The sequence below is a fragment of the Pseudomonas sp. BF-R-30 genome (genome assembly GCF_019956175.1).
GTDB classification, from domain to species: Bacteria; Pseudomonadota; Gammaproteobacteria; order Pseudomonadales; family Pseudomonadaceae; genus Aquipseudomonas; species Aquipseudomonas jessenii.
In genome coordinates this window covers 1-92,437 of sequence record NZ_JAHBDE010000015.1, presented here as the reverse complement: position 1 = coordinate 92,437, position 92,437 = coordinate 1, and the positions used below count along the sequence as shown (strand labels likewise).

The following is a 92,437-nucleotide window of genomic DNA, read 5'->3' as shown; positions in this document are numbered from 1 at the left end:
CGCGAAAGCGGTGTGTCAGGCAATGCAAATGTTGTCTGGCACACCGCTTTCGCGAGCAAGCCCGCTCCCACATTTTGACCGCACACAGCCATGGTTCAGCTAACCTGTCTGTCTGCTGAACACACCTGCGAAACACCGCGTCGCAGAAAATGACCGTTGAAACCACCGCCAACCTGCCCCATCTAAGACCCATACCCATTGCGCAGGTGCCCCCATGAGCGACCAGCAGGAATTCCCCGAAGACCCGAGCGAATACGCCGATCCGGAAAACGCCCAGCAGCACAAACCTGGCAAAGGCCTGGCCCTGCCGGGCCAGAACCTGCCGGACAAGGTCTACGTCATCCCGATCCATAACCGACCGTTCTTCCCGGCCCAGGTGCTGCCGGTCATCGTCAACGAAGAACCGTGGGCCGAAACCCTCGATCTGGTCAGCAAATCCGATCACCACTCCCTGGCCCTGTTCTACATGGACACGCCCCAGGAAGACCCGCGCCATTTCGACACCTCGGCCCTGCCGCTCTACGGCACGCTGGTCAAGGTGCACCACGCCAGCCGCGAAAACGGCAAGCTGCAGTTCGTCGCCCAAGGCCTGACCCGCGTACGCCTCAAGACCTGGCTCAAGCATCACCGTCCGCCGTACCTGGTGGAAGTCGAATACCCGCACCAGCCCACCGAGCCGACCGACGAGGTCAAGGCCTATGGCATGGCGCTGATCAATGCGATCAAGGAACTGCTACCGCTCAACCCGCTGTACAGCGAAGAGCTGAAGAACTACCTCAACCGCTTCAGTCCCAACGATCCGTCGCCGCTGACCGACTTCGCCGCCGCGCTCACCTCGGCCACCGGCAGCGAGTTGCAGGAAGTGCTCGACTGCGTGCCGATGCTCAAGCGCATGGAAAAAGTCCTGCCGATGCTGCGCAAGGAAGTCGAAGTCGCGCGCCTGCAAAAAGAGATTTCCGCCGAAGTTAACCGCAAGATCGGTGAACATCAGCGCGAGTTCTTCCTCAAGGAACAACTCAAGGTTATCCAGCAGGAGCTGGGGCTGACCAAGGACGACCGCAGTGCCGACCTCGAACAGTTCGAGCAGCGGCTGGTGGGCAAAGTCCTGCCGGCGCAGGTGCAGAAACGCCTCGAAGAAGAAATGAACAAGCTGTCGGTGCTCGAAACCGGCTCGCCGGAATATGCGGTGACCCGCAATTACATCGACTGGGCGACCTCGGTGCCGTGGGGCGTGTACGGCGAGGACAAACTCGACCTCAAGCACGCGCGCAAGGTGCTGGACAAACATCACGCCGGCCTCGATGACATCAAGGACCGTATCCTCGAATTTCTCGCGGTCGGCGCCTACAAAGGCGAGATCAGCGGTTCCATCGTATTGCTGGTGGGCCCGCCGGGCGTGGGCAAGACCAGCGTCGGCAAATCCATCGCCGAATCCCTGGGCCGGCCGTTCTACCGCTTCAGCCTTGGCGGCATGCGCGACGAAGCCGAGATCAAGGGCCATCGCCGCACCTACATCGGCGCGCAGCCGGGCAAACTGGTGCAGGCGTTGAAAGACGTCGAAGTGATGAACCCGGTGATCATGCTCGACGAAATCGACAAGATGGGCCAGAGCTACCAGGGCGACCCGGCCTCGGCGCTGCTGGAAACCCTCGATCCGGAGCAGAACGTCGAGTTCCTCGACCACTACCTCGATCTGCGTATGGATCTGTCGAAAGTGCTGTTCATCTGCACCGCCAATACCCTGGATTCGATCCCCGGCCCGCTGCTGGACCGGATGGAAGTGATTCGCCTGTCGGGCTACATCACCGAAGAAAAAGTCGCCATCGCCAAGCGCCACCTGTGGCCCAAGCAGCTTGAGAAAGCCGGTGTGTCCAAGGGCAGTCTGAGCATCAGCGACAGCGCGCTCAAGGCGCTGGTCGACGGTTATGCCCGTGAAGCCGGCGTGCGCCAGCTGGAAAAAAACCTCGGCAAACTGGTGCGCAAAGCGGTGATGAAACTGCTCGACGAACCAAAAGCCGTGATCAAGCTCGGGCCGAAAGACCTGGAGGCTTCACTCGGCAAGCCGGTGTTCCGCAACGAGCAGGTGCTCGCGGGGGTCGGCGTGATCACCGGGCTGGCCTGGACCAGCATGGGCGGTGCAACCCTGCCGATCGAAGCCACGCGCATCCACACCCTCAACCGTGGGTTCAAGCTCACCGGGCAATTGGGTGATGTGATGAAAGAGTCGGCGGAAATCGCCTATAGCTATGTCAGCTCGCACCTGAAGTCCTATGGCGGCGATCCGAAATTCTTCGACGAAGCCTTCGTCCATCTGCACGTGCCGGAAGGTGCGACGCCAAAAGACGGCCCGAGCGCAGGTGTGACCATGGCCAGCGCCCTGCTGTCGCTGGCACGCAATCAGCCACCGAAAAAAGGCGTGGCCATGACCGGCGAACTGACGTTGACCGGGCATGTATTGCCGATTGGCGGGGTGCGGGAAAAGGTGATCGCAGCGCGGCGGCAGAAGATTTTCGAGCTGATTCTGCCGGAGGCCAACCGCGGGAATTTCGAGGAGTTGCCGGAGTATCTGAAGGAAGGGATTACCGTGCACTTCGCCAAGCGGTTTGCGGATGTGGCGAAGCTGTTGTTCTGATATATCGCTAGCGCCTGCTCCATCGCCTTCGCGAGCAAGCCCGCTCCCACATTTGATCGCGTAATAAGCAAGTCACTCGGTCTAATGTGGGAGCGGGCTTGCTCGCGAAGGCGCCAGTACTCAAAACGCCAATTCCCGTGGCTGTCACACTTTGTCTCATCTTAAGTTATGCTCGCCGTTCGTCGTGAACGCCGGAGCCACTGACCTTATGTCCCCCATTCGCCTGTTTGTCCCCCTCGCCCTCGCCCTGCTGGCCGGATGCGCCACGCAACCTGCGCACAACGTGACAGTGGAAAAACAAAGCGAATGTCCGGTTCAGCTCAGCAACGGGCAAAACCTGATCCTGACCCTGCCGAGCAATCCGACCACGGGTTATCGCTGGGCGATCCAGGATTCGGCCGGCGGTGTGTTGCACGCCCTGGGCCCAGAGGTTTATCGAAATCCGGAAGATGCCGGCATCGTCGGCGCGGCCGGAGTCTCGACCTGGCGCTTTCAGGCTTTCGCGCCCGGCACCGGACGCTTGCGCCTGACCTCGCAACAGCCATGGGCGCCGGAAGTGCTGCCGGTGGACTCTTTCGACTGCGCGATCTCGGTCAACTGACCGTGGGCTGGCTGATTCTGGCGCTGATGGGCGCAGTGACCTTCCTTTATGGCCTGAGCGTGCATGCGTCCCTGCTGTGCCTGCTGGTCAAGCCGCTGCCGGTGCTGGCCCTGCTCGGCTGGCTGCACGACGCACCGCCAGGCGAGTATCGGCGCTGGATCAGCCTGGGGTTGATTTTCTCCCTGGTCGGCGACGTGTTGCTGGCATGGCCGGGGGATTTGTTCGTGTTCGGCCTTGGGGCGTTTCTGGTTGCGCATCTGGCCTATCTGAAAGCGTATTTGAGCGATTGCCGGCGTCTGGCCGTAATGCCGCTGATGCTGGCCCTCGGTGTCGGCGCCGTCCTGCTGGGGATTCTGATTTCCAACGGCCTCGGGCCATTGTTGGTGCCTGTGATTGTCTATGGCACGGCGATCAGCGCCATGCTCTGGCGCGCCCTGGCCCGACTCGGGACCGACGTGCCCAAACGCTCGGCGCTACTGGCGGCGGCGGGCGCAGTGGCATTCGTGTTCTCCGACAGCGTGATCGGCATCAGCCGGTTTGTGGTGCCGTTCGACGCGGCGCCGTACGTGATCATCCTCAGCTATTGGCTGGGGCAATGGGGCATCACGGCATCGGCGTTCACTCAGAAACCGCGCTGACCCCATCGCGAGCAAGCTCGCTCCCACAGGTATTGCACAGCCCTTGTGGGAGCGAGCTTGCTCGCGATAGCAATATCACTGAACACACAGACTTTGCAGGCTGCTTGGCGGTTTATCAGACAACCCGCGCATCCCCGCGCCAACTTGGCTAAAATGCCGGCCTTTTCCACCTACACCGCTGGAACCGCCGTGAGCAAAGAACCCGATCGCCTTTTCGCCCAGCCTCTGGCCCAGGTGCCTGACTTCGCCTTCAACGAGGACGTGGTGCGGGTGTTCCCGGACATGATCAAGCGCTCGGTGCCGGGTTATCCGACCATCGTCGAAAACCTCGGCGTGCTCGCCGCGCAGTTCGCCCAGCCGGGCAGCGTGCTCTACGACCTGGGCTCGTCGCTGGGTGCCGTGACCCAGGCCCTGCGCCGCCACGTGCGCACCGACGGTTGCCGCGTCATCGCTGTGGATAACTCGGCGGCGATGGTCGAACGCTGCCGCGAGTACCTCAACGGTCAGGACTCGATGTTCCAGGAGTTGCTGCCGGTGGAGGTGATCGAAGGTGACATCCTGGCGCTGGAGTTCCAGCCGGCCTCGGTGGTGGCGCTGAACTTCACCCTGCAATTCATCGCCCGGGACCAACGCACGGCATTGCTGTCGCGCATCCGTCAGTCGCTGTTGCCCGGCGGCGCCCTGATCCTCTCGGAAAAACTGCGTTTCGAAGACGAGCAGGAACACGCGTTGCTCACCGACCTGCATATCGCCTTCAAACGCGCCAACGGCTATAGCGAACTGGAAATCGCCCAGAAGCGCAGCGCCATCGAAAACGTCATGAAGCCCGACAGCCTCGAAGAACACCGCGAACGCCTGTTGGCCGCCGGGTTCTCGAAAGTCGTGCCGTGGTTCCAGTGTCTTAACTTTGCCTCGTTGATTGCCTTGCCATGATTGATCTGTCCCCCCTCGCCCGCCGTCTGGCCGGCACGCCGCTGGCCGAATGGGCCAACACCCTGCAAGCGCAACTCGACAAGAAAATGGAAAAGGGCCATGGCGACCTGGAACGCTGGCAAAGCGCGCTGGACGCCCTGCCGAAGATCCAGCCGAGTGAAGTCGATTTGCTCAATGGCTTGAAGCTCGATACCGATTGCAGCGACGAGACCCGCGCGCAAATGCGCACCGCGCTGATGGGCCTGTCGCCATGGCGCAAAGGGCCGTTCGATTTGTTCGGCGTGCACGTCGACACCGAATGGCGCTCGGACTGGAAGTGGTCACGGGTCGCCCCGCACCTGAACCTGAAGGGCAAGCGCATCCTCGATGTCGGCTGTGGCAACGGTTATTACATGTGGCGCATGCTTGGCGCCGGCGCGGACAGCGTGATCGGTGTCGACCCGAACTGGCTGTTCTTCTGCCAGTTCCAGGCGGTGCAACGCTACCTGTCCGAGCCGAACGCCTGGCACCTGCCCTTCCCGTTCGAAGACCTGCCGCCGAACCTCGAAGGGTTCGACACAGTGTTTTCCATGGGCGTGTTCTACCACCGCCGTTCGCCCATCGAACATTTGCTGGCGCTGAAGGATTGCCTGGTCAAGGGCGGTGAGCTGGTGCTGGAAACCCTGGTGGTCGAAGGCGACAAACATCAGGTGCTGGTGCCGGAGGACCGCTACGCGCAGATGCGCAACGTGTGGTTCCTGCCGTCGGTGCCGGCGCTGGAGTTGTGGTTGCGACGTGCCGGGTTCACAGACGTGAAGTGCGTGGACGTGAGCACCACCACGGTCGAGGAACAGCGCGGGACGGAGTGGATGAAGTATCAGTCGCTCAGTGACTTCCTCGATCCGGAAGATCACAGCAAGACCATTGAAGGGCTGCCGGCGCCGATGCGGGCGGTGATTGTGGCGCGCAAATAATTGTCACGATGGAGATCCCTGTAGGAGCGAGCCTGCTCGCGATGGTGTGTCAGTCGACACCACTTAGACTGACACTCCATCGCGAGCAGGCTCGCTCCTACAGGGGGGCGGTATTCAGTCTGTAGGTTTGGCGCGCCGGGCCTTGAAGAATTCGCTCAGCACCGCCCCGCATTCCTCCGCCAATACCCCACCTTCATGCAGTACCCGATGATTCAGGAAGCCCTGGGTAAAGAACTGCCCCTGGCTCTGCACGATCCCCGCCTTGGGCTCCAGCGCGCCGTACACCACCCGGGCAATCCGCGAGTGCACGATCAGGCCCGCGCACATGCTGCACGGCTCCAGCGTCACGTAAAGCGTACTGCCGGTTAGCCGGTAATTGCTGACGGCCTGGGCGGCGGCGCGGATCGCGACCATTTCGGCATGGGCGCTGGGGTCGTTGCCACTGATCGGGCAGTTGAAGCCGCGACCGATGATTTCCCCATCCTGGACCAGTACCGCACCCACCGGCACTTCGCCGAGGGCCGCGCCTTGGGCCGCCAGTGCCAGGGCCTCACGCATGAATTCGCGATCACGACTGCGGTCGATGATGGCGGCGGGACGAATCTGACGCATCACGCCACCTCGATAGCGGCCATCAGGCCGGTTTCCATGTGATCGATCACATGGCAGTGGAACATCCATACACCCGGGTTATCCGCCACCAGCGCTACCTGCGCGCGCTCGTTCTTGCCCAGCAGGTAGGTGTCGGTGAAGTACGGAATGACCTTGTGCCGGTTTGAGGCGATGACCTTGAAACTCATGCCGTGCAGGTGAATCGGGTGCTGATACTGGGTCATGTTTTTCAATTCGAAAATGTAGCTCTTGCCCTTTTCGAGCTTGGCGATCGGACGGTCGGCGCAAGTCTTGTCGGTGATGTCCCAGGCCTTGCCGTTGATCTGCCACAGGCTTGGCGGCTTACCATTATCGACGTTCACCGACACCGAACCGACCCATTCGAAATTGAAGTTGAGTTTCTCGGCATTGGCCAGGTCCGGCTCGGCCACCGGGTTGGCGGGCAGCGCGGGCGGCCACTCGGTCGGGGCGTCGGTGTTGGCCACCGAACGCAGCGTACCCAGGCGCACCGGGCCGTTGCGCAGGGACAACTCTTCACCGGCCGGCGGTGCCTTGATCGCCAGGCAGATACGCATGCCGGGGCCGAGCCAGTATTCCTTGCCGAGCGGGCGCGGTTCGATGGGGTTGCCATCCAGCGCATAGATCTGCGCTTCGACGCCGGGAATATTCAGGCGATAGGTCAAGGTGTTATCGAGGTTGAGCAAACGTACACGGGTGATCTGCCCGGCCGGCAAATCAATCACCGCTTGCGCGATGCCGTTGATGGTCGACAGACGCCCCGCCGTGCCGCCACGGGCCGCTTCCCGGGGAATACTGAAGTCGACGAAAGCGCCCTGCTCATCGATGTGCCAGTTCTTCAGGCTCAAGGTTTTTTCGTACTTGAAGCCGGTGGGCTCACGCTCCTCGACAATCAGCGGGCCGACCAGGCCGCGACCGAGTTCCTCGCTGCTGCTCACATGGGGGTGATACCAGTAGCTGCCGGCATCGGGCACGCGGAATTTGTAGTCGAAATATTCACCCGGCAACACCGGTAGCTGCGAGACGTAGGGTACGCCGTCCATTTCCAGTGGCAGGCGGATGCCATGCCAGTGAATGGTGGTCGCGACCGGCAGGTGGTTGATGAAGCGCACCCGCAGCCATTCACCCTGGCGCACCCGCAACTCGGTGCCCGGCGCCGACGGGCCGAACGCCCAGGCCTGGGTCTTGTGCCCGGCTACCAGTTCCACGTCCAACGGCGCTGCGATCAGCTCGTAGTCGTGACCCGCCTCGGCGTCGGCCATCTTGCCCAGCCAGTAGCGCGACGCGCCCCCTGCACCGACACCAACGACAACAAGACCGGCCAGGCCACCGAGGATTTGGCGACGGGTAAACGACATGAACTCAACTACCTCACGTATCAGCGACAGGCCCGGGGCCTGTAAAAGGCGAATACGATACACCTGCAACTGCGAAACGGTAAGGGTGACCTGTGGCCGCACATCAGCTGTGGGCATAACTATGTAGTGCACTTGCCTTGAAAAAACCGGCCATCCTCGACATCCCGTTTTCTCAAGGAAAGAGAGTGCATGAACCCGAACGAAACACGCCCGCTGCCCAATGCCGCCGACAAGGCCGCGCTCAAGGCGATCGCCACCACCGTCATCCAGACTTGCCCGAGCCTGCAAGACACGGCGCACGAAGTCGCCAGCGACTTACTGAAAAAATCCGGCATTACCGACCTCGATCCGGATCAGGTGTACTTCCACCGTTTCGACACAGCCGAAAGCAGTTCGAAAACGTTCACCGGTTGGGAGCATGTCAAAGCAACGCCGACGTCAACCACGACCCTGACACAGCTGGTGATCCAGCGCTTTCGCACCAGCGATCAGGACAACGCCGACCTGCTTGACGTCTATGCAGGCTTTTATACCGCCGGCCCGAACGCCGGGAGGTTCAACGAAACCAACGAAGTACGCCTGCACGGCAACGAGGTGCTGAAGGCGTTCTGGAACATCGATTTCAGCTCGTTCTATACCGACAAGCTGACCGCGTTCTGGAAGCAGTCCGGCACCGACTTCCGAACCCTGGCCAAATGCAATTTTCTGATACAAGCCGTAAAGGCCAGGGACAAACGGCAGTTGAGCGACGATGACTTCCAGTTCGTCACGAACGCCGTAATGGGTCCGATCAACTGGCCTGTCGACCTGCAGATGCTGCGGGCTCAGCACCCTTGCGCCGACATTGTTCGGGCTCTGGACGTCGACGGGTACCTGGCCACCAACATCCTGCGTTTCGTCGCACCCAAGGGGCGCCAGATCGTGTACCTGCCCGGTGAAAACGTCGCTTTCAAAGTGCTGGAAACCGCGACGGACATGCACTATTGGATGTTGCAGCAGATGAACGAAGAAGAGGCTCGCCGAGGCTTCATGACGCATTTTTCCTTGGCCGATCGTCAAGCCATCGACAAGAACATCACCGATATCATGAACCGGCTGGTCAGCACTTGGGGCAAGTACGACCATCACCTGATCAATCAAAAAAACCAGGTCATCACCGGCGACGCATTCAGCTGGTTGAGCAACTCGACCCAAAACGCAATGTTTTCCGAAGCCGAACTCTCGCTGACGTCCAATGGCGATCTGCGCAAAAAACTCTGGATCGGTTACCTCAGCGCCGGTTTAAAAGTATTCGGTCCCATGGCGGTGGTCGGTTGGCCGATTGCCCTGCCGGTGGTCGGCGCCAGTATCGCCAGCCTGGGTTTGAACATCGATCAGGCGGTCAACGGCAAAACCGCCGGGGAGCGCAAGGCCGGCGTTCTTGGCGCCGTGCTCAGCGGTATCGATTTGCTGTTCAACCTCCTGGTGCTCAAAGGTCCGGGATCGCTGGAGGAAATCGGCCCGGACATCGACGCCGCCGAAGCCAAAGAAATGGCCGATCTGGTTGAATCAACCACACCTGCCGAAACCGCCGGGTCGAAGGTCGACCCCATCGCAGGAGAATCAGAAGCTGTCACGGGCTCGACTGAGGGCAGGCCTGCGTCATCAGTGCCGGACGCCTTCAGGATTAATGATGTGCTCAGCGATGACGCCCTGGTTCGTGAACCTGGCAAGTTCCTGAGTACATATCGGCTCGCCTCGAATCCTTCGTCCGCCATCAAACTCAACGGCAACGCCTATTACGTGCGTTATGAAAACAGCCTCAACGGGCGTGGGTACTGGGCAATCATCGACCCGGCCAATCCCGACTCTTTCACGGATTCGATTCCAGTACGGTTTATGAATGATTCGGGAGAATGGGAAATCGTTCCCAAACTGGGCCTCAGAGGCGGGATGCAAGCAGCGGCCGTATCCTCCCCCGCCGTCGAGGAGTGGTCACGACGGCCAGGCGTTCACGTGCCGGGCCTTGACGACCCTGAAATGAGGACATGGGCGCTGGGTGGACCAGACGTACGCAGCCCGTTCAGACGGATCTGGTCAGTGGCAGGCATCGATGCCCACAACGTACTCATGTCCGATGCCGGCCAAGAGGTCATCACGCTCAGCGAATTCGAGATGGCCCATGAAGGACCTCGTCGCAACCTGATCAGCAACGCCAAGGCCTGGTACGAGCTTCACCCACCGACGCCGAGCCAACCGGCGCCCTCTGCACAAGCGTTCGCCACGCCAGGCGAGCTGCTTGAAACGGCCTACGCGGAAAAACCGGGCCTGGTTGTCGGCGAGAGCCGGGGCAGCATCGGCAGCAAACAGTTCCTGATCGAAAACATGCCAACGCTCGCGCAACAGGGCGTCAAGACCCTGTACTTGCAGGAGCTGCTGGCCAACGTCAATCAACTCGAACTGGACACCTTCGCGCGCACCGGTGAAATGCCCGCCGAGCTGGAAAACTACCTGAACAAACTCGACATCAAGGCCGGCAACGACCCAACAGGCCAATTCAATCTGCTGGCGCTGGTCAAAGCCGCCAATGCCCAACAGATCCGGGTTCAGGCCATCGACATGTCGACGACCCACAACATCAACAAAGAAGCGACTGACTGGGAATCCAACTACCAGATGGCCAGGAGTTTTTTTTCCAGCGAGGTCATCCGGTTCAACGAAGCATTGAAAGAACCGGGCAAATGGATTGCCTTGGTCAATCAGGAAAACATGGCGACATTCAGAGGCTATCGCGGCATTAGCGAACAGACCGATGCCCTGAGTATTCGTATCGATGACGTAGCGCCGGGGCAAGCGCAACCCATCAACTCCGATCCGGGGTTGGCCGTGGAGCATGCGGACTATCCGGATTCCCCTGTTTTTTACGTATCTGATGGCATGGACTTCGACAGCGTCCATGCACTGATCAAAGGCGACGTGCGCGTGCAGATGGAAACTCCATGGGCATACAGGACCCCGCAACAACTGCGAACGCTGTTGCCTGAACCGGGGATGTTCACCTTTCAGCGCTACCGCAGCAGCGTCCTTGTGGTTTATCGCAATGCCAACAACGGGATGGCGGACAGCGTCATCAGATCCACGCCGGGTGGAATGCTGAATCTGGATACCCCGCTTCGGCCAACCTACGAGTCCATGACAGTGGACAACCTCGAAGAACTCAAGCAAGCGTTGGTTGCAAAGGGCATGAAGCCCATGGGTTGGCCCGTCGAGCTGGCAAGTGAACTCGATTCCTCCTTGTCGCAAGCCTCTCCACACATCGAAATACCGGACAACTGGCAAGCCAATGAACTGCTCGAGGGGCGGACACCCGTGAGCGAAGCCGGAAAATTCCAGGGCATCTATCAACTCGACTCAAACCCCGCCACTGCGATCTTGCTCGATGACAGGGCCTATTACGTGCGCTACGAAGCCGATCCCAACGGAGGCGGCACCTGGGCCATCATCGATCCTGAAAATCCCAACGCGTTTTCAGGTTCACTCCCTGTGCGTCTCAATGCCGAGGGCGAATGGGAGCTGACACCCCGAGCCGGGCTCAGGGGGGGTGGAAACCGGCATCCGGGCGGGTCCCGCGTTCCGCCGTCTACATCTGCTCCGGCCTCTGCGTCTGCCTCTGTTCAAGAGCCAACACAGGCCATCCTGCGCCGCCCTGCCACGCAATACGATGCAACTAACCGATTCAGTATCAGACTACTGGCGATGGACGAGAGAGAAACCCATATCAAACTTATCCGTCAGCCAGACGGAAGCTTTCGCACAGAGACCACTTACGCACGATACGTCGCGGCCCCGCGCGCCAAGCTGTCACAAGACGCTCGTCAATTCTTTACCCGCAGTGGTTTTTTCGCTTCATTACCCCCTCGTCCGCAGCTTCCTGTCGTGACGCCATCAACCACTGCCGCAGAACTGCTTCCGAAGATATTTGAAGCCGCACCTGGCCTGGTCATCGGTGAAAGCCAGGACCGCATTGCCAGCATGCGGTTTCTCATCGAGAACATGCCGACCCTTGCCCAACAGGAAGTCAAGACGATCTATTTCCATCGCCTGCTCAACGATTTCAACCAGGTGGAACTCGATCAATTCTTCAAGACCGGGTCAATGCCCGATGATCTCCAGGCGTATTTGCAGAAGCTGAAAAGCGATCCATCCGGCAGATTCACCCCGCTTGAAGTGGTCAAGGCGGCTCAACAAAATGGTATTCGGATTCAGGCAACCGACTGCCTGGCCAGTTACCGTTTCCCCGGCCCATCCATGCCCGACATGCATGAGCAAGCCATCAAGACCTACCTCACCCACACCATCATGGAGGCCGACAAAACGCTCAACGGAGCGGGCAGATGGGTGGTGCTGACGGATCAGGAAAACATCAACACCTTTCGTGGAATGTCCGGCATCAGCGAAATGCAGGGCGGTATTGGTTTGCGCATCGAAGAAGTGCTGCCGGAAGAAAGCCTGCTGATTGAAACCGATCGAGGCATTGAGGTAGGCCGCGGCTTTGCCACCCAACCCGAATTAACCGACGGAAACTTCGACACTTTGCACGCGGACTTGAGCTTGCAGATGCCACTGCCGTTGCTTGAAAAGACACCGGAAGCGCTTAATCGACTGCTGTATCGGCAAGGCATGTTCACTTTCGAGAAATCGAACGGAAACTGGACACTGATCCATCGCAGCAGAGTCGGTCAACTGGCAAGAACACCGGTCGAGCGCACGGCTGACGGCAGCTACCTGATCAATCGCCCCGCATGGACCGACGTGAATCAGGTGCCTTATGCCAACATCGATGAGCTGTCCTGGGGTCTTAGCCGTATGGGCATGAACCTCGAAGGGCGTTTGCCGGTGTAAATCAAGCTGCTCGCGATGGCGGCGTGTCAGGCGCGGGAGATGCTGGATGTGCTGGCCTCATCGCGAGCAAGCTCGCTCCCACAGGGGATTTCGGGCGAACACAACTGAAACGCAAGAAGCCCCGGGTCTCACAACCCGGGGCTTCTTTTTGTCGCTATCGTTTTGAGCCTGCGTTCACAGGCTCATACGATCATTCCCACTCAATGGTCGCTGGCGGCTTGCTCGACACGTCGTAGGTGACGCGGGAGATGCCTTCGATTTCATTGATGATGCGGCCGCTGACGGTTTCCAGCAGTTCGTAAGGCAGATGAGCCCAACGCGCGGTCATGAAGTCGATGGTTTCCACGGCACGCAGGGCCACGACCCAGGCGTAACGACGGCCATCACCCACCACGCCAACCGATTTCACCGGCTGGAACACCACGAATGCCTGGCTGACCTTGTGATACCAGTCGGCCTTGCGCAGTTCTTCGATGAAGATGTGGTCGGCGCGACGCAGCAGGTCAGCGTATTCCTTCTTCACTTCACCGAGGATGCGCACGCCCAGGCCCGGGCCCGGGAACGGGTGACGGTAGACCATGTCGTACGGCAGGCCCAGCTCCAGACCCAGACGACGGACCTCGTCCTTGAACAGCTCGCGCAGGGGTTCAACCAGCTTGAGGTTCATTTCTTCCGGCAGGCCGCCCACGTTGTGGTGCGACTTGATCACGTGGGCCTTGCCGCTTTTCGCGCCAGCCGACTCGATCACGTCCGGATAGATGGTGCCCTGGGCCAGGTACTTGATGTTGTCCAGCTTGCAGGATTCGGCATCGAACACGTCGATGAAGGTACGGCCGATGATCTTGCGCTTCTTCTCCGGGTCGGCTTCGCCGGCCAGGTTACCGAGGAACTGCTCTTCGGCGTTGGCGCGGATCACCTTGACGCCCATGTTCTCGGCGAACATGGCCATCACTTGCTCGCCTTCGTGCAGGCGCAGCAGGCCGTTGTCGACGAACACGCAGGTCAGTTGGTCGCCGATGGCTTTGTGCAGCAGCGCGGCAACCACGGACGAGTCCACACCGCCGGACAGGCCGAGCAGGACGTTGTCGGTGCCGACCTGGGCGCGAACCTGGGCGATGGCGTCTTCAGCGATTTTCGACGGAGTCCACAGGGCTTCACACTCGCAGATGTCGAGGATGAAGCGCGACAGGATGCGACCGCCCTGCTTGGTGTGGGTCACTTCCGGGTGGAACTGCACGCCGTAGTAACGACGCTCGTCGCTGAACATGCCGGCAATCGGGCAGCTCGGAGTGCTGGCCAGGATGTGGAAGTCTTCCGGCATGCGGGTGACCTTGTCACCGTGGCTCATCCACACGTCGAGGCCGAACAGGCCGTCAGCGTCGATGTGGTCTTCGATGCCGTCCAGCAGGCGGCTCTTGCCGACTACATCAACGCGGGCATAACCGAACTCACGCAGCTCGGAACCTTCAACCTTGCCGCCCAGTTGCTCGGCCATGGTCTGCATGCCGTAGCAGATACCGAAGACCGGCACGCCCAGGTCGAAAACGGCTTGCGGGCAGCGAGGGCTGTTGGCTTCGTGAACCGACTCTGGGCCGCCGGCGAGGATGACGCCTTTAGGAGCGAATTCGCGGATCGCATCTTCGTCCATGTCGAACGGGTGCAGTTCGCAGTACACGCCGATTTCACGCACGCGGCGGGCGATCAGCTGGGTGTACTGGGAACCGAAGTCGAGGATCAGGATGCGGTGAGCGTGAATGTCGAGGGCCATGATTCAGTCTCGTCTAAAAAATTCGGAAACAGTCGTGATTCAGAAACAACTCGGGGCTGAATAAAACAGCCCCGGTTGCTTAGCTTGTTGCTTGAAGGCTCAACCTACGCGGTAGTTTGGCGCTTCCTTGGTGATCTGCACGTCGTGAACGTGGGATTCGGCCATGCCGGCGCCGGTGATCCGCACGAACTCAGGCTTGGTGCGCATCTCTTCGATGTCGGCGCTGCCGGTGTAGCCCATCGAGGAGCGCAGGCCGCCCATCAACTGGTGGATGATCGCGCTCAGGGTGCCCTTGTACGGAACACGCCCTTCGATACCTTCCGGAACCAGCTTCTCGGCGCCTGCCGAGGAGTCCTGGAAGTAACGGTCGGAGGAGCCTTGGGCCTGGGACATGGCGCCCAGCGAACCCATGCCGCGATAAGCCTTGTACGAACGGCCCTGGAACAGTTCGATCTCGCCCGGCGCTTCTTCGGTACCGGCGAACATCGAGCCCATCATCACGCAGGAAGCACCGGCCACGATGGCCTTGGACAGGTCACCGGAGAAACGGATGCCGCCGTCGGCGATCAACGGTACGCCTGTGCCTTCAAGGGCAGCGGCGACGTTGGCGATGGCGCTGATTTGCGGCACGCCGACACCGGCGACGATACGGGTGGTGCAGATCGAGCCAGGGCCGATACCGACCTTGACTGCGTCGGCGCCAGCTTCGGCCAGGGCCTTGGCGGCGGCGCCGGTGGCAATGTTGCCGCCGATGACCTGCACTTCAGGGAAGTTCTGCTTGACCCAGCGAACGCGGTCGATCACGCCCTTGGAGTGACCGTGAGCGGTGTCGACCACCACCACGTCAACGCCGGCGGCGACCAGTGCGGCAACGCGATCACCGGTGTCTTTACCGGTACCGACTGCAGCACCCACGCGCAGACGACCTTGATCGTCCTTGCTGGCCAGCGGGTAAGCCTTGGCTTTTTCGATGTCGTTGACGGTCATCATGCCCTTGAGGGCGAATTTGTCGTCGACGATCAGCACGCGTTCGATGCGGTGCTTGTGCAGCAGTTCACGCACATCGTTCTTGTCGGCGCCTTCCTTGACCGTGACCAGACGCTCTTTAGGCGTCATCACTTCACGGACAGTGGCTTCCAGACGGTTCTCGAAACGCACGTCACGGGAGGTGACAATACCGACCAGGTCGCCATTGTGCAGTACCGGAACGCCGGAGATGTTGTGCATGCGGGTCAATTCGAACAACTCGCGCACGGTGGCGTCGGCGACGATGGTGATCGGGTCTTTGACCACACCAGCTTCGTAACGCTTGACCTTGCGGACTTCGGCAGCTTGCTGCTCGATGGTCATGTTCTTGTGGATGATGCCGATACCACCTTCCTGAGCCATGGCGATTGCCAGACGGGCTTCAGTGACGGTGTCCATGGCAGCGGAAACCAGTGGAATATTCAGCTCGATGCCACGGGTAAGGCGGGTCTTGAGACTGACTTCGTTAGGAAGCACCTCGGAATAACCGGGCACTAGGAGAATGTCGTCGAATGTCAGAGCTTCTTGGCTGATACGCAGCATCGCGGGGGCTCCCGAGCGGGAAAATGGAAGCGCGCCATTATAGTCAGACACCCCTTCGGGTTCAATGTAAAACTCTGTCTATTATTGGCATTACTGACATACGGGGATTAAAAGGCGGGATTGCTGCTTTTTTGTAGGAGCGAGCCTGCTCGCGATGAGCTTGCAGGCAACGCTTGTTTTCAGACAGCACGCGTCATCGTTCACGACCATCGCGAGCAGGCTCGCTCCTACAAGGTCATCAGAGTTCGACTTTCACCCAACTGACCGGCTGATCCAGCCAATCGGCGAATTCATCGATAAAGCTCTGTTTGAACCCGGCTTCGGCCCAGTTGTTGAAGATGAAACCGAGGTTGGAGAAGCCGCACTCCTGCAGGAACAGGAAGCCGTTGATGTCGTCTTCATGCCCGCATTCGGGACAGGTGAAGTTGTCGGTACGCCCCGGCATCCAGTCTTCCAGGCTTTCGAACAGGGCTTCACCCACTTCCTTGCGGCACTCGGCGCAGCCCGCTTCGCCAAGAAAACCCTTGGCCGGCGTATAGATGCAGCGCTTGGTGATGATCTCCAGACCATTGACCGGCTCGCCGAACGGCAGCGCGTCCGGGTGCAAAACCACCTCACGGGCACCCTCGGCAATCGCATGACCCATGCGATTGCCGGTGCGGCCGCACGTGGTCAGTTCTTCCTGGATGATGTTCTTGCGCACCAGCCAGCGCACGACGGCCCGGGCCCGGGGTTCGTGTACCGGCAGGGTGGAGATTTTCGGGACGATGATGCTTTGGGAATTCATGGGGTGCAGGCCTGGAACATTGATAAAGGGTCTTGGGCACCCCCAAATTATAGAGACTGAACACCGGACCTGTGGGAGCGGGCTTGCCCGCGAAGAGGGAGTGTCAGTCAACATTGATGTGTCTGACACACCGCTTTCGCGAGCAAGCTCGCTCCCACAGGGATACGGGCTGGTCCGCGAGGGTGTTTACAGCTCGACAACAACCGCCTGCGAAGCACGGGTCGCCTTGGCGCGGGCGGCTTCGATCGATTCGTCGCGCGCCAGGGCCACGCCCATGCGGCGCTGACCGTTGACTTCAGGCTTGCCGAACAGGCGCAGCGCGGTATCCGGCTCGCTCAGGGCAGCACCCAGGTTGGCGAAGGCGGTCTGGGTCGACTGCCCTTCCACCAGGATCACCGCCGAGGCCGAAGGCCCGAACTGACGGATCAACGGGATCGGCAGACCGAGAATGGCCCGCGCGTGCAAGGCGAACTGCGACAGGTCCTGGGAAATCAGCGTGACCAGGCCGGTGTCATGCGGGCGCGGCGAGACTTCGCTGAACCACACCTGATCACCCTTGATGAACAGCTCGACACCAAACAGACCACGGCCGCCCAAGGCTTCGGTCACGGCTTTGGCGACACGTTCGGACTCAGCCAGGGCAACCGGGCTCATGGCTTGCGGCTGCCAGGATTCCTGGTAGTCGCCCTTCTCCTGACGGTGACCGACCGGCGCGCAGAAGGTGGTGCCGCCGACATGGCGCACGGTCAGCAGGGTGATTTCGTAGTCGAAATCGATGAAGCCTTCGATGATCACCCGACCTTTACCGGCACGACCACCTTCCTGGGCGTAGTCCCAGGCCTTCTGCACGTCATCGACGCTACGCAGCAGGCTCTGGCCCTTGCCCGAAGAACTCATGACCGGCTTGACCACGCACGGGAACCCCAGGTCCTCAACGGCTTTGCTGTAGTCCTCGAAGGTGTCGGCGAAGTGATACGGCGAGGTTGGCAGGTCCAGCTCTTCAGCGGCCAGGCGACGGATGCCTTCACGGTTCATGGTCAGCTGCGCAGCGCGGGCAGTCGGGATAACGGTGAAGCCTTCGGCCTCCAGCTCCACCAGGGTCGCGGTGGCGATGGCTTCGATTTCCGGCACGATGAAGTGCGGCTTTTCGGCTTCGATCACGGCACGCAGGGCAGCACCATCGAGCATGTTGATCACGTGGCTGCGGTGCGCCACCTGCATGGCCGGCGCATTCGCGTAGCGGTCCACGGCAATCACTTCAACGCCCAGGCGTTGCAGCTCGATCACCACTTCCTTGCCCAACTCGCCACAGCCACACATCAATACGCGGGTCGCGGTCGGCGACAATGGAGTTCCGATACGGGTCATCTGAAGGTCCTCAAGGAGCGGATCATCGAGGGAAGCACGCTTCCCATGGGGAGAAAGCGCGGCATTTTACATGAACTTCAGCTGACGACAGCCTGTTTGCGCAGGCGCCAGGCCATGATCAGCCACACGGCGGTGACCCCGGCGAATTTCGAGCCCAGGGCGGTGAGGATCACGCCCGGCGTCAGGGCGTCGATCATGCCGAAAAAGATAAAGGTATCGAGGGGAATGCTCAGGGCCGAACTTATCCACAGGCGATCGTGCAGCGGGCGCCGGGTGATGCTGAACACCAGCCAGTCGATGCACTCGGAAACGGCGAACGCCGTGGCGCTGGCCAAGGCGATGGACGGATCGGAGGTGACATAGGACAACACCAGCGCCACCAGCATCGCTGCGAGGGCGCCATGCCCGAATCGGGCTTGCACCATGTCGCGCAACACGAACACCAGCCCGCCCCAGGCCGACCAGATGATGTCCAGGTGCGGGGCGGTGGAAAAGGCGTAGTTGATCAGCACGACGCTGCTGATGTAGGCGATCAGGAAGAGCATGGAAGTACCTGTAATTTTGCCGCACAGGATACTGTAGGAGCGAGCCTGCTCGCGATGGTCGTTAACGATAACGCGAGACGTCTGGCTCCCCGCGGTGCTCTTGAGTCCATCGCGAGCAGATCGCTCCCACAGTCAAACGCATTCCCATGTGGGAGCGAGCTTGCTCGCGATGGTCGTTAACGATAACGCGGGACGTCTGGCTCCCCGAGGTGTTCTTGAGTCCATCGCGAGCAGGCTCGCTCCTACAGTCGAACGCATTCCCATGTGGGAGCGAGCTTGCTCGCGATGGTCGTTAACGATAACGCGGGAAGTCTGGCTCCCCGAGGTGTTCTTGAGTCCATCGCGAGCAAGCTCGCTCCCACAATCAAACGCATTCCCATGTGGGAGCGAGCTTGCTCGCGATAAAGTGCGAAGCACTTTCTGAGGGCGATTCAGTTATCGGATTTGGAAGGTAACATCCAGATCAACCCACTGGCCTTGGCCCGCTCATGACACAACCCCAACACCGTGCGTCGCTCGTCGTTGGTCATGCGGCTCCAGCGGGTAATCTCCTCCACCGTGCGTTGGCAACCGGTGCAGATGTCATCGTCGTCCAGCGCACAGATATTCACGCAGGGCGATGCAACCGGGCGTTCGCTGGCAGTCATTCTTCCTGCTCGGCCAGGTCGCGGGCATAGCGCTGCGAGTTGTGCACGTAGTGAGCAGCGCTGGCCTCCAGCATCCTGATTTGCGGCTCGGTCAATTCGCGCACCACTTTGCCGGGCGAGCCCATGACCAGCGATCCGTCCGGAATCTCCTTGCCTTCGCCGATCAGCGAATTGGCGCCGATGATGCAGTTCTTGCCGATCTTCGCACCGTTGAGAATCACCGCGTTGATGCCGATCAGGCTGTAGTCGCCGACGGTGCAGCCGTGGAGCATGGCGTTGTGGCCGATGGTCACGCCGGTACCGATGGTCAGTGGGTAGCCCATGTCGGTGTGCATCACAGTGCCGTCCTGGACGTTGCTGTTCTTGCCGATCAGGATCAATTCGTTGTCGCCGCGCAATACGGCGTTGAACCAGACGTTGGCGCCCTCTTCCAGCTTGACCTTGCCCACCAGCACGGCATTGGGTGCGACCCAGCTCTGTGGATGGGTTTCGACGCGGGCGTCGCCCAGGCGGTATTTCATTGTTGTATTCCTCAAGGCTCAGGCAGGCTTTTTTCAGCAAAACCAGGATTCAGGCCATTCGAACGATGGCTTCAGATATTGATAAAGCTTTTGGGAGGCTGATGCAGGCTGATTTTGGCGTCATACAGCAGGTTGATCAACTCGACGATCATGATCGCCGTCAGCCCCCAGATCTTGTATTCGCCATAGCGATAGCTCGGCACGTACCAGCTGCGGCCCTGATAGTCGATGCGGTGGGTATGTTCGCGAGGGTCTTTACGGAAGAATTCCAGGGGCACGCTGAACACCGCGGCGATCTCGGCGTCGTTGGCCCGGTATTCGACAAAATCCGGGATCACCCCGACATAGGGCGTGACCTTGATGCCATGCAGGCTGATCAGCGGGCTGAGCGGTCCGATCACCTCGACCAGCCCCGGCGGCAGGCCGATCTCTTCTTCGGCTTCACGCAGGGCGGTGAAAATCAGGTCGGGGTCTTCGGGGTCACGGCGCCCGCCGGGGAAGGCAACTTCGCCGCCATGGGTCGACAGGCCGCTGGCACGCAGGGTCAACACCAGCTCGGGCTCGTCACTGCGGGTGATGGGCACCAGCACCGCGGCCTCGGGAAAACGACGATCGGTCTCCAGTGTGCGTGGAGTGTGGTTACTAACCCGATGCAGTAGCTCGTCCAGCATGAGTGTTCTCGATTTGTGCCTTACCCGGCATCATGCACCAATCGCTGCGGTCGCCCAACCCCCGCAACCGCCCCATGTCGCGAAACGACAACTTGCCGACCGGCACTGCCGCACGCCAAGATAGGCGCAGCATTCAGGAACCCCAGCATGAAATTTTGCAGCCAGTGCGGTAACCCGGTAACCCAACGCATTCCCGAAGGCGATTCGCGCCTGCGCTTTGTCTGCGACAGTTGTCACGCCATTCACTACCAGAACCCCAACATCGTCGCCGGCTGCGTGGCGACCTGGGGCACCCAGGTATTGCTGTGCCGGCGGGCCATCGAGCCGCGACGCGGTTACTGGACCCTGCCCGCCGGTTTCATGGAGAACGGCGAGACCATCGAACAGGCCGCCATTCGCGAGACGGCCGAGGAAGCCTGCGCCCGGGTGCGCAACCTGAACATCTATACCCTGATCGACGTGCCGCACATCAGCCAGGTGCATGTGTTCTTCCGTGCCGAACTGGTGGACCTGGACTTTTGCGCCGGCCCCGAGAGCCTGGAAGTGCAACTATTCGACGAAGCGGACATTCCATGGGATGAGCTGGCTTTCCGCACGGTGGGCCGTACCTTAGAATGCTTCTTCGCTGACCGGCGGACCGAAATCTATCCCGTTCGGTCTGAATCGATCCCGCCGCTTGCTCAGCCTGCCATTATCTGATGTCATCTCGGCATCACCGGGAGGCGCCGAAAGATTGTCCGAATGCGGCCCGAGCCAGCGGCAGCTCCTGCAAAAACTTCTATACATAAATAGTCGCGACACCTCCTGGGGAATCGTTTCAATGCGCTGGTTGCTTGCCCTGTTCTGTTTGTCGTTTGTCACGGTGTCCCAGGCTTCTGCCGTGGAAACCCTGGACGGCAAGGTCATCGAGAAAATCCTGATTCTCAAGTCTTCCCATCAATTGCAATTGATCAATGACGGCAAGCCGCTCAAAACCTATCGCATTTCCCTGGGCAAGCGTCCCAAGGGGCCGAAGCTGATGGAAGGCGACAAGCGCACCCCGGAAGGCTTCTACTGGGTCGACTGGCGCAAGATCAGCGACCGTTTCAACCTGGCGATGCACATTTCCTACCCGAACATCAGCGACTCTGCCCGCGCCCGTCGTGAAGGCGTCGAGCCCGGCGGCATGATCATGATCCACGGCACCCCGGACAGCGAAGACACCCCGGAAGACCTGTTCCACACCCTGGACTGGACCGACGGCTGCATCGCCATGCGCAACATGGACATGCGCGAAGTCTGGAACCTGGTGCCGGACGGCACGATGATCGAGATCCGCCCGTAAATCCCCCGACCTTTGGTCGCCTCGCAAAAAAAATCAAAAAAATTCCAGCCTTCGGCAGCTCCTGCAGGGTGAATACCATTTCCCCCTGTAGAAGCTGCCGAAGGCTGCGATCTTTGCTTCAAATCCTCCCGCCGCTAATACCACTTCAATCCAGCCTCTTTCCACTGCGCCCAATAAGGCCTGTTTACCGCACCTGCAGCCTGAGAGCTGCATTGACATGGTATTCAAGTGGTATTAGTTTTTTGTCCTAGAGCGAACAAGTAACTTTCCTACAGACGCGTCGGACAATAATTAAATGAACGACCTTTCAGCCCTGCGCCCCGACGACACCCAACCCACGCCGTTGTACCTGCAACTGGCACGCAATCTGGAAGCGGCGATCCATGCCGGCCAATGGAAAGCCGAACAGGCCATGCCGTCGGAGCGCAATCTGAGCGAGGCGCTGGGCATCTCCCGCGTCACTGCACGCAAGGCTCTGGAAGTGTTGTTCGAACAAGGCCTGATCCGCCGCAACCAGGGCTCCGGCACCTTCATCACGCCGCGTCTCGAACAACCGTTGTCGCGCCTTTCCGGTTTCAGTGAAATGCTCCGCCTCAAGGGTTTCGTGCCCGGATCGCAATGGCTGGAGCGGGAAATCACCCTGCCGACCCACGAAGAACTGATCCGCCTCGGCCTGTCGCCCAACGACAAAGTCGCGCGCCTCAAACGCCTGCGCAAGGCCGACGACACGGTGATGGCCATCGAGATGAGCACCCTGCCCGCCTCGATCATTCCCAAGCCGCAGGCGGTGGGCGACTCCCTCTACGAATTCCTCGACGGCATCGGCAAACCGGTTGTCCGCGCCCTGCAGCACATTCAGGCGATCAACGCCTCGGACGAATTCGCAGCCCTGGTGGGCATTGCCCCCGGCACCGCCATGCTGCTGATGACCCGGGTCGGCTACCTGGAAGACAACACGCCCATCGAAGTCACCGACACCTATTGCCGTAACGACTACTACGACTTTGTCGCAGAGCTTCGCCGCTAGAACGCTGCACCGCGAAACCGTCCACCCAGAGAACCGATCATGTCCGAAGACAACATCCTCACCGCCCACGGCTGGGTTCGCGGCCGACTGGTCCATGAGCACGGCAAAGTCGTGTCGATCGAAGGCCAGCCCTGCGATCCGGCGGACAACGATTTGCCGTACCTGCTGCCGGGCTTCATCGACCTGCACGTTCACGGCGGCGGCGGCAAAGACATCATGGAAGGCGCGCCGGCCTTCGAAACTATCACCCGTACTCACGTGCGCTTCGGCACCACATCGCTGCTGGCCACCACCATGACGGCACCGAGCGAAGAGATATCCAGCGTGCTCCAGGCCGTCGGCGAATTCTGTGAGCAGCGCCCCCAAGGCTGCGCCCGGGTGCTTGGCGTGCACCTCGAAGGCCCCTACATCAACCCTGGCAAACTCGGCGCGCAACCCAACTTCGCCCACACCGCGCTGATGGCCGAAGTCGAAGCGTACCTGGCGCTCGCGCCGATCCGGGTGATCACCATTGCCCCGGAAATCGCCGGTCACGATGCCTTGATCCGCGACCTCAGCAGCCGCGGCATTCGCATGCAGATCGGCCACACCCTGGGCAGTTATGAGGAAGGTGTGGCCGCGCTGGAGGCCGGCGCCAGCAGTTTCACCCATCTCTACAACGCCATGAGCCCACTGCATCACCGGGAGCCCGGGATCGTCGGCGCTGCCCTGGCCCACGCCAAATACGCCGAACTGATCCCGGATTTGCTGCACGTGCACCCCGGCGCCATCCGCGTGGCCCTGCGTTCGATTCCTTGCCTGTATTGCGTCACCGACTCGACCGCCGCCGCCGGCATGCCCGATGGCGAGTACAAACTCGGCAGCCACACCGTGACCAAATGCCTCGGTGGCGTGCGCCTGCCCGACGGCACGCTGGCCGGCAGCACCCTGACCATGGATCAGGCTCTGCGCAACCTGGTGAAAATCGGCCTGCCCATCGCCGAAGCCTCGCAGCGCCTGTCGCAATTCCCCGCCGACTACCTCGGCATCACCGAACGCGGGCGCCTGCAACCGGGGGCCTGGGCCGACTGCGTGCGGCTGGATCGCTCACTGAAACTGACCGCCGTCATGGTCGAAGGAGAAGACATTGACTTCAAAAATGCTTGAAGAGGCGCTGTCCTCGTTCGAGGCCGTGCAAGCCCAATTACAGCAACTCGACCCGCAGATGATCGAGATCGCCGGGCGCCTGCGTCGTCAGCCGCCGCAAGTGGCCATGACCGTGGCGCGCGGCAGCTCCGACCATGCCGCCAGTTACTTCGCCTACCTGACCATGCAACTGCTGGGCATCCCGGTGGCGTCGCTGCCGATGTCGGTGGTGACCATGCAACAGGCACCGTTGAAGGTCAGCGGCCAGGTGGCATTCGCCTTTTCGCAATCAGGGCAAAGCCCGGACCTGGTCAACAGCCTGCGCCTGTTGCGCAAGCGCGGCGCCTTGAGCATTTCGCTGGTCAATGCCGAAGACTCGCCGCTGGAAGCCGCCTGCGAATTCAGCCTGCCGCTGTGTGCCGGCACCGAAAGCAGCGTCGCGGCGACCAAGAGCTTTATCGCCACCCTCAGCGCCAGCGCCCGGCTGATTGGCCACTGGAAAGAAGACACCGAACTGCTCGACGCCTGCCGCGCCTTGCCCGATGGCCTGCGCGACGCCGCGCAACAGGACTGGAGCCGGGCCATCGACGCCTTGCGCGATTGTCAGCGGCTGATGGTGATCGGCCGTGGCGCCGGTTTCGCCATCGCCCAGGAAGCGGCGCTCAAGTTCAAGGAGACCTCGGCGATCCAGGCCGAAGCCTTCAGCAGCGCCGAAGTCCGTCACGGTCCGATGGCCTTGATTGGCGACAACTACCCGCTGCTGGTGTTTGCCCCACGGGGCGCCGAACAGGCCGGTTTGCTGAGCCTGGCCGCCGACATGCGCCAACGCGGCGCCCTTGTGCTGCTGGCCGCGCCGGATGACGTGCTTGAACGCGACCTGACGCTGACCCGCGCCGAACACCCGGCCCTCGACCCGATTCTCGCGATCCAGAGTTTCTACGTGATGGCCGCCGGCCTGGCCGTGGCCCGCGGCATGGACCCGGACCAGCCACGGCACCTGAGCAAAGTCACGCGTACGCACTAACCACCCTTGTAGGAGCGAGCTTGCTCGCGATGGTCGTCAACGAAAACGCGTGTTTGCTGGATAAACGCGGTGTTCTTTAGTCCATCGCGAGCGAGCTCGCTCCTACAGAGGGGGGCGTGTTGATCCGAACCGTATTTTTTGATGAGACCGAGCCATGCATAACAACAATAAAGAGCTGACCCTCAGCGCCCCGCTCAGCGGCCCGGTGCTCACGCTCGCCAAAGTCCCGGATGCGGTGTTTGCCAGCGGTGCCATGGGCGACGGGATCGCCATCGACCCGTTGAACGATACCCTTCATGCGCCGTGCGCGGGCGTGGTGGTGCATGTCGCCCGCACCGGTCACGCGGTGACCCTGCGTGCCGACAACGGCGCGGAATTGCTCCTGCACCTGGGCCTGGACACGGTCGAGTTGCAGGGCCAGGGCTTTTCGATGCTGGTGCAGGAAGGCGCACGGGTTGCCAATGGCCAACCCCTGCTGCGCTACGACCTGGACAAGGTCGCGCAACAGTGCAAAAGCCTGGTCAGCCTGCTGATCCTCACCAACAGCCAGGACTTTCAGGCACGGCCCATCACCCTCAAGTCGGTAAAGGTCGGCGAGCCGCTGCTGCACATCATTCGTCGACAGACGTCGAGCACACAGATCGATGCCGAGTTTTCTGGCGCAGAGATTGTCGGTCTGGTGCGCATTGCTCACCGTGGCGGTCTGCACGCACGACCGGCCGCGCTGATCCGTCAGACCGCGCAAGGATTCAAAAGCAAATCGCAGCTGCATTTCGCCGGCAAGTCGGCCACCTGCGACAGCCTGATCGGCCTGATGGGGCTGGCCATCGCCGAACAGGCAGAAGTCCAGGTCAGTTGCCAGGGCCCGGACGCCGAAGCCGCGCTGCAAGCCTTGCTGACCGCGTTATCCACAGCCCTGGCCGAAGACAGCCATGCCGCCGCGCCGACCACGATTGCCCAACGCAATCGCCCCGCCGAAGCCGGCGTATTGCACGGCGTCTGTGCGGCGCCCGGCCTGGTCGGCGGGCCGCTGTTCCACCTGAATGCGATCAGCCTGCCGGTGGATGCCGGCCATCATGATCCACAGCAACAGCAGCAAGTGCTGGACGCGGCACTGAGCCAGGTGCGCAGCGAAATCGAACGCACGCTGGTCCTGGCGAAAAAACACAAGGACACCTCTGAAGAGGCGATCTTCGCCGCACACCTGGCGCTGCTGGAAGACCCGGCCCTGCTGGACGCCGCCTTACAAACCGTCGTCCTGGGCACGGCCGCGACCCACGCCTGGAGCCAGGCCATCGACGTGCAGTGCGAAGTCCTCCAGCAAACCGGCAGCACACTGCTGGCCGAACGCGCCAACGACCTGCGCGACCTCAAGCAACGGGTGCTGCGCGCATTGCTCGGCGACACCTGGCATTACGACGTGCCGGCCGGCGCCATCGTCGCGGCGCATGAATTGACGCCCTCCGATTTACTGCAACTGAGCCAGCAAGGCGTCGCCGGACTGTGCATGGCCGAAGGTGGCGCGACCTCCCACGTGGCGATTCTGGCCCGGGGCAAAGGCCTGCCGTGCATGGTGGCGCTGGGTTCGACGCTACTCGATCAGCAACAGGGGCAACCGGTGGTGCTGGACGCCGACGGCGGCCGCCTCGAACTGACACCCAGCACACAGCGCCTGGCCGACGTGCGCCAGCTGCAACAGCAACAGCAACAACGCCGGGCCGAACAACAGGCCCAGGCGCACACCCCCGCACTGACCACCGATGGCCTGCGCATCGAAGTCGCCGCCAATGTGGCATCCAGCACGGAAGCGGCAGACGCGTTGGCCAATGGCGCCGACGGCGTCGGCTTGCTGCGCACCGAGTTTCTCTTCGTCGACCGCCACACCGCGCCGGACGAACAGGAACAACACCACGCCTATCAAGCGGTGCTCGATGCCATGGGCGACAAGTCGGTGATCATCCGCACCATCGACGTCGGCGGCGACAAGCAACTGGACTACCTGCCACTGCCCGCCGAGGCCAATCCGGTGCTCGGCCTGCGCGGCATTCGCCTGGCCCAGGCGCGCCCTGAACTGCTCGACCAGCAATTGCGCGCGCTGCTGCACCTGCGCCCGTTGTCACGCTGCCGGATCCTGCTGCCAATGGTCACGGAAGTCGATGAACTGCTGCACATCCGCCAGCGCCTCGATGCCTTGTGCGGTGAACTCGGCCTGGCGCAACGCCCGGAACTGGGTGTGATGATCGAAGTTCCGGCCGCCGCGCTGCTGGCCGAGCAACTGGCCGAACACGCGGACTTCCTGTCCATCGGCACCAACGACCTGTCGCAATACACCCTGGCCATGGACCGCGACCACGCCGGGCTCGCCGCTCGCGTCGATGCGCTACACCCGGCACTGCTGCGGCTGATCGCCCAGACCTGCGCCGGTGCGGCGCAGCACAACCGTTGGGTGGGCGTGTGCGGCGCACTGGCGTCCGATCCATTGGCCACGCCGGTGTTGATCGGCCTAGGGGTCAGTGAATTGTCGGTGAGCCCAGTACAGGTCGGCGAAATCAAGGACCGCGTGCGTCATCTCGACGCCAGCGAATGCCGGCGCATCAGCCAGGGCCTGCTCAAGCTGAGCAGCGCCAGTGCCGTGCGTCACGCCTGTCACCAGCATTGGCCTCTGAGCTGAAGAACAACAAGAATCCACGGAGAACCGCCATGTACCAACTTTTCATCGAAGGCCTGCAACGCCTCGGCCGCGCGCTGATGCTGCCGATCGCGATCCTGCCGATTGCCGGCCTGCTGCTGCGCCTGGGCGATACCGATCTGCTGAACATCGCGATCATCCACGACGCCGGCCAGGTGATCTTCGCCAACCTGGCGATGATCTTCGCCATCGGCATTGCGGTCGGCTTCGCCAGGGACAACAACGGTACGGCGGGTCTGGCCGGGGTGATCGGTTACCTGGTGATGATCTCCACCCTCAAGGCGCTCGACCCGAGCATCAACATGGGCATGCTCGCCGGGATCGTCAGCGGACTGATGGCCGGCGCGCTGTACAACCGCTTCAAGGACATCAAGCTGCCGGAATACCTGGCGTTCTTCGGTGGCCGACGGTTCGTGCCGATTGTCACCGGGTTCGCCGCCGTGGGGCTGGGTGTGGTGTTCGGCTACATCTGGCCGCCGATCCAGCACGGCATCAACAGCTTCGGCACACTGATGATGGAAAGCGGCAGCTTCGGCGCGTTCGTCTTCGGCCTGTTCAACCGCCTGCTGATCGTCACCGGCCTGCACCACATCCTCAACAACATGGCGTGGTTCGTGTTCGGCAACTTCACCGACCCCACCACCGGGGCGCTGGTGACTGGCGACCTGTCGCGCTACTTCGCCGGCGATCCGAAGGGTGGCCAGTTCATGACCGGCATGTTCCCGATGATGATCTTCGGCCTGCCCGCCGCCTGCCTGGCGATGTACCGCAATGCCCTGCCGGCACGACGCAAGGTGATGGGCGGGATCTTCCTGTCGATGGCGTTGACCGCGTTCCTGACCGGCGTCACCGAGCCGATTGAATTCGCCTTCATGTTCCTCGCGCCGTTGCTGTTTGTGCTGCATGCGTTGCTGACCGGCCTGTCGATGGCCATCACCAATGCGCTGAACATCCACCTGGGGTTCACCTTCTCCGGCGGCTTCATCGACATGATCCTGGGCTGGGGCAAGTCCACCAACGGCTGGCTGGTGTTCCCGGTGGGCCTGGCGTATGCCGTGATCTATTACGTGGTGTTTGACTTCTGTATCCGCCGCTTCGACCTGAAGACACCGGGCCGCGAAACCAGCGCTGACGTCGAGCAGGTTGTCGTCGCCGACAATGAACGCGCCGGGGCATACATCAAGGCCTTGGGCGGTGCCGAAAACCTGATCACCGTCGGCGCCTGCACCACGCGCTTGCGCCTGGACATGGTGGATCGCAACAAGGCTTCGGATGCCGATCTCAAGGCGCTCGGTGCCATGGCCGTCGTGCGTCCGGGTAAGGGCGGGAGTTTGCAGGTGGTGGTCGGGCCGATGGCCGATGCCATTGCCGACGAAATTCGCCTGGCAATGCCGGCACTGGGCCGCGCCATCGTGTCGTCACCGCCCGCAGAAATCGACGCCACTCCACCTGCCGCCGTGGCGACACCCGAGGCGCAGCAATGGCTCAATGCCCTGGGTGGTGGCGACAATGTGCTGCAACTCGATTGCGTGGCCATGACCCGCATCCGCCTGCAACTGGCCGATGGCAAGGCGTTGTCGGAGTTCGATTTGAAAGCGTTGGGTTGCCAGGGTGTAAGTCAGCTGGATGGCGGTATCTGGCATCTGCTGATTGGCGACAAGGCGCCGAGCTTGAGTGATGCACTGGAAGTGTTGGTCAATCGCAGCGAGGTGAGTGCCAAGGTTTAGATCTTCGGTGCCTGATAGGCCGCCATCGCGAGCAAGCTCGCTCCCACATTGGATCTGCATACACCGGACCACTGTGGGAGCGGGCTTGCTCGCGAAGAGGCCATAAGCAACACCACAAAAACCCGATCAATAAAAAACCCGCTGAAATCTCTTTCAGCGGGTTTTTCATTTCAGCACCGGAGAATCAGAAATCCTCCAGCCGCCACACTTCATAAGCCGGTGTCTCATAGGGATGGCTCTGTTTCAGAGCCGCCACTACCGAGCGAATCAACTCATCGGCCACCACCAGCTCAACCTTCCATTCCTCGACCTGTTCGACCTGCCCTGCCTCGCCAATGAACGGCTGGCTGCCGTCCAGTGGACGAAACTGGCCAGTGCCCAACACTTGCCATGCACAGTGGTCATAAGCACCGATTCGCCCACCACCGGCGGCGAATACGGCGCTTTTGACCACCTCGACATGACTGTCGGGAACAAAAAAGCTGAGCTTGTACACGGTGCTTAGTTCACCCACACACGAGCGTTACGGAACATACGCATCAACGGAGCATCTTCGTTCCAGTCATCCGAACGCCACGAGTTCTGCACGGCGCGGAACACACGTTCCGGGTGCGGCATCATGATGGTCACGCGACCGTCGCGGCTGGTCAAACCGGTGATTCCGCGCGGCGAGCCGTTCGGGTTGGCCGGGTAGCTTTCGGTGACCTTGCCGTGGTTGTCGACGAAACGCATCGCCACGCAACCCGACAGATCGGCTTCCAGCAGTGCTTCTTCGCTGGCGAACTCGGCATGGCCTTCACCGTGAGCAATGGCGATCGGCATGCGCGAACCGGCCATGCCTTGCAGGAAGATCGAGTTCGACTCCTGGATCTGCACCATGGCAACACGGGCTTCGAACTGCTCGGAGCGGTTGCGCACGAAGTGCGGCCAGAACTCGCTGCCCGGGATCAGCTCGTGCAGGTTGGACATCATCTGGCAACCGTTGCACACGCCGAGGGTGAAGCTGTCGTTGCGTTCGAAGAAGCCCTGGAACGCATCGCGGGCACGGCTGTTGAACAGCGCGGATTTCGCCCAGCCTTCACCGGCACCCAATACGTCGCCGTAAGAGAAGCCGCCGCAAGCGACCATGCCCTTGAACTCGTTCAGGTCGACCCGGCCGGCCAGGATGTCGCTCATGTGCACGTCGATCGCGTTGAAACCGGCGCGGTCGAACGCGGCAGCCATTTCCACCTGACCGTTGACGCCCTGCTCACGCAGTACGGCAACCTGTGGGCGAATGCCTTTCTTGATGTAAGGCGCGGCGATGTCCTGGTTGATGTCGTAGCTCAGCTTGACGCTCAGGCCCGGGTTTTCTTCTTCCAGCAGCACGTCGAACTCTTGCTCGGCGCAGTCGGCGTTGTCACGCAGACGCTGGATCTGGTAGCTGGTCTCGGCCCACTGGCGTTGCAGCAGACGACGCTGGCCTTCGAACACCGTGTCACCGTTGAAGGTGATGCCGATCTCGCCATTGTTGATTGGCTGACCGATCACCGACACGCAGTCACCCAGGCCGGCAGCGCTGAACTGCGCGAGGATGTCCGGGGTCGCGTCCTGGCGAACCTGGATCACGGCACCCAGTTCTTCGTTGAACAGGATGGCGGCGATGTCGGCAGAGGTTTCTGCCAGACCGTCGAGGTTCAGGCTCAGGCCACAGTGACCGGCGAACGCCATCTCGACAACGCTGGTCAGCAGACCACCGTCGGAACGGTCGTGGTAAGCCAGCAGGTGGCCGTCGGCGTTGAGGCCCTGGATCACCGCGAAGAAGGCTTTGAGGTCTTCGGCGTCATCGACGTCCGGCGCCTGCTTGCCGAGCTTGCCGTGAACCTGCGCCAGGATCGAGGCGCCCATGCGGTTCTGGCCGCGGCCCAGGTCGATCAGGATCAGGTCGGTGGTGCCCTTGTCCATGCGCAGTTGTGGGGTCAGGGTCTGACGGATGTCAGTCACTGGCGCGAAACCGGTCACGATGAGGGACATCGGCGAAGTCACGGACTTGTCCACGCCTTCATCGTTCCAGCGGGTGGCCATGGACATCGAGTCCTTGCCAACCGGGATGGTGATGCCCAGCTCAGGGCACAACTCCATGCCGACCGCTTTCACGGTGTCGTACAGGCGTGCATCTTCACCCGGGTGACCGGCAGCCGACATCCAGTTCGCCGACAGTTTGATGTCGGAGATCTTGCCGATGCGCGAGGCCGCGATGTTGGTCAGGGTTTCGCCGATGGCCATGCGGCCCGACGCCGGAGCGTCCAGCAGTGCCAGCGGAGTACGCTCGCCCATCGCCATGGCTTCACCGGTGTAGACGTCGAAGCTGGTGGCGGTGACGGCAACGTCGGCCACCGGAACCTGCCACGGGCCGACCATCTGGTCACGGGCCACGAGGCCGGTGATGGTGCGGTCGCCGATGGTGATCAGGAAGCTTTTGCTCGCCACGGCCGGGTGATGCAGGACGCGCTCGACGCAGTCGGCGATGCTCAGGGTCGACGGATCGAAATCGTCGCCCAGTTCGTTTTCACGAACCACCGAACGGTGCATGCGTGGAGCCTTGCCCAGCAGCACTTCCAGCGGCATGTCCACCGGGCTGTTGCCGAAGTGGCTGTCGGTGACGGTCAACTGCGGTTCGGCAGTGGCTTCGCCGACGACGGCAAACGGGCAACGCTCACGTTCGCAGATCGCCTTGAAGCGCTCGAAATCCGCCGGCCCCACGGCCAGAACGTAACGTTCCTGGGATTCGTTGGACCAGATTTCGTGCGGGGCCATGCCCGGCTCGTCGTTTGGAATGTTGCGCAGTTCGAAACGGCCACCGCGGTCGCCGTCGTTGACCAGTTCCGGGAAGGCGTTGGACAGACCGCCCGCACCCACGTCGTGGATGAAGCTGATCGGGTTCTTGTCGCCCAGTTGCCAGCAACGGTCGATGACTTCCTGGCAGCGACGCTCCATTTCCGGGTTTTCGCGCTGTACGGAAGCGAAGTCCAGGTCTGCCGAGCTGGTGCCGGTGGCCATGGAGGAAGCGGCGCCGCCGCCCAGGCCGATCAGCATCGCCGGGCCGCCGAGCACGATCAGCTTGGAGCCGACGACGATCTCGCCTTTCTTGACGTGTTCTTCACGGATGTTGCCCATGCCGCCGGCCAGCATGATCGGTTTGTGGTAGCCGCGAACTTCGTCACCGTGCGGGGTGGTGATCGACTGTTCGAAGGTACGGAAGTAGCCGGTCAGTGCCGGACGACCGAATTCGTTGTTGAACGCAGCGCCGCCCAGCGGGCCTTCGATCATGATGTCCAGCGCGGTGACGATGCGCTCGGGCTTGCCGTACGGCACTTCCCACGGCTGTTCGAAGCCCGGGATCTGCAGGTTCGACACGGTGAAACCGGTCAGGCCAGCCTTCGGCTTGGCACCGCGACCGGTGGCGCCTTCGTCACGGATCTCGCCACCGGAACCGGTGGATGCGCCCGGGAACGGGGCAATCGCGGTCGGGTGGTTGTGGGTTTCAACCTTCATCAGGATGTGCACCGGCTCCTGCACCGCGCCGTACTGGCGGGTCTCAGGGTCCGGGAAGAAGCGACCGGCCACGGAGCCGACGATCACCGAAGCGTTGTCCTTATAAGCCGACAGAACGCCTTCGCTATGCATCACGTAGGTGTTCTTGATCATGCCGAACAGGCTTTTTTCCTGGCTCTCGCCGTCGATGTCCCAACTGGCGTTGAAGATCTTGTGACGGCAGTGCTCGGAGTTCGCCTGGGCGAACATCATCAGTTCGATGTCATGCGGGTTGCGCTTCAAGCCGACGAAAGCGTTGACCAGATAGTCGATCTCGTCTTCGGCCAGGGCCAGGCCCAGCTCGGTGTTGGCTTTTTCCAGCGCGGCACGGCCGCCACCCAACACGTCGATGGCGGTCAGGGGTTTCGGTTCGGCGTGACTGAACAGGCCGGCGGCCTGTTCGAGGTTGCCCAGGACGATCTGGGTCATGCGGTCGTGCAGACCGTCGGCGATCAGCTGGGCTTCAGCGTCGCTGAACTGGCCGGCCACGTAGAACGCGATGCCGCGCTCCAGGCGCTGGATTTTCGCCAGGCCACAGTTACGGGCGATGTCGCTGGCCTTGCTCGACCACGGCGAGATGGTGCCGAAACGCGGCAGCACCAGAAACAGACGACCGGTCGGTTCCTGTACCGGAACGCTTGGACCGTACTTCAGAAGGCGCGCGAGCACCTGCTGTTCGTCGCCGGTCAGGACGCCGGTAACTTCGGCGAAGTGAGCGAATTCAGCATACAGGCCGCTGACAGCCGGAACCTTCTGGCTCAGTTGCTCAAGGAGCTTGCTGTGGCGAAAGGCAGAAAGGGCAGGAGCGCCGCGCAGGATCAACATCTTCGGGACAGCCTCGGGAAGGGGTGTGCTTTGAGGCCGTGCATTCTAGCCTAAACAGCCCGCGACATCACCCGAAACGCTACGCACGGTTGCACTCGGGCGTCGATCTGTGTTTCTGCCTCGAAAGTCAGGTTAACCGGGCGTGCAGCAACAGCTTATTTTTACTGTAACAAAATGCAGGCAAGGCCCATTCCTGCGGGGTTTCGGCCGGTTTTGTGATCGCTAGCAGACAAGCCCCTCACTGTCGAGATATGGCGCTCGTGGTCCTTTGCGTATACTGCGCAGATGTTTTTCCCAACGGCTTTGCGTCCGCGGTACGCCAAATGGCTGATCGCAACCGGACTCTTCCTGATGCTCGGTGGCTGTGTTGATAAACCCAACACGCTCGAGCGCGTAAAGGAGGATGGTGTGCTGCGGGTGGTTACCCGAAACAGCCCCGCCACCTACTTTCAGGATCGCAACGGTGAGACCGGCTTCGAATACGAGCTGGTGAAGCGCTTCGCCGACGATCTGGGGGTCGAGCTCAAGATCGAGACCGCCGACAACCTCGATGACCTGTTCAACCAGGTCGGCAAGCCCAATGGCCCGGTGCTGGCGGCTGCCGGTCTGGTCAGCAGCGAAGAGCGCAAGAAGCAGGTGCGCTTCTCCCACTCCTACCTGGAAGTCACCCCGCAGATCATCTACCGCAACGGCCAGTCCCGGCCAACCGATGCGAAGGATCTGGTGGGCAAGAAGATCATGGTGCTCAAGGGCAGCACCCACGCCGAACAACTGGCGCAGCTGAAACAGAAGTTTCCCGGCATCGAATACGAAGAGTCTGACGCGGTCGAGGTCGTCGATCTCCTGCGCATGGTGGATGAAGGTCAGATCGACCTGACCCTGGTCGACTCCAACGAAGTGGCGATGAACCAGGTGTACTTCACCAACATCCGGGTCGCCTTCGACCTCGGCGACGCCAGCAACCAGAGCTGGGCCGTCGCCCCGGGCGACGACAACAGCCTGCTCAACGAAATCAACGATTACCTCGACAAGGTCAAGAAGAACGGCACCCTGCAACGCCTCAAGGACCGCTACTACGGGCATGTCGACGTCCTCGGCTACATGGGCGCCACCACGTTTGCCCAACACTTGCAGCAACGCCTGCCCAAGTACGAACAGCACTTCAAGGCCTACGCCAAGAAGGAGAAAGTCGACTGGCGCCTGCTGGCGGCCATCGGGTACCAGGAGTCGTTGTGGCAACCGACGGTCACGTCCAAGACCGGCGTGCGCGGCCTGATGATGCTGACCCAGAACACCGCGCAGGCCATGGGCGTGTCCAACCGCCTGGACCCCAGGCAGAGCATCATGGGCGGCGCCAAGTACCTGGCCTACATGAAAGACCAGCTCGACGACTCGATTCAGGAGCCGGACCGGACCTGGTTTGCCCTGGCGGCCTACAACGTCGGCAGCGGCCACCTGGATGACGCACGCAAACTGGCGGCCAAGGAAGGGTTGAACCCGGACAAATGGCTGGACGTGAAGAAGATCCTGCCGCGCCTGTCGGAAAAGAAGTGGTACAGCAAAACCCGTTACGGCTACGCCCGTGGCGGCGAACCGGTGCATTTCGTGGCGAACATCCGTCGCTACTACGACATCCTGACCTGGGTCACGCAGCCGCAGCTTGAAGGCGACCAGGTCGCCGAGGGCAAACTGCTTGTTCCGGGGATCGACAAGAGCAAGCCGTCGCAGGAACCTGCACCGCTCTGACAATCACCACCAATCAAATGTGGGAGCGGGCTTGCTCGCGAAGGCAATTTATCATCCAACATCTCTGTTGGCTGATACTCCGCTTTCGCGAGCAAGCCCGCTCCCACATTGGTTTTTGTGTTCGGCTTAGGCTTTTGCGGCAGCCGCCAGTATCAGCGCCTTCATCTCCGAAACAGCCGACTTGAAGCCAACGAACAGCGCATGGGCCACCAGCGCATGGCCGATGTTCAACTCGTTGATGCCCTTGATCGCCGCCACGGCTTCGACGTTGTGATAGTGCAGGCCATGACCGGCATTGACGATCAGGCCCTGGGCCAGACCGAAGGCCACGCCATCGGCTACACGCTTGAGTTCTTCGGCGACTTCGGTCGGTGTCTCGGCATCGGCATAACGCCCGGTGTGCAACTCGATGGCTGGCGCGCCGACACGACGGGAAGCTTCGATCTGGCGCTCATCGGCATCAATGAACAGCGACACTTCGGAGCCGATCTTCGACAGACGCTCGACCGCCGCCTTGATCCGCGCCTCCTGCCCCGCCACATCCAGGCCACCTTCGGTGGTCAGTTCCTGACGGGTTTCCGGCACCAGGCAAATGTGCGCCGGGCGGATGCGCTCGGCGAACTGCATCATTTCCTCGGTGACACCCATTTCGAAGTTCATGCGGGTTTGCAGCACGTCCTTGAGCAGCAGAACGTCGCGCTCCTGAATGTGCCGACGGTCTTCGCGCAGGTGCACGGTGATGCCGTCGGCGCCCGCCTCTTCCGCGTCCAGTGCAGCCTTGACCGGGTCCGGGTAACGGGTGCCCCGGGCCTGACGCAGGGTGGCAACGTGGTCGATGTTCACGCCAAGAAGAATACGGGTGCTGGTGGTCACGGAAGCGCTCCAGAAGAAGAGAAAGTTCGGTGCACAGCATACGGTGTGATCAGGGCTTGCGAAACAGCTCGCGACTGACAAGTGGACGCCCGCCCAGGTGAACGGCCAACGCCTGGCGCATCAAGCGCTTGGCGGCAGACAGAGCGCCGGGGGCAGACCAGTCGGCTTCAGCCATGGCCAGCAATTCGGTGCCGTTGAACAGGCCCGGTTGCAACAGGTAGACACGCTCCAGCCCGGCATCCACTTGCAAACGGTAGAGGCCGTCCGGCGCGACGGGCTGATCATGAATATCAGTCGTCAGGGAAAAACCGTAGCCGAGGTCATCGAGCAAGCGCCATTCGAAGGAGCGCAGCAAGGGCTCCAGAGCACGACCTTCAGCCAGCGCCAGCAAAGTCGCAGCGTAGTGATCGAATACGCCGGGATGAGGATCTTCGGCGGGCAACAGGCGAATCAGCAATTCATTGAGGTAAAGACCGCTGAACAGCGCCTCGCCATTGAGCCAGGTGGAGATGCCAGCACTCTCCATGCGCCCGACATTCTTCAGCTCGCCCTTGCCCCGGAACTCGACTTCCAATGGCACGAACGGCCGCGCCAGTGTCCCGGCCTTGCCCCGTGCACTGCGCAACACCGCCCGCAGCCGACCTTGCGGCGTGAGGAAGTCCACCAGCGCGCTGTTTTCACGGTAGGCGCGGGAGTGCAGGACATAGGCGGGTTGGGCGGGAGGCGGACTTTGCGACATGAATTTCTCGATGAAAGAGCGCAACTTTACAAACAACCCAAAACCAATGTGGGAGCGGGCTTGCTCGCGAAAGCGGTGTAACAGTCAACATCAAAGCTGAATGTTACATCCTCTTCGCGAGCAAGCCCGCTCCCACAGTAGATCTATGTGCTGCTTGATGTTTTACAGGTCGCCGTAACCCAACGAACGCAATGCACGCTCGTCATCGGACCAGCCACCCTTAACCTTGACCCACAGGTTGAGCATGATCTTGGAGTCGAACAGCAGCTCCATGTCCTTGCGCGCCTCGGTGCCGATGCGCTTGATGCGCTCGCCCTTGTCGCCAATGATGATTTTTTTCTGGCCATCGCGCTCGACGAGGATCAAGGCATGAATGTGCAGGGTCTTGCCCTGCTGCTTGAACTCTTCGATTTCAACGGTGATCTGGTACGGCAGCTCGGCGCCCATCTGGCGCATGATTTTTTCGCGCACCAGCTCGGCGGCGAGGAAACGGCTGCTGCGGTCGGTGATCTGGTCTTCCGGGAAGAAGTGATCGTTTTCCGGCAGGTGCTCGGCAATCACACGCTCCAGCGCGTCGAGGTTGTGCCCGTGCTGCGCGGAAATCGGGATGATCTGCGCGTTCGGCAGCTGTTCCTGCAACCAGCTCAGGTGCGGCATCAGCTCGGCCTTGTCTTCGATGCGGTCGGTCTTGTTCAACGCCACGATCAGCGGGCCGGTCACGTACTGGACGCGCTCGAGAACCATCTGGTCTTCTTCAGTCCACTTGGTGCGGTCGACCACGAAGATCACCACGTCGACGTCTTTCAGCGCCGCCGAAGCGGTCTTGTTCATGTAGCGGTTCAGGGCCTTTTCGCCGCCCTTGTGCATACCAGGGGTGTCGACGTAGATCGCCTGCACATCGCCCTCGGTCTTGATACCGAGCATGTTGTGACGGGTGGTTTGCGGTTTGCGCGAGGTGATCGCCAGCTTCTGACCCAGGATGTGGTTCAGCAACGTGGACTTGCCCACGTTCGGACGGCCGACGATGGCAACATAGCCACAGCGAGTTGCGTTTGTATCAGTCATTGCCATTCTCCACACCCAGGGCAATCAGTGCTGCGGCGGCCGCTACCTGTTCGGCAATACGACGACTCACACCCTGACCTCGGCTTTTTTCATTCAGTAAGATGATTTCGCATTCGACGAAGAACGTCCGGCAATGCGGCTCACCCTGGATATCCACCACTTCGTAACGCGGCAGCTCACAACCACGGGACTGCAGGAACTCTTGCAGGCGGGTCTTTGGATCTTTGTTGGTGTCGACCAGCGTCAGACCTTCGAACTCGCCGGCCAGCCAGGCGAGCACACGCTCGCGGGCCATTTCCATGCCAGCATCGAGGTAGATCGCACCGATCAGCGCTTCGAGGGCATCGGCCAGAATCGACTCGCGACGAAAACCGCCGCTTTTCAGCTCGCCCGAGCCCAGGCGCAGGTATTCGCCCAGATCGAAACCACGGGCCAGTACGGCCAGGGTCTCACCTTTGACCAGACGTGCGCGCAAACGCGACAACTGGCCTTCGCGAGCCAGCGGGAAGCGCTCGAACAACGCCTCGCCGGCGACGAAGTTGAGAATGGCGTCACCGAGGAATTCCAGGCGTTCGTTGTTACGCCCGGCAAAGCTGCGGTGAGTCAGGGCCAGGACCATCAGTTCCTGATCCTTGAAGGTGTAGCCGAGCTGACGCTCTAGACGGCTTAAGGAGACGCTCACGGTTTACCCACGCTGAGTTCGTGGCTGGATTCCACCGCCATCGCCGTAAGTTGGCGCAGGCTTGGGACAATTAAAGCTGTGTTCAAAAATAACGTCCTGAATATCATTGTTTTCATGCCTCTGGCGCCCATTGTGCCGGCTCCAGAAATGCATTCGGCGCTGTGTTCAACAGCGCCGTGTCTGATTACTTGATCAGGCCAACCCGCGAGAAATTCGGCAGGTGGCTGAGTTTGGGTTCCGGCCAGCTCATCCAGACCGCAAAGGCCTTGCCGACGATATTCTTGTCGGGAACCATGCCCAGCAGATCCTTGGGAATGTTCGGATCATCCCAGTAGCGACTGTCGTTGGAGTTGTCGCGGTTGTCGCCCATCATGAAGTAGTGCCCGGCCGGCACGGTCCACGAATGGTCCGGCATTGCGCGGTAGCGGCTCATTTCCTTGCGGATCATGTGCTCGGCCACACCGAGTTTTTCCTTGTAGAGCTCAGCGCTGCCCAGCGTGCCCGGCTCGGAGCCGACCAGTTGCTCGGCAATCGATTGACCGTTGACGAACAGGCGCTTGTCGGCGGTGTAGCGAACCGTGTCGCCCGGCAAACCAACCACACGCTTGATGTAGTTGACATTCGGGTCGCTCGGGTAGCGGAACACCATCACATCGCCGCGCTGCGGATCACCGACTTCGATGACTTTCTTGTCGATCACCGGCAAGCGGATCCCGTAGGAAAACTTGCTCACCAGGATGAAGTCGCCGACATCCAGGGTTGGCTTCATCGAACCGGAAGGAATCTGGAACGGTTCCACCAGGAACGAACGCAGCACCAGCACGATGAACAACACCGGGAAGAACGACTTGCCGTATTCAACCAGCAGCGGCTCTTTGTTCAGCTTCTCGACCACGACCATGTCAGGCTGGCTGACGCTGCCCTGATAGGAAGCGATGGCGGCACGCCGACGCGGGGCCAGGATCAACAGATCGAGCAACGCCAACAGGCCGCAGACGAACACGGCGATGACCAGCAACAGCGGGAAATTTAGCGACATAGGACCTAACTATCCAACCTGAGCACTGCAAGGAAGGCTTCCTGTGGAATCTCCACGTTGCCGACCTGCTTCATGCGTTTCTTACCGGCCTTTTGCTTCTCCAGCAGTTTCTTCTTACGGCTGACGTCACCACCGTAGCATTTGGCCAATACGTTCTTTCTGAGCGCCTTGACGGTTGTCCGCGCCACAATCTGCCCGCCAATGGCGGCCTGGATTGCCACGTCGAACATCTGCCGCGGAATCAGTTCTTTCATCTTCTCGGTCAACTGGCGACCTTTGTAGTGCGAGTTGTCACGGTGCACGATCAGCGCCAGGGCGTCGACCTTGTCACCGTTGATCAGCACGTCCAGTTTCACCAGGCTAGCCGATTGATAACGATCGAAATGGTAGTCCAGCGAAGCATAGCCGCGGCTGGTGGATTTCAGACGGTCGAAGAAGTCCAGCACCACTTCGTTCATCGGCAGGTCGTAGGTCACTTGTACCTGGGAGCCGAGGAACAGCATGTCAACCTGCACACCACGTTTTTCGATGCACAGGGTAATGACGTTGCCCAGGTGCTCTTGCGGCACAAGAATATTGGCCCGCACGATCGGCTCACGCATGTCTTCGATCGAGGACAGGTCCGGGAGCTTCGACGGGTTATCGACGTAGATCGTCTCGCCGGTCTTGAGCAGCAGCTCGAAGATTACCGTCGGCGCCGTGGTGATCAGGTCCAGGTTGTACTCGCGCTCCAGGCGCTCCTGGATGATTTCCATGTGCAGCATGCCGAGGAAGCCGCAACGGAAGCCGAAGCCCAGTGCGTCAGAGCTTTCCGGCGTGTATTGCAGCGACGAGTCGTTCAGGGTTAGCTTTTGCAGCGCTTCGCGGAAATCTTCGAAGTCGTCGGAGCTGACCGGGAACAGACCGGCGTAAACCTGCGGCTGAATACGCTTGAAGCCTGGCAGTACATCAACGTCCGGCGTCGAGCTCAAGGTCAGGGTGTCGCCCACTGGCGCACCGTGAATGTCCTTGATGCTGGCGATGATGAAGCCCACTTCACCGGCCTTGAGGTCAGCGGTAGGGGTGTGCTTCGGGTTGAATACACCGACGCTGTCTACCAGGTGGATCTTGCCGGTGGACTTGACCAGGATCTTGTCGCCCTTCTTCACACGACCGTGGCGCACGCGTACCAGGGAAACAACACCCAGGTAGTTGTCGAACCAGGAGTCGATGATCAACGCTTGCAGCGGATCTTCGTAGTTGCCGGTCGGTGCAGGAATGGTGGCGACCAGGCGCTCGAGCACTTCGTCGACGCCCAGGCCGGTCTTGGCCGAGCACTCGACCGCATCGGTGGCATCGATGCCGATGATTTTTTCGATTTCTTCTTTAACACGGTCCGGATCGGCCTGTGGCAGGTCGATCTTGTTCAGCACGGGCATCACTTCCAGGCCCTGCTCGATCGCGGTGTAGCAGTTGGCAACCGACTGCGCTTCAACGCCTTGACCGGCATCGACCACCAGCAGCGCGCCTTCACAGGCAGCCAGCGAACGGCTCACCTCATAGGTGAAGTCAACGTGGCCGGGGGTATCAATGAAGTTCAGCTGGTAGTTGATACCGTCGCGAGCCTTGTAATACAAGGTGACGCTGTGCGCCTTGATGGTGATCCCGCGTTCACGCTCGAGGTCCATGGAGTCCAGGACCTGGGCTTCCATTTCGCGCTCGGCGAGGCCGCCACACATCTGGATGAAGCGATCGGCCAGCGTCGACTTGCCATGGTCAATGTGGGCGATGATGGAGAAATTGCGGATATGACTCAAATCACTCACGGATCAACACTCAAAAAGGCTGCAGGCATAGCCCGCCGAAAAATAGCCGGGAATTGTACCTGATCCACGGCGCAAGCGTCACGTTCGCAGGTCAGACGGTGCCTACAAAAACGCCCCGGTCTTGCGACAAGGGCGTTTTTTAACGTCAAAGCGGTCGGAAAATGCCCGCCATCAGCCTGCTCGACGCAACAGCCAGAGCCCCGCCACGGCACAAACACCCGCCGGCACCAGCACCGAAAGCAACGGCGGGAAGCCGAACACCTGGCTCGAAGGCCCCAGCAGATCCTGAACGATGCGGAAGGTGAAGCCCACCAGCACGCCGGTGAACACCCGTTGACCCAGGGTCACCGAGCGCAGCGGACCAAAGATGAAGGAAATCGCCATCAACACCAGAGCGGCAGTCACCAGCGGCTGCAACACCTTGACCCAAAATGCCAGCCAGTAGCGGCCATTGTTCAGCCCCTGGTCCGCCAGATAATGGATGTAACTCCACAGGCCACTGATCGACAGCGACTCGGGCACCATGATCACGGTGTTCAGCAACTGCGGACTCAACGCAACGTCCCAGCGCTCTTGCGGGGTCGAAACCACTTCGGTGCTGCGCTCGTGGAACAGCGTGGTCGTGACATCCGACAACTGCCAGTGATCGTTTTCAAAGTTGGCACGCTTGGCGAAACTCGCCGACAGCATGTGCCGCTCTTTGTCGAAGCGATAACGGGTCACGCCATACAGGATGCCGTTGGGTTGTACCGAGTTGACGTGAATGAACTCATCGCCCTGGCGGTGCCACAAGCCGTGCCTGGCGCTTTGTGCATCACCGCTGCCTTGGGCCAGCGAGCGATTGGCCTGCGCGGCGGTTTCAGCGGGCGGAGCGACGTACTCGCCGACCAGCACGCCGGCCAGCATCAATACCAGCATCGGCTTCATGACCGCCCAGACGATCCGGCCGATCGACACGCCGGCGGCGCGCATGATGGTCAGCTCACTGTTGCTGGCCAGGCTGCCCAGACCGATCAGGCAGCCGATCAGCGCAGCCATCGGCAGCATTTCGTACATCCGGCGCGGAGCGGTCAACAACACGTAACTCAGCACATCGACCAGGGTGTAGGTATCGCTGATTTCCCCCATCTCGTCGATGAAGGCAAACAGTGTCGCCAGACCAAGAATGATCCCGAGCACCGCCAGGATCGCCATGAACACACTGCTACCAATGTAGCGATCAAGCTTAACCACGGGCCACCTCCAGCGCGCTGCGGCGACTCGCCCTCTTCAAGCGCAAGGGTTCCCAGTAGAGCAAGCCCAGGCCGATGGACAGGAAAATCCCGTGCACCCACCACAAGCCAAACACCGCAGGGATCTTGCCCTTGTCCAGGGCACCGCGGGCGGCAATCAGAATGGTCAGGTAAGCCATATAAAGAAGAATCGCCGGCAGTAACTTGAGGAATCGGCCCTGACGCGGGTTGACCCGTGACAGCGGCACCGCCATCAAGGTCACGATGAACACCAGCAACGGCAGAGACATGCGCCATTGCAGCTCGGCGCGCATGCGAATGTCGTCACTGCCGATCAATGTACGGGTCGGCATTGCATCACGGTCGGTGACTTCGTCACTGACTTCCGGCTTTGGCAGCAACACACCGTACTCGTCATACTTGATCGCCCGGTAGTCGGCCTGCCCCGGACTACCGTCATAGCGATAGCCGTTATCAAGAATCAGGTAGCGGTTGCCGTCCGGACGAATTTCCTGGCGACCCCTTTCCGCCACCAGCACAGAAATCCCGCGATCCTTGTTATTGGAACTGATGTTTTTTTGCGAGATGAACACACCACCCAGATTGACGCGGTCATCGGACATGCTCTCGGTGTAGGTGACCCGGGTGCCGTCGCGCAAAGCCTGGAAACGCCCTGGCTCCAGGGTATCGAATTCGGTCAGGGCATCCTGCTTGTTCAGCAGCAACTGAAACTGATTGGCCCCCTGTGGCGCCAGGCTCAGGCTCAGCCACGCAACGACGAGCGCAACCAGGGTGGCCGGGAACAGCGTCATGCAAAACAGCCGCTGCTGGCTCATGCCCGTGGCCGAGAGCACGGTCATTTCGCTTTCGAGGTACAGGCGCCCGTAGGACAACAGGATCCCGAGAAACAGCCCCAGCGGCAGGATCAGCTGGAGGAAGCCCGGCAGGCGATAGCCCATGATCAGGAACAACGACCCCGGATCCAGTAGGCCCGAAGCCGCCTGGGCGAGGTATTTGATGAAGCGACCGCTCATGATGATGACCAGCAGCACGGCACTGACGGCGCTCAAGGTCAACAGAACTTCGCGGGATAGATAACGGAAGACGATCAAACCAGACACTCCAGGGTTGTCAGGCTAAGGCGGCCAAACAAGCAAACGTATCGGACAGCCCGCAAGGCAAAGCCGCCGAAAAAAGATGGCGCATTATCCTGTGATTGGGTGCGCCTGTCACTGCGCAATGCATCCCCCCCCTTGTAGGAGCGAGCCTGCTCGCGATGGTCGTCAACGATAACGCGGGGAGCCTGACACCCTGCGTCACTCTTGGGGTCTTCGCGAGCAGGCTCGCTCCTACATTCGTGCGGCCGAGGGTTGTCAGCCGCCGCTGGCGAGGTTCAAACTGCGGCCTTTGTCGCCGGTCGATCCTGGCGCCTTTCTGTTTATAAGCAATCGACGCACATAAGGTGTCGAGCGCATGCGTGATAACCATCAATTCAGGGACCCGGACATGGAACTGGTTGTAAAAAGCGTCAACCCCGAAACGTTGAAGACCGCCACTCTCGTGGTCTCCGTCGGCGAAGGCCGCAAGCTCGGCGGTGTTGCCAGACAACTCGACGAACTGAGCGGCGGCGCAATCAGCACTGTGCTCAAGCGCGGCGACCTGGCCGGCAAGGTCGGCCAGAGCCTGCTGCTGCACAGCCTGCCGAACCTCAAGGCCGAGCGTGTGCTGCTGGTTGGCGTTGGCAAGGACGACGAACTGGGTGACCGCCCGTTCCGCAAGATCATCGCCGGCATCCTCAATACCCTCAAAAGCCTGGGCGGCAGCGATGCAGTGCTGGCCCTGGATGAAGTGGTCGTCAAAGGCCGCGACAGTTATGGCAAGACCCGCCTGCTGGCCGAAACCCTGGTGGACGGCGAGTACAGCTTCGACCAGTTCAAGAGCCAGAAAGCCGAACCCCGCGCGCTGAAGAAAATCACCCTGCTGACCATCAAGGCCGCCCAGGCTGAAGTGCAACGCGCCGTGACCCACGCCACCGCCATCGCCAACGGCATGGCCTTCACCCGCAACCTGGGTAACCTGCCGCCGAACATCTGTCACCCGACCTTCCTCGGTGAGCAGGCCAAAGACCTGGGCAAAGAATTCAAGGACCTGAAAGTCGAAGTCCTCGACGAGAAGAAGATCAAGGCTCTGGGCATGGGCTCGTTCTACGCCGTCGGCCAGGGCAGCGCCCAGCCTCCGCGCCTGATCGTCATGCAATACAACGGTGGCAAGAAATCCGAGAAGCCGTACGCGCTGGTCGGCAAAGGCATCACCTTCGACACCGGCGGCATCAGCCTCAAGCCGGGTGCCGGCATGGATGAAATGAAGTACGACATGGGCGGCGCCGCCAGCGTGTTCGGTACCCTGCGTGCCGTGCTCGAACTGAAGCTGCCGATCAACCTGGTGTGCATCCTGGCCTGCGCCGAAAACATGCCGAGCGGCAACGCTTCGCGCCCGGGCGACATCGTCACCACCATGAGCGGCCAGACCGTGGAAATCCTCAACACCGACGCCGAAGGCCGTCTGGTGCTGTGCGACGCCCTGACCTACTCCGAGCGCTTCAAGCCGCAAGCGGTCATCGACATCGCGACCCTGACCGGCGCCTGCGTGGTTGCCCTGGGTTCCCACACCTCGGGCCTGCTGGGCAACAATGACGAACTGATCGGCCAACTGCTGAGCGCCGGCAAGGCTGCCGACGACCGCGCCTGGCAACTGCCGCTGTTCGATGAGTACCAGGAACAGCTGGACAGCCCGTTCGCCGACATCGCCAACATTGGCGGCCCGAAAGCCGGCACCATCACTGCGGCCTGCTTCCTGTCGCGCTTCACCAAGAACCTGAACTGGGCGCACCTGGACATCGCCGGCACGGCCTGGACCAGCGGCGGCAAGGACAAGGGCGCCACTGGCCGTCCGGTTCCCCTGCTGACCCAATACCTGCTGGACCGCGCCAAAGCCTGAAACCGTTGATGGGCGGCGGCGTCACTTTTCGGTGGCGCCGCTTGCCGCTCTGGAACCGCAATGACCAAAGTCGACTTCTATATCCTGCCCAGCGCCGATCCTTCGGCACGCCTGGACTTTGCCTGCAAGCTCACCGAGAAAGCCTGGCGCATGGGCCACCGCATCTACCTGCATTGCAGCGACGCGGCCCAGCGTGACGAACTCGATGCGCGGCTGTGGGCGTTCAAGGGCGAAAGCTTCGTGCCCCACGGCCCTGCCGACAGCGAACCTGAGGGTTTGATTGTCCTGGGGTTGGGCGATGACTGCGGTCAACATCAGGATTTGCTGGTCAATCTCGACCTGAAAGTCCCGGCCTTCGCCAACAGGTTCGCCCGGGTGGCGGAAGTGGTGGTGGAAGATCCGACGATCAGAGCGGCCGCGCGGGAGAGTTTCCGTTTCTACCGCGAACAGGGCTATCCTCTGCAAGATCACCGTTTACAGCGACTCTGAGCCTTCCAATGGACACTCCAAAACCGCTGCAACAGTCCGCGCACCTGCTGGACGACCTCGAGTCGATCCGCCAATTGCTCGGCGATGACAACCTGCAACCGCCTCTGCTGACCGACACGGTCGAGGAAGGTGATCAGGAACAGATTCCCATGTTGTTCGACGCCGTGGGCGAACCTTCGCCACCCGTCGTACCGACAACGCCTGCCCCGATCGTTGAACCCGTCACCGCGGCGACGTCGGCGCCCGCCCCCAGCAAGAACCCGGATGACTTGCTGCACCTGGACAGCGAATTGCGCGCCGCCGCGCAATTGATCATGCAAGACGTGATCGACGATTTCGCCCCGCACATCGAGACCGAAATCAAACGCCGCCTCAGTGCGCGACTGGAACGCTTGTTGAGCCAGTACAACGACTGAACAGCTTGCAGTGGGGGGCTCTTCTGTGGGAGCGAGCTTGCTCGCGATGACGATCTGTCTGGCACATCAATGCTGAATTTGCTGACCCCATCGCGAGCAAGCTCGCTCCCACACAAAGCGTCTCGCCACAAGTTGAATCTTCAGGTACTGAGATAGCGTCCGATCAACGCGATCCCGCTGGCCAGCACCAGCCACGTCACCAGGCGCACAAACGCCTCGCGGGACAAGCGCATGGTCAGCCGTCGACCGAACCACAGCCCCAGCACCATCGCCGGCAACAGACAAACCGCCAACACCAGCAACGGCAAATCGGCATACACACCGGCGATTGCAAACAGGCTCAAACGCACCACCGTACTGCAACTGATCAGCGCACTCTGGGTGGCCCGGGCCGCCTCCTTGGGCAACCGGCTGTTCAAATAGATCGCATAGAGAAAACCGCCGCTGCCAAACAACGCGCCAAACATTCCGCCCACCGTCCCCATCGGCAGCGCCCACGCGGCGGACAACTGCGCCGGACGGACCTTTATCCACAGGCTGTAAATTGCATAGGCGCTGATAAACAGCCCCATCAGCAGCAACAACAGGTCGGATTTCAGGTTCAGCAGGAATATCACGCCGAGGGTGCAGCCCACCGCCATGCACGGCAGCAACCGCAACAGCTCCGGCCTCGCCACATCTCGCCGTGACGGCAGCAGATTGCCGAATGCCGCGACAAAATCGAGCAGCACCAGCAACGGCACAATCTTCGACAGTGGCATGAACAGAATCAGAATCGGCCCCGCCACCAGCGCGGTGCCGAAACCGGCGATGCCGAACACGATGTAGGCCAGGGCGATGCCCGCACCGATTACCAGCCAGTCCAGCGGGCCAAAGGGCCATTGGTTCAACAACTCAAGCACTGTAAATCTCCTGTCATCCTTGAATGCTCCCTACGACTTTACCTCCTGTGGGAGCGGGCTTGCTCGCGAAAGCGACCTTCCATTCGGCATTGACCTGGCTGACACACCGCCTTCGCGAGCAAGCCCGCTCCCACAAGGGATTTATGCCGAGTCATGGAGATTATTCATCGAATGCCTTTAAACTGCGCCCCATGATTAAAGATCCCTTTGCAAGACTCGGCCTGGACCGCGAAGTCCTGACCGTCAGCCAGCTCAACGGCCGCGCGCGGGTGTTGCTTGAAGACGTGTTCAGCAACATCTGGGTCGAAGGCGAAATCTCCAACCTCGCCCGCCCGGCTTCCGGCCACGTGTATTTCACCCTCAAGGACAGCGGCGCCCAAGTGCGTTGCGCGTTGTTCCGGCAGAACGCGGCACGGGTTCGCCAGGCCTTGAAAGACGGCCTGGCGGTCAAGGTGCGTGGCAAGGTCTCGCTGTTCGAGGGACGCGGTGATTATCAGCTGATCCTCGACACCGTGGAGCCGGCTGGCGATGGCGCCTTGCGCCTGGCGTTCGATGCACTCAAGGAAAAGCTCAGCGCCGAAGGCCTGTTCAGTGCCGAGCGCAAGGTGCCGTTGCCGGCGCATCCGCAACGCATCGGCATCATCAGTTCGCCCACTGGGGCGGTGATCCGCGACATCATCAGCGTGTTCCGCCGTCGTGCACCGCAGGTGCAATTGACCCTGATCCCTACCGCCGTACAGGGCCGCGAAGCCACAGCGCAGATTGTCCGCGCCCTGAAACTGGCCGATGCCCGCGGTTTCGACGCGCTGATCCTGGCCCGGGGCGGTGGCTCGCTGGAAGATCTCTGGTGCTTCAACGAAGAAGCCGTGGCCCGCGCCGTAGACGCTTGCGTGACGCCGATTGTCAGCGCGGTCGGCCATGAAACCGACGTGTCGATCAGCGACTTCGTGGCCGACGTACGCGCGCCCACCCCTTCCGCTGCCGCCGAATTGCTGGCACCGGACTCCAGCGACCTGATGCGTCGGGTCGAAAGCCTGCACCGACGGCTGGTGATGCGCATGCGTGACCGCTTGATGCGCGACCGCCTGCGCCTGGAAGGTGTTTCCCGACGTCTGCGCCATCCCGGCGAGCGCCTGCGCCAGCAAGCGCAACGCCTGGATGACCTGGACATGCGCATGCGCCGCGCGTTCGAGCGCAGCCTCAACACCCGCCGCGAACGCTTGATCCGCCTGGAAACCCGTCTGGCTGCACAACATCCGGGCCGGCAACTGGCAATGCTTCGCCAGCGCCTCGACAGCCTGGCCGAACGCCTGCCGCGCGCGATCCGCGAAGGGCTGAAAAACCGTCGCCTGCAGTTGCACAGCCAGATGCAGACACTGCATGTGGTCAGCCCGCTGGCGACCCTCGGCCGTGGTTACAGCATCTTGCTGGACGAGCGTGGCAACGCCATCCGCAGCGCCGCACAAACCCATACCGGCCAGCGCCTGAAGGCCAAACTGGGCGAAGGCGAACTGCAAGTACGGGTCGAAGACAATCACCTGACGCCCGTCACCCTTTCTTTACTGGATTGATCCATGCCGCGTTTCTTTGCTCCGTTGCTGTTGCTGCTCCTGACCTTCAACGCCCATGCCGACAGCTACATTACTCGCCAGTTGAACAAACCGGTGCCGGGAGGCGTTGCGGTGGTGGACCTTGGCACGTCCGCCCAGGCGCCAAAAGCCACTTATCAAGGCAAACCGGTGCTGGTAGTGAAGGAACAGAACAACTGGCTGGCCATTGTCGGCCTGCCGCTGACGGTCAAGCCGGGGGTTCAATCGGTCAGCAGCGGCGGCCGTAATCTGAATTTTACGGTTGGCAACAAGAAATACCCGGAACAGCGCATCACCCTGAAGAACACCCAACAGGTCAATCCGGACCCGGAAAATCTCAAGCGCATCGAGCGTGAACTGGCTGAGCAGATTACTGCCTACCGCACGTTCAGCCCCAACACCCCGAGCAACCTGCTGCTGGACAAACCAGTGAACGGGCCGCTGTCGAGCAAGTTCGGCGTGCGGCGCTTTTTCAACGGTGAAGAACGCAACCCCCACTCAGGCCTGGACTTCGCCGTACCCGGCGGTACGCCAATCAAGACCCCGGCCGCCGGCAAGGTGATCCTGATCGGTAACTATTTCTTCAATGGCAACACGGTGTTCGTCGACCATGGCCAGGGGTTTATCAGCATGTTCTGCCACATGTCGAAAATCGACGTGAAGGTGGGGCAGCCACTGGCCCGTGGTGACGTGGTCGGCAAAGTCGGTGCGACCGGCCGCGCGACCGGACCGCACATGCACTGGAACATCAGCCTGAACGATGCGCGGGTCGATCCGGCTATCTTCATTGGTGCGTTTCAGCCCTAGCTTTTTGTTGAAGCTGATGGCCTCATCGCGAGCAAGCTCGCTCCCACAGGGTTTGCGCTGTACCTGTGGGAGCGAGCTTGCTCGCGATGGCAATATCACAGACACCGAAAGCAGTCCGGAAGTGTCACATCATCAATTGCGCACCACTCAAACCTCGCGCAAACAACAAAACAATCACTGCCAATCACAGCAATAAAATCTCGATAAATACCCGCCCACGAGTATTCCTCTCAATTTTTTTCGACTGCTTGCCATCTTTCCCCCCCAAGGTTAGGGTTGAAGGCATGAAAACCTCTCACACCCTCATTCAGCTCCGCCAACACCGCAGCCTGTGCCTCGTCAGTGCACGACTGCCGGGCTGAATCGTGGTGCCTCGTCCCAAGCGTTAGTCCAAGAACTTTTGATCCACCGGCAGGCCGCCTTTTTTCGGCCAACACAATAAGGATTTCCTGATGAGCATGCTCAAAGACCCGTCTTCGAAATACCGCGCGTTCCCGACCATCGACATTCCGGACCGCACCTGGCCGTCGAAAACCATCACCGCCGCGCCGATCTGGTGCAGCTCCGACCTGCGCGACGGCAACCAGTCGCTGATCGAACCGATGGACGCCGTCAAGAAGCTGCGTTTCTGGAAAACCCTGGTGCAGGTCGGCGTGAAGGAAATCGAAGCGTCGTTCCCGGCCGCCTCGCAAACCGACTTCGACTTCGTCCGCACCCTGATCGAAGGCAACCACATCCCGGACGACACCACCATCCAGGTGCTGACCCAGGGCCGTGAAGACCTGATCGAGCGCACCTTCGAATCCCTGCGCGGCGCGAAGAAAGCCATCGTTCACCTGTACAACGCGACCTCCCCTTCCTTCCGCCGCATTGTCTTCAACCAGGACAAGGACGGGGTCAAGGCCATCGCCGTGAACGCCGCCAAGCTGTTCGTCAAATACGCGGCCATGCAGCCGGATACCGAGTGGACCTTCGAATACTCGCCGGAAACCTTCAGCGCCACCGAAATGGAGTTCGCCAAGGAAGTCTGCGACGCGGTGATCGAAGTCTGGAACCCGACGCCCGAGCACAAGATGATTCTCAACCTGCCGGCCACGGTGGAATGCGCGACGCCGAATATCTATGCCGACCAGATCGAATGGTTTGGCCGTCACATCAACCGTCGTGACAGCGTGATCATCAGCCTGCACACCCACAACGACCGTGGCACCGGCGTTGCCGCCACCGAACTGGGCCTGATGGCTGGCGCCGACCGTGTCGAAGGCTGCCTGTTCGGCAACGGCGAGCGTACCGGTAACGTCGACCTCGTGACCGTGGCGTTGAACCTCTACACCCAGGGCGTGAACCCTGAGCTGGACTTCTCCGACATCGACGGCGTACGCAAAGTCGTCGAAGAGTGCAACCAGATCCAGGTGCACCCGCGTCACCCGTACGTCGGCGACCTGGTGCATACCGCGTTCTCCGGCTCGCACCAGGATGCGATCCGCAAGGGCTTTGCCCAGCAGAAACCGGACGCACTGTGGGAAGTACCGTACCTGCCGATCGACCCGGCCGACATCGGCCGCAGCTACGAAGCGGTCATCCGCGTCAACAGCCAGTCGGGCAAGGGCGGTATCGCCTACCTGCTGGAACAGGAATACGGCATCAGCCTGCCGCGTCGCATGCAGATCGAGTTCAGCCAGGTCGTGCAGCGTGAAACCGACCGCCTGGGCCTGGAAATGACCGCCCAGCAGATCCACGCATTGCTGCACAGCGAGTACTTGCAGGCCAACACCCCGTACGCGCTGGTCAGCCATCGCCTGCAGGAAGAAAACGGTCACAGCGCCGTCGAAGTGGAAGTGGCCAGCCAAGGCCAGGGCGAGACTAACCTGCACTGGCGCGGCAAAGGCAACGGCGCCCTGGAGGCCCTGGTGGCCGGCTTGCCGGTACCGGTGGAAATCATGGATTACAACGAGCACGCCATCGGCGCTGGCACCAATGCCAAGGCTGCGGCCTACATTGAACTGCGTGTGAACGGCGAACGCGCGGTGCATGGCGTCGGCATCGACGAAAACATCACCACCGCCAGCTTCAAGGCCCTGTTCAGCGCACTGAACCGTTCGCTGAGCCAGCCGGAAGCGAAAGCGGCGTAAGCTGTCAGCCGAAAAGCAAAAGGCCCCGGGGTGTGAACCTCGGGGCCTTTTTGTTTGCCTGCAGATTTTTGTGGTGCCCGTCCCGGCCCCTTCGCGAGCAAGCCCGCTCCCACAGGGGACCGCATTCCAAATGTGGGAGCGGGCTTGCTCGCGAAGGGGCCAGATCAGGCAGCGAAAAAAATCAGGTGAACTCGAAGGTATCGGCATCCAGATTCGCCGGAAACCGCGTGCGATACGCCGCCAGCTCCGCCGCATCCAGCACCACCTTGAACACCCCGTCAGCCTCTCCGGCACTGAGCAGCGTCTCGCCCTGGAAATCCAGGACCTGGCTGTCACCGGTATACGCAAAACCTTTGCCATCCGTGCCAATACGGTTCACCGCCGCCACATAGCACAGGTTCTCGATCGCCCGCGCCGGCAGCAAGCGGTTCCAGTGCTGGCGCCGCGCACCGGGCCAGTTCGCGGTGTACAGCAGCAGGTCGGTGTCCTGGGCGTCACGGCTCCACGCCGGGAAGCGCAGGTCGTAGCAAATCAACGGCCGTACGCGCCAGCCCTTGAGCTCGAACTGCACCTGGCGCTCACCGGGGGTGTAGTGGTTATGCTCACCGGCCATGCGGAACAGATGACGCTTGTCGTAATGCCACACCTCGCCATCCGGGCGGGCCCACAACAGACGATTGCGATGACTGCCGTCGGCGGCCTGGACGATCACGCTACCGGTGATCACCGCATCAAGCCTCAAAGCCTGAGCCTGCAGCCATTTGCTGGTAGGCCCGTTTTCCGCTTCGGCGAGGGCTTCCGACTCCATGGAAAAACCGGTGGTGAACATCTCCGGCAGAATGATCAGGTCGGCGCCGCGAGCCTGCTCCAGCAACGGCTCGAAATGCTCAAGGTTGGCCTGGCGGTCGTGCCAGGCCAGGGACGTCTGGATCAGCGCAACGGTCAGTTTCGGCAATGCACTCAGATCACGCATAGTTTTTCCGCCGCTTCACGCAGGGTCTCCTCACGCTTGGCAAAGCACAGCCGCACCAGGCGCTGGCCGACCGGTGGCGTCTGGTAGAACACCGAGATCGGGATACTGGCCACGCCGTGCTCGCGAGTCATCCACAGGGCCATCTCGACGTCATTGAGGTCCGGGCGGATCTGCGAGTAATCGACCAACTGGAAATAGGTGCCGGTCACCCGGGTGAAACTGAAACGCGACGGCGCCAGCAGATCGCAGAACAGATCACGCTTGGCCTGATAGAAAGCAGGCAGCTCTTCGACGTGCTCGGGATGCTCGGCCATAAAATCGGCCAAGGCATATTGCAGCGGCGTCACACCACAGAAATTGACGTACTGGTGCACCTTGCGCAATTCCGCCGTCAGGGCCGGCGGTGCGATCACATAACCGGTTTTCCAGCCGGTGACGTGGTAGGTCTTGCCGAACGAACTGACGACGAATGCACGCTGATACAACTCCTCATGGGCCAGCACGCTAACGTGAGGCACGCCGTCATACACCAGGTGCTCGTAGACTTCGTCGCTGATCACATAGATATCGCGATCACGGATTAACGTCGCCAACTGGTCGAGTTCGTCACGGCTGATCAACGCACCGCTAGGGTTGTGCGGGGTGTTGAGAATGATCATCCGCGTGCGCGGGCTCAGTGCCTGAGCAAGCTTTTCGAAGTCGATACTGAAATCGTTCAGGCCCAGTTGCACATGCACGCAACGGCCGCCTGCCAGCTCCACCGAAGGTTCGTAGCTGTCGTATGCCGGGTCAAACACAATGACTTCGTCACCGCTGTGGATAACCGCCTGAATGGCACAGAAAATCGCCTCGGTCGCACCGGGGGTAACCGTCACTTCAGTATCCACATCCACCTGCACGCCATAACTGCGGGCGATCTTCGCCGCGATCTGCTGACGCAACACCGGCAGCCCGGTCATTGGCGAATACTGGTTATGGCCGCTGGCGATATGCCGGCCGACCGCATCGCACAGGGCCTGCGGGGCCGCGAAATCGGGAAAGCCCTGGGACAGATTGAGCGCGCCGGTCTGAGCCGCGAGCTGAGACATCTGAGTGAAGATAGTGATGCCGACATTCGGCAGCTTGCTGGTGATCATCGGTGGTTCCCTGCTCTACACCCGGCTCTACGGCGGCGCGGGGGAATCCGAGGATAGCCCAAACGGCAGGCATGAAAAAGGGCGCCATTGGCGCCCTTTCCATCCCACGGGAAAAACCTCGATCAGCGCTTGTCGCGACGCTTCTTGTCGGCCTTCTTGTGGTGCGACATCAAGCGACGCTTCTTGTTGACCTGACGGTCGGTGAGCGTGTTCTTGTTGCCTTCGTACGGGTTCTCGCCACCCTTGAACTCGATGCGGATCGGCGTACCGACCAGCTTCAGCACACGGCGGTAGGTGTTTTCCAGGTAACGCACGTAGGACTTCGGCACCTTCTCGATCTGGTTGCCGTGGATCACGATGATCGGCGGGTTCGCGCCACCAAGGTGAGCATAACGCAGCTTGATCCGGCGGCTGTTGACCATCGGCGGCTGGTGCTCGCTGACCGCGTCTTCCAGGATCTGGGTCAGGCGGCTGGTCGGCCAACGGGTAACCGCGGACTTGAACGAGTTCTGTACCGACGCGTAGAGGTTGCCCACGCCGGTGCCGTGCAGTGCCGAGATAAAGTGAATATCGGCAAACTCGACGAAAAACAGACGACGCTGCAACTCGATCTTGACGAAGTCGCGCTCGCTCGGCGTCATGCCGTCCCACTTGTTGATCGCGATGACCAATGCACGACCGGCCTCAAGGGCAAAGCCCAGCAGGTTGAGGTCGTGATCCACCACGCCTTCGCGGGCGTCCATCACGAAGATCACCACGTTGGCGTCTTTGATCGCTTGCAGGGTTTTGACCACGGAGAACTTTTCGACTTCTTCGTGGATCTTGCCGCGCTTGCGCACACCGGCGGTGTCGATCAGCGTGTACTTCTCGTCGTTACGCTCGAACGGGATGTAGATACTGTCGCGGGTGGTGCCGGGTTGGTCGTAGACGATTACCCGGTCTTCCCCGAGCATGCGGTTGACCAGGGTCGACTTGCCGACGTTCGGACGGCCGATGATGGCGATCTTGATCCCGTCTTTTTCGCTTGGGCCAGGAATGCGCTTGGCTTCCTCGCCTTCGGCTACATCTTCTTCCTCGCCTTCTTCCAGCTCGTCTTCGTCTTTCGGGAAGTCACTCAGTGCGATTTCCAGCAACTGGGTGATACCACGGCCGTGGGCACCGGCGATCGGGATCGCGTGGCCCATGCCCAACGGGGCGAATTCGGCGCGGGCCATTTCCGGGTCGATGTTGTCGACCTTGTTGGCCACCACATGGGAACGCTTGTTACGTTTGCGCAAATGCTCGGCGATCATCTGGTCGGCGGCGGTGAAGCCGGCCTTGGCATCTACCAGGAACAGAACGACATCCGCTTCTTCAATGGCCAGCAGCGACTGCTCGGCCATTTTTTCGTCCATACCGTGCTCGTCACCGGAGATACCGCCGGTGTCGATCAGAATGTAGGAACGCCCTTGCCACTTGGCCTCACCGTACTGGCGATCACGGGTCAGACCGGACAAGTCGCCGACGATGGCGTCACGAGTCCTGGTCAGGCGGTTGAACAAGGTGGACTTGCCGACGTTCGGTCGGCCCACCAGGGCGATTACGGGAACCATGCGGCTCTCCACTTCGTTATTTCAGAAAATACAAAAGCCGCTGCGAGGCAGCGGCTGGTGCTCGGGGCAATCACCGTGTGTTTTTTTGCAGGAGCGAGCTTGCTCGCGAAAAACGCAAAGACACCGCGTTTATCCAGATTGCCAACGTAATCGTTGACGTCCATCGCGAGCAAGCTCGCTCCTACACTCTTACAAACGGTGAAGCAGCCTGGGGGGTTAACCCCAAGCATAGTCAAACCTTTACTTAATGGTCAGGGCTTCCAGTTTGCCGCTGTTGCCATATACATAAATCGTGTCACCCACCACCAGCGGACGGGCACGCAGGCCGTCGCTGTCGATGCGCTCGCGGCCGACGAAACGACCGTCCACCTGACTCAGCAGGTGCAGGTAACCTTCCAGGTCACCGACTGCAACGTAGCTGGAGAACACTTCCGGAGCCGACAGTTGACGGCGGGCCAGCGAGTCGTTGCTCCACAAGGCTGTGGTGGAACGCTCGTCGACGCCTTCAACGGTGCCCGAAGACAGGGTCACATAAACGGTACCGAAACCCTGGGCGACACCGGCATAGCTGGAAGCATCACGCTGCCAGAGCTGACGGCCGCTTTGCAGGTCCAGAGCAGCAACGCGCCCCTGATAGCTGGCGACATACAGCGTCTCGCCCGACAGCAGCAAGCCACCGTCGATGTCGACCACGCGCTCCAGCTCCGAACGACCTTGCGGAATCGCTACGCGCTGTTCCCACACCGGTACGCCGTTGGAGATGTCCACGGCAACCACTTTACCGGTCGACAGGCCAGCCACCGCGAGGCGGTTGGTCACGATCGGCGCACTGGTGCCACGCAGGGTCAGTACCGCAGGCGTGCTGTCATAGATCCAGCGACGGTCACCGGTGGAGGCATCCAGGCCGATCAGACGATCGTCCTGGGTCTGAACCACCACGACGTCACCGTTGTTGGCTGGCGGCGCCAGTACTTCGCTGGACACGCGAGCGCGCCACTTTTCTTCACCGTTGATCGCGTCCAGGGCAACGATTTCACCCTTGATCGTACCAATGGTGACCAGACCGTAACCTACGCCAACGGCGCCGGAGACAGGCAGCTCGAGGTCTTTCTTCCATTTGACGTCGCCGGTGTTACGGTCCATCGCCATCAACACGCCAGTGACGTCGGCGGCATAGATGGTATCGCCATCGATGGCCGGAACCAGCATGTTGTAGGTTTCGCCCTGACCGTCACCGATCGAACGACTCCACTGCTTGTGCAGAACCACTTCTTCCTTGAAGTCGACCAGTTCGGCCGGAGGCAGTTCTTTTTTGCTGTTGCTGCTGCAACCCGCGGCCAAAATGGCCAGGGCCAGCAATGCTGCATGTTTCCAACGAATCACGTCACGCATCCCCTTTGGCCAGGTCGTCCAGCTTGATTTGCAGGCCACCGACCGCCGCTTCATCCGACAGTGCCGCCTTGGCTTTTTGATACGCCGCGCTCGCCTCGTCGGTACGACCCAGCTGCACCAGCAGGTCACCCTTGAGCTCTTCGCGAGTGGCCAGGAATGCCTTGTCGGCATCGCCTTCGAGCAGCTTCAGTGCTTCGTCGGCCTTGTTCTGCGCGCCGAGTACCTGGGCCAGACGCTGACGGGCGATTTCGCCCAGCGCCGGGTTGGCCGGTTTGGCGACAATGGCCTTGAGCTCGGTGACCGCGTCGTCCAGCTTGCCGCTGTCGACCGCTACCTTGGCCACGAACAGGCTGCCGTACTGCGCATAGGCGCTGCCGCCGAACTCGCTGTTGAGCTTGCCGGCCAGGTCCGAAACACGGGCCGCATCAGGCTTGCCGTCAGGCGTCAGCGTGGTTTCGAGCAATTGCTGATAGAGAATCGAGGCGCCTTGCGACTGATTGCTCTGATACTTCTGGAACGCCTGCCAGCCGAACACGATGACCAGCGCCAACAGGCCGCCAGTGACCAGGGGCTTACCGTTGCGTGACCACCATTCCTTCAATTCCATCAAATGTTCGTCTTCGGTACTCGACACCCCAATACTCCTTAATCGCTAATTCGGCTGTTTAGACAGCTTCAACCCTGCACGACGCAGGTGGCCAGGTGTGCTGCAAGCGCATCCCAGGCAATGCTTTGTTGTTCGCCCTGGCCACGCAGGGGTTTGAAACCTACCACTTGCTGGGCCATTTCGTCGTCACCGAGGATCAGCGCGTACAGCGCGCCGCTCTTGTCGGCCTTCTTGAACTGGCTTTTGAAACTGCCGGCGCCGGCATTCACTTGCAGGCGCAGGTTGGGCAACTGGTCACGCACGCGCTCTGCCAGGGTCAGGCCGGCCAGTTCGGCGGCTTCACCGAAGGCGCAGAGGTAGACGTCGACCTGACGGGAGATCTCTTGCGGGATCTGCTCCAGGGTTTCGAGCAACAGCACCAGGCGTTCGATGCCCATGGCAAAGCCAACGCCGGCGGTCGGCTTGCCGCCCATCTGCTCCACCAGACCGTCGTAGCGGCCACCGGCACACACGGTGCCCTGGGCGCCAAGTTTGTCGGTGACCCATTCGAAAACGGTCTTGCTGTAGTAGTCCAGCCCGCGAACCAGCTTCGGGTTGATCACATAAGGAATGCCGGCGGCGTCCAGACGAGCCTTGAGGCCCTCGAAATGCACGCGGGATTCTTCGTCGAGGTAGTCGGCCATTTTCGGCGCATCGACCAGAATCGCCTGCGTCTCGGCGTTCTTGGTGTCCAGGACCCGCAACGGGTTGGTCTTCAGGCGGCGCTGGCTGTCTTCGTCCAGCTTGTCCAGATGCCGGGACAGGAACTCGACCAGTGCTTCGCGATAACGACCGCGAGACTCGCTGGTGCCCAGGCTGTTGAGCTCAAGCTTGACCGCATCGCGGATGCCCAGCTCGCCCCACAGGCGCCAGGTCAGCACGATCAACTCGGCGTCGATGTCCGGACCGTCGAGGTTGAACACTTCGACACCGATCTGGTGGAACTGGCGATAACGGCCTTTTTGCGGGCGTTCGTGGCGGAACATCGGACCGATGTACCAGAGTTTCTGAACCTGGCCGCCGCCGGTGATGCCGTGTTCCAGCACCGCGCGCACACAGGCCGCCGTGCCTTCAGGACGCAGGGTCAGGGAGTCGCCGTTGCGGTCGTCGAAGGTGTACATCTCTTTTTCGACGATGTCGGTCACTTCACCGATGGAACGCTTGAACAGTTCGGTGAACTCGACGATCGGCATGCGGATCTGCTTGTAACCGTAGTTATCCAGCAGGCGCGAAACGGTGCCTTCGAAATGACGCCACAGGGGAGTCTGTTCGGGCAGGATGTCGTTCATGCCACGAATGGCTTGCAGAGACTTGCTCACTTAAATTCCTTAATTCGTTCGGCTCTTTTTAGCCAGGCTTAGCCGCGCGCAATAACGGCAGCGTCAGCTTCGACCTTTTCGGCCGCTTTCTGGCGGATCAAGCGCTCAAGCTCATCCACCAGATTGTCATTCGTCAGCTTCTGCGACGGCTTGCCGTCGATGTAAATCAGGTTCGGCGTGCCGCCGGTCAAGCCGATATGGGCTTCCTTGGCTTCGCCCGGGCCATTGACCACGCAACCGATCACCGCGACATCCAGCGGCACCAGCAAATCCTCGAGGCGCCCTTCCAGCTCGTTCATGGTCTTGACCACATCGAAGTTCTGCCGCGAGCAGCTCGGGCAGGCGATGAAGTTGATGCCACGGGAACGCAGGTGCAGGGATTTGAGAATGTCGTAGCCGACTTTCACTTCCTCGACCGGGTCGGCCGCCAACGAGATGCGGATAGTATCGCCAATCCCTTCGGCGAGCAGCATACCGAGGCCCACGGCAGATTTCACCGTGCCGGAACGCAATCCACCGGCTTCGGTGATGCCCAGGTGCAGCGGCTGGACGATTTCCTTGGCCAGCAAGCGGTAGGCTTCGACGGCCATGAACACATCGGAGGCTTTCACGCTGACCTTGAAGTCCTGGAAGTTCAGGCGCTCAAGGTGCTCGACGTGGCGCAAGGCAGACTCGACCAGCGCTGCCGGGGTCGGCTCGCCGTATTTCTTTTGCAGGTCTTTTTCCAGGGAACCGGCGTTCACGCCGATACGGATCGGGATCCCGCGGTCACGGGCGGCATCCACCACCGCACGCACGCGGTCTTCGCGACCGATGTTGCCCGGGTTGATCCGCAGGCAATCGACACCCAGTTCGGCTACGCGCAAAGCGATCCGGTAGTCGAAGTGAATGTCGGCAACCAAGGGTACTTTGACCAGCTGCTTGATCTTGCCGAAGGCTTCGGCGGCGTCCATGTCCGGTACGGAGACCCGCACGATATCGACGCCGGCCGCTTCCAGGCGATTGATCTGCGCGACGGTGGCCGCAACATCGTTGGTGTCGCTGTTGGTCATGCTCTGCACAGCGATAGGCGCATCGCCGCCAACAGGCACGTTACCGACCCAGATTTTGCGGGATTCGCGACGTTTGATTGGAGATTCGCCGTGCATGACTTATTGACCCAACTTCAGGCGAGCAGTCTCGCCACTGGTGAACGGAGCGACATCAACCGGCTGGCCGTTGTAGCTGACCTGAGCGCCACGGGCAAAGCCCAGACGCACGGCAAACGGTGGTTTGCCATTGACCGCCAGGCTGTCGCCTTTGCGTTTGAGACCGCTGAACAGCACCTTGCCGTTACCGTCGGTCACTTGTGTCCAGCAATCGGAGGTGAACTGCACCTGAACCTGGCCTTGACCAGCCACCGGCGCGGCTGCCGCTGGAGCCGGAGCCACAGGGGCTACCGGTGCAGTCGCCACCGGGGCCGGGACGGCAGGAGCTGCCGGAGCCGGAGCTGCCGGGGTCACCGGCGCTGCGACAACGGGCGCGGTGTGCGCGGGTGCGGCTGGCGTGGTCGGCGCTACCGGGGCGGCTGGCGCAGTCGCCTGAGCCTGCTCTGGTGCTTCAGCCGGAGCGTCGGCCTGTGGCAGCGCGAGGGCGGTTACGCCTTCGCTCTGACCTTCTACGACGGCCTGGTCTTCCGGCTCGTCCAGCGGGTGAATCTGTGTCGTACCGTCGGCGCCTTCGACTTCTACGTGCTCTGGTGCCAGACCGATCAGGTCCTTGGTGCGCATCGAGGTCTGATCCTGCCACCAGACGAAACCGCCACCGATCACCGCGACCAGCAACAGCAGGCTGACGATTCGCAAAATGGTGTGGGAAACCCGGACCGGCTCTTCAATACGGCCCAGGCTGTGAACATTGCTGCCCTGGGAGTCGGTACCGGTGGATTGATCGAATTGCTGGACCAGAACGGCCTGGTCCATGCCGAGCAACTTGGCATAGGCGCGAATGTAACCACGGGCAAAAGTATGCCCGGGCAGCTTGTCGAAGGCGCCGGCTTCCAGATTGCTCAGGGAAGTGGTGGTGAGGTTGAGCTTGAGGGCCACTTCGGCCAGCGACCAGCCATTGCTTTCGCGGGCCTGGCGCAAAGTCTCACCGGGGTTTACGCGATTCGCTGCTACAACTTCGGGATGCGCCGCTTTCATCATTGCTCCGACAGGTATTGCTGATATTCCGGCGTACCGGGATAGAGTCTTTTTAGTTGCAGGCCTGCACTTGCGGCCTTGTCGCGGTCTTCGAACACTTTTGCCAGCCGAATGCCGAGCAATAGACTACGTGCATTTTGCTCGGAGAGCTGGCTAAAACGGTCGTAATAGTCACGCGCAGGCACATAATGCCTGTCTTCGTAAGACAACTCAGCCATTTCCAGCAATGCACGTGGTTGTTGGCGGTTCAGGCGCAGGGCTTTTTCCAGTTGCTGCCGGGCCAGATCGCGCTGACCGAGCATCGCTGCGGTCATGCCCAGGTTCTCGAACACCCGCGAACGCTCAGGATACAGGGTATCGGCAGCGGCCTGCTCAAAGCGCTCGTAGGCTTCGTTGTAACGCTTCTGCTCGAACAGGAAACTGCCGTAGTTATTGAGGATTCGTGCATCGCCGGGACGGGAAGCCAGCGCCTTGCGAAAATGCTCGTCGGCAAGTTCCGGTTCCATCTCGGCCTGGAACACCAGCCCCAGCGCCGCGTTGGCATCAGGGTCGGAGCCATCCAGCTCCAATGCTTTCTTCAACGGAACCTTGGCGCGCTCGGTCATGCCTTGTTGCAAATACCCGATACCGAGTTGCACATAGGCCTCACGCGCTTCATCACGGCCCTTGCTGGTCTTCATCGGGTTGTAATCACCCGAAAGCACGCAGCCAGCACACAGGCTGGCCAACAGCAACAGCAGCGCAAAGCGCAGGGACATAGAGATCCTCTCTTGGTTATTTCGCGGCGTCTTGCGCTACATCGTTGTCGGCGTTGAGTTCACGCACGGCGATATAACGTTCGCTGCGACGGGTGCGATCCAGCACCTGCCCTACCAGTTGACCACAGGCCGCATCGATGTCTTCACCACGGGTGGTGCGGACGGTGACGTTGAAACCGGCATGATGAAGCTGATCCTGGAAACGACGAATGGCGTTGTTGCTCGGGCGCTCGTAACCGGAGTGCGGGAACGGGTTGAACGGGATCAGATTGATCTTGCACGGGATGTTCTTGAGCAGCTCGATCATCTCCACGGCGTGCTCGACCTTGTCGTTGATATCTTTGAGCAAGGTGTACTCGATGGTCAGCACGCGCTTTTCGCCGAGATTCGACATGTAGCGCTGGCACGACTCGAGGAGCATCTTAAGCGGATACTTCTTGTTGATCGGCACCAATTGGTTACGCAATGCGTCATTCGGTGCGTGCAGGGACAACGCCAGGGAGACGTCGATGTGCTTGGAGAGCTCATCGATCATCGGCACCACGCCGGAGGTCGACAGGGTCACACGGCGCTTGGAAATGCCGTAGCCCAGGTCGTCCATCATCAAATGCATGGCCGCGACGACGTTGTCGAAGTTCAGCAGCGGCTCACCCATGCCCATCATCACCACGTTGGTGATGGCACGGTCGACGGTTGCCGGGACGCTGCCAAAGGATTTGTTGGCAATCCACACCTGCCCGATGACTTCGGCGGCGGTGAGGTTGCTGTTGAAGCCTTGCTTGCCGGTGGAGCAGAAACTGCAATCCAGGGCACAGCCTGCCTGGGACGAAACGCACAAGGTGCCGCGCTTGCCCTGGGGAATGTAAACGGTCTCGACGCAGCTGCCGGACGCCACGCGCACCACCCACTTGCGGGTGCCGTCGCTGGAGATGTCCTCGCTGACCACTTCCGGACCACGGACCTCGGCAACAGTCTTGAGCTTTTCGCGCAAGGCCTTGCTGACGTTCGTCATGGCATCGAAATCATCGACACCAAAGTGGTGAATCCATTTCATTACCTGACCGGCACGGAAACGCTTCTCCCCGATTGAGTCGAAGAATTTTTCCATTTCCAGCTGGGTCAGACCCAGCAGGTTAGTTTTTACAGTCGATGTAGTCATGGATTCACCTTCACTCTTAAGCCAATGCTTAGCGAGTGGTTACTTCAGTAGCTGCGAAGAAGTACGAGATTTCGCGAGCGGCAGCGGCTTCGGAGTCCGAACCGTGTACGGCGTTGGCGTCGATGGAATCAGCGAAGTCAGCACGGATGGTGCCGGCAGCAGCTTCTTTAGGGTTGGTAGCGCCCATCAGCTCACGGTTCAGAGCGATAGCGTTTTCGCCTTCCAGAACCTGAACGACAACCGGACCGGAGATCATGAAAGCAACCAGGTCGTTGAAGAAACCACGAGCGCTGTGCTCAGCGTAGAAGCCTTCAGCTTCGGCTTTGGACAGTTGCTTCAGTTTCGAAGCTACAACGCGCAGGCCAGCTTTTTCGAAACGAGTGGTGATCTCGCCGATAACGTTTTTAGCAACGGCGTCAGGCTTGATGATGGAGAAAGTACGTTGAACAGCCATGGTGTAACTCCAGAAACGGTAATTTACGAAAAATTAAACCCGCGAATTATACGCGGGTTCTCGGGTATTGCCTAACCTGCTCGACAGACTCAGTCTGCCTCTTCGATCCAGGCGGCCTGAATGGCTTCAAGCACTTTCTCGCCGCCGCGGGTCGGATCATCGCTGAACTCCGGCAATGCCAGCACCCATTGGTGCAGATCGACGAAGTTCACGTAACGCGGGTCCACCTCAGGCTTGCTTTCAGCCAACTGGATCGCGATTTCCAGTACATCAACCCATTTCAGACTCATTTCAGATCCTTGAATCAGTGCGGTGCTTCGGCCGCATGGTTGAGCGAATACTTCGGAATCTCGACGGTCAGGTCTTCGGTACCGACCTTGGCCTGGCACCCCAGACGGGACTCGCGCTCAAGACCCCAAGCCTTATCAAGGTAGTCCTCTTCCAGCTCGTCAGCCTCTTCCAGCGAGTCAAAACCCTCGCGGATGATGCAGTGGCAAGTGGTGCAGGCACAAACGCCACCACAGGCACTTTCCATCTCGATGTGGTGCTCGTGGGCCAGTTCGAGGATGGAAATACCCGTCTCAGCCTCAACAACCATGCCTTCGGGGCAAAACTTCTCGTGTGGCAGAAAAATGACCTGCGGCATCGTTATTCCTCAATCTCATTCAGGTTGCGCCCCGCCAGCGCGGCTTTCACCGTCGAGTCCAGGCGGCGGGCAGCAAAGGCGTCGGTCACTTGCGACAGACGCTTGGTCTGCTGCTCGATGGCGTAACCATCGGTACCTTTCATCAGTTCGGTCAGTTCCTGCACCTGCAGGTCGATGACCATGCGCTCGTCGGCGTCGAGCAGTCGGTCGCCGTCGGCCTCCAGGGCAGCCTGCACCGCTTCGATCAGGCGCTGGGCATCGACCTGCTGCTCACGCAGTACGCGGGCAACCTTGTCATCGTTGGCGTGCTGGAACGAATCCTTGAGCATCTTGGCGATTTCGCCGTCGGTCAGACCGTAGGACGGCTTGACCTGGATGCTGGCTTCGACGCCCGAACCCAGTTCGCGGGCGGACACACTGAGCAAGCCATCGGCATCGACCTGGAAGGTCACGCGAATCTTCGCTGCGCCGGCCACCATCGCTGGAATGCCACGCAATTCAAAGCGCGCCAGGGAGCGGCAATCGCTGATCAGCTCGCGCTCGCCCTGCAATACGTGGATGGCCATGGCCGACTGGCCGTCTTTGTAAGTAGTGAAGTCCTGGGCACGAGCGACGGGGATGGTGGTGTTGCGTGGAATCACCTTCTCCATCAGGCCACCCATGGTTTCCAACCCCAGGGACAACGGAATCACGTCGAGCAGCAGCAGTTCATCGCCATCGCGCTTGTTGCCGGCCAGGGTATCGGCCTGGATCGCGGCACCGATGGCCACCACTTGATCCGGATCGATTTCAGTCAGCGGCTGGCGACCGAAGGCTTCGGCGACAGCTTCACGAACGCGAGGCACGCGAGTCGAACCACCGACCATGACCACGGCATGCACGTCTTCCAGCTCGACACCGGAATCACGCACCGCGCGGCGGCAGGCCTTCAGGCTTCGCGCGACCATCGGCTCGATCAACGCATCAAAGGCTTCACGGGTCAGTTCGGCTTTCCAGGCGCCATGCGCCACTTCGACCGACGAGGCACTGGTCAGCGCTTCTTTGGCGGCACAGGATGTCTGCAGCAGTTGACGCTGCGCGCCCGGATCAAGGTCGGCCGACAAACCGGCGCCCTCAATGATCCAGCCAGCAATCGCGTGGTCGAAGTCATCGCCACCCAGGGCGCTGTCGCCGCCGGTGGCCAACACTTCGAAGACACCGCCGGTCAGGCGCAGAATCGAAATATCGAAGGTGCCGCCGCCCAGGTCGTAAATCGCGACCAGGCCTTCGGCGTGCTGGTCCAGACCGTAAGCCACGGCTGCCGCGGTCGGCTCATTGAGCAAGCGCAACACGTTCAGACCGGCCAGCTTGGCCGCGTCCTTGGTGGCTTGACGCTGAGCGTCGTCGAAATAGGCCGGAACGGTGATCACCGCACCCACCAGCTCACCGCCCAGGGTCGCTTCAGCACGCTGACGCAGGACCTTGAGGATGTCGGCGGAGACTTCCACCGGGCTTTTCGGGCCCTGGATCGTCTCGATGAACGGCATGTGCGATTCGCCACCGACAAAGCGGTACGGCAGTTGATCGCCCAATTGCTTGACGTCGGACAGACCACGACCCATCAAGCGCTTGACCGACAGCACGGTGTTCAAAGGATCGGTGGCGGCGGCCAGCTTGGCGGATTCGCCAACTTCGACGCGATCGGCGTGGTAGCGCACGGCAGACGGCAGGATGACCCGCCCTTCTGCGTCAGCCAGAGGCTCGGAAAGTCCACTGCGCAATGCAGCGACCAGCGAATTGGTAGTGCCCAAGTCGATCCCCACAGCCAGACGACGCTGGTGCGGTTGAGGACTTTGGCCGGGTTCGGCGATCTGCAGTAGGGCCATCGTTATCAGGACTTATCTGTATATCAGGCGTGCGACCGGAGCGGCACTGGGTTAATCGTCGAGGCGCTCTTCTAACTGGCGCACTTCGTAGGTGAGCTTGTCGAGGAACTGCATGCGCCGCATCAGGCGTTCGGCCCGTTCACGGTGCGCGGCATCGTTCCAGCAAGCTGCGAAGCTTTGGTTCAGTTCATCCTGGGCAGCCTTGAGCCGGCGCTTGAAGACGGCAACGCCATTCAGGTCGGCGCTGTCCTGCAGGTCTTCGAGCTCTTCGCGCAGCTCCATCTGCTGCAGCAGAAACTCCGGATCATGCACCGTGACCTCCAGCGGCAGCTCGCCACCATTCAAGGCGAGCAGGTAACGCGCGCGCTTGGGTGGACTCTTGAGCGTCTGGTAGGCCTCGTTGAGGCTCGCGGATTGTTCCAGCGCCAACCGCTGCTCGCGCTCGGAAGCGTCAGCAAAGCGGTCCGGATGAACGCCGCGCGCCAACTCACGGTAGCGCGTAGCCAGCTGATCGAGGTCCAGATCGAAACTCGGTTGCAGCTCAAATAAAGCGAAATGACAAGGAGTACCCACGACAAGCCTCAGATGTTGAAGCTTTCGCCGCAGCCACATTCACCGCGTACGTTGGGGTTGTTGAACTTGAAGCCTTCGTTCAACCCTTCCTTGACGAAATCGAGCTCGGTGCCGTCCAGGTAGGCCAGGCTCTTCGGGTCGATGATCACTTTCTCGCCGTGACTCTCGAACACCTGGTCCTCTGCAACCACCTCGTCGACAAACTCCAGCACGTAGGCAAGGCCGGAACAGCCTGTGGTGCGAACACCCAGACGAATCCCTTCACCTTTGCCGCGCCCGTCGAGGGAGCGCCGCACGTGTCGAGCAGCCGCTTCTGTCATGCTGATAGCCATCGGTGACTCCTTACTCGTCGCCAAAACTCGAAAATCAGATCAAGCCTTTCTTCTGCTTGTAGTCGCGAACAGCCGCCTTGATGGCATCTTCAGCGAGTACCGAGCAGTGGATTTTCACTGGCGGCAGGGCCAGTTCTTCAGCCAGCTGGGTATTCTTGATGGTTTCCGCTTCATCCAGGGTCTTGCCCTTCATCCACTCGGTGGCGAGGGAGCTGGAAGCGATAGCCGAACCGCAGCCGTAAGTCTTGAACTTGGCATCTTCGATGATGCCGGCTTCGTTGACCTTGATCTGCAGGCGCATCACGTCGCCGCACGCCGGAGCGCCGACCATGCCGGTGCCGACATCAGGATCTTCCGCGTCCATCTTGCCGACGTTGCGCGGGTTTTCGTAGTGGTCGATGACCTTTTCGCTGTAAGCCATGATTCTCAATCCTCACTCATCAGGGCCGCTCTTGAGACCCTGTAGTTACGCTGCGTGGACCGCCGCGCTGCTACAGGACCCGTATCCGGCGGCTTCTTTGTTTAGTGTGCCGCCCACTCGATCTTCGAGATATCGACGCCGTCTTTGTACATGTCCCACAGCGGCGACAGAGCGCGCAGCTTGGTAACGGCCTCGCAGACTTTCTGCGCGGCGTAATCGATTTCTTCTTCGGTGGTGAAACGGCCGAAGGTGAAGCGGATCGAGCTGTGTGCCAGTTCGTCGTTGCGGCCCAGGGCGCGCAGTACGTACGAAGGCTCAAGGGACGCCGAGGTGCAGGCCGAACCGGACGAAACCGCCAGATCCTTGAGCGCCATGATCAGCGACTCGCCTTCAACGTAGTTGAAGCTCAGGTTCAGGTTGTGCGGAACGCGGGCGGTCATGCTGCCGTTGACGTACAGCTCTTCCAGGTGCTCGACCTGCTTGTAGAAACGGTCGCTCAACGCCTTGATGCGCGCGTTCTCGGCAGCCATGTCTTCCTTGGCTACGCGGAAAGCTTCACCCATGCCGACGATCTGGTGGGTCGCCAGGGTGCCGGAACGCATGCCGCGCTCGTGACCGCCGCCGTGCATGGTCGCTTCGATGCGCACGCGTGGCTTGCGGCTCACGTACAGCGCGCCGATACCTTTAGGACCGTAGGTCTTGTGGGCAGAGAACGACATCATGTCGACTTTCAGCTTCTGCAGGTCGATCTCGACCTTGCCGGTGGACTGAGCGGCGTCGACGTGGAACAGGATGCCCTTGGAACGGAGCAGTTCGCCGATCGCCGCGATGTCGTTGACGGTGCCGATTTCGTTGTTCACGTGCATGACCGAAACCAGGATGGTGTCGTCGCGCAGTTCGGCTTCGATCATCTCCGGGGTCACCAGGCCATCGGTACGAGGCTCGATGTAGGTCACTTCGAAGCCTTCACGCTCCAGTTGGCGCATGGTGTCCAGGACAGCCTTGTGCTCAATCTTGGTGGTGATCAGGTGCTTGCCCTTGGTGGCATAGAAATGTGCCGCACCCTTGATTGCCAGGTTGTCGGATTCGGTGGCACCGGAGGTCCAGACGATTTCACGCGGGTCGGCGTTGACCAGGTCAGCGACCTGACGACGAGCGTTTTCAACGGACTCTTCAGCTTTCCAGCCGAACACGTGGGAACGGGACGCCGGGTTACCGAAGTTTCCGTCGACCAGCAGGCATTCACTCATTTTTTGCGCAACACGCGGATCAACCGGGGTGGTCGCAGAGTAATCAAGGTAAATCGGCAATTTCATGGACTATCTCCTAAATCAGGCTGGCTGGCGTGCCGCTAGCTCTTTGGCTGTCATTCGACGGCGGACGCTTCAATCTTGTCCAGGCGTGGCGCCTTGCTGTTGCAACGGCGCTGGTCCTGACGCTGGGCTACTTCTTGCACCTCACGGCGAGTCACAAGGTCAGCCAAGCTGATACCGCTCAGAAATTCGTGAATTTGCAGGCTCAGATCACACCACAAGTGGTGGGTCAGACAGGTGTCGCCTTGATGGCAATCACCCTGGCCCTGGCATTTGGTTGCATCGACCGATTCGTTCACCGCATCGATCACCTGGGCGACCTGGATGCCCTGCATGTCGCGGGACAATTGGTAGCCACCACCCGGACCGCGCACGCTGGACACCAGATTGCTGCGGCGCAGCTTGGCGAAAAGCTGTTCGAGGTAGGACAGGGAGATGCCTTGGCGCTCGGAGATATCAGCCAGGGACACGGGCCCGTGCTGCGCGTGCAACGCCAGATCAAGCATGGCGGTCACGGCATATCGGCCTTTTGTAGTCAGTCGCATGGACAATTACCACGGAGTTCGGAATGAGGCGAGTATGCAATTCCCGAGTATTTAAGTCAACTATAAGACCTAGTACTTTAGTCAGGTTTACCCGCAAAAGAGCGGCAGCATCATAGCAAAGGCCGGCCATATACAGCCAGCAGTACCGCGTTATCGTTCATCGCGAGCAAGCTCGCTCCCACACTGGACCGCGTCAGCCTGTACAACTTGATCACCTGTGGGAGCGAGCTTGCTCGCGATGAGTTCGACTCGGTTTAGCTGGCCTGACTCTGATCCTTGTCCTTCACACAGGCGAAATCTTCTTCGCGCAGCTCAGGCAGATCTTTCGCACAGTAATTGCTGCCCAGATCCTTCAACGCCCCGCACATCCCCTCCAGACGACCATCGACCGCCTGCAGGTGATCGAGCAGCTGACCAATGGCACGCGCCACCGGGTCAGGCATGTCTTCGCTGAGGCCGTAGGCATCAAAACCGATCTTCTCGGCCATGGCCTTGCGCTTGGCGTCCTGCTCGACATCGGACTTGACGATGATCCGCCCCGGAATGCCCACCACAGTGGCACCCGGCGGCACTTCCTTGGTCACGACAGCGTTGGAACCCACCTTGGCACCGGCACCAACCGTGAACGGGCCGAGCACCTTCGCGCCCGCCCCGACCACGACGCCATCACCCAGCGTCGGGTGACGCTTGCCCTTGTTCCAGCTGGTGCCGCCCAGGGTCACGCCCTGATAAATAGTGACGTCATCGCCGATCTCGGCGGTTTCACCGATGACGATGCCCATGCCATGGTCAATGAAAAAACGACGACCGACCTTGGCCCCCGGATGGATCTCGATCCCGGTCAACCAGCGGCCGAAGTTCGACACCAGCCGCGCCAGCCATTTCAGGTCCGCGCGCCACAGCATCGCCGACAAACGGTGGATCCAGATGGCGTGCATGCCCGGATAGCAAGTCAGGACTTCAAAAGCGTTACGCGCCGCCGGGTCTCGGTGGAATACGCTCTGGATATCTTCACGCAAACGCTCGAACATCATTAATCCTTCCGCTTAAGGAGCTCACCACGGGCCGCTTTTTGGGTTTCCGTGAGGATGCCACGCAAAATATTCATTTCCGCCCGGCTGACCGAGCTGCGTCCGTACAACCGGCGCAGGCGCGCCATCAAGTGCCGTGGCTTTTCCGGATCGAGGAATTCGATGGCCACCAGGGTCTGCTCCAGGTGCTCATAGAATCGCTCCAGTTCGTCCATGGTCGCCAGCTCAGCGCTTTTGACCGAGGCCACTTCTTCCTTCTCGACCTTGCTCGGCTGACCTTGGGCCGCCAGCCAGGACATGCGCACTTCATAACCCAACACCTGCACCGCCGCCCCAAGGTTCAGCGAACTGAACTCAGGGTCTGATGGAATGTGCACGTGATAATGACATCGCTGCAGCTCTTCGTTGGTCAGGCCGGAATCTTCACGACCGAACACCAGAGCGATTTCCGCACCCTGCCCCGCTTCCTCGACCACCTTCGTTCCGCATTCGCGGGGATCGAGCAGCGGCCAGGGAATGCGCCGGTCGCGAGCACTGGTACCAAGCACCAGGTTGCAGCCGACCAAGGCATCTTCCAAGGTGGCGACGACTTGCGCGTTTTCAAGGATGTCCCCGGCACCGGAGGCACGGGCATCGGCCTCGTGATGCGGGAACACACGAGGCTCGACCAGCACCAGCCGCGACAGCCCCATGTTCTTCATGGCACGCGCAGCCCCGCCGATATTGCCCGGATGGCTGGTATTGACCAGGACGACACGAATGTTTTGCAGCAAGGGAGGCGCTCTCGAACACAATAATCGGGAGCCGAATCTTACAGCTGAACCTACCGTTAAGCCATGAAAGCGAACGTCGTCCTTCTCCTGTAGAAACTTTCTGATAGAATGCCCGGCTTTCTTTAACAACCTTAGGTGACACATCCATGCAGCCCATGCTGAATATCGCGCTGCGCGCCGCCCGCAGCGCCAGTGAATTGATCTTCCGCTCCATCGAGCGCCTGGATACCATCAAGGTCGACGAAAAAGACGCCAAGGATTACGTATCCGAGGTGGATCGCGCCGCCGAACAGAAAATCATCGACGCCCTGCGCAAGGCGTACCCGAATCACTCGATCCTGGGTGAAGAGACCGGCATGCACGCCGGCACCGGCATCGAAGGCGAAGAGTACCTGTGGATCATCGATCCGCTGGACGGCACCACCAACTTCCTGCGCGGCATTCCTCACTTCGCTGTCAGCATCGCCTGCAAATACCGCGGTCGTCTTGAGCATGCTGTTGTTCTGGACCCGGTTCGCCAGGAAGAATTCACCGCCAGCCGTGGTCGCGGCGCTCAACTGAACGGTCGTCGCCTGCGCGTCAGCGGTCGCACCAGCCTCGACGGCGCCCTGCTGGGTACCGGCTTCCCGTTCCGTGACGACCAGATGGACAACCTCGACAACTACCTGGGCATGTTCCGCGCCCTGGTTGGTCAGACCGCCGGCATCCGCCGCGCCGGCTCTGCAAGCCTGGACCTGGCCTACGTGGCCGCCGGCCGCTTCGACGCCTTCTGGGAGTCGGGCCTGTCCGAATGGGACATGGCGGCAGGCGCCCTGCTGATCCAGGAAGCTGGCGGCCTGGTGAGCGACTTCACCGGCGGTCACGACTTCCTTGAAAAAGGCCACGTCGTTGCCGGCAACACCAAATGCTTCAAGGCAGTCCTGACGGCCATCCAGCCGCACCTGCCAGCCTCGCTGAAGCGCTAAGCTTCCAGCGACAGAAAAAGCACCCCACGGGGTGCTTTTTTTATGCCTGGAATTTGCCCCCTCAAACACCGCAAATCCAAATGTGGGAGCGGGCTTGCTCGCGAAGAGGCCGTGTCAGTCAATTGAGATGGCGACTGACACACCGCCTTCGCGAGCAAGCCCGCTCCCACAAGGGATTGCGGTGGCGCATAGATCGCGGGCACAAAAAAAGCACCCCGCAGGGTGCTTCTTTTTTAATCCAGCATCAGCAGATCAGTGAGCCGTCTGATTCTCCGACAAGATCAACTTGCCTTCCTTATCCACCGGAATCTGGTTGCCTGGATCACGATCCATGCGCACCTTGCCTTCCTTGCCGTCCAGCGAATAACGCACGTCGTAACCTACAACCTTGTCACTGATGTCGTTAACCGTGTTACAGCGGGTCTGGGTGGTGGTGTAGGTGTCACGCTCCTGCATGCCTTCCTGCACCTTGTTACCGGCGTAACCGCCACCGACAGCACCTGCGACCGTGGCGATCTTCTTACCGCTGCCGCCACCGATCTGGTTACCCAGCAAACCACCTGCCAATGCACCGACCACCGTACCGGCGATCTGATGTTGATCTTTCACCGGCGCCTGCCGGGTGACCGCTACATCCTTGCACACTTCACGTGGAGTCTTGATTTGTGTCTTGACCGGCTCAACGGCGAGTACTTGTGCGAACTCCGGGCCGCTTTTAACCAGGCTGTAGGTGGCCACAGCACCCCCGGCAGTCACACCGACAGCACCCAGTACAGCACCAACCAGCATCGACTTGTTCACATGAACCTCCTGGACCATCACATGCGGGATAAACCCGCGCTTCTCCCAGCCTTGGAGCATAAAAAAAGGCGCGAGTTCAACTCGCGCCTTTTTCGGACTACATCGCTGAAAGAAGCTTCCTTCAAGGACGGTCGTCGACTTCCTTCTCGGTATTGGCCGGAGGAATCAGGTCTTCCGTGCTCAGGTTCAGCCAGATCAGCACCACGTTCGCGATGTAGATCGACGAGTAAGTACCCGCCAGAACACCGATGAACAGGGCGATGGAGAAGCCGAACAGGTTGTCGCCACCGAAGAACAGCAGGGCCGCGATCGCCAGCAAGGTGGAGATCGAAGTCGCCATGGTCCGCAGCAGGGTTTGCGTGGTCGAGATGTTGATGTTCTCGATCAGGTTGGCCTTGCGCAGTACCCGGAAGTTCTCACGAACCCGGTCGAATACCACGATGGTGTCGTTGAGCGAGTAACCGATGATCGCCAGTACCGCCGCCAGCACCGTCAGGTCGAAGGTGATCTGGAAGAACGACAGGATACCGATGGTCACGATCACGTCGTGGATCAGGGAAACGATCGCACCGACCGCAAACTTCCACTGAAAGCGGAACGCCAGGTAGATCAGGATGCCGCCCAGCGCCATCAGCATGCCGAGGCCGCCCTGGTCGCGCAGCTCTTCACCCACCTGCGGGCCGACGAACTCGACGCGCTTGACCGTCGCCGGGTTCTCGCCGCCCACCTTCTGCAAGGCTTCGGCCACCTGGTGACCCAGTTGCGGGTCTTCGCCAGGCATGCGCACCAGCAGGTCGGTGGTTGCACCGAAGTTCTGCACGATGGCTTCGTGATAACCCGCGGTCACCAGCTGCTCACGCACCTTGGTGACGTCGGCCGGACGCTCGTAGGTCAGCTCGATGAGCGTACCGCCGGTGAAGTCCAGGCCCCAGTTCATGCCCTTGGTGGCGACGCTGAACAAGGCCAGCACCGTAAGGAACAATGTGACGCCGAACGCAAAGTTGCGAACGCCCATGAAGTTGATTGTACGTAACATGGCAGCCCCTTAAATCCACAACTTCTTGAAGTCACGACCGCCGAAGATCAGGTTGACCATCGCGCGGGTCACCATGATGGCCGTGAACATCGAGGTAAAGATCCCGAGGGACATGGTCACTGCGAAGCCCTTGACCGGGCCGGTGCCCATGGCAAAGAGGATGCCGCCGACCAACAGTGTTGTCAGGTTGGCGTCGAGAATCGCGGTGAATGCCCGGCCGAAGCCTTCGTTGATTGCACGCTGCACGGTCATGCCGGCGGCGATCTCTTCACGGATCCGCGAAAAGATCAGCACGTTGGCGTCGACCGCCATACCCATGGTCAACACGATACCGGCGATACCCGGCAGGGTCAGCGTTGCACCCAGCAGAGACATCAAGGCCAGCAGCATCACCATGTTCACCGTCAGCGCGACAGTGGCGATGATGCCGAAGAAGCGGTAGATGGCGATGATGAACAGCGAGACGAACAGCATGCCCCACAGCGATGCATCGATACCCTTGGTGATGTTGTCGGCACCCAGGCTTGGACCGATGGTGCGTTCTTCAGCGAAGTACATCGGAGCGGCCAGACCACCGGCACGCAGCAGCAGCGCCAGTTCGGACGACTCGCCCTGGCCGTTCAGGCCAGTGATGCGGAACTGAGCACCCAGCGGCGACTGAATGGTCGCCAGGCTGATGATCTTCTTCTCTTCCTTGAAGGTCTGAACCGGCACGTCTTTCTCGACGCCGTTGACCACCTGCTTGGTGTAAGTGGTAACCGGACGCTGCTCGATGAAGATCACCGCCATGCTGCGACCGACGTTCGAACGGGTCGCACGGCTCATCAGCTCGCCGCCGTGGCCATCCAGACGGATATTCACTTCTGGCCTGCCGTGCTCGTCGAAGCCAGCCTTGGCGTCGGTTACCTGGTCACCGGTGATGATCAGGCCACGCTCGATCAGCGCAGGAGGACGGTTGCCCTCACGGAACTCGAAGGATTCGGAAGTGGCTTTCGAAGCACCCGGCTCAGCGGCCAGACGGAACTCGAGGTTGGCCGTCTTGCCGAGGATACGCTTGGCTTCGGCGGTGTCCTGCACGCCCGGCAGCTCAACCACGATGCGGTTGGCGCCCTGACGCTGGACGATCGGTTCGGCAACACCCAGCTCGTTGACGCGGTTACGTACCGTGGTCAAGTTCTGCTTGATGGAGTATTCACGGATTTCCGCCAGCTTGGCCGGGGTCATCGCCAGACGCAGCACCGGTTGACCATTGAGGTCGGCCGGAACAATGTCGAAATCGTTGAAGTTCTTGCGGATCAGCGTACGGGCCTGTTCGCGGGCTGCTTCATCAGTGAAGCCCAGCTGAATGGCACCGCCCAGTTGCGGCAGACTGCGATAGCGCAGCTTCTCTTTACGCAGCAGGCTCTTGACGTCGCCTTCGTAGACTTTCAGGCGCGCGTCGAGGGCTTTGTCCATGTCCACTTCCAGCAGGAAGTGCACACCACCGGACAAGTCCAGACCCAGCTTCATCGGGTGCGCAGCGAGGTTGCGCAGCCATTGCGGGGTGGTTTGTGCCAGGTTCAGCGCGACGACGTAGTCATCACCCAATGCCTTGCGCACGACGTCCTTGGCCGGCAGCTGGTCTTCAGCCTTGGTCAGGCGAATCAGACCGCCCTTGCCGCCCTCTGCCAGCGTGGCAGCCTTGACGTTGATCCCGGATTCCTTGAGCGCAGCGCTCACGCGATCCAGATCAGCCTGATTGACCTGCAGTGCAGTACTTGCACCGCTGACCTGAATGGCCGGGTCATCAGGATAAAGATTGGGAGCGGAATAAATCAGACCGACCGCCAGCACCGCCAGGATCAGAATGTATTTCCACAGAGGATATTTGTTCAGCATCACGCCGCCCGTTTATGACGCGGGGCGCCTTGCGCGCCCCGTCGATTGAAAATGAAGTTGAAACTTAGATCGCTTTGAGCGTGCCTTTTGGCAGCGTGGCGGCGATGGCGCCTTTCTGGAACTTCATTTCGACGGTGTCGGAAACTTCCAGAACGACGAAATCGTCGGCCACTTTAGTGATCTTGCCGGCGATGCCGCCGGTGGTCACAACTTCGTCGCCTTTCTGCAGGCTGCTCAGCAGGTTTTTCTGCTCTTTGGCGCGTTTGGCCTGTGGACGCCAGATCATCAGGTAGAAGATGACCAGGAAGCCGACCAGGAAAATCCACTCGAAACCGCCGCCCATAGGGGCTGCCGCAGGTGCAGCAGCGTCTGCCATGGCATTAGAGATAAAAAAGCTCATTTAGCACTCCAGTTGCAAATATTGAATCTTGGGGTCAGTAAACTCAGTCCAAAGGCGGAACAGGCAACCCGCGTTTGGCGTAGAAGGCATCGACAAAGGCGGCCAATGTACCCTGTTGAATAGCCTCGCGCAAACCAGCCATAAGCACTTGATAATGGCGCAAGTTATGGATGGTATTGAGCATGCTTCCCAGCATTTCGCCGCACTTGTCCAGGTGATGCAGATAAGCGCGAGAGAAGTTCTGGCAGGTATAGCAATCGCAGGTCGGATCGAGCGGCGAATCATCATGGCGATGGAACGCGTTACGGATCTTCAGCACGCCGGTATCAATGAACAGATGCCCATTGCGGGCATTACGGGTTGGCATCACGCAATCGAACATGTCCACACCGCGGCGCACACCCTCAACCAAGTCTTCCGGTTTGCCAACGCCCATAAGGTAACGAGGTTTGTCAGCCGGCATCATGCCCGGCAGGTAATCCAGCACCTTGATCATCTCGTGTTTGGGCTCGCCCACCGACAGACCGCCGATGGCCAGGCCGTCGAAGCCGATCTTGTCGAGGCCTTCCAGGGAGCGCATGCGCAGGTCCTGGTGCATGCCGCCCTGAACGATACCGAACAGCGCCGCCGTGTTGTCGCCATGGGCTTCTTTCGAACGCTTGGCCCAACGCAGGGACAACTCCATGGAAATACGGGCGACGTCTTCGTCAGCCGGGTACGGCGTGCATTCGTCGAAAATCATCACAATGTCGGAGCCCAGGTCACGCTGGACCTGCATCGACTCTTCCGGCCCCATGAACACCTTGGCGCCGTCGACCGGAGAAGCGAAGGTCACGCCCTCCTCCTTGATCTTGCGCATCGCGCCCAGGCTGAACACCTGGAAACCGCCGGAGTCAGTCAGAATCGGGCCTTTCCACTGCATGAAATCGTGCAGGTCGCCGTGCTTCTTGATCACTTCCGTGCCCGGGCGCAGCCACAGGTGGAAGGTGTTGCCCAGAATGATTTCAGCGCCCGTCGCCTCGATATCCCGTGGCAGCATGCCCTTGACCGTGCCGTAGGTGCCCACCGGCATGAAAGCCGGGGTCTCGACGGTACCGCGCGGGAAGGTCAAACGACCGCGACGAGCCTTGCCATCAGTGGCCAGCAGCTCGAAAGACATACGACAGGTGCGACTCATACAGTTTCCTCTGGGCCCGATTCTTTAGGGGCAGTCGGCGCAGGATTACGCGTGATGAACATCGCATCACCGTAGCTGAAAAAGCGGTAACCGTTGTCGACCGCGGCCTTGTAGGCAGCCATGGTCTCGGGATAACCGGCGAACGCCGAAACCAGCATCAACAGCGTGGATTCAGGCAAATGGAAGTTGGTGACCAGGGCATCGACCACATGAAACGGCCGGCCCGGGTAGATGAAAATGTCGGTGTCGCCGCTGAACGGCTTGAGCACGCCATCGCGAGCGGCGCTTTCCAGGGAACGCACACTAGTAGTCCCCACCGCCACCACACGACCACCGCGAGCGCGGCAGGCTGCGACGGCATCCACCACGTCCTGACCGACTTCCAGCCATTCGCTGTGCATGTGGTGGTCTTCGAGCTTCTCCACGCGCACCGGCTGGAACGTGCCGGCGCCAACGTGCAAGGTCACGAACGCAGTCTCGACGCCCTTGGCGGCAATCGCCTCCAACAGCACCTGATCGAAATGCAGCCCCGCCGTTGGCGCCGCCACCGCGCCCAAACGCTCGGCGTAGACGGTCTGGTAACGCTCGCGGTCGGCGCCTTCATCCGGGCGGTCTATATAAGGAGGCAGCGGCATGTGCCCGACGCGGTCGAGCAACGGCAACACCTCCTCGGCGAACCCCAGCTCGAACAACGCATCGTGACGCGCCAGCATCTCGGCCTCGCCACCGCCATCGATCAGGATCTTCGACCCAGGCTTGGGCGACTTGCTGGAGCGCACATGGGCCAGCACGCGATGACTGTCCAGCACCCGCTCCACCAGGATTTCCAGCTTGCCGCCGGAAGCCTTCTGGCCAAACAGCCGCGCCGGAATCACCCGGGTATTGTTGAACACCATCAAATCGCCGGGGCGCAAATGCTCCAGCAAATCAGTGAATTGACGGTGTGCCAGGGCGCCGCTGACCCCATCCAGGGTCAACAGGCGACTATTGCGCCGCTCGGCCAGCGGATGGCGGGCGATCAGCGAATCAGGGAGCTCGAAGGTAAAGTCAGCAACGCGCATGATGGGGTTCGTCTAGCAGGGCCGGGAAGTCTAGCGGAATTATCAAAAATTCTCCATGTACCTGATTGACCAGCGGTTATCTCATCTCTATACTTCGCCGCCATTGAGCCCTGATGGCGGAATTGGTAGACGCGGCGGATTCAAAATCCGTTTTCGAAAGGAGTGGGAGTTCGAGTCTCCCTCGGGGCACCATTTGCAGTACATAGACGACTACCAGCGTCTACGCAACACCCCTAGAGCCCGCTAATTGCGGGCTTTTTGGTCTCTGGGGTTCCACCCCCGTCCCTTGCAAGCCAGCCTCTTTTTGGTACATTTTCTGTACAGATTCCAGTTCGAGAACCGGAGGTGTACAGCCATGCCCCTCACTGCCTTGCAAGTCAAAGCGTCCAAGCCTGCCGACAAGCAATACACGCTGAGTGATAGTTCGGGTCTTGCCCTTCTAGTCCAGCCGAACGGCCACAAGTACTGGCATTTCCGCTATTCGTATCATGGTCGCCCGGCACGCATGTCATTGGGCGTCTACCCGAGCATCTCCTTGCAGGAAGCTCGCGAACGAGCTGCCGAATGCCGCAAGCTGCTCAAGGAAGGGACCAATCCTGGAGCCAAACGCCGAGATGACAAGCAGCAGCAACGGGAGGCTGGACTCAACACCTTCAGGCGAGCTACGGAGTACTGGTATCAGTTCAAGGCCGACTCCGGCCGCAGCCATGCGACGCTAAAGAAGATTCGCGACTACCTCGACAAGGATCTGCTACCGGCACTCGGCGAGATGCAGCTGGAGCACATTACTCGCGCCGACTGCGCGAAGTTGCAGGCCAGCATCGAAAAGCGCGGGGCGTTCAATGTGGCAGACAAGGCTCGGACCTGGCTCAAGCAGATTTTCAGTCAGGCGATTGCGCGGGGGTTGTGCGAACACAATCCGGCTTCAGAACTTCATGCCATCGCGTTAGCGCCACCTTCCCCTGAGCACTATCCGCATTTGCGTGAAAACGAGCTGCCGGAATTTCTTCAGGCGCTGAGCAAGACCACCAGCCGGTTGCCGTCGAGGATTGCTTCGTGGATGGCAATACTGACGGCGAGCCGACCCGGCATGGTTCGGTATGCGACGTGGGATGAAATCGATTTTGAAGAAGGGACGTGGACCATACCGGCTGAAACTATGAAGATGCGCCGGGACTATGTCAGTCCCCTACCCCATCAACTGATCGCGATGCTGATCAAGCTGCACCAATGCACTGGACGCAGCAGCTACCTGTTTCCGGGTAGTGGTGAGAAACGGCCCGTCATCAGCGAGAACACGATCAATCTGGTGTTTGCCAAGATTGGCTATAAAGGGCGGATGGTGAGCCATGGAGTTCGCCACACCGCGAGCACGCTGCTGCGCGAACATGGGTGGCTGAAGGATCATGTTGAAAGTCAACTGGCGCATGTCGAGGGTGGCATTGCTGGGGAGTACAACCAGGCGCTGTACCTGACGCAACGGCGGATCATGATGCAGTGGTATGCCGATTATCTCGATGCGCTCAGGGTCGGGATTACGGCGAGCCTGCGGGATCAGTTTGATACGCGGGTTAATCAGTTTCTGTCGCGTAAGTCTTCGGAGCTTCTCGGGGTCAACGCGGTCGGTGGCGGCATCAGCGCCTTGGAAGATGAGCGTGGCGCATTCCAGCGCTAACACGTCAGTGAAATCTCCACAGCTTTGCCTTCCACGCGGGCCCTTCCAAGCAGGGCTGCAAAGCCGCCCTGCTTGGAAGGGCCTCACTTGAAAAATCTAAAAGTCAGCGTAACCGTCTTCTAGAAACCACGGATTTCCATAGACGGCTTACGCCATTCGCAGCCGCAGAATTCTCGAAAAATCGAGCCTTGACCCTGTCTATCGGCGAGTGTAGAAAAGATCGTGCTAGTGCTGTCGTTGACAGCAACCCAGGTAGCCAGAACCTTCAGGGCTACGCCACACCGTGGTGGTTCTCCCCTAAGTGCGATTAGCGTCCGGCGGCTCGCACAGTCACAGCGATGTGATGGATGCCTACTTCTCAGCTTTGCCTACTGCGGCAAAACCCACCCTACCCGGCTGCCCTGCAGCAACCTATCCGCTTGGCCATTCCACTGCGCCAACCTGCGTCCGTCTCTTACTTCCTGGAAGAGACGGACGCGCCTACCGCTGCTGCAGCCCAACTCGTACAAGGCTTTGCGGCATCTCCCCTCGTGACAATCGGCGTGACAAACACCGAAGTCACCAGCAACAGCGATGCAGATGATGGTGCCGCAGCCCACGGAATGGACTGCACCTGACTGACAGTCAGGCATGCCCCGGTCATCGCCTCACTGCCTTCACCCGACTCAGGATCTCGCGGCACTGGCCTCGTCAGCCAGCGCAGCCTCCACCCGCCCACTTCCTCGGAAGTGTTCAGGAGGCCAGATCATGAGATGCCCAAGCTCTTGGCCGTAAGGAGCCGACAGTCCCGCGTGAGTGGACAACCCTCACAGGTCGCAGGGGCCTTGATCCCTGATAGCACTCAACATCCATGGCGGGGTGACGTGGGGATGGTTTTAAAGGTTTGGCTTCGACAGGAGTTTGATCATGGCATTGGTAGGTAGACGGGATGGGCGCAATTTTGGATGGGGTCGGCAACTGAGCTATGCCGGGCCGCAGGCATTGCGCGATATGTTTGGCGGCGGGCATTACGGCACGGTCAAGGCACACAGTGATCGCTGGCAGGCGTTTGTGCGCTGGTGTCGGTCGGAGGATGGGCCAGGGTTTAACGATGCACGAAGAATTGATCGGCAGACCTTGCTGGACTACGCCGGGCATCTGCGGCAGCAAGTCGAACAAGGCGCTATCGGCATCGCCACCGCGCAAAATCGGTTGTCCAGTGTGAACAGAACCATGGCGGCGCTTCGCGGTGATCAGTATGTGAAAGTGCCGAGCCCGAGCAAGGCGTTGGGAATGCATCGCACCAGTGTTCGTCGCTCGGTGCCGCAAGGCCAAGACCGCGAACACGTGAAGCGGATCGTCGAAGTGCTCTGCGAACACCAAATGCCGCGCGCCGCGGCCATCGCGCAGCTGGCACGAGCCACCGGTATGCGCTTGCGCGAGGCCATTCTGGCCGACCTTCCACGCCTAAAACGTGAGGCCGAACACTACGGCAAGATCAACATCCAGGAGGGCACCAAAGGTGGTCGCTCAGGTGCGTCGGCACCTCGCTGGATTACGGTGGATGATCATATTCGTGACGCACTGAAGTTTGCCGAACGGGTCTCGCCTGACGATAGCCGCAACCTGCTTGCACCGGATGAACGCTACCTCGATTTCCAACGGGGAGTCGTTCGTCCCGCACGGGTCATCCTCCATCAGCACAAGCTCAAAGGCTTCCACGAGTTACGAGCCGCTTATGCGTGCGAGCGCTACGAGCACATCACTGGCCATCTCGCCCCCATCAATGGTGGCCGTTGCTATCACCTCGACCGACATCTCGATCGAAAGGCACGCTTACAAATCAGCTATGAGCTGGGACACGGTCGAATCGACGTGGTATCGGCGTACATCGGTGGTCGGTATGAATAAACTATTCGATATGGAGATCTTCTTGGCTGGAATACTGACTGGAGCACATACCTCACGCGAACGTCACATCCGCCAGGCCAAGGCTATTCAAACAGCCATTTCTGAACGCTGGAGCCGAGATAATCCATGGACATGGCAAAGAAAGCATCTCGCTTGGTTTTTGAACCACCACATGAACTCAAACTCAAAATCGACGCGCTACTACTACCTGCTGACCACAAGCCTGATCACTCTGCGCCTAGGAAAATCCTGGAATTTTCAACGTTAGCCGAATGCCAGCAACTGCGCGCTCTGTATCCCTCACCGGCAGATTGAGCCAGCCAACGATTTGATGGGGATTAGGGCGGACCTCTTGGGCCCCTGAACCTAACCTCTGTTGTTTGATAACCTCTATGTTTTACTGATGGACTGAGGGTTGTAGCTCGAGGCTACAGGCTTCACCTGAGACGTAGAGGCTGAAGGCAGTGATAAACACTAGTCTGGTGGCGAAGCTAAGGGCTGAGAATGCAAGATTGGTTGCCTTGCTGGATGCTCATGGCATCGAATGGCGCCCGCCTGCTGAGCCAGTCAAGATAGCGATTGTCCAAGCAGAACAATCACAGCAACTCGATACTGATGGAAAGCTTGCCCTATTCCGAAGCTTGTTTCGTGGTAGGACGGACGTTTATCCCATCCGCTGGGAAAGCAAGGCAGGCAAATCAGGATACGCACCCGCTTGCGCAAACGAATGGAGACCTGGCGTTTGTGAGAAGCCCCGAATTAAATGTGGCGACTGCGGTAACCGCCAGCTGCTTCCGCTGACTGATGAGGTGATCTATCGCCATCTGGCGGGCGAAGTGGTCGTTGGTATCTACCCCCTACTCTCTGATGACACTTGTTATTTTTTGGCGGTCGACTTCGATGAGGCCGAATGGCGTGATGATTCCAAAGCTTTTGTGCAGTCATGCCATGAGCTGAACGTCCCGGTGGCGCTGGAAATATCGCGCTCAGGCCAAGGAGCTCATGGCTGGATTTTCTTTGAGCGTAATGTTCCTGCCTGCGATGCGCGCCGCCTCGGTGCCGCAATCATCAGTCATGCCTGTGAGCGCACCCGCCAGTTGGCGCTCAGCTCCTATGATCGACTGTTTCCAAACCAGGACTATATGCCCAAAGGCGGCTTTGGAAATCTCATCGCGCTCCCTTTACAAAAGCGGGCCAGGGCCCAAAACAATAGCGTTTTTGTAGACGACTCGCTTGAGCCTCATCCTGATCAATGGGCCTTCCTGGCATCGATTCAGCGCATGAGTCCAGAAGATATCCAGCCCGTTATTATCCAGGCGATGGGTAATCGGGACCCTCTAGGGGTCGCCTATGTCGATGACGAAGGTGATGCAGAACCTTGGAAAGATCGTGAATCGAGATCACGTAAATTGACATGCCCGTTGCCTGCTGCTGTCAACATCACGCTGGCTAACTTAATTTACTTTGAAAAGTCGGAATTGCCACAGCCATTGGCAAACCAGCTTGTCCGGCTCGCTGCCTTTCAAAATCCTGAGTTCTACAAAGCTCAGGCCATGCGCATGTCAGTGTGGAACAAGCCAAGGATTATCGGCTGTGCCCAGAACTTCCCCAAACATATTGCGTTACCACGTGGCTGTTTGGATGCTGCGCTGGAGCTTTTAGAGGAAAACGGGGTTACCCCTATTCTTAAAGACGAACGCTTCGCGGGCGACCCCATCGACGTGAGCTTTCTCGGGACCCTGCGTTCTGACCAAGAGGCTGCTGTCAGCGCAATGCTAAGTCATGACACCGGTATCCTCTGCGCACCGACAGCTTTCGGTAAAACGGTGAGTGCTGCTGCGTTGATTGCCGCACGTGGCATTAACACGTTGGTGCTTGTGCATCGGACGGAACTGTTAAGGCAGTGGCAAGAGCGCTTGCAGGCGTTCTTGGGAGTCGGGAATGGTGTCGTTGGTACTCTTGGGGGCGGAAAAGCGAAGCTTACAGGCATCATCGACATTGCCGTAATGCAGTCGTTATCGCGAAAAGGTGAGATCAGCGATCAGGTAAAAAACTATGGCCAGATCATCGTTGATGAGTGTCATCACCTATCAGCAGTGTCATTCGAGGCACTACTGAGGAGCGCGACCGCGCGGTACGTACTGGGACTCACAGCAACCCCAGTGCGCCGAGATGGACAGCAGCCCATTATTTTCATGCAGTGCGGACCGATCCGACATTCTGCTGCTCGGCCAGCGAGTGCGCCCCATGACCTATCTGTCGTGCCTCGATTGCTGCCCAAACCAATAGTGGTCCCCGACGGCTTTGGGATTCAGGACGTTTTTCGGCGTCTAGCCGACGACTCTGAGCGGACAGCCAAAATCGTCTCGGAGATTGAGCTGGCGTACAACGAGGGTAGAAAAATTCTAGTGTTAACGGAGCGGACGGAACATGTGGATGCCCTTGAATTAGAATTGAAGCAGCGCGTGCATAACCTTTTCACTCTTCATGGGCGAGTGCCTAAGAAACAGCGAACTTCCCGTATGCATGAGCTTGAGTCCCTTCCCCCTGATGCTCCACGAGTGCTGCTGGCAACAGGAAAACTAGTAGGTGAAGGCTTCGATCATCCGCCGTTGGACACGCTGGTGCTGGCAATGCCCATCTCATGGAAGGGTATCCTTCAGCAATATGCGGGACGATTGCATCGATCGCATGCCGAAAAGGCCGACGTGAGAGTGATCGACTTCGTTGACGAGGGTAATGTCGCGCTGATGAGGATGTGGGATAAGCGCCAGGCGGGTTACAAAGCGATGGGCTACCGCATGGCTGATTCCATGGTCACCATGGACCTACTCTAACTCTAACGTGGTTGACAGTTGACATATCAACGACCCCACTTTCGTAGACGAATGACCGGCCGCTGTCGGTTGGCTGCAGCCCTTCGAGACAGGCTGAAATCGGCCAAAAGCAGCAGTTCAAGACTCCTAAAAACCCAGAGGTCATTCAGCTTTGTGCTGAGCCACGTGAGCGTTAAACCGCCCCAACAACGCTTACGGGTAGGCCGGGGCTATCTTTGCCTGCTCGATCAGCCAATCGATGAGCAAAGCTATCTCAGGGATATCGCGACTCTCCTCGTTGCAGATGCAGAAATAATCCATCCCTGTCGGCACCTTCAGTGCAAAGGGTTGCACCAGGCGTCCCTCATCCAGGTCGCGTGACGAGTTGATCTCATCGCTGAGTGCAACACCATAGCCATCGCGAGCGGCCTGCAAGGCGATGCCGAGGTCTTCCAGATGGACATCGGCATCGCCCGGATAGGGCAGGCGAGCCTCAAGCAACCAGCGCCGCCATTGAGTGCCGTCATCTTCATGCAAAAGACGATGGTGAATCAGGTCAGAGGGTTGCTTGAGCGCGTGGGGGCCGCGCAGCAATTGCGGGCAGCAAACCGGAAACATGTGCAGGTTCTGCAATGGTCGCCACCAGAAACCTTCCCAGATCGGGGCGTCATAGAGCACGGCAACATCAGCCCTGCGCCAGTCCACCTCGCTGATGTCGTCGGCAGTAATGACGCGCAGATGAATATGCGGATGTTCTGCACGAAAGGTGAACAACTTCGGCATCAGCCAGGCCGCGCCAAAAACCGGCTCTGTCGAAATGGTCAAGACTTTCGCCGTCGGCTCTTGGAAGTCCGCCTCGCAGATCTGTCGCACCCCTTCAGTGATTTCGCCGATGCCTCGCGCTACCGAACGTTGTAATGCCAAACCACGCTCCGTCAGCACCAGGTGGCGCCCCTGCTTATAGAACAGTTTGATGCCAAGTGAACCTTGCAAGGCTCTGATTTGCTGGCTGACGGCGCCCGCAGTCACATGCAGTTCAGCGGCGGCAGCGCCGACATGGCCCAGCCTTGCAACACATTCAAATACGCGAAACGCATGGAGCGGAGGCAAGGGCATGCGGGTCTACCATTTAGTTTTTCTGCCTGTTTTGTTGGCAATTTATATAGGTTGATTGCGCCTTCAGCAACCGCAAAGATTCAGCGGAGGGAGGCTAAAGACAACAATTCAATAGGTGGCCCTACGAAGCGCAGGCAACAACAGGCGTGGCAAATAAGCGATGAGGGATGGGCTCGGTGCACCTCTACCTGTTTCGCTCGTGTGCCTTGGTAAATGAGATATCTGGCTGGATAACCTGGGGGACTCGTTACATGGATCAAGAACAAGACATTCAGTTGGCAACAGAGCCGTTGATGGCAGATCAAGCCGCAATGGAGGGGCCTACGAACCCGGGAAGGCGCCGGTTCAATATGGGCGCGTTGGTGGCTATTACTGCAACTGCCATCGGTACGTCAGGTCTTGGACGCCTGGCTCGAGCCGCGGAGCCCAACCCTACCTCCGATGGCTATCGGGTGCCCGCAGAGTGGGAGCCACACCAGAGCGTATTGATGGCGTACCCCTATGACAAGAGCTACAAGGACCAGCTGAAACCCATGCAGGATTCTGTCATCAACGTAGCGAATGCCATTGCGCAGTTCGAGCCGGTCTTGATGATGGCGATGACCGGCAATACCGAGGTTGTACGCAAGCGCTGCGGCCCTAACGTTACTGTCATCGAGTATCCATACAACGATTGCTGGACCCGTGATACCGCGCCAGTCTTCGCGCTGAGCCCATCAGGGCACGACATGCTGGGACGCGATTTCATTTTCAACGGCTGGGGCAACAGGTGGTCGGCCACCCTGGATGATCAATTGCCCGTCGGTGTGTGCGCCACCCTTAACGTGCCTAAATCACCAATCAATATGGTGTTTGAAGGTGGCGCGGTGATTACCGATGGGCAGGGCACGCTCATTACCACCGAACAGTGCCTGCTCAATCCCAATCGCAACCCGAGCATGACCAAGGCACAGATCGAGACCACGCTGCTGCGTGCCTATAACGCGAGCAAGATGATCTGGCTGCCGTATGGGGTGTACGGCGACGACGGCGCTGCCGCTACCGATGGGCATGTCGACCTGGTTGCTGCCTACGTCGAGCCAGCCCATCTGTTATTGAATTACCCGTCGGACCCAAGCAACCCCAACGTGCCCAGGATGGCGGCAAACCTGACAGTGCTGCAACAAAGCACCGATGCAAGGGGCCGCCCCTTCAAGATTACCAAGATGCCCGTTCAGCCAACATTCAAGGTGTCAGGCCTGACGGTGGAGAACTTCAGCTACATCAACTTCTACAAATCCAACGTCGGCATCGTGGTTCCTACTTCAAGCACTCCTGCAGATGAGATTGCCTTGAATCTCTTCCGGGAGATTTTTCCGGGACGGCCAGTCGTGGGTGTCGATGGCACCATCCTTGCCAACAATGGCGGTGGTGTGCATTGCATCACCCAACACATTCCTAGTGTCGGTTAGCGCTGAAAAGAATTGCCGCCTATGAGACGCAAGCAATAGCCAGACTGCTTTCCCTCGCAGGGTTGGGCCAGTTCGGCTGATCCAGCCCTGCGCGGGGAATCACCGCCTAACTCCAAAAGATGACGTGCCCGCGTTTGTGCATGCCGCTGCCTGGTGCATCCCGTCAGCGCCTGCACGAAGCGTAGGAGACTTCGGCGTCAGACCATATCGTTTAGTTTTTTTGCTTGAATTACTTGTAGTTTATATAGATTGATTGTGACTCAAGCAGCCGTAACAATTCATTTGGAGCTAGGCCAAAGACAATAATTCAAAAGGTGGTCCTATGAAGTACAAGCAGCAACAGCCGTGGCAAAAAATCGATATGGGAGCGGACTCGGTGTCCTGGCGCACCGCCCGCGTTGGAGTCGGCAGCCTGCGTGCCGTCCTGCTGAAAGCTCTGACGATGCTTGCTGGCCCGGCGCTGGCAGCCGAACGAGTAGGCACCATTTCCCAAAGCTGTGAGAAATGGATCAAGCATCAACTCCCCCGCTCGCTCCTCGCTACGATCTGCAGCCTGGGCCTGCTGACCGCTAACGCGAATGCGGAGGAGCGCACCCTGCGTGTCTACAACTGGTTCGACTACGTCGCCCCGCAGACCCTGGACAACTTCAAGAAGGAGAACGGCGCAAAACTGGTCTACGACATCTTCGACAGCAACGAAACCCTGGAGGCCAAACTGCTCACCGGCAACTCCGGCTATGACGTGGTGGTGCCGTCCGACAGTTTCCTCGCCAAGCAGATTCAGGCCGACGCTTTCCAGCCACTTGACCGCAGCAAGCTACCCAACTGGAAGCATCTGGACCCGCAACTGATGAAGCTGATCGAAGCCAACGATCCGGGTAACCGTTTCGCCGTGCCTTATTTGTACGGAACCGTACTGATCGGTTTCAACCCGGCCAAGGTCAAGGCTGCGCTCGGCGAAAACGCGCCGGTGGACAGCTGGGATCTGATCTTCAAGGAAGAGAACATTGCCAAGCTCAAGCAGTGCGGCGTGGCCCTTCTCGATTCGCCGACGGATATGATCCCCATCGCCCTCCACTACCTGGGCCTGCCGCCCAACAGCACTCAGGCCAAGGACTACGCGAAGGCCGAAGAACTGCTGAAAAAGATCCGCCCCAACGTCGCCTACTTCCACTCCTCAAAATACATGACCGATATCGCCAATGGTGACATCTGCGTGGCCGTGGGTTACTCCGGCAGTTTCTCCCAGGCGGCCAATCGCGCCAAGGAGGCCGGTAACGGCGTGGTGGTGGACATGCGCTTGCCCAAGGAGGGCGCACCGGTCTGGTTCGACGTGCTGGCCATCCCCAAGGATGCGAAGAACCCGGATGATGCCCATGCCTTGATCAACTACCTGCTGCAACCGCAGGTGATTGCTCCGATCAGCGACTTCGTCGGTTATCCCAACCCGAACAAGGACGCCACTGCCCTGGTCAGCCCGGAAATCCGCAACAACCCCAATCTCTACCCCGCCGCCGACATCCAGACTTCTCTATTCGCGCTGGTGCCTCTGCCGTCCAGTGCAGAACGCGCTCGCACCCGTGCATGGACCAAGCTCAAGTCGGGAACCTGACAGTAAATTGCGCTGCGCCAGTGAAACTCAACGGAACCAGGCGCATGGCCGATGCGGTTTCGCTGGCACGCGGCGCCAATCTAGTCACCTTGCAGACCCAGTAGCCATTGGTAAAAGCATGATTGAAGTAACCGAAGTTTCCATTGCCGAGCTGCGCGCAGCCCTCGAAGCTGGCCGAACCACGGCAGTTGAGCTGGTCCAGGCCTATCTCTCACGGATCGATGCCTACGACGGCCCCAACACGCCCACCGCCCTCAACGCAGTGGTGGTGCGCAACCCGAATGCGCTTGAAGAAGCGCAGGCCTCCGACGCCCGTCGTGCCCGTGGTGAGACCCTCGGCCCGCTCGATGGTATTCCCTATACAGCCAAGGACAGCTATCTGATCAAAGGCCTGAGCGCGGCGTCCGGCAGCCCGGCCTTCAAGGACCTGGTTGCCTATCGCGATGCGTTCACCATCGAGCGCTTGCGCGGCGCCGGTGCGATCTGCCTGGGCAAGACCAATATGCCGCCCATGGCCAATGGCGGTATGCAGCGCGGCGTGTATGGCCGTGCCGAGAGCCCGTACAACGCGGACTACCTCACTGCACCCTTCGCCTCGGGTTCCTCCAATGGCGCAGGCACGGCCACCGCTGCCAGTTTCGCCGCCTTCGGCCTTGCTGAGGAAACCTGGTCGAGCGGTCGCGGGCCGGCCTCAAACAATGGTCTGTGCGCCTATACACCGTCGCGCGGGGTGATCTCGGTGCGCGGCAACTGGCCACTGACGCCAACCATGGATGTGGTCGTGCCCTATGCCAGGACCATGGCCGACCTGCTCGAAGTGCTCGACGTGGTGGTGGCCGAAGACGCCGACAAACGTGGCGACCTATGGCGCTTGCAGCCTTGGGTGCCGATCCCCAGCGTCGCCTCGGTGCGCCCCGCTTCCTACCTGGAATTGGCTGCCAGGCCCGCCGCACTCGCCGGCAAGCGCTTGGGCGTACCGCGCATGTACATCAACGCCGACCCCGACGCGGGCACCAGCGAAGCGCCAGGTATCGGGTGGGCGACAGGCCAGCGGATCAACACTCGCCCCTCGGTGATTGCCCTCTGGGAAAACGCGCGAAAGACTCTTGAAGCGGCCGGTGCCGAAGTGGTCGAGACGGACTTCCCGCTGGTCTCCAATTGCGAGGGAGATCGACCTGGGGCGCCGACGGTGTTAACCCGCGGCCTGGTGTCCAAGGAATTCCTCCATCACGAACTGTGGGACCTGACCGCCTGGGCATTCGATGACTTCCTGCAGGCCAACGACGATCCCAAACTAAACCGTCTGGCTGACGTCGACGGCCCGCAGATTTTTCCGCACGCCCCAGGCGCTCTGCCTGACCGCGAAGATGGCCCGGCCATTGGCATGGACGAATACGTGCGCATAGCGGAGCGTGGCATCACCCCGTGGGATCAGATCGCCACGCTGTCTGATGGCCTACGCGGGCTGGAGCAGACCCGGCGTATCGATCTTGAGGAGTGGATGGATCGGCTGGGGCTCGACGCGGTGATTTTCCCGGCGGTCGCCGACGTGGGCCCGGCGAATGCCGATGTCGATCCGCAATCGGCGGATATCGCCTGGAGCAACGGCGTCTGGGTCGCCAACGGCAACCTCGTCATCCGTCACCTCGGCGTGCCAACGGTCACCGTGCCGATGGGTGTGGTGCCGGACATCGGCATGCCCGTCGGCCTGACGTTTGCCGGTCGCGCCTACGACGACTCAGCGCTGCTGCGCCTGGCGTCGGCATTTGAGGCCACCGGATCGAAGCGCTTGATCCCGGTGCGAACCCCACCCTTGCCAGGCGGCTGAAAACCGCAATGGGTCTGGCGCGATAAAGCGCCAATCCTGCCCATTCACGGCAAGCCCGAGCAACAGAAACCAACCTTTGCCCCAGCGAGCACTGCTTGAGCGTGCACATGTCTGGGTCAGCTTCAGTAACCCGCATTGAGAATCCCATGCTAAATGACAATTCGATAATCGATCAGGCGATGACGCGTGACAGCCTGTACGGCACCGAGGGTGAACCGACCTACGGTGGTATCACCAGCTTTATGCGGCGTCGATACACCCGCGATTTGCGTGGTGTGGATATCGCCATCAGCGGCATTCCGTTCGATTCCGCGACCAGCAATCGACCGGGCAGCCGCTTCGGACCACGGGCTATACGTGAGGCATCGGTACAGTCCGCCTGGGCACGTCACTGGCCTTGGGAGTTTGACCCGTTCGACCTGCTGGCTTGTGTCGATTATGGCGATTGCTACTTCGATTACGGCACCCCGGAGCAGACCCCGGCGGCGATCAGGGCCCATGCCGAGCGGATCCTGGCGGCAGGTACTGCGATGCTGACCCTGGGCGGCGATCACTTCATCAGCTATCCGCTGCTGCAAGCTCACGCGGCCAAGTATGGTCCGCTGTCCCTGATCCATTTCGATGCACACCATGACCTGGAATCCGACGGCGAGGACAAGCGCATCGACCACGGCTCGATGTTCTATCACGCCGTCCGCGAAGGGCTGGTTGATCCTGCGCGGTCCATCCAGATTGGCCAGCGCACGACCAATGACGACGTCATGGGCTTTCAGGTGTTGAATGCCAGTGAGGTGCATGATCGCTCTACCAAGGAATTAGCGGAGATTATCCGGGCGCGCGTTGGCGACCATCCGGTCTATCTCACCTTCGATATCGACTGCCTCGACCCGGCATTTGCCCCGGGCACGGGGACGCCGGTCTGCGGTGGACTATCGAGCCATCAGGCCTTGGCGATTCTGCGAGGTCTGCGCGGTATCAACCTGATTGGCATGGACGTGGTGGAGGTAGCACCGCCCTATGACCACGCCGAGATTACTGCGCTTGCCGGGGCCGCGTTGGCGATGGAGATGATCTGCCTGTATGCCGCGCGGCATAAGCTGTAAACCAGTGGTCTGGACAACTACAGACATTTTTCGACCAGTTGCTCTCAAGACAGCAACTGGCCCAGAGTGTGTAAAAACGCATTAGGGCCTTGTCGGCGCGAAGAGCCGACGGCTGTTCGCTGAGTGAGTCCGCTTAAGGCACCATAGTTGATCAATATCGCATCGGTGCCCTTCAGCAAGGTTCTACA

The 92,437-nt window shown here is 60.3% G+C and carries 79 protein-coding genes and 1 tRNA gene; 30 read left to right on the top strand and 50 right to left on the bottom strand.

The genetic code is table 11. The features are described 5' to 3' along the window. The first annotated feature begins 214 nt into the window (after positions 1 to 214). From lon to cmoB, 5 genes are all read left to right on the top strand, one after another. Positions 215 to 2,632 (top strand): endopeptidase La, encoded by a 2,418-nt coding sequence (gene lon, locus KGB20_RS10580; protein WP_150813644.1) that lies wholly within the window; start codon positions 215 to 217, stop codon positions 2,630 to 2,632. Positions 2,633 to 2,840: 208 nt separating this feature from the next. Continuing rightward, complete coding sequence (locus KGB20_RS10575; protein ID WP_150813643.1) at positions 2,841 to 3,233, top strand: protease inhibitor I42 family protein; 393 nt, start codon at positions 2,841 to 2,843, stop codon at positions 3,231 to 3,233. A gap of 2 nt (positions 3,234 to 3,235) precedes the next feature. Next, positions 3,236 to 3,871 (top strand): lysoplasmalogenase, encoded by a 636-nt coding sequence (locus tag KGB20_RS10570; protein ID WP_154947064.1) that lies wholly within the window; start codon positions 3,236 to 3,238, stop codon positions 3,869 to 3,871. A gap of 189 nt (positions 3,872 to 4,060) precedes the next feature. Then, positions 4,061 to 4,804 (top strand): carboxy-S-adenosyl-L-methionine synthase CmoA, encoded by a 744-nt coding sequence (cmoA, locus tag KGB20_RS10565; protein WP_057716260.1) that lies wholly within the window; start codon positions 4,061 to 4,063, stop codon positions 4,802 to 4,804. Further along, positions 4,801 to 5,757: a tRNA 5-methoxyuridine(34)/uridine 5-oxyacetic acid(34) synthase CmoB gene (cmoB, locus tag KGB20_RS10560; protein WP_154947054.1), complete on the top strand. Its 957-nt coding sequence runs from the start codon at positions 4,801 to 4,803 to the stop codon at positions 5,755 to 5,757. The genes cmoA and cmoB overlap by 4 nt, the downstream gene beginning before the upstream one ends. A gap of 114 nt (positions 5,758 to 5,871) precedes the next feature. On the opposite strand, the gene tadA is transcribed toward cmoB, so the two are convergent. Both tadA and KGB20_RS10550 read right to left on the bottom strand, forming a co-directional pair. Then, positions 5,872 to 6,369 carry a tRNA adenosine(34) deaminase TadA gene (tadA, locus tag KGB20_RS10555; RefSeq protein ID WP_154947053.1) on the bottom strand — a complete coding sequence of 166 codons (498 nt, stop codon included), beginning with the start codon at positions 6,367 to 6,369 and terminating at the stop codon, positions 5,872 to 5,874. Further along, positions 6,369 to 7,745: a multicopper oxidase family protein gene (locus KGB20_RS10550; protein ID WP_090453270.1), complete on the bottom strand. Its 1,377-nt coding sequence runs from the start codon at positions 7,743 to 7,745 to the stop codon at positions 6,369 to 6,371. The genes tadA and KGB20_RS10550 overlap by 1 nt, the downstream gene beginning before the upstream one ends. Positions 7,746 to 7,934: 189 nt before the next feature. Between KGB20_RS10550 and KGB20_RS10545 the strand changes: the two genes are divergently transcribed. Beyond that, a complete protein-coding gene (locus KGB20_RS10545; protein ID WP_154947052.1) occupies positions 7,935 to 12,626 on the top strand; it encodes a membrane-targeted effector domain-containing toxin in 4,692 nt (1,563 codons plus the stop codon). A 190-nt stretch (positions 12,627 to 12,816) separates the two neighbouring features. Here KGB20_RS10545 and guaA read toward each other — a convergent pair whose 3' ends face one another. From guaA to KGB20_RS10505, 8 genes are all read right to left on the bottom strand, one after another. Next, entirely contained in the window at positions 12,817 to 14,394 is a 1,578-nt protein-coding gene (gene guaA / locus KGB20_RS10540; RefSeq protein WP_008053207.1) for a glutamine-hydrolyzing GMP synthase, read from the bottom strand. 99 nt (positions 14,395 to 14,493) lie between these two features. Continuing rightward, on the bottom strand, positions 14,494 to 15,963 hold the full coding sequence (guaB, locus tag KGB20_RS10535; RefSeq protein WP_008053208.1) for an IMP dehydrogenase: 1,470 nt from the start codon (positions 15,961 to 15,963) through the stop codon (positions 14,494 to 14,496). Positions 15,964 to 16,201: 238 nt separating this feature from the next. After that, positions 16,202 to 16,750: a sugar ABC transporter ATPase gene (locus KGB20_RS10530; RefSeq protein ID WP_154861742.1), complete on the bottom strand. Its 549-nt coding sequence runs from the start codon at positions 16,748 to 16,750 to the stop codon at positions 16,202 to 16,204. Positions 16,751 to 16,936: 186 nt separating this feature from the next. Beyond that, positions 16,937 to 18,118: a formate-dependent phosphoribosylglycinamide formyltransferase gene (gene purT / locus KGB20_RS10525; protein WP_046040988.1), complete on the bottom strand. Its 1,182-nt coding sequence runs from the start codon at positions 18,116 to 18,118 to the stop codon at positions 16,937 to 16,939. Between the two features lie 77 nt (positions 18,119 to 18,195). Next, entirely contained in the window at positions 18,196 to 18,663 is a 468-nt protein-coding gene (locus KGB20_RS10520; protein WP_057716267.1) for a VUT family protein, read from the bottom strand. Between the two features lie 431 nt (positions 18,664 to 19,094). Next, entirely contained in the window at positions 19,095 to 19,310 is a 216-nt protein-coding gene (locus KGB20_RS10515; RefSeq protein WP_090453267.1) for a DUF1289 domain-containing protein, read from the bottom strand. Then, on the bottom strand, positions 19,307 to 19,831 hold the full coding sequence (locus KGB20_RS10510) for a gamma carbonic anhydrase family protein (RefSeq protein ID WP_057716270.1): 525 nt from the start codon (positions 19,829 to 19,831) through the stop codon (positions 19,307 to 19,309). Before KGB20_RS10510 ends, KGB20_RS10515 begins: the two co-directional genes overlap by 4 nt. 71 nt (positions 19,832 to 19,902) lie before the next feature. Next, on the bottom strand, positions 19,903 to 20,502 hold the full coding sequence (locus KGB20_RS10505; protein WP_150813638.1) for a CoA pyrophosphatase: 600 nt from the start codon (positions 20,500 to 20,502) through the stop codon (positions 19,903 to 19,905). Positions 20,503 to 20,649: 147 nt separating this feature from the next. Between KGB20_RS10505 and KGB20_RS10500 the strand changes: the two genes are divergently transcribed. From KGB20_RS10500 to nagE, 7 genes are all read left to right on the top strand, one after another. Further along, positions 20,650 to 21,201: an NUDIX hydrolase gene (locus KGB20_RS10500; protein WP_057716272.1), complete on the top strand. Its 552-nt coding sequence runs from the start codon at positions 20,650 to 20,652 to the stop codon at positions 21,199 to 21,201. Between the two features lie 121 nt (positions 21,202 to 21,322). Then, positions 21,323 to 21,826, top strand: coding sequence for a murein L,D-transpeptidase family protein (locus tag KGB20_RS10495; RefSeq protein WP_007982819.1), 504 nt, complete (start codon positions 21,323 to 21,325; stop codon positions 21,824 to 21,826). A gap of 295 nt (positions 21,827 to 22,121) precedes the next feature. Then, positions 22,122 to 22,853: a GntR family transcriptional regulator gene (locus KGB20_RS10490; RefSeq protein WP_150813637.1), complete on the top strand. Its 732-nt coding sequence runs from the start codon at positions 22,122 to 22,124 to the stop codon at positions 22,851 to 22,853. A 39-nt stretch (positions 22,854 to 22,892) separates the two neighbouring features. Then, the gene (gene nagA, locus KGB20_RS10485; RefSeq protein ID WP_056721211.1) at positions 22,893 to 23,999 is read left to right on the top strand and encodes an N-acetylglucosamine-6-phosphate deacetylase; all 1,107 of its coding nucleotides are present in this window, start codon (positions 22,893 to 22,895) and stop codon (positions 23,997 to 23,999) included. Beyond that, the gene (locus tag KGB20_RS10480; protein WP_150813636.1) at positions 23,980 to 25,002 is read left to right on the top strand and encodes an SIS domain-containing protein; all 1,023 of its coding nucleotides are present in this window, start codon (positions 23,980 to 23,982) and stop codon (positions 25,000 to 25,002) included. The genes nagA and KGB20_RS10480 overlap by 20 nt, the downstream gene beginning before the upstream one ends. Before the next feature lie 154 nt (positions 25,003 to 25,156). Beyond that, complete coding sequence (gene ptsP, locus KGB20_RS10475; RefSeq protein ID WP_154947051.1) at positions 25,157 to 27,673, top strand: phosphoenolpyruvate--protein phosphotransferase; 2,517 nt, start codon at positions 25,157 to 25,159, stop codon at positions 27,671 to 27,673. Between the two features lie 29 nt (positions 27,674 to 27,702). Further along, positions 27,703 to 29,418 carry an N-acetylglucosamine-specific PTS transporter subunit IIBC gene (gene nagE / locus KGB20_RS10470; protein WP_150813634.1) on the top strand — a complete coding sequence of 572 codons (1,716 nt, stop codon included), beginning with the start codon at positions 27,703 to 27,705 and terminating at the stop codon, positions 29,416 to 29,418. A 184-nt stretch (positions 29,419 to 29,602) separates the two neighbouring features. Here the strand turns inward: nagE and KGB20_RS10465 are convergent, their stop codons facing one another. Continuing rightward, positions 29,603 to 29,914 (bottom strand): YqfO family protein, encoded by a 312-nt coding sequence (locus KGB20_RS10465; RefSeq protein ID WP_057716278.1) that lies wholly within the window; start codon positions 29,912 to 29,914, stop codon positions 29,603 to 29,605. Between the two features lie 5 nt (positions 29,915 to 29,919). Then, positions 29,920 to 33,816, bottom strand: a complete 3,897-nt coding sequence (gene purL, locus KGB20_RS10460) for a phosphoribosylformylglycinamidine synthase (protein ID WP_057716279.1) — start codon at positions 33,814 to 33,816, stop codon at positions 29,920 to 29,922. A gap of 285 nt (positions 33,817 to 34,101) precedes the next feature. Here purL and mltF point away from each other — a divergent pair, with 285 nt between their 5' ends. After that, a complete protein-coding gene (gene mltF, locus KGB20_RS10455; RefSeq protein ID WP_079246808.1) occupies positions 34,102 to 35,562 on the top strand; it encodes a membrane-bound lytic murein transglycosylase MltF in 1,461 nt (486 codons plus the stop codon). Positions 35,563 to 35,688: 126 nt separating this feature from the next. Here mltF and pdxJ read toward each other — a convergent pair whose 3' ends face one another. The 8 genes from pdxJ to lptF form a co-directional block, all read right to left on the bottom strand. Continuing rightward, a complete protein-coding gene (gene pdxJ / locus KGB20_RS10450) occupies positions 35,689 to 36,435 on the bottom strand; it encodes a pyridoxine 5'-phosphate synthase (RefSeq protein ID WP_008053219.1) in 747 nt (248 codons plus the stop codon). A 49-nt stretch (positions 36,436 to 36,484) separates the two neighbouring features. After that, positions 36,485 to 37,174 carry a DNA repair protein RecO gene (gene recO, locus KGB20_RS10445; protein ID WP_150813633.1) on the bottom strand — a complete coding sequence of 230 codons (690 nt, stop codon included), beginning with the start codon at positions 37,172 to 37,174 and terminating at the stop codon, positions 36,485 to 36,487. A gap of 162 nt (positions 37,175 to 37,336) precedes the next feature. Further along, positions 37,337 to 38,239, bottom strand: coding sequence for a GTPase Era (gene era, locus KGB20_RS10440; RefSeq protein WP_007973959.1), 903 nt, complete (start codon positions 38,237 to 38,239; stop codon positions 37,337 to 37,339). After that, positions 38,232 to 38,921: a ribonuclease III gene (gene rnc, locus KGB20_RS10435; RefSeq protein ID WP_008053221.1), complete on the bottom strand. Its 690-nt coding sequence runs from the start codon at positions 38,919 to 38,921 to the stop codon at positions 38,232 to 38,234. The genes era and rnc overlap by 8 nt, the downstream gene beginning before the upstream one ends. A gap of 184 nt (positions 38,922 to 39,105) precedes the next feature. Beyond that, positions 39,106 to 39,960: a signal peptidase I gene (gene lepB / locus KGB20_RS10430; RefSeq protein WP_057716283.1), complete on the bottom strand. Its 855-nt coding sequence runs from the start codon at positions 39,958 to 39,960 to the stop codon at positions 39,106 to 39,108. A gap of 5 nt (positions 39,961 to 39,965) precedes the next feature. Beyond that, positions 39,966 to 41,765, bottom strand: a complete 1,800-nt coding sequence (gene lepA, locus KGB20_RS10425) for a translation elongation factor 4 (protein ID WP_008053223.1) — start codon at positions 41,763 to 41,765, stop codon at positions 39,966 to 39,968. A gap of 171 nt (positions 41,766 to 41,936) precedes the next feature. Then, complete coding sequence (gene lptG, locus KGB20_RS10420) at positions 41,937 to 42,998, bottom strand: LPS export ABC transporter permease LptG (protein WP_057716284.1); 1,062 nt, start codon at positions 42,996 to 42,998, stop codon at positions 41,937 to 41,939. Then, positions 42,991 to 44,109, bottom strand: a complete 1,119-nt coding sequence (lptF, locus tag KGB20_RS10415) for an LPS export ABC transporter permease LptF (protein WP_150813632.1) — start codon at positions 44,107 to 44,109, stop codon at positions 42,991 to 42,993. Before lptF ends, lptG begins: the two co-directional genes overlap by 8 nt. Before the next feature lie 394 nt (positions 44,110 to 44,503). Between lptF and KGB20_RS10410 the strand changes: the two genes are divergently transcribed. Genes KGB20_RS10410 through KGB20_RS10400 form a run of 3 tightly spaced genes read left to right on the top strand, consistent with a single transcriptional unit; the run spans position 44,504 to position 46,899 of the window. Continuing rightward, positions 44,504 to 45,994 carry a leucyl aminopeptidase gene (locus tag KGB20_RS10410; RefSeq protein WP_090457748.1) on the top strand — a complete coding sequence of 497 codons (1,491 nt, stop codon included), beginning with the start codon at positions 44,504 to 44,506 and terminating at the stop codon, positions 45,992 to 45,994. Positions 45,995 to 46,054: 60 nt separating this feature from the next. Then, entirely contained in the window at positions 46,055 to 46,483 is a 429-nt protein-coding gene (locus KGB20_RS10405; RefSeq protein WP_150813631.1) for a DNA polymerase III subunit chi, read from the top strand. An 8-nt stretch (positions 46,484 to 46,491) separates the two neighbouring features. Beyond that, a complete protein-coding gene (locus KGB20_RS10400) occupies positions 46,492 to 46,899 on the top strand; it encodes a DNA polymerase III subunit chi (RefSeq protein WP_150813630.1) in 408 nt (135 codons plus the stop codon). A 140-nt stretch (positions 46,900 to 47,039) separates the two neighbouring features. Here KGB20_RS10400 and KGB20_RS10395 read toward each other — a convergent pair whose 3' ends face one another. Beyond that, positions 47,040 to 47,801 (bottom strand): sulfite exporter TauE/SafE family protein, encoded by a 762-nt coding sequence (locus KGB20_RS10395; protein ID WP_150813629.1) that lies wholly within the window; start codon positions 47,799 to 47,801, stop codon positions 47,040 to 47,042. A 191-nt stretch (positions 47,802 to 47,992) separates the two neighbouring features. Between KGB20_RS10395 and xseA the strand changes: the two genes are divergently transcribed. The 3 genes from xseA to leuA all read left to right on the top strand — a co-directional run bounded on the left by xseA (position 47,993) and on the right by leuA (position 52,329). Next, complete coding sequence (gene xseA / locus KGB20_RS10390; protein WP_150813628.1) at positions 47,993 to 49,372, top strand: exodeoxyribonuclease VII large subunit; 1,380 nt, start codon at positions 47,993 to 47,995, stop codon at positions 49,370 to 49,372. A 3-nt stretch (positions 49,373 to 49,375) separates the two neighbouring features. After that, positions 49,376 to 50,197 carry a peptidoglycan DD-metalloendopeptidase family protein gene (locus KGB20_RS10385; protein WP_102670186.1) on the top strand — a complete coding sequence of 274 codons (822 nt, stop codon included), beginning with the start codon at positions 49,376 to 49,378 and terminating at the stop codon, positions 50,195 to 50,197. Between the two features lie 452 nt (positions 50,198 to 50,649). After that, entirely contained in the window at positions 50,650 to 52,329 is a 1,680-nt protein-coding gene (gene leuA / locus KGB20_RS10380) for a 2-isopropylmalate synthase (RefSeq protein ID WP_057716291.1), read from the top strand. A gap of 181 nt (positions 52,330 to 52,510) precedes the next feature. Here the strand turns inward: leuA and KGB20_RS10375 are convergent, their stop codons facing one another. The 22 genes from KGB20_RS10375 to trmJ form a co-directional block, all read right to left on the bottom strand. Further along, a complete protein-coding gene (locus KGB20_RS10375) occupies positions 52,511 to 53,302 on the bottom strand; it encodes an amidohydrolase (RefSeq protein WP_150813627.1) in 792 nt (263 codons plus the stop codon). Continuing rightward, positions 53,290 to 54,438, bottom strand: coding sequence for a pyridoxal phosphate-dependent aminotransferase (locus KGB20_RS10370; RefSeq protein WP_150813626.1), 1,149 nt, complete (start codon positions 54,436 to 54,438; stop codon positions 53,290 to 53,292). The genes KGB20_RS10375 and KGB20_RS10370 overlap by 13 nt, the downstream gene beginning before the upstream one ends. Positions 54,439 to 54,560: 122 nt before the next feature. Next, positions 54,561 to 56,030 (bottom strand): ribosome biogenesis GTPase Der, encoded by a 1,470-nt coding sequence (gene der / locus KGB20_RS10365; protein WP_057716294.1) that lies wholly within the window; start codon positions 56,028 to 56,030, stop codon positions 54,561 to 54,563. Next, entirely contained in the window at positions 56,018 to 56,194 is a 177-nt protein-coding gene (locus KGB20_RS10360) for a hypothetical protein (RefSeq protein WP_157858934.1), read from the bottom strand. Before KGB20_RS10360 ends, der begins: the two co-directional genes overlap by 13 nt. A 76-nt stretch (positions 56,195 to 56,270) precedes the next feature. Next, positions 56,271 to 57,422, bottom strand: a complete 1,152-nt coding sequence (gene bamB, locus KGB20_RS10355) for an outer membrane protein assembly factor BamB (protein ID WP_057716296.1) — start codon at positions 57,420 to 57,422, stop codon at positions 56,271 to 56,273. Then, a complete protein-coding gene (locus KGB20_RS10350; protein WP_057716297.1) occupies positions 57,415 to 58,056 on the bottom strand; it encodes a tetratricopeptide repeat protein in 642 nt (213 codons plus the stop codon). Before KGB20_RS10350 ends, bamB begins: the two co-directional genes overlap by 8 nt. 41 nt (positions 58,057 to 58,097) lie before the next feature. Continuing rightward, on the bottom strand, positions 58,098 to 59,387 hold the full coding sequence (gene hisS, locus KGB20_RS10345; protein WP_008053247.1) for a histidine--tRNA ligase: 1,290 nt from the start codon (positions 59,385 to 59,387) through the stop codon (positions 58,098 to 58,100). A gap of 38 nt (positions 59,388 to 59,425) precedes the next feature. Continuing rightward, complete coding sequence (gene ispG / locus KGB20_RS10340) at positions 59,426 to 60,535, bottom strand: flavodoxin-dependent (E)-4-hydroxy-3-methylbut-2-enyl-diphosphate synthase (protein ID WP_003185136.1); 1,110 nt, start codon at positions 60,533 to 60,535, stop codon at positions 59,426 to 59,428. A gap of 3 nt (positions 60,536 to 60,538) precedes the next feature. Then, positions 60,539 to 61,570, bottom strand: a complete 1,032-nt coding sequence (locus tag KGB20_RS10335; protein ID WP_223473586.1) for a helix-turn-helix domain-containing protein — start codon at positions 61,568 to 61,570, stop codon at positions 60,539 to 60,541. Beyond that, positions 61,570 to 62,328, bottom strand: a complete 759-nt coding sequence (gene pilW / locus KGB20_RS10330; protein WP_154947367.1) for a type IV pilus biogenesis/stability protein PilW — start codon at positions 62,326 to 62,328, stop codon at positions 61,570 to 61,572. Before pilW ends, KGB20_RS10335 begins: the two co-directional genes overlap by 1 nt. Before the next feature lie 16 nt (positions 62,329 to 62,344). Beyond that, positions 62,345 to 63,487 (bottom strand): 23S rRNA (adenine(2503)-C(2))-methyltransferase RlmN, encoded by a 1,143-nt coding sequence (gene rlmN / locus KGB20_RS10325; RefSeq protein ID WP_150813624.1) that lies wholly within the window; start codon positions 63,485 to 63,487, stop codon positions 62,345 to 62,347. 28 nt (positions 63,488 to 63,515) lie between these two features. After that, positions 63,516 to 63,941: a nucleoside-diphosphate kinase gene (ndk, locus tag KGB20_RS10320; protein ID WP_007903599.1), complete on the bottom strand. Its 426-nt coding sequence runs from the start codon at positions 63,939 to 63,941 to the stop codon at positions 63,516 to 63,518. An 89-nt stretch (positions 63,942 to 64,030) separates the two neighbouring features. Continuing rightward, on the bottom strand, positions 64,031 to 64,231 hold the full coding sequence (gene iscX / locus KGB20_RS10315; RefSeq protein WP_008070969.1) for a Fe-S cluster assembly protein IscX: 201 nt from the start codon (positions 64,229 to 64,231) through the stop codon (positions 64,031 to 64,033). 14 nt (positions 64,232 to 64,245) lie between these two features. Beyond that, the gene (gene fdx / locus KGB20_RS10310) at positions 64,246 to 64,587 is read right to left on the bottom strand and encodes an ISC system 2Fe-2S type ferredoxin (RefSeq protein WP_007998670.1); all 342 of its coding nucleotides are present in this window, start codon (positions 64,585 to 64,587) and stop codon (positions 64,246 to 64,248) included. 2 nt (positions 64,588 to 64,589) lie between these two features. Next, on the bottom strand, positions 64,590 to 66,452 hold the full coding sequence (gene hscA, locus KGB20_RS10305) for a Fe-S protein assembly chaperone HscA (protein WP_154947366.1): 1,863 nt from the start codon (positions 66,450 to 66,452) through the stop codon (positions 64,590 to 64,592). Between the two features lie 51 nt (positions 66,453 to 66,503). After that, positions 66,504 to 67,025 carry a co-chaperone HscB gene (hscB, locus tag KGB20_RS10300; RefSeq protein ID WP_057716302.1) on the bottom strand — a complete coding sequence of 174 codons (522 nt, stop codon included), beginning with the start codon at positions 67,023 to 67,025 and terminating at the stop codon, positions 66,504 to 66,506. A gap of 8 nt (positions 67,026 to 67,033) precedes the next feature. After that, positions 67,034 to 67,357, bottom strand: coding sequence for an iron-sulfur cluster assembly protein IscA (gene iscA, locus KGB20_RS10295; protein ID WP_003227904.1), 324 nt, complete (start codon positions 67,355 to 67,357; stop codon positions 67,034 to 67,036). A gap of 34 nt (positions 67,358 to 67,391) precedes the next feature. After that, complete coding sequence (gene iscU, locus KGB20_RS10290) at positions 67,392 to 67,778, bottom strand: Fe-S cluster assembly scaffold IscU (RefSeq protein ID WP_028620148.1); 387 nt, start codon at positions 67,776 to 67,778, stop codon at positions 67,392 to 67,394. 101 nt (positions 67,779 to 67,879) lie between these two features. Continuing rightward, positions 67,880 to 69,094, bottom strand: a complete 1,215-nt coding sequence (locus KGB20_RS10285) for an IscS subfamily cysteine desulfurase (protein WP_057716303.1) — start codon at positions 69,092 to 69,094, stop codon at positions 67,880 to 67,882. A gap of 50 nt (positions 69,095 to 69,144) precedes the next feature. Further along, positions 69,145 to 69,636 (bottom strand): Fe-S cluster assembly transcriptional regulator IscR, encoded by a 492-nt coding sequence (gene iscR, locus KGB20_RS10280; RefSeq protein ID WP_007903581.1) that lies wholly within the window; start codon positions 69,634 to 69,636, stop codon positions 69,145 to 69,147. 254 nt (positions 69,637 to 69,890) lie between these two features. Next, positions 69,891 to 70,667, bottom strand: coding sequence for a serine O-acetyltransferase (gene cysE / locus KGB20_RS10275; RefSeq protein ID WP_102670196.1), 777 nt, complete (start codon positions 70,665 to 70,667; stop codon positions 69,891 to 69,893). 2 nt (positions 70,668 to 70,669) lie between these two features. Further along, entirely contained in the window at positions 70,670 to 71,440 is a 771-nt protein-coding gene (trmJ, locus tag KGB20_RS10270) for a tRNA (cytosine(32)/uridine(32)-2'-O)-methyltransferase TrmJ (protein ID WP_008053257.1), read from the bottom strand. Positions 71,441 to 71,586: 146 nt separating this feature from the next. On the opposite strand from trmJ, the gene suhB reads away from it, so the two are divergent. Then, positions 71,587 to 72,405, top strand: a complete 819-nt coding sequence (suhB, locus tag KGB20_RS10265; protein WP_008053258.1) for an inositol-phosphate phosphatase — start codon at positions 71,587 to 71,589, stop codon at positions 72,403 to 72,405. A 252-nt stretch (positions 72,406 to 72,657) separates the two neighbouring features. Here suhB and KGB20_RS10260 read toward each other — a convergent pair whose 3' ends face one another. The 6 genes from KGB20_RS10260 to queA all read right to left on the bottom strand — a co-directional run bounded on the left by KGB20_RS10260 (position 72,658) and on the right by queA (position 78,758). Continuing rightward, positions 72,658 to 73,206, bottom strand: coding sequence for a glycine zipper 2TM domain-containing protein (locus tag KGB20_RS10260; RefSeq protein ID WP_057716304.1), 549 nt, complete (start codon positions 73,204 to 73,206; stop codon positions 72,658 to 72,660). A 121-nt stretch (positions 73,207 to 73,327) separates the two neighbouring features. After that, positions 73,328 to 74,242, bottom strand: a complete 915-nt coding sequence (gene secF / locus KGB20_RS10255; RefSeq protein ID WP_056855158.1) for a protein translocase subunit SecF — start codon at positions 74,240 to 74,242, stop codon at positions 73,328 to 73,330. Positions 74,243 to 74,251: 9 nt separating this feature from the next. After that, positions 74,252 to 76,120 carry a protein translocase subunit SecD gene (gene secD, locus KGB20_RS10250; protein ID WP_057716306.1) on the bottom strand — a complete coding sequence of 623 codons (1,869 nt, stop codon included), beginning with the start codon at positions 76,118 to 76,120 and terminating at the stop codon, positions 74,252 to 74,254. A 64-nt stretch (positions 76,121 to 76,184) separates the two neighbouring features. Then, positions 76,185 to 76,520, bottom strand: coding sequence for a preprotein translocase subunit YajC (yajC, locus tag KGB20_RS10245; protein ID WP_007956696.1), 336 nt, complete (start codon positions 76,518 to 76,520; stop codon positions 76,185 to 76,187). Between the two features lie 43 nt (positions 76,521 to 76,563). Beyond that, positions 76,564 to 77,679: a tRNA guanosine(34) transglycosylase Tgt gene (tgt, locus tag KGB20_RS10240; protein ID WP_162130301.1), complete on the bottom strand. Its 1,116-nt coding sequence runs from the start codon at positions 77,677 to 77,679 to the stop codon at positions 76,564 to 76,566. A 14-nt stretch (positions 77,680 to 77,693) separates the two neighbouring features. Next, on the bottom strand, positions 77,694 to 78,758 hold the full coding sequence (gene queA / locus KGB20_RS10235) for a tRNA preQ1(34) S-adenosylmethionine ribosyltransferase-isomerase QueA (protein WP_110660602.1): 1,065 nt from the start codon (positions 78,756 to 78,758) through the stop codon (positions 77,694 to 77,696). Between the two features lie 107 nt (positions 78,759 to 78,865). Between queA and KGB20_RS10230 the strand changes: the two genes are divergently transcribed. The 5 genes from KGB20_RS10230 (at position 78,866) to KGB20_RS10210 (ending at position 85,160) form a co-directional block, all read left to right on the top strand. After that, positions 78,866 to 78,950: transfer RNA gene (locus tag KGB20_RS10230), tRNA-Leu, on the top strand. 163 nt (positions 78,951 to 79,113) lie between these two features. Then, positions 79,114 to 80,433, top strand: a complete 1,320-nt coding sequence (locus KGB20_RS10225) for a tyrosine-type recombinase/integrase (RefSeq protein WP_223532227.1) — start codon at positions 79,114 to 79,116, stop codon at positions 80,431 to 80,433. Positions 80,434 to 81,339: 906 nt separating this feature from the next. Then, a complete protein-coding gene (locus KGB20_RS10220) occupies positions 81,340 to 82,323 on the top strand; it encodes an integrase domain-containing protein (RefSeq protein ID WP_108216504.1) in 984 nt (327 codons plus the stop codon). Continuing rightward, positions 82,316 to 82,591 (top strand): hypothetical protein, encoded by a 276-nt coding sequence (locus tag KGB20_RS10215; protein ID WP_108216503.1) that lies wholly within the window; start codon positions 82,316 to 82,318, stop codon positions 82,589 to 82,591. The genes KGB20_RS10220 and KGB20_RS10215 overlap by 8 nt, the downstream gene beginning before the upstream one ends. 196 nt (positions 82,592 to 82,787) lie before the next feature. Then, complete coding sequence (locus KGB20_RS10210; protein WP_223532225.1) at positions 82,788 to 85,160, top strand: TOTE conflict system archaeo-eukaryotic primase domain-containing protein; 2,373 nt, start codon at positions 82,788 to 82,790, stop codon at positions 85,158 to 85,160. A gap of 192 nt (positions 85,161 to 85,352) precedes the next feature. Here KGB20_RS10210 and KGB20_RS10205 read toward each other — a convergent pair whose 3' ends face one another. Then, positions 85,353 to 86,255, bottom strand: a complete 903-nt coding sequence (locus tag KGB20_RS10205; protein WP_223532223.1) for a LysR substrate-binding domain-containing protein — start codon at positions 86,253 to 86,255, stop codon at positions 85,353 to 85,355. 251 nt (positions 86,256 to 86,506) lie between these two features. Between KGB20_RS10205 and KGB20_RS10200 the strand changes: the two genes are divergently transcribed. The 4 genes from KGB20_RS10200 to speB all read left to right on the top strand — a co-directional run bounded on the left by KGB20_RS10200 (position 86,507) and on the right by speB (position 92,249). Then, the gene (locus KGB20_RS10200) at positions 86,507 to 87,706 is read left to right on the top strand and encodes an agmatine deiminase family protein (protein WP_223532221.1); all 1,200 of its coding nucleotides are present in this window, start codon (positions 86,507 to 86,509) and stop codon (positions 87,704 to 87,706) included. Positions 87,707 to 88,028: 322 nt separating this feature from the next. Beyond that, positions 88,029 to 89,318 (top strand): polyamine ABC transporter substrate-binding protein, encoded by a 1,290-nt coding sequence (locus KGB20_RS10195; RefSeq protein ID WP_223502591.1) that lies wholly within the window; start codon positions 88,029 to 88,031, stop codon positions 89,316 to 89,318. A gap of 118 nt (positions 89,319 to 89,436) precedes the next feature. Beyond that, entirely contained in the window at positions 89,437 to 91,146 is a 1,710-nt protein-coding gene (locus KGB20_RS10190) for an amidase (protein ID WP_108216500.1), read from the top strand. Between the two features lie 146 nt (positions 91,147 to 91,292). After that, on the top strand, positions 91,293 to 92,249 hold the full coding sequence (gene speB / locus KGB20_RS10185; RefSeq protein WP_223532219.1) for an agmatinase: 957 nt from the start codon (positions 91,293 to 91,295) through the stop codon (positions 92,247 to 92,249). Positions 92,250 to 92,437: the final 188 nt, after the last annotated feature.

What these genes read in the sequence shown, in the direction of transcription:
- lon (WP_150813644.1), top strand. Translation starts at nt 215, where the DNA reads ATGAGCGACCAGCAGGAATTCCCCGAAGACCCGAGCGAATACGCCGAT.
- KGB20_RS10575 (WP_150813643.1), top strand. Translation starts at nt 2,841, where the DNA reads ATGTCCCCCATTCGCCTGTTTGTCCCCCTCGCCCTCGCCCTGCTGGCC.
- cmoB (WP_154947054.1), top strand. Translation starts at nt 4,801, where the DNA reads ATGATTGATCTGTCCCCCCTCGCCCGCCGTCTGGCCGGCACGCCGCTG.
- tadA (WP_154947053.1), bottom strand. Translation starts at nt 6,369, where the DNA reads ATGCGTCAGATTCGTCCCGCCGCCATCATCGACCGCAGTCGTGATCGC.
- KGB20_RS10550 (WP_090453270.1), bottom strand. Translation starts at nt 7,745, where the DNA reads ATGTCGTTTACCCGTCGCCAAATCCTCGGTGGCCTGGCCGGTCTTGTT.
- KGB20_RS10545 (WP_154947052.1), top strand. Translation starts at nt 7,935, where the DNA reads ATGAACCCGAACGAAACACGCCCGCTGCCCAATGCCGCCGACAAGGCC.
- guaA (WP_008053207.1), bottom strand. Translation starts at nt 14,394, where the DNA reads ATGGCCCTCGACATTCACGCTCACCGCATCCTGATCCTCGACTTCGGT.
- guaB (WP_008053208.1), bottom strand. Translation starts at nt 15,963, where the DNA reads ATGCTGCGTATCAGCCAAGAAGCTCTGACATTCGACGACATTCTCCTA.
- KGB20_RS10530 (WP_154861742.1), bottom strand. Translation starts at nt 16,750, where the DNA reads ATGAATTCCCAAAGCATCATCGTCCCGAAAATCTCCACCCTGCCGGTA.
- purT (WP_046040988.1), bottom strand. Translation starts at nt 18,118, where the DNA reads ATGACCCGTATCGGAACTCCATTGTCGCCGACCGCGACCCGCGTATTG.
- KGB20_RS10520 (WP_057716267.1), bottom strand. Translation starts at nt 18,663, where the DNA reads ATGCTCTTCCTGATCGCCTACATCAGCAGCGTCGTGCTGATCAACTAC.
- KGB20_RS10515 (WP_090453267.1), bottom strand. Translation starts at nt 19,310, where the DNA reads ATGACTGCCAGCGAACGCCCGGTTGCATCGCCCTGCGTGAATATCTGT.
- KGB20_RS10510 (WP_057716270.1), bottom strand. Translation starts at nt 19,831, where the DNA reads ATGAAATACCGCCTGGGCGACGCCCGCGTCGAAACCCATCCACAGAGC.
- KGB20_RS10505 (WP_150813638.1), bottom strand. Translation starts at nt 20,502, where the DNA reads ATGCTGGACGAGCTACTGCATCGGGTTAGTAACCACACTCCACGCACA.
- KGB20_RS10500 (WP_057716272.1), top strand. Translation starts at nt 20,650, where the DNA reads ATGAAATTTTGCAGCCAGTGCGGTAACCCGGTAACCCAACGCATTCCC.
- KGB20_RS10495 (WP_007982819.1), top strand. Translation starts at nt 21,323, where the DNA reads ATGCGCTGGTTGCTTGCCCTGTTCTGTTTGTCGTTTGTCACGGTGTCC.
- KGB20_RS10490 (WP_150813637.1), top strand. Translation starts at nt 22,122, where the DNA reads ATGAACGACCTTTCAGCCCTGCGCCCCGACGACACCCAACCCACGCCG.
- nagA (WP_056721211.1), top strand. Translation starts at nt 22,893, where the DNA reads ATGTCCGAAGACAACATCCTCACCGCCCACGGCTGGGTTCGCGGCCGA.
- ptsP (WP_154947051.1), top strand. Translation starts at nt 25,157, where the DNA reads ATGCATAACAACAATAAAGAGCTGACCCTCAGCGCCCCGCTCAGCGGC.
- nagE (WP_150813634.1), top strand. Translation starts at nt 27,703, where the DNA reads ATGTACCAACTTTTCATCGAAGGCCTGCAACGCCTCGGCCGCGCGCTG.
- purL (WP_057716279.1), bottom strand. Translation starts at nt 33,816, where the DNA reads ATGTTGATCCTGCGCGGCGCTCCTGCCCTTTCTGCCTTTCGCCACAGC.
- mltF (WP_079246808.1), top strand. Translation starts at nt 34,102, where the DNA reads ATGTTTTTCCCAACGGCTTTGCGTCCGCGGTACGCCAAATGGCTGATC.
- recO (WP_150813633.1), bottom strand. Translation starts at nt 37,174, where the DNA reads ATGTCGCAAAGTCCGCCTCCCGCCCAACCCGCCTATGTCCTGCACTCC.
- era (WP_007973959.1), bottom strand. Translation starts at nt 38,239, where the DNA reads ATGACTGATACAAACGCAACTCGCTGTGGCTATGTTGCCATCGTCGGC.
- lepB (WP_057716283.1), bottom strand. Translation starts at nt 39,960, where the DNA reads ATGTCGCTAAATTTCCCGCTGTTGCTGGTCATCGCCGTGTTCGTCTGC.
- KGB20_RS10410 (WP_090457748.1), top strand. Translation starts at nt 44,504, where the DNA reads ATGGAACTGGTTGTAAAAAGCGTCAACCCCGAAACGTTGAAGACCGCC.
- KGB20_RS10405 (WP_150813631.1), top strand. Translation starts at nt 46,055, where the DNA reads ATGACCAAAGTCGACTTCTATATCCTGCCCAGCGCCGATCCTTCGGCA.
- KGB20_RS10400 (WP_150813630.1), top strand. Translation starts at nt 46,492, where the DNA reads ATGGACACTCCAAAACCGCTGCAACAGTCCGCGCACCTGCTGGACGAC.
- xseA (WP_150813628.1), top strand. Translation starts at nt 47,993, where the DNA reads ATGATTAAAGATCCCTTTGCAAGACTCGGCCTGGACCGCGAAGTCCTG.
- KGB20_RS10385 (WP_102670186.1), top strand. Translation starts at nt 49,376, where the DNA reads ATGCCGCGTTTCTTTGCTCCGTTGCTGTTGCTGCTCCTGACCTTCAAC.
- leuA (WP_057716291.1), top strand. Translation starts at nt 50,650, where the DNA reads ATGAGCATGCTCAAAGACCCGTCTTCGAAATACCGCGCGTTCCCGACC.
- KGB20_RS10375 (WP_150813627.1), bottom strand. Translation starts at nt 53,302, where the DNA reads ATGCGTGATCTGAGTGCATTGCCGAAACTGACCGTTGCGCTGATCCAG.
- KGB20_RS10370 (WP_150813626.1), bottom strand. Translation starts at nt 54,438, where the DNA reads ATGATCACCAGCAAGCTGCCGAATGTCGGCATCACTATCTTCACTCAG.
- der (WP_057716294.1), bottom strand. Translation starts at nt 56,030, where the DNA reads ATGGTTCCCGTAATCGCCCTGGTGGGCCGACCGAACGTCGGCAAGTCC.
- KGB20_RS10360 (WP_157858934.1), bottom strand. Translation starts at nt 56,194, where the DNA reads ATGGACGTCAACGATTACGTTGGCAATCTGGATAAACGCGGTGTCTTT.
- bamB (WP_057716296.1), bottom strand. Translation starts at nt 57,422, where the DNA reads ATGCGTGACGTGATTCGTTGGAAACATGCAGCATTGCTGGCCCTGGCC.
- ispG (WP_003185136.1), bottom strand. Translation starts at nt 60,535, where the DNA reads ATGCACGGCGAATCTCCAATCAAACGTCGCGAATCCCGCAAAATCTGG.
- KGB20_RS10335 (WP_223473586.1), bottom strand. Translation starts at nt 61,570, where the DNA reads ATGAAAGCGGCGCATCCCGAAGTTGTAGCAGCGAATCGCGTAAACCCC.
- pilW (WP_154947367.1), bottom strand. Translation starts at nt 62,328, where the DNA reads ATGTCCCTGCGCTTTGCGCTGCTGTTGCTGTTGGCCAGCCTGTGTGCT.
- rlmN (WP_150813624.1), bottom strand. Translation starts at nt 63,487, where the DNA reads ATGACTACATCGACTGTAAAAACTAACCTGCTGGGTCTGACCCAGCTG.
- ndk (WP_007903599.1), bottom strand. Translation starts at nt 63,941, where the DNA reads ATGGCTGTTCAACGTACTTTCTCCATCATCAAGCCTGACGCCGTTGCT.
- iscX (WP_008070969.1), bottom strand. Translation starts at nt 64,231, where the DNA reads ATGAGTCTGAAATGGGTTGATGTACTGGAAATCGCGATCCAGTTGGCT.
- fdx (WP_007998670.1), bottom strand. Translation starts at nt 64,587, where the DNA reads ATGCCGCAGGTCATTTTTCTGCCACACGAGAAGTTTTGCCCCGAAGGC.
- hscA (WP_154947366.1), bottom strand. Translation starts at nt 66,452, where the DNA reads ATGGCCCTACTGCAGATCGCCGAACCCGGCCAAAGTCCTCAACCGCAC.
- iscA (WP_003227904.1), bottom strand. Translation starts at nt 67,357, where the DNA reads ATGGCTATCAGCATGACAGAAGCGGCTGCTCGACACGTGCGGCGCTCC.
- iscU (WP_028620148.1), bottom strand. Translation starts at nt 67,778, where the DNA reads ATGGCTTACAGCGAAAAGGTCATCGACCACTACGAAAACCCGCGCAAC.
- KGB20_RS10285 (WP_057716303.1), bottom strand. Translation starts at nt 69,094, where the DNA reads ATGAAATTGCCGATTTACCTTGATTACTCTGCGACCACCCCGGTTGAT.
- iscR (WP_007903581.1), bottom strand. Translation starts at nt 69,636, where the DNA reads ATGCGACTGACTACAAAAGGCCGATATGCCGTGACCGCCATGCTTGAT.
- cysE (WP_102670196.1), bottom strand. Translation starts at nt 70,667, where the DNA reads ATGTTCGAGCGTTTGCGTGAAGATATCCAGAGCGTATTCCACCGAGAC.
- suhB (WP_008053258.1), top strand. Translation starts at nt 71,587, where the DNA reads ATGCAGCCCATGCTGAATATCGCGCTGCGCGCCGCCCGCAGCGCCAGT.
- secF (WP_056855158.1), bottom strand. Translation starts at nt 74,242, where the DNA reads ATGTTACGTACAATCAACTTCATGGGCGTTCGCAACTTTGCGTTCGGC.
- secD (WP_057716306.1), bottom strand. Translation starts at nt 76,120, where the DNA reads ATGCTGAACAAATATCCTCTGTGGAAATACATTCTGATCCTGGCGGTG.
- yajC (WP_007956696.1), bottom strand. Translation starts at nt 76,520, where the DNA reads ATGAGCTTTTTTATCTCTAATGCCATGGCAGACGCTGCTGCACCTGCG.
- tgt (WP_162130301.1), bottom strand. Translation starts at nt 77,679, where the DNA reads ATGTCTTTCGAGCTGCTGGCCACTGATGGCAAGGCTCGTCGCGGTCGT.
- queA (WP_110660602.1), bottom strand. Translation starts at nt 78,758, where the DNA reads ATGCGCGTTGCTGACTTTACCTTCGAGCTCCCTGATTCGCTGATCGCC.
- KGB20_RS10225 (WP_223532227.1), top strand. Translation starts at nt 79,114, where the DNA reads ATGCCCCTCACTGCCTTGCAAGTCAAAGCGTCCAAGCCTGCCGACAAG.
- KGB20_RS10220 (WP_108216504.1), top strand. Translation starts at nt 81,340, where the DNA reads ATGGCATTGGTAGGTAGACGGGATGGGCGCAATTTTGGATGGGGTCGG.
- KGB20_RS10215 (WP_108216503.1), top strand. Translation starts at nt 82,316, where the DNA reads ATGAATAAACTATTCGATATGGAGATCTTCTTGGCTGGAATACTGACT.
- KGB20_RS10205 (WP_223532223.1), bottom strand. Translation starts at nt 86,255, where the DNA reads ATGCCCTTGCCTCCGCTCCATGCGTTTCGCGTATTTGAATGTGTTGCA.
- KGB20_RS10200 (WP_223532221.1), top strand. Translation starts at nt 86,507, where the DNA reads ATGGATCAAGAACAAGACATTCAGTTGGCAACAGAGCCGTTGATGGCA.
- KGB20_RS10195 (WP_223502591.1), top strand. Translation starts at nt 88,029, where the DNA reads ATGAAGTACAAGCAGCAACAGCCGTGGCAAAAAATCGATATGGGAGCG.
- KGB20_RS10190 (WP_108216500.1), top strand. Translation starts at nt 89,437, where the DNA reads ATGATTGAAGTAACCGAAGTTTCCATTGCCGAGCTGCGCGCAGCCCTC.
- speB (WP_223532219.1), top strand. Translation starts at nt 91,293, where the DNA reads ATGCTAAATGACAATTCGATAATCGATCAGGCGATGACGCGTGACAGC.